Source organism: Chloroflexota bacterium (genome assembly GCA_026708035.1).
In the GTDB taxonomy this organism is placed as follows: domain Bacteria; phylum Chloroflexota; class UBA11872; order UBA11872; family UBA11872; genus JAJECS01.
This window is the reverse complement of the sequence record JAPOVQ010000011.1, coordinates 1-114,509: the sequence shown is the minus strand read 5'-3', so window position 1 is coordinate 114,509 and position 114,509 is coordinate 1. Positions and strand designations below refer to the sequence as shown.

Below are 114,509 nucleotides of genomic sequence, written 5' to 3'. Positions count from 1 at the left end.
CCGCCTGGCGACGCCCCATGGTCCGCCCCGCCCCTGGGTTTATGCAAAGGTCTCCATGGGGAGAGGGCTGGGGTGAGGGGATTGGCCCGGCGTCGTTCCTGCGAAGAGTCTGCCCCGTGCTCGACACGGGGCGGAAATCTAGATTCCGCTCAAGCAGTTAGCTCACGAGCGGGCGCCCACAAGGGACGCCCCTACATGGCCTTGCGGAGGTTGCCAAGCGGTTGAACTGGACGACTCCGAGCGCTGACAGCCGCGTCTGGGCCTCGTCAGTCGTCCTCGAGATGCAACATGGTGGCGGCGTCGCGCACGGTGCAGACGGCCACCGGCTCCGGCTTCGAACGTGCGTGGGCCATCAGCGCCGGCAGGGCGCGGTTGGCCGGATCGTGCAGGTAGTGGGTGTAGGGATGCCACGTCGGCACCCACAGCAGGCGATTCTCGTAGGCGTGGTCGAGCGCGGCCAGGTTGTAGGCGATCCAGTCGTCCAGGGCCGCGGCGTCCGTCCAGGGGCAGGTCCAGCCCTCCGGCACAGGCTGGTGGCCTTCATTGATGCGCCAGACCTCCATCGCGTCGTTGTCGCGGTTGCGCTCGAAGTCGAAAAACAGGCGGTCCATCCAGCCCTGGATGGGAATCTCGATCAGGCCGGTGGGATAAACGTAGGGCTGGAGCCGCGACGTCGCGGCGACGTCGTGCGCCCAGCCGTATTTGCCCATGGTCGATTCCATGTGGCTGCTGACCCAGCGAAAGCCGCTGTCGAGGATGGTCTGCTGGTTGGGCAGGAGCCGGTCCAGGCCGCTCGGCAACCCGCCCGGCCCGCGCAGCACGGTCGACTGCACGCCAAGCCTGGCTTCCAGCTCACGGTTCGCCGTGGTCAGCTCCCAGCCAAGCTGGGCCGGGTCTGCATAGTTCAGCAGCATGTGGCTGTAGGTGTGGTTGTCGATTACGTGGCCGCGCCGCAGGATTTCCCGCAGGTAGTCGATATCGGGTTCCTCGAGGCCGTTGACCACGTAGAAGAAGTGCAGCGGCACGCCGAATGACTCGGCCGTGGTGCAGAGCCGCAGCGTGTAGTCGCGCAGCGCCGGCATGATGCGGCCGTGGTTGATGAGCACTGGGGAATACCCGGCGCACATTTCGAGGTCGTAGCTCAGCGCCACGGCGCAGCGCGCGCCCTCGGGCAGCTCCACCCGAACCCGCATCGCAGCCTCCGCGTCTCCAGCGCTAGTGGAAGGTACCCGGTCCGTCGGTTCGGCGCCTGCCCTGTCCGTCGTTCCGGCGCAGGCCGGAATCCAGACGGTGACTCGTGCGTATCGGGCGAACCTGGACCACGGCCTTCGCCGGGGTGACGAGGGAGGTTGCGCTGACCCAGACCTGCCGGCATTCCGGCGGCGAGTCGGCCCCGTTCGTGGTGAGCCCTTCGACAGGCTCAGGGCAGGCTCTGTCGAACCAGGGACGGCGTCCATCGACTTCGCTCAGAGCCTGCCCTGAGTTCACCGAAGGGACGAACGGGCTGAGGGCGCTCGCTCAGACCGGACCGGTCCAGTCTGCGAGCCTGCGGCGCGTACTATGAACCGCTTCCCGCTCCCGAGGATTGAACATGGCCGTCACGCACAGATTCCAGGACATGACCTGGCCCGAGGTCAACGAAGCCGTCACCCGCGGCGTCATCCCGCTGCTGCCGGTAGGCACCGTCGAGCAGCACGGACACCATCTGCCGGTCAAGATCGACAACTGGACCTCCACCGAGATCTGCGAGGAGGCAGCCCGGCGGTCGAACGGCCGCATCATGGTGATGCCGTCGGTGAGCTACGGCTACACGTCGCACGTGATGGACTTTCCCGGCACGGTGACCATCCACCACGAGACGTTCATCCGCTACGTGGTGGACATCCTCAAGAGCCTGGCCTACCAGGGGTTCAAGAAGATCATCATGGTCAACGGCCATGGGTCCAATATCAATCCGCTGGAGCTGGCCGCGCGGCGCGCCATGCTCGAGAGCGACGCCTGGGTGGGCATCGGCGGGTGGTGGCACTTCATGGCCGCCGACCCCGACTTCATGGCGACCTGGCGCGAGTCCGAGTTTCCCGGCGGCTGCGCCCACGCCGGCGAGGCCGAGACCTCGCTGGCGCTCTTCTTCGATCCCGACATGGTGTACATGGACCTCGCCAAGGACCAGATCACCGAAACCAACCAGCGCAAGTCCAAGTACCACTGGGTGGACCTGTGGGCCACCGGCCCGGTGCGGATGGATAGCTGGACCAGCACCTACACCACCGACGGCACGCAGGGCACGCCCACCCTCGCGACCGCCGACAAGGGCCGGCGGATTTTCGAGGAGTCGGTGAACAACATCGTCGAGTTCGCCGAGGAGTTCGCCGCGCGCGAGATGTGCCCGCGCGTGGACCACCACGTCAACCCGCCGACCTTCAGCCCGCCGGGATAGGCGGCGCGAACGTCGACCGGCTGACCGTCTCGCGGGTCGTGATCCTGTAGGGGCGTCCCTTGTGGGCGCCCGCGACGCCGGTGACTCGGGCAGCCACAAGGGCTGCCCCTACAAGGATTCGCGGTTGCCCATGGGCTTCGTCAAGGGAGAGGAGGGTCTCCGGGCAAGGCCTCGGGGCTCCTAGATCGCGTAGCCCTCGGCGACGGTGGTGCGGATGTAGCGGATCGAGTAGTGCGTGTCGTCGGGCCAGGAGTCGCTCGCCCAGGCCGGAATTGCCCCGAGGCCGGCGACGCGCACGGTCTTGGACGGCGGGATCTCAATCACAGCGCAGCTCATGCCGGCGATGGGCAGCGCTTCCGAGCGACCGCCCTGCTCCAGCATGTCGGCGCGCAGGTGCATGCCCCAGAGGTTGTCGATGCGATAGCGCACCGGCAGCGCGTGTTCGACCTCGCCGTCGTGCCGAAATCCGGGAATCGGGTCGGCTTCGAGCAGAATCGATCCCGGCGGCGTGCAGGCGCTGCCCATGACGGCCACCCGCACCATGGGCTCGTCCTCGTGGATCACGATCCAGTCGGATGGCGTCTGGGTCGATGCCGTGGAGCCGTCGGTCGTCTTGATCGGGAACAGCTCCATGCCGTGCCGCTCGCCGCCAATCCAGACGCGATCGACGTCGACGTTGGGGTAGTTGAACGGGAACTCGTACTCATAGGTCCTGAGCTTGAGCTCGAGCTTCTCGCGCACGGGGTCGTTGGGGTATCCGGGGATCCGTCGGTCGGCTGAGACTTGCGCCATCTGAGGCTCCATCGAGGTGTGGGTCGGTTGCCGACCGGAGCATAGAGAGCGCCGGTGGACGCCGCAACGGGGGCCTGTCGCTTCGGCGCAATGACTGGGTCTGGACCGGTCTGGTGAGGTTCGAATGCGAGAGAGTGGCGCCCGTTACTAGCTCTCATGGTCGGTGTTCGGATTCCCTCTCCCTTGATGGGAGAGGGTTAGGGTGAGGGTGTCAGGCGAATCGCCTCATGCGGCAGCAAATCCCCGCTACGCGGACCTTTTCGAGGCTATTGACCCCTCATCCTGTCCTTCTCCCGCAAGGGGAGAAGGGACTCGACGAGCACGCGAGGCCGGCCCCGGACTACCCCTGCGTCTCGGCCAGCAGCGCGTGGAGCAGCGTGCGCTTGGCGTCCACGAACGGCGGCGAGGTGGTCATCTCACGTTCGCGCGGCCGCGGCAGATCTATCGCCAGCACCAGCTTCATCGTGCCGGGGCGGCGGGTCATCACGTACACGCGGTCGGACAGAAAGATCGCCTCCTCGACGTCGTGGGTGACGAACAGGATCGTCTTGGCCAGCTCGGTCCAGATGCCCAGCAGCCACTCCTGCATTTCGCCGCGTGTCAGGGCGTCCAGCGCGCCGAACGGCTCGTCGAGCAGCAGGGTGTCGCGGTCCAGCAGGATCGTGCGCAGCATGGCCGCGCGCTGCCGCATGCCGCCGGAGAGCATGTGCGGGTAGGCGTCGGCAAAGCCCTCCAGGCCGAACCGATCCAGCTGCGCCAGGGCCCGCGCCTCGCGGTCCGGTTCGCCGCGCAGCTCCGGTCCGAGCACGGCGTTTTGCAGCGTGGTCCGCCAGGGCAGCAGCAAGTCGCGCTGGGGCATGTGCGCCACCAGGCCCGTGCGGCCGATTGCGGAGCGGCCGTTGACAGCAATCTCACCGGTGCTCGGGCGGTCAATGCCCGCGATGAGGTTGAGCATGGTGCTCTTGCCGCAGCCGCTGGGTCCGATCACCGACACGAACTCGCCCCGCGCGACGGTCAGGTTGACGTCATGCAGCGCCTCGACGTGCAAGCCATGCTCGACATACGTCGCCTGAACGCCGCGCAGCGCCACGGCCGGAGTCGCTGCGGCGCCGCCGGACGGTGCGCTCACGTCGTCCCCCGAAAACCCGTGAGCAATCCTTCGTCATTGCGGCGAAAGCCGGAATTCAGGCCTTCGCCATTCCCGCGAACGGTGCCCCTTGCGCAATCCCTTCCGGGGAGATTGAAGCGCAGGTCCGGTCCCCTCTCCCTCGATGGGAGAGGGTTAGGGTGAGGGTGATCCGAGGCTTGGGCGTGGGATATCGACCATCTGTGCAAGGGTCTCCAAAGGCGGAAATCCAGGCCGCAGCCAGCCCCGAATCTCGCAACGCTTCTCCCGGACATGCTTAGCGTTTCCGGGAATGGCAAACGACCCCCCGCGGCCTCAGGCGTTCTCGATGAACGAGTTATCGAAGGCGTTGGCGGGATTGATCGTGCGCGCGAGCAGGTCGTAATTCACCAGCCAGTTGGCGTAGCCCTGCCAGGTGTCGCGCGTCTGCCAGCCCCACGTGTCAACGTCTTCCGCGTAGCGTGGGCTGAGCCAATCCTGGCTGGCGCGCACGAGGTCCGCGTCGATGCCGTCCACGGCCTTGATCAGCGTGTCCGCACCGCGCGAAGGCTCATCAATGGCCAACTCGTAGCCGCGGGCCGTGGCGCGCACGAAGCGCTGCACGACGTCCGGGTTCTCGGCGATCATCGCCTCGCTGGTCGCGAGCACCGGCGTGTAGTAGTCCGGGATGCAGTCGAGGTCGGTCAGGCGGATGTAGTCGAGCTCGAATCCCTGCAGCTGGGCGCGAATGCCGTCCCAGGCCTCGAAGATCCACACGAAGTCCACGTCGCCGCGCTCCCACGCAACGAAGTAGTCGACGGCCCCGATGTCCACGAACTCAATCTGGTTGAAATCGCCGCCGTCGCACTGCATCAGCGCCGTCAACACCTGCCGCTCGGGACCCCATCCAAAGGCGCCGTACTTCTTCCCCGCGAAGTCGCGCGGGCGGCGAATCTTGCGGTCCGCCGGCGAGGCGAAGCCCGACGTGTTGTGCTGAATGATGGCCGCCACCGACACCAGCGGCACGTCCTCCGAGCGCGCCAGCGTCACCTCTTCCTGGAAGCTGATGCCGAACTCGGCGGCCCCGCCCGCCACGGCCTGCGCCACGCCCGACACGCCGGGCTCGACGATCGAGACTTGCAGGTTTTCGTCGTCATAGAAGCCGAAATCACGGGCGACGTAGATCCCCGTGTGATTGGTGTTGGGGACCCAGTCCAGCATCAGCGTGACCGATGCCGGCTCCTTGGCCTCCTCGCCGCAGGCGGCCACCAGCGGCACGGCGGCGGCCCCGAGCATCAAACCCAATATCCGGCGTCGCGAAATCATCATCGTGCGGTCTCCTCCTTGGCCGCCGTCCACGGTGCGACGGTGCGGCCCACAAGCTCAACGCAACCGAACAGCGCGATGCTCAGCAACGCGATGACGGCAATCACGGCAAATACCTGGTCGGTCTGAAACGAGTTTGACGCCCGCAGCAGATAGAGTCCCAGCCCCTGGCTGGCCCCAGTCCACTCGGCGATGACGGCGCCGATGACGCTGTAGGTGGCGGCGATCTTCATGCCGGAGATCACCGACGGCACGGCTGCGGGCAGGCGCACTTTGACGAACAGCTGCCGGTCGCTGGCCCCCATGCCGCGCACGAGATCGAGCATCTCCTTGTCGGCGGCCCGCAGCCCGCCAACCGTCGCCACCACGATCGGGAAGAAGCACACCAGCGCCACAACCAGCACCTTGGGCAGCAGGCCGAACCCAAACCAAATGGCCAGCAGCGGAGCCAGCGCGAACGTCGGAATGGTCTGCGAGGTCACCAGCAGCGGGTAGATTGCGCGGCGGGCCAGGCCCCAGCGATCGATCGCCGCCGCCAGCACGACGGCCGACGCCAGGGCCAGGGCGTAGCCCGCGGCGGCGGCGGTGACGGTGGCCGCGACGTGCGGACCGAGCAGGGGCGCGGCCTCGCCGAACGACGCGCCGATGTCCGAGGGCGCCGGGAGCAGCCAGTCCGGCATCTCCACGGCCCGGGACACGACTTCCCAAACCGCCAGCAGGCCGGCGATCAAGAGCAGCGCCGGTGCAAAGTCGCGCACTTGGCGGCGGAGCCGTTTCATTCGCCTGCCCCATCGCGAAACGGCGCCGTCTTCTCATGCATGGATGCGATGCCCGCCGGGCTTTCGATCATGCGGATGTTCGTCTGCACGGGGCCGTCGGCCAGCGTCACGGCGGCGTCGTGCGCCCGCGCGGCGACGTCGAGCAGCTCGCGCAGCGAGTCGCCCTCGATGGTGGTCTCCATGGGACCGACCTCGTGCGAGACGCCGCTGTCCTGGATCACCGCGATCGCCGCGTCGACGGCCGCCAGCGCGTCGGGCGCGTTTAGCGGCAGCACCTGGAGGGCCAGGGTCGCCCGGGGCATTCGTTCACCGCCATCAACAAAAAGACCGCAGATTCCGTGGAACCTGCGGCAGCAAACGCGGTGAACGTCCCTGCGCTGGCATTACCCAGATCAGGTTCCACGGGTCGGCGACGCTTTAGGTCGCCCTCTCAGCCGGGCGTTACCCCAGCTCCCCGCGATCAATCAGGACATCTCAAGGATACGACACCAAGAGCGGCAGGTCATTGCAGCAGACGTTGCCTATTGCGCCGGGATCCACCGGTTCGTGTCCGGCCGCCAGTCACGAAGCAGCGCCGACTCCAATTCACGTGTCTCGCGATCGCCGGTGGTGAATACCGCCGAGAACTCCACGCGGTCGCCAAACAACCGCAACTCGCGCCGCAACTCAGGATTCGTTTCGTTGCTGAGATGGTCCAAGAGCCGCCGCCTTACGCACGTAGTAGACATGCCCAGATATAGGCGCTCGTGTCCGCCCTCGGTCTCGGCCGCCAGCCAGAGGGCATACAGCCCAGAGCGGTCGCGCGGCAGCCGCCGCACCTCATCGCGGGTGAACGGACGTAGTTCCCGCTCCAATCGATACTTCGCGGCAAACGGCGTCAATTCGCCGCGCGCATCGCCGGGCTGTCCCGCGTCCGCCTCACGCATCGCCAGTCTCTCTACAGGTCGAGCGCGACTTGAGACGGCTCCGCGGCCAGCTGCCGCGCTTCGTCGAGGATCTGCGGCCAGCCTGTGACGAGAGTGTTGAAGACGTGTGCGTTGGCGGAGTCGCCGGCTCGGTCGTAGTGGCTGTAGAGCAGGCGCGCCAGCCTTTCGGCGGCCTCTGCGGCAATACCCATCGCCTGGACCACTCGGGCTGCCCCCACAAAAAGCTCGCCGGCTTCACGGTTCATGTGCCAGGCCATGCGGTGGCAGCCTTCCCAGGCCGAAATGTCGCCGCGCGTCCAGGGCCGATCCTCCTGGTAGTCATCTAGCGATAACAGACGCACAACTCCGCGTGACGCCGTCAGCAGGTCGTCGGCGGCTAGGTCTCCTACTACTACGTTGCTAGCTTGCGACAGGACCTCCGCATCTCCGTAGCTGCCTGATTTGTGGCCGTGCTGCCGCAGCCAGCGCAGGCAGAAGCGCGTCTCGGCGTCCAACTCACCCTCTTGCCGTTCCTCGTAGTTGTCGATGACCTGGTTGATAGCCGCCAGCGCTTCTCGAATCGTTACCGGCTCGCCGCTGATTGTCTCCACACGCCGATAACGCGAATAGACCTGCATGCCCGGGCCGATGGCCGCCTGCGCCAGATCCGTCGGTGCGATATGTCCCTCGCGGGTTAGCTGGTCGAGAGCAGCGGGCAAGTCACGCTCGAGTTCGTCCAGAAACTGGCGGCGAGAGGCGGTAGGCGCGTCCGCCGAACGAGGACGGGCGGCAATCACAATGGAGGAAGAGAGCGCATTCGTGCGTCGTGCAAGGATTCTTCCCGGGCTCTCGGTGCGGACTGGCCAAGTGCCAACAACCTGAAAGTCGGCCTGGATCATGGCGTTTAGCATGGTTTCCCAACCAGTGGAAGCGCGGCCTTGGCGTTCCTCCTCCTGCTGCTTGTAGGCGTAGAATATGCATGTGGGGAATTGGTCGCCGCCACGTTTGCGAATTACGCGCAATGCCTGGCCCAATAGATTCTCGAATCGTTGGTGTGGATCCTTGAATCGCGCTGGAATTGCCACCATCTCCTCTGTCTTGGGAGTCAGGATTCCGGCGAAAAGCTCCGGGTGGATATCTCGTAGAATTGGGCGCAACCATACGTAAAAGAAATCGGACAGGTCGGCATAGTCAATATTGTCATAATAGGGCGGGTCAGTTAGATTGATACTATACTCAGTTTTCGAACTTGATGCGGCATCGTCTTGCATGACTAGGGCCTCATGTAGCGCTGGGCATCTCTGGACTACTGCCGCGACTCGATCGACTGACGACATGAAATTACCGCCGGATGTGCTGAATGGATTAGCCTCCGCGTAATCCCAGACCATAGGGATCGCTTGCCGCGGAAATGTCTCACGCAATGCACCGCGATCGTTCATCCAGCTTGTAAAGCTTGACCACAGGTTAATGCATCGGCTAAGTGCTAGCGCGAGACCTGTTGTCACGGCGTCGGAATAGGCACGTTCTACACCAAGTTGATCGACTTCAATGCGCCATCGTGACAGGATCTGGCTAAAGGCTGTGATTGTGGTTAGCTGACGCTCAGTGAATAGCTGATGCCAATGGGTGAATCCGTAGCCGCGCCCGCTAACCAAAGTCGGAGTGTCAGGCATCGGTTGCGTGGGGCGCCAGCTAGATCGGGCGTTCATCGCTGGATCAATGTGCTCGTCGACTGGCGATAGGTAAATGCGCTTGCGGTGGCCCTCGGCCACGATGGCCGTCATCTGCTCGCCCAAATCGCCGGATCGCGCACGTTGGCGCACGTAGGTAAGCGGGACAGCGCTCCGGCAAGCCACGCATACGACGCTCGCGTTGTCGACGGTACCAGCCTTCGGAACGCCCTCATCGTGATCCTGGACGACGAATCTGATGGACTTTGCCGCGCGGTCCATCAGCGGTCGAATCCAGTGACGATCGCCCTTCTTTGTCGACAATTGAAACGTGCGAAGCAGCGGCATTCGCACGCCACAGGCAGGGTTGGGGCAGGGGATGGTGCGAGCCCAGAGCCAGGCGATCACGGTAGCTTCAGATCCGTTCGGCAAGCTCGCCTTTGGATATTGGTGACCCATGCGCGTGTAGGTTTCGTCCCGCATCCAGCGCCCGTAGTACCGGATATCGTCGGCCAACCCCGCCGCCCCGCGCCAGGCAACCCGACGCGGATTTCGCCCCTTGCCGACCGTCATTCCTAGTGCGTCTGCGTCTGGATTGATCGGTGTCTGATCTCTGAATTTTGGTGGAGTCTCGACAAGGGCCTTGTTTATGAGCACGGCCAGGGGATTGAGGTCGGAAGCGATCGCACGTAGCCCAAGTCGCTGGGCTTCCAGGGGGATCGAGCCGCTGCCGGCGAATGGATCATGCAGCGGCGGCGCGTGTTCGCTTAGGTAAGACAGCACCGCGTCGGGTTCCGTTGGTGCGGGCTCGCCCCGATCCCGCGCCAGCGAGCGCGCGATCTCGCGGCGCGCCTCGTCGAGCACGCCGTCCTGGCTGTCCGGCTGCACGTTTTCCCAGATCACCAGCCGCTCGATCAATGCGTGCAGCCGCTGCCGCTCGGCCTGCTGCGCCTCTTTGGTCGGGAATTCCTCGGTGCAGTCTTCCGGGTCGTCGACCAAGCTGGCAAAGATCACCGCTCGGCAGGCAGCGAGAGGCCGGCGCGCCCAATACTGGTGCAGCGTGGACGGATGCCCATTTCGCAGCGACTTTTCTCGCGCCGACTCTTTGTTTATGGCGGCTAGCGGTAGATCGACCTCGATCAGCTTGCGGCGTGGTGCGGGGTTAGCGGTCAAGCCTCAGGTCTCCCGAACGGGGGAGGATGGTACGAATAGGTCACCACCCTGGTCATCCGGCTGGTACTGGAGCCCGAGCTGGGAGCTGTTCTCCCGGACTGCGCGGGCAGTACCCTCGGAGAAGCCGTCGGGGTTTTCAGCGATGACCTTGATCTCGATGGTCACCCGTCCGCCGTCGTGGCGTAGGTTCTCGATGATGTCGTCGCGCAGGCGGTCGATGTCATCCAGTGAAATCGCGTCCTGAATCGATTTGACGGCAACTATTCGTCTGGGGCCGCGCGGTGGGGGATCGACTACCGGCGGTGTTACAACTCCCGTACCTGTACCCGTGCCGGTTCCGGTCCCGGTGCCGTCCGTGTTCCCTCCATCCGGCGGGGCTGGCTCAACGTCGGGCGGCGGCGGCTCGTCTTTCACCAGTCTCGCCATCTCGGGGCTGACCAGCAGACCCGGGTCGCGTTCGGCGACGGCACCGAACAGGGGTTCGTTCTGCGGCTCGCCGAAGCGGAAGTTTTGATAACCGTCTGCCTGGTACCCGCTGGCGTGGCCAAACGCGCCCTCCGACACACCTTGGGCGATTGCGCGATCCAGCACGGTGCGATTGCGCAGGCGGTGCATGTAGACGTTGCTGGTAAGCATGTCCCAGAGGGCATCGACGCTGATGTGGTCCCGCGGGTTGGCGCCGTTGCGCCAGACGTATTGCCGCAGCAGGCTGGCGAGCGCCGTGGGCGAGATGGTTTCGACCAGCGTTTCGTCGTCGCGAAAGCGACGGAAGGCGGCGTCCACGATTGCGCCGTCGGCATCCACGGCGTTGACTTCGGCCACGGACAGCCGGTATTCCGCGCGTTGCGGATCGTCCTGAACCGGGGCCAGTGCCTGGCGGTAAGCCTGGACCAGCGCGCCGCGAACGGCGCGTTCGGCGTCGCGCAAGCTGCCGTGGGCCTGCGTCCGACGATCGCCTGAAAGGTTCTCAATGCTGGCTGCTCCACTCACGATGGAGTGCCAGGCCAGGTAGTCGCTTACCTTGTTCCTAAGGTCCCGGATTTCGTCACGTCGCGCCGCGAGAAAGAGAAAGGTGTTGCGGCGCACTCGAGCGGCGTCGCCGCGCTGCTGGAGGATCTCTAGGGCCAGGTCATTGGCATCGTCGTGCTCGGTGGCGCGAGTCGGGCGCGAGGCGTCAGGCGGCAGGATGACCAAGCGGACGTGCTGGGCTTCGGGCACGTCGGCCGTGTCCCGCGGGCAGACTAGGACGTCCGAGCGGCGTCCGACGGCTTCCTGCAACTCGTGAACGATGCGCGCGTCGACCTCAGAGGCATGGAGTCCGTCCCGGCGGTCCGCGGCAACCTTGTTGAGGTTCTCCTCGGCGTGGAAGTAGTGGCGTCCTTCGCTTGCATACAGGTAATAGAGGCCGCCGCTCATGCGGCCGAGGGCCTCGTTGTAGACCGACACGCCCTGCCCTGGCTGCACGACGCCCAGGCGAATCCGCCGTTCATCGATGCCTTTGACGGCGCCGCTGGGCGCGCTGCCCAAGAAGATCGTGCGGGCTATGCGGCGGGCGGCGCCACCAACGTCGGCGAACCTCTGGAGACCCTGATCGATATCGTCAGTGCGCGAATCGTCGCTGTCGACCTCCGACAGCACGGACTGCCACTGTTCGCTGAGCAGCTTGACGAATTCGTCAGCCAGCGCGGGATCGCTGAGCGGCAGGCTGGCGGGTTGAATCAGGGGCTGACGGTCGTCGTCCAGATAGATGCGGCTGACGCAAACCGCCAGCATCCGTAGCACGCCGCGCGTGCGCTGGAAACGCTGGATCGACGACCAATCCTCGTAGAGGCGGTCGAAGATTTCCGGGTGAATGGGGTAGCAGGCCTTTAGCCGATCCAAATAGCGCTGCTCGGCGGCCTCACGGGGGAAGTCGCTGTGCGAGCGGCTGTACATTGCGGCAAACGCTTCGCACGTACGGTCGCGTTCGGCGTAGTCAGCGACTTCGTCGAAGAGCCGCCTGCGCACAACCTCGAACGCCTCGTTGACTTCGAGCGGTTTCCAAACGGCTTCAATGCGCCCGAGCAGACGCTCGAGTCGCTCCAACGCCTCTGCGCCGCCAACGCCACCCGCTTCGGCGTGGCTGTCGGGCAAGGTAATCACGAGCACCACGCCGTCGTTGCGTCGCGCCGCTTGGGTCAACGCCTGAACGAATGTGTAGATGTTGTCCTGGGCGGCGCCCGCGTTTCGCACGTAGGCGACGAGCTCGTCGATGAGGACCACGCATGGCCCCACGTACTTGAAGAGCTCATCCAGTTGAGCGCCGCCCGGCGCAACGCCCTTGCGCGACGCCGGGCCGACGATCTCGTAAGCGTCCTGGCCGCCGAGCTGATACGCCATCTGACCCCAGAGGGTGTTCAGTGGGTCCCCTTTTTCTTCGGTGGCGGTGGTGTCGGTGGGCGACAGATGCGTGCCGTCAAGGACGGCGACGCTGGCCTGAAACTCGGCGTCCGATTCCAGGCCCGCTTCGCGCATGATTTCGCCCAACTCGGCGCTGGTGCGCTGCGGTCCGGCCTGGGATGACGGGTTGAGCAGGGCGCCAGCGTGGTTCACAAGGTGATAGAGGGCGATCAGGCTGTGCGTTTTCCCGCCACCGAATCCGGTCTTGGTTTGGATGACCGGATCGCCGCCGCTGCCGGCAAGCCGCTGCAGGGTGCTGACCAGCAGTGTGCGAAGGCCGGGGGTGATGTAGGTGTGATTGAAGAAATCGACGGGGTTGCCGTATTCGGTGGCGCTGGCGCGTCCGTCATGAACCTGCTGAAGATCTGCCGCGAATTCGGCTTGCCGGAATGTGCCCTGGGAGACATCGGGACTGGGTTTGATGACCTGGCGCCAGGGGGTGAGGTTGCTGGCAGTTCGCGGCGCCCGTCTCTAGCCGCCGTGGGCTTGGCCGGTTGCTCCCTGGGCGCCTCGCCGGGGGCATCCGCGGCAAGCAACCGGTCCCTGATCCGTTCGACCTCACGCTTTTCATTGGGCCTATTGATCAACCCGAGGACTTCGGCGATGTGGAAGAGGTGAACACGCGCGTACTCGGTGTCCAGGTCACGCGGGGCCGGATGCGCCGCCTTGTCACGTGAGCCCTTGATGAGCCAGGCCGTGCTCTGAACGCTGTTGTCGCCTGGAAACTGGCGGCTGAATGCGTCCCGCCAGTTGCGGCCGATGATGTTCGGGAAGTCACCGATGTCGATGGCGGCTTCGAGGCTCCCGTCGTGCTCGTGCAGGTTCTGCCGAAAGCGGTCGGCCTGGTTGTAGTGCAGGGAATTGGCGATGAGGTCTTCGACCTGTTGGCCTTGAACCTGCCGCAACGTTCTGACGATGAAGGGACGCATAGCGTCCCGATAGATGTCGAGCGCCTGCTGAAGCGCGTCTCTGTTGGGACGCTCGACCGTGGGGGTCATTCGTCGTGTCGCCGCTCAGCGGCGATCCGGTTGGCCGGAAGCATGCCCGCCCAGTTGAAATGAAATTCCTATTGCATTCTAGTGGAACGTATCTATTGTTTCACTCCAATCCGACCAGACTGGGAGCGGGTGCTCGGCCTACGCTGGATGCCTAGGGTGTGATGGGCGGTGGGTAGGCGGAAACGTGTCTATTTGTTCATGCAGAGCCGTCCCGGCTCAGCGTCAGTACAGGACCTCCATCCCAGCCTTCCCCCTGTCAGGGGGAAGGGGCTCGGGCGGGACCTCTCTATTGCCCGATCGGCGGAGGATACGCCAGCGGGATGCCTGGGACGGCCATGCGCAGGCGGTTGAGGTGCCAGCGGCCGAGGTTGGCGGTGAAGAGGTCGGTGAGGTCGGGGCCGCCGAAGACGATGTTGGTGGGCGAGGAGAGCTGCGTGTGGTTGGGGTCGTCGACGAGGACCTGGATGCGTCCCTCGGGCTCGAGGCGGTAGATGCGGCTGGGGGTGTAGAGCGTGATGTACAGCGTGCCCTCGACGTCGAACTGCACGCCGTCCGGCACGTCGCCGGGGAGGGTGGCCACGACCTGGCGCTCGCCCAGGGTTCCGTCGGCGAGCACGCGCAGGCGGCTGACGCCGGGCATCTGGGACTCGACCACGTAGAGCCACTCGCCCGCGGCGTCGACGCACATGCCGTTGGCGAAGAATCGCGGCGCCTCGCTCACCAGGTCCGTCGAGCCGTCGGGCCGCACGCGGTAGATCCGCCCGGTGTCGTGGTCCCATTCGCCCGAGTCGGAGACATAGAGGTCGCCGGAGGGGTGGAAGCAGGGATAGTTGGGCGTTTCCATGGGCCGGTCGGCGGTGCCGCGGGTGATCTCGGTGACGCTGCCGTCAGCGCCGGCGCGCACGACCGCGCCGCCATACGCGGCGCAGACGTAGACGTTCGCCTCGGCGTCGCAGGCCACGCCGCCCAGGAAGCCCTCGTGCTGCGCGATCTGGGTGATGGCCCCACTGTCGGGGTCCACGCGATAGATCTGGCCCGCCTCGCCGCCGGCGTAGAGCTGCCCGTCGGGGCCCCAGGTGACGCCTTCGGGGTGGTCCAGGCCGTCGTTGAAGTCGCCCGCGACCGTCTCGACCTCGGACACATCGCGTAGTGGCATGGTGCGCGCCCTCGATGAGTGTCTGGTCGCTCACGGTACCTGACGCGGATTCGGGCCGCCCACTGCGTAAACTCAGGGTGAAGACGACCTGGAGATTCACGCCCCGCGTGCCTGCCGCCATCGCCACCGCGCCCGTCGACACACTTGGCCGCCACATGCGCGACCTGCGCATCTCGGTGACGGACCGGTGCAATTTCCGCTGTCCCTACTGCATGCCGGCCGAGGTCTACGGTGAGCACTACACGTTCTTGCCCAAGTCCCAGATCCTCACGTTCGAGGAGATCGCGAGGCTGTCGGGGCTGTTCGTCGAGCTTGGCGTGCAAAAGCTTCGCCTGACCGGCGGCGAGCCGTTGCTGCGGGCGGACCTGCCGAACCTGGTGTCGATGCTGGCGGCCCTGCCGGTCGACGACCTGGCGCTCACGACCAACGCCCACCTGCTCGGGCGGCACGCCGAGGCCCTGGCCGACGCCGGCTTGCAGCGGGTGACGGTGAGCCTGGACAGCCTGGACGACGAGGTGTTTCGGGCGATGAACGGGCGGGGCTACGGCGTCGACGCGACGCTGGAAGGCATCGCGGCCGCCGAGCGCGTCGGCCTCTCGCCCATCAAGTTGAACTGCGTGGTCGTGCGAGGCGTGAACGACCACACCATCGTCGACCTGGCGCGCCACTATCACGGAACTGGGCATACGGTGCGGTTCATCGAGTACATGGACGTGGGAAACCTCAACCAGTGGAAGCTGGACGAGGTCGTCACGGCCGACGAGATCGTGGAGCGCATCGGGGCCGAGTTCCCGCTGGAGCCACTGCCGCCCAATTACCCGGGCGAGGTTGCCAATCGGTTCCGCTATCGCGACGGCGGCGGGGAGATCGGCGTCATCGCGTCGGTGAGTAAGCCCTTCTGCGGGGCCTGCACGCGCGCGCGGCTGTCAACCGACGGGCACCTGCTGACGTGCCTGTTCGCGTTCGGCGGCACCGACCTGCGGACGCCCATGCGCGAGGGCGCCACGGACGCGGAGCTGCGCGAGCTGATCGGCGGCGTCTGGCAGGTCCGCCGCGACCGCTACTCCGAGGCGCGCGCGGGCATGATCAGCGACGACGGCCACGGACCGGACGTGCAAAAGGTCGAGATGTTTCAGATCGGCGGCTAGCGCCGGTGCATGATCTCCCGGTTCGACGGACTCTGAAGCAATCAAGCTGATGGCCGATCCCGGACTCCTGGGCTACACCGCCGCGGCCATCGGCGTTTTCATGACCGTGGTGTGGCTGCTGAGCCTGCTGCTGCGGGATGCGTCCATCGTGGACGTATTTTGGGGACTGGGATTCATCGTGACCGGGGCGCTCGCCGCGTGGCTCGGCTCGGGCGATGCCGGACGCAGCGCGCTGCTGCTGGTGCTGGTGGCGGTGTGGGGCCTGCGCCTGGCGGGGCACATCGGGTGGCGCAACCATGGCAAACCCGAGGATCCGCGCTATCAGAAGTTCCGCGCCAACGCCGGAAGCGCCTTCTGGTGGCGCAGCTATTTCACCGTCTTCCTGCTCCAGGGCGTGGTGATGTGGGTGGTCGCGTTGCCGCTGCTGGCGGCGCTGGCGGCGCCGGAGCCGTCCCTGCCGACTGCCTGGGACGTGGCCGCCATCGCGCTCTGGGCCATCGGCTTCGCCTTCGAGGCGGGCGGCGACCTGCAGCTGGCGCGGTTCAAAGCCAATCCAGCCAATCGAGGCCGCGTGCTGTCAGCCGGATTCTGGGGGCTGACGCGGCACCCAAACTACTTCGGCGACGCCGTGGTGTGGTGGGGCTTTGGCTGCCTGGGTCTGGCCGCCGGCGCGTGGTGGACGCTGATCGGCCCGCTCGTGATGACGGTGCTGCTGGCGCGGGTGTCGGGCGTGACGCTGCTCGAGCGCAGCATGATCGAGGCCAAGCCGGGCTATCGCGAGTACGTGGAGTCCACGCCGGCGTTCTTCCCGCGCATCCCCTTCCTGGGACGACGTGGATAGCCAATCGGCCTGGTTCGAGCGGCTGGCGGCGCGGGGGATCGTTCCCGACGGCGTTTTGCGCCTGGGCGTGCGATTTGCCCTGCGGCGACGGCTGCGAGCGCTGAACCGCGGCAAACCCCAGGAGCGCTTCCACGCCATGCGGGGCGGACCAACGGCCGTTGCGACGGACGCTGCCAACCGGCAGCACTACGAAGTGCCGACCGAGTTCTTTCGAGCGATTCTTGGTCCCAGGCTGAAGTACAGCAGCTGCCTCTGGCCTGCGGGTGTCGAGACGCTGGCGGACGCGGAGGACGCCATGCTGGAGCTGTGCGCGCAGCGCGCCGATCTCGCCGACGGCCAGCGCGTGCTCGATCTGGGGTGCGGCTGGGGTTCCCTTGCCCTGTGGGCCGCGCAGCGCTACCCGAGGTCGACGATCACCGCCGTCACCAACTCACGCACCCAGCGCGACCACATCGTCGTCGAGGCGCAGGCGCGTGGCTTGGGCAACCTGGAAGTGATCCATGCCAATGCCGCGGCGGATGACATTCCCGGTCGTTTCGACCGGATCGTCAGCATCGAGATGCTGGAGCACATCCGCGATCACGGCGCATTGCTGGCGAAAATGGCCGCGCGGCTTGACGCCGGCGGCCGCATCTTCGTGCACGTGTTCAGCCACGTGCGGCACGCCTACGCCTTCGAGCCCGAGGACGGCTGGATGGCGCGCTGGTTCTTCAGCGGTGGGACGATGCCCAGCCTCGACCTCTTCGATGAATCCGCTCCGGCGGTGCGCACCGTCGATCGCTGGGTCGTGAACGGACGGCACTACGCCCGGACGTTGCACGCGTGGCTGAGAAACCTCGACAGCCGCCGCCCACAGATCCACGAACTCTTCCGGGGCGCGTACGGCAACGATGCGGCGAGTCTCTGGTTGATGCGGTGGCGGCTCTTCTTCATCGCCTGCGAGGAGCTGTTTGCCTATCGCGGGGGACAAGAGTGGGTGGTGGCGCATCATCTGCTTGCTCCCGAGACGGTTGCGAAAGCCCACGCGCAGCGGCACGCCTAGTGCGTTGAACGCAACATGACCGCCCACGAGCGACCGCCGAGCCAGGGCGCTGACGCAAGGCGCCGCAGCCCATGAGAATCGCCGTCATCGGCGCCGGGGTGTCGGGTCTCGTCGCGGCGCGCCAACTGCATGCACACGATGACGTCACGGTCTTCGAGGCGGGCGACGAAACAGGCGGCCACTCCCGCACGATTGACGTGTCCAGCGGCGGCCGCACCTATGCGGTCGACACCGGATTCGTAGTTTTCAACGACCGTACCTATCCCGAATTCCTGCGCATCCTGGACGACCTCCGCGTCCCGACGCAGCCGTCCGAGATGAGCTTCTCCGTGCGCTGCGATCGCACGGGCATCGAGTACAGCGGGGCGTCGTTGAATGCCGTGTTCGCCCAGCGCCGCAACCTGGCGCGCCCCGCGTTCTTGCGGCTGGTGCGCGACTACCTGCGTTTCAATCGCCAGGCGCCCAAGCTGCTGGAGGCCGACGAGCGACTCACGCTGGACGAATACCTGGAAGGCGCGGACTTCTCCCGTGTTTTCCGTGAGCTCTATCTGGTGCCGATGGGCGCCGCCATCTGGTCAACTGACCCCGCGCGCTTCGGCCAGATCCCAGTTGAAGCGTTTGTGCGGTTCTTCCACAACCACGGACTGCTGGGAATCCGGGGCAAGCCGCGCTGGTCGGCAATCACCGGCGGCGCGCGCGAGTACGTCGAGGCGTTGGCTCGGCCATTTCGCGATCGAATCCATGTCCGCGCGCCCGTGACCCGCGTGCGGCGAGCGGACGACCACGTCGACGTCACCGTTGCCGGCGGGCATGTCGCCCGATTCGACCAGGTGGTGCTCGCGACCCATAGCGATCAGGCGCTGCGGATGCTCGACGATCCCAGCCCCGAGGAACGCGCGGTCCTTGGGGCCATCGACTACCAGGCCAACAGCGTCGTGCTGCATACCGATACGAGCCTGCTTCCCCGGCGGCGCCGCGTCTGGGCCGCGTGGAACTCCTACATTGCCCCGGACGGCGGGCAGCGGGTGGCGACGACGTACAACATGAACCGCCTGCAGCGATTGGACGCGCCCGAGACCTTCTGCGTCACGCTCAACCAGGACGAGCGCATTGACGAGGCGGCCGTGATTGCCCGCATGACCTACCACCACCCGGTTCTCAACCGCGCGGCGATTGCCGCTCAGCGCCGGTGGACCGAGGTGAACGGCCGGCGCCGGACCTGGTATGCGGGCGCCTACTGGCGCTATGGCTTCCACGAGGACGGCGTCGTGAGCGGCCTGCGTGTGGCGCGGGCGATCGAGGCCGGCCCATGAGCGGCGCGAGTGGCCTCTACACGGGCGTCGTCACGCACCGGCGGCGACGACCGGTCGCGCACGAGTTTCGATTTCCGCTCTTCATGGTCTACCTCGATCTGGCGGAGCTGCCCGGAGTGTTCGACGGGCACTGGCTCTGGTCGGCGCGGCGTCCGGCGCTGGCGTGGTTTCGCCGAGCCGATCACTTCGGCGATCCGGCGCTGCCGCTGGACGAATCCGTGCGCCGACGCGTCCACGAGGTGACTGGTCGCCGGCCCGAGGGACCTATTCGCCTGCTAACCCACCTGCGCTACTTCGGCTATGTTTTCAATCCGATCAGCGTCTACTACTGCTTCACGCCCGGCGGCGAGCGAGTCGAGGCGTTGGTGGCCGAGGTCACGAACACGCCGTGGGGCGAGCGTCACGCCTACGTCGTGGAGCCGGCTGGCGAGGGTGACAAGCTCCGAGCCGAATTCTCAAAGGCCCTGCACGTATCGCCCTTCATGACCATGGATATGGAGTACCGCCTGTCGGCGACGGCGCCGGGCGTGGATCTCGACGTGCGCATGGTGGCGATCCGGGCCTCGGCGCCACTCTTTGAAGCTGACCTTTCGCTCTGCCGCCGACCCATGACGGCCCGTGCGCTCACCGGCGCGCTGGTTCGCTATCCGTTCATGACGGCGCGCGTAACCGCGGCGATCTACTGGCAGGCGCTGCGGCTCAGGCTCAAGGGCGTGCCGTTCGTGCCGCATCCGGGACGGAGCGCAGCTTCGAGCGACCGCACGTTCGAGAGGGCCGACTAGCAGCCGCGCCGACCTACTTCTTCGACGCCTCGAAGTAGGGATTGGTGCCCGAGGCGTGGTCGGTCACGTCAATCACCCGCGTGACTTCGGGGACGGCCTCGCGAATGGCCACCTCGATGCCCTGCGTCAGGGTGACGGACGCCATGCCGCACCCCTGGCATCCGCCGCTCAGGCGTAGGTACGCCGCGCCGTCCTCGACGGAGACGAGCTCGGCATGCCCCCCGTGCGCGGCGATGGCGGGATTGATCTGCTGCTCGAGAATCTGCGCGACCTGATCCGCCACTGCACCGCTGAGCTGTGGCGCGGGGACATCGCGGGCCGCCGGTCCGGCGACCGGGCTCGGCGTGTTGGGATTGTCGACGAATAGGCCACCGCCGTTCGGGGCGGAGCGATAGTCGATCGTGGCGCCGTCGAGCTGGTCGGTACTCCCGGCGCGGACGACGACGTTGAGCCCGGCGGCGACTTCTACGACTGCATCGTCGGGTGCCGCGTCCTGCGAGCTCTTCAAGTACATGTCGTAGCTGAAACCGGTCCCCGAGATTCCGGTGACCTCGATCCACATGGCCAGGTCGTCCCTGTCCGGCCGGTCGGAGCGCGCGCGAAAATCGAGCACCAAGTCGCGCGCGGCGTCGCTGATGAAGACTTCAGTCTCGTGTTCCAGGGTCATGCTCCCCATCCAGCGGGCGTGCGGCGCGTCGTCCGTTCGTGGTTCATCATAGGACGATGCGCCGGGTTCTCCTACTGCTGCCGACGCGGGCGTACCGCGCGGCCGACTTTCTCGAAGCCGCGCGGGAGCTTGGCGTCGAGGTCGTCGTTGGCGCCGAGCAACGTCACGCGCTGGACGACGTGATTGGATCGCGCGTGATCGAGCTGCCGCTGCACCGTCCCGAGATCGCGGCGGACGCCATCGTCGAGTTTGCCGACGAGGCGCCGCTCAATGCCATCGTCCCGGTGGATGATGCGGGAGTCGGGGCGGCCGCGCTTGCCGCCGAGCGATTGGGGCTGGCGCACAGTCCGCCCGCGGCCACGGCGCTCACGCGGGACAAGGCCGCCATGCGACGGCGGCTGGCGCAGGCCGGCGTGCCCCAGCCGGCGTTTTCGCTCGTTGACGGTGATGCGGACCCGGCGGCCGCGGCGGCGGAGCTCGGCTTCCCGGTGGTAATCAAACCCGTGGGACTGTCGGGCAGCCAAGGGGTGATCCGGGCCGACACTCCAGCGGAAGCCAGCGCTGCGGCGGCGCGAATCCAGCGGATGTTGGCGGGGTCCGATGAGGACCTGCCTGCGCCGTTGCTGATCGAGCGATTCGCGCCCGGCGTGGAGGTGGCGGTGGAGGGGCTGTTGCGAAGGGGGACGCCGCATACGCTGGCCGTCTTCGACAAGCCGGATCCCCTCGATGGCCCCTATTTCGAAGAAACGCTTTACATAACACCATCTCGCCTACCCGGTGAGGTTCAGCGTGCGGTCGAGGACGTGACCAGTGCGGCCGTCGCGGGGCTGGGTCTCACCGAAGGTCCGGTGCACGCCGAAGTACGTGTGGACGGCGACGCGGTGGCGGTGATCGAGGTTGCTGCGCGGTCTATCGGCGGCCTCTGCGCGCGATCGCTGCGATTCGGGCTGGGGGTGTCGCTGGAGTCGCTCATCCTGCGGCATGCGCTTGATCTGCCATTGCGAGACACCACCGCCGCGCATGCCGCGTCGGGCGTGATGATGCTGCCCATTTCCCGCGCCGGCGTGTTGGTCGAGGTGGGCGGACGCGAGGCGGCGCTGGACGTTTCCGGCATCGTGGGATTGGAAATCACGATCGCGCCGGGCGGCTGGGTCGAACCGCTGCCCGAGGGCGACCGCTATCTTGGATTCATGTTTGCGCGGGGTGAGACGCCGGCGGCGGTCGAGTCGGCGCTGCGGCGCGCGCATGCGAAGCTTGAGGTTGAGATCGATCCAAACCGGGCGCCCCGGCGGCGGCCCGGAACGGAGAGTCCCGAGGCGGGATGTTGATGCGGGTCTTGATCGTCTCGACCTACGAGCTGGGGCACCAGCCGGTGCATGCGGCCTCGCCGGCCGCGGCGCTGCAGGCGGCGGGACACGAGGTGCGCGCGCTGGACTTGGCCGTCGAGATGTGGGACCCAGACGCCCTCGACGCCGTCGACGCGCTGGCGTTCTCGGTTCCGATGCACACGGCCATGCGCATCGCGGTGAGCGCCGCGCAGGCGGCGCGCCGGACGCACCCTGACGTTCCAGTTTGTTTCTATGGCCTCTACGGCGAAATGGCGCCGGCGCTGGACCCAAGCCATCCGATGGACCGGGCGCTCGCCGGCGAGTACGAGCCGGAGCTGGTGGCCTGGGTGGACGCGCTATCGAGCGCGAATGGGCAGGCAACTCTTTCGACCGACATCATCCAGCTCACCAAGCACGGCTTTCACGCCCCGGCGCGCGAGCTGCTCCCGCCGATCGACCGCTACGCGCGCCTTGCCGTCGACGGCGAAGAGCGTCTGGCGGGCTATGTCGAGGCGAGCCACGGCTGCGTGCACAAGTGCCGCCATTGTCCGGTGCCGGTGGTCTACGACGGTCGCATTCGCATCGTCGGCGCCGACACGGTGCTGGACGACATTGGGCGGCTGGTCGATGCGGGCGCTCGGCACATCACCTTCGGCGATCCAGACTTCCTCAACGGCTGGCGCCACTCGCGCAAGGTGGTGCGGGCCATGCACCAGCGGTTCCCGGACCTCACGTTCGACTGCACCACCAAGGTCGAGCATATCCTGGAGCACGCCCACGTGTGGCCGGAGTTCGCCGACGCCGGATGCCTGTTCGTCATCTCGGCGTTCGAGTCGCTCAACGACACGATCCTGGGGCGCCTGGACAAAGGCCACGTGGCCGCCGAGGCCGGGCAGGCGATCGCCCTGCTACGACGCCACGGCATCGAGACGCGGCCCTCCTGGCTGCCATTCACGCCGTGGACGTCGTTCGCCGACGTGCTGGACATTCTCGATTTCGTCGCGCGGCACGACCTGGTGGGCAACGTCGATCCGGTGCAGTACAGCATTCGGCTGCTGCTGCCAAAGGGGTCGCTGCTGCTCGATCTGCCCGACATGCAACGCTACCTGGGGCCGTACGACGAGGCGCAACTGAGCTATGCGTGGCGGGCGGCCGATCCGGCGGTCGACGCGCTGCAAGCGGAGATTGGGGCGCTGGTGGCGGCCCTTGCCGATGCGGACACGGAGATTGCGTCGTCCTACGCCGCGGTGCGGGCGCTTGCGCTCGATGCCGCCGGAGCGGCCGCCGAGGGTCGAGCGCATGGGATTCCCATCGACGCCGAGCGCGCGGCGGCGCGACCGCGGCTCACCGAAGCCTGGTTCTGCTGCGCCGAGCCGACCGAGCTGCAATTCGCGCAGCTGGCGGGGATCTAGCGCCCGCCCGGTTCCCGAGCCGAAGTCCGAGACCTCGGCGCAGCTTGGATCGGTCAGCCCTGATGGGTACGCTCGGGCCATGGTGACTGCCTCCGTCGATGTGCACCGGGCGGGCCGGGTGGCCTATCGCGATGCGTGGGCGTGGCAGCAGACGCGCGCCGACGATGTTCGCGCGGGCACGGCGGCCGAGGCCCTGGCGCTGCTGGAGCATCCGCCGGTGTACACCTGCGGCCGCCGCAGCGACCCGGCGAACCTTTTGGCGTCGCCGGAGCGGCTGGCGGCGCAGGGGATCGAGGTCGTGGACGTGGAACGCGGCGGCGACGTGACCTACCACGGACCGGGACAGCTGGTGGCCTATCCGATCCTGGACCTGCGCCGCCGCGGCATCTACCCCATCAGTTTCGTTCGCGGCCTGGAGCAAACGCTGGTGACCACCCTGGCTGCCCTCGGCGTGCCCGCCGCACCTCGAAAGAAGCTGCCCGGCGTGTGGGTGGGTAACGACAAGATCGCCGCGCTGGGCGTCCACGTCCGCGGCGGCGTGAGCATGCACGGCATATCGCTCAACCTTGCGCCCGACCTGTCGGCCTTCGAGGCCATCGTGCCCTGCGGCATCCATGACGCCGGCATAACGTCCGTGGAGCGCTACTGTGGGGCAGCGCCGGACCACGAAGCCGCCAAGGAGGCGTTCATCACCGCCTTCGCCCAAACATTTGACGTCGTCGTGCGGGATGCCGACTCAGAGATGGCCCTCGCCAATGGCCACTAAGGTCCGGCCCCGGTACCCCAAGCCCGCGTGGCTCAAGGTGCGCGCGCCGACCGGCGACCGCTTCACGGGCCTCAAGCGGCTGATGCGCACGCAGTCGCTGCACACCGTCTGCGAGGAGGCCCGCTGCCCCAACATCGGCGAGTGCTGGAACGACGGCCACGCTACTTTCATGATCCTGGGCGACACCTGCACGCGCGCCTGCGGCTTTTGCGCCGTCACGTCGGGCCGCCCCGGTGCGCTCGATCCGCTGGAGCCGCTGCGCCTGGCGGCGGCCGTGGAGCGCATGGGACTCGACTATTGCGTGATCACGTCGGTCAACCGCGACGACGTGCCCGACGGCGGAGCGAGCGTCTTCGCCGACTGCATTCGCGCCGTGCGCCGGGTGCGTCCCTCGTGCCAGGTTGAGGTGCTCATTCCCGACTTCATGGGCGACTGGGACGCGCTGGCGACGGTGATGGAGGCGCGGCCGGTGGTGCTCAACCACAACACCGAGACGGTGCCGCGCCTCTATGGCCGCGTGCGACCCAAGGCGCGCTACGAGCGCACGCTGGAGTTGATTCGCCGAGCGGCCGACCTGGCGCCGGACGTGGCGACCAAGTCGGGGGTGATGGTCGGGCTTGGCGAAACGCGCGACGAGCTGCGCGCGACGCTTGCCGACCTGGTGGCGAACCGCTGCGAGCTGCTCACCGTGGGGCAATACCTCCAGCCGACGCGCAAGCACCTGCCGGTGGAGCGCTTCTATCACCCCGACGAGTTCGTGGATATCGCCGAAGAAGCCCGAGCGCTGGGGTTCGTCCACGTGGAATCCGGCCCGCTGGTGCGCAGCTCGTACCACGCCGGTCGCCAAGCCCTCGCCGCGTCCATGAACCGCGCGCGCCTGGGATGAAGGGCGAGAACCGGCGCGGCACGCTCGTCCCGCCGGTGGCGCCCCGTCAGAGCGCAACGACCACAGGCGACGCCTGGCCAATCCCGGCCGTCCGGCGGCCACTGAAGCGCCCAGCGCCGGGCGTACTACCCTTGCGTAGTCTCTAGGCGGAGCCCATGGCACAGCTAGACACCCACCGCGACGGCGCCTTGAACGGCGGTCAGGGGGCCGACGCGGTCGAAACGCGAGACTGGCTGGACGCGCTGCATGACGTGCGGCGGCTTTCCGGCAACGAGCGCGTGCGTGAGTTGCTGCGGGAGCTGCAGATTCACGCGCAGCGGGCCGGCGGCGTGCTGCCGGTCACCGCGCGCACGCCCTATGCGAACTCCATTCCGCCGGAGCGCGAGCCGGCCTATCCCGGCGACGAGGCGCTCGAGTGGCAGATCCGCAGCATCATTCGCTGGAATGCGATGGCCATGGTCGTGGCCGCCAACCGCGAGGCGGACGGTATCGGCGGGCATATTTCCACCTACGCGTCGGCGGCCACGCTCTATGAGGTCGGCTTCAACCACTTCTTTCGCGGGCCGGATCACCCCGAGGGGCCGGACATCATCTATTTCCAGGGCCACGCGGCGCCCGGCATCTATGCACGGGCGTATCTCGAAGGTCGCCTGACCGCCGAGCAGCTTCACGACTTTCGGCGTGAGCTCATGCCCAGCGGCGGCGTCTCGTCATACCCGCATCCCTGGCTGATGCCCGATTTCTGGCAGTTCCCCACCGTGTCCATGGGCTTGGGTCCGCTGATGTCGATCTACCAGGCGCGGTTCATGCGCTACCTGGAGGATCGGGGGCTGAAGCAGCCCTCCGACCAGCGGGTGTGGGCGTTCGTGGGCGACGGCGAAGCCGACGCGCCGGAGACCATCGCGGCGATTTCCCTCGCTGGGCGCGAGTACCTGGACAACCTCACCTGGGTGGTCAACTGCAACCTGCAGCGACTGGACGGCCCGGTCCGCGGCAACGGAAACATCGTGCAGGAATTGGAAGGGCTGTTTCGCGGCGCCGGGTGGAACGTGATCAAGGTCCTCTGGGGCCGCGATTGGGACGAGCTGTTCGCCAACGACCACGACGGATTGCTCACGCGCCGTGCGGGCCAGATCGTCGACGGTGAATTTCAGAAGTACAGCGTGGCCGGCGGGGCCTACATCCGCGAAAACTTCTACGGGGTGGACGAACGGCTGCTGGCGATGGTCGCCGACCGCAGCGACGACGAGCTGGTGCGCATGAACCTCGGGGGGCATGACGCGCGCAAGGTCTACGCGGCCTTCAACGCCGCCGTGCGACACCAGGGCGCCCCGACGGTCGTGCTGGCGCGCACGATCAAAGGCTACGGGCTCGGCGAGGCCGGCGAAGGCCGCAACGTGACGCATCAGCAGAAGCAGCTGAACGAGGATGAGCTGCTGACGTTCCGCGATCGATTCAAGATTCCAATTTCCGATGAGGACGTCGGTCGCGCCCCGCTCTACCGCCCGGGGCCCGAGAGTCGCGAAGTCCGCTATCTCACGGTTCGGCGCGAAGAGCTCGGCGGATTCATGCCCATGCGCAGCGCGGAGAAGAGCCAGATCTCAACGCCTCCGGCCGATGTGTTTGCCGAGTTCGAGGCCGGGAGCGAGCGGCCCGCCACCACGACCATGGCGTTCGTGCGCATGCTGTCCAAGCTGCTGCGCGATCCGGCGCTGGGTCCCCGCGTCGTTCCCATCGTGCCCGACGAAGCCCGCACCTTCGGCATGGAGGCGCTCTTCCGCCAGGTCGGCATCTACTCGGCCGTGGGGCAGCTCTACGAGCCGGTCGATTCGGCGTCGCTCCTCTACTACAAGGAGGCCACCGACGGCCAAATCCTGGAGGAGGGAATCGCCGAGGCTGGGGCGATGAGTTCGTTCATCGCCGCCGGGACCTCCCACGCGACCTACGGCGTCGCTACGTTGCCGTTCTTCATCTACTACTCGATGTTCGGCTTTCAGCGCGTCGGCGATCTTGTGTGGGCCGCGGCCGACGCGAGGACGCGCGGATTCTTGTTGGGCGCCACCGCCGGCCGGACGACGCTGGCGGGTGAGGGCTTACAGCACCAGGACGGCCACAGCCATCTGTTGTTTTCCGTTGTGCCGACGTGTCTGGCCTACGATCCCGCGTTTGCCTATGAAATCTCGGTCATCATCCGCGAGGGCATCCGCCGCATGCACGAGCAGGATGAGGACGTGTTCTACTACCTCACCCTCGGCAACGAGGCCTATCCGCACCCGAGTCTGCCGACGGATGCGGGCGTGCGGGAAGGCATTCTCAAGGGCATGTACCGCCTGCGCGCCGCCGATGCGGCACCCGGCCAACCGCGCGCCACCTTGCTGGGAAGCGGCGCGATCCTCAACGAGGTCCTCGAGGCGCAAGAGATGTTGGCGGCACGCTATGGCGTGGCGGCGGACGTGTGGTCGGTGACGAGCTATACGCAGCTGCGCCGCGAGGCGCTGGACGCGGACCGATGGAACATGCTGCATCCCGACCGGACGCCGCGCACGTCATATGTGGCGACCTGCCTGGCGGATGCGCCGGAGGTGGTCGTGGCCGCCACCGACTACATGAAGACCCTGCCGGACCTGATTGCGAAGTGGGTTCCGGGGCGGCTGGTGGCGCTGGGCACCGACGGCTTCGGACGCAGCGATACGCGCGCGGCCTTGCGCGATTTCTTCGAGGTCGATGCACGCTTCGTGACCCTGGCGACGCTGCACGCGCTGGCGCAGGAGAGTCGGATTGACGCTGAGCTGGTGTCCGAGGCGATCGAGGACCTGAACATCGACGCCGAGAAACCCAACCCGCGGCTGAGCTGATGCGAGCGACAGACCTGGGTGCAGGCGAGGTGCGGCGCCTGCCATGAGCGTCGATCTGCGCTTGCCGGACCTCGGCGAGGGAATCGAAGAAGCCGATGTGCTGAGCGTGCTGGTGAGCGTGGGCCAGGCCGTGGACGCCGGCGACTCGGTGATCGAGATCGAGAGCGAGAAGGCGACGCTGGAGGTGCCCACGGACGCCGCCGGCACCATAACCGGCATCCACGTGAAGTCGGGCGACACGATTGCGGTGGGCCAGCCGGTTCTCACGCTGGAATCTGACGGCGCGGAGACGCCGCCGGCCGCGGCTGGCTCCGAGGCTCAGCCTCAGGTCGACGAGGCGCCCGGGCCAAGCGCCGACGGCGCGCCGGACGGCGCCGAGGCTGCGCCGCGCCGCGCGAGCGTTGATTCGACGACGGCAGGCGTCGGCCCGGACGTCCACGTTGCACGGCCCTTTACAGACGCGGAATCCGATGCCGACGGCCGACCGGTGGCTGCCGCGCCGTCGGTGCGCATCTTCGCGCGGGAAATCGGCGTGGACGTGCGCCAGGTCGAGGGCTCAGGTCCTGGCGGACGGATCTCCATGGATGACGTCAAGGCGCATGCGCGTCGCCGCCCGTCGGCGCCCGCGCCGGACATCGTGATGCCGCTGCCCGACTTTGCCCAATGGGGACCCATCGAGCGCGTGCGACTGAGCCGTCTGCGGCGGACGCTTGCCGACAATCTGACTGGGTCGTGGACCACGATTCCGCACGTCACGCTGTTCCAAGAGGCCGACGTGACCGATGTCGAGGCGCTGCGCGCCGAAAACAAGGAGCGTGCGGCCGCCCAGGGCGCCAAGCTCACGATCACGGCCTTCATCCTGCCGGTGGTTGCGGCGGCGCTGAAGGCGCACCCCGAAGTCAATGCCAGCCTGGACCTTGCCGCCGGCGAGATCGTGCGGAAGGGCTACTACCACTTGGGCGTGGCAGCCGATACCGAGCGCGGACTGCTGGTTCCGGTGGTCCGCGACGTGGATACGAAAGGCGTGATCGAGATCGCGGCCGAGCTGACCGACATTGCCGAGCGGGCCCGCGCCGGCAAGCTGACGCCTGACGAGATGCAGGGCGCGACGTTCACCATCAGCAACCTCGGTGGGCTGGGAACCGGATTCTTCACCCCGATTGTGAACCCGCCCGAGGTGGGCATTCTGGGCGTCGGCCGCGCCGTTCCACGCCCGACGCTCCAGAATGACGCCATGCAAACGCGGCTCATGCTGCCGCTCTCGCTGTCGTTCGATCACCGGGCGCTCGACGGCGCGGACGGGGCGCGCTTCCTGTCTTGGATTGTCGATGCACTCCAGCGGCCGACGACGCTGGCGATGGAGTCCTAGGCGCGTGATCACAGTGACAGTACGGAATCTACAGCCCGTTCGCCCAGAGCTTGTCGAACCATGAACGGGAGCGGATCACTAGTTGCGGACGACGCCCACGTGTTGACACACTCTCGGGCGCCGTGACGGGCTCCGACGGCCGTCGGCACGTCGTGGTGATCGGCGCCGGACCCGGAGGCTATCCCGCGGCATTCCGCGCGGCCAAGCTGGGATTCGCCGTGACGCTGATCGACCCGGAAGCGCTTCCCGGCGGTGTGTGCCTCTATCGCGGCTGCATACCTTCCAAGGCCCTGCTGCACGCGGCGGAGGTAATGCGGGCGGCCAGCGATGCGGATGCCATGGGGCTGAAATTCGACGCGCCGCGTGTGGACCTGGACCGCCTGCGCGCGTGGAAGGATGAGGTGGTGGTCAAGCAGACGCGCGGCCTCGCCAGCCTCACGCGAGCCCGACGGGTGAGGCACGTGCAAGGGCGCGCCCGATTCCGCGACGCACGTTCGCTCGAGGTTGCGGGCGAACAGCCGCAGGTGATCGAGTTCGACGCGGCGATCGTTGCCACCGGATCGTCGCCCGCGGCGCCCGAGAGTCTTCGCAGCGATTCGCCGCTCGTCATGGACTCGACCGCCGCGCTGGCCGTCGACGAGGCGCCGCCCACGCTGCTCGTTGTCGGCGGCGGCTACATCGGCCTCGAGCTGGGATCGGTTTACGCGGCGCTCGGGTCCCAGGTGACGCTGGTCGAGATGACGCCCGGGCTATTGCCCGGAGTCGACCGGGCATTGGTGAAGCCGCTGGCGGCGCGCATGGACGCCGTGCTGCACGAGGTCTTGCTCGACACGCGCGTTTCTGCCTTGCGGCCTAAGGCGGATCAGGTCGAGGTGGAGCTCAGCGGGCCGTCGGTGGAGCAGCCGCGGCGCGTATTCGATCGCGTGCTGGTGGCGGTGGGGCGGACGCCCAACAGCGGCGACCTGGGCCTGGAGCACACGGCCGTTCAGGTCGATGCCAGGGGATTCATCCAGACCGATGCGCAGCAGCGGACGGCCGAGCCGACGATTCTTGCCGTCGGCGACGTGGCGGGCGAGCCGATGCTGGCGCACAAGGCGACGCACGAGGGTCACGTGGCCGCGGAGGCGATCGCGGGCAAGGCTTCGGCATTCGACGCGCAGGCGATTCCCGCCGTGGTATTCACCGATCCGGAAATCGCCTGGTGCGGTGTCACCGAAGACGAAGCCGTCGCGCGCGGCCTGGAGGTGGACGTCAGCCGCTTCCCGTGGCTGGCCTCGGGACGCGCGGCCATGCTGGGCGGCAACGAGGGGCTGACGCAACTCATCGTCGAGCCGCGCACGCGGCTGGTGCTCGGCGCCGGTATCGTGGGACGGGGCGCCGGCGACCTGATTGGCGAGTGCGTCCACGCCATTGAAATGGGGGCGACGGCCGACGACCTGGCCCTGAGCGTGCACCCGCACCCGACGCTCTCCGAGACCATCATGGAAGCCGCGGCGCTGCTGGACGACGACAGCCCGCACTTCATGGCGCGAAGGCGGGCTAGGGGCTAACGCTCGGCGCCGTCCAATTCCCCCAGCTCAGCCAGGTAGGCGCGGACGGCGGCGCGCCAGTCCCGCAGCGGACGCCCGCGCGCGGCGACCATGCGCTCGGTGTCCAGCACGGAGTACGGGGGGCGCCGCGCCGGCGTTGGATATTCGGCCGTCGGCACCGCCGTGAGTGACGGTTGAAGGCCGGCGGCGGCGAAGATCTCCCGCGCGAACTCGAACCAGGCGCACGCGCCGTCGTTGACCACGTGGAAAGTGCCGCGGGCGTCGGCCTCGATCAGATCGACGATCGCCACCGCCACGTCCCGCGCATACGACGGCGTGCAGTGCTGATCGTTGACGACGCGGAGGTCGCGGCCTTCCCGCGCCAGCCGCAGCATTGTGCGAACAAAGTTGCTGCCCTTGACCGCAGAGCCGCGTGAGCCATAGAGCCCGCAGGTGCGCACGATCAAGTGCCGGACGCCCGTGCCGCGAACCAGGTGCTCACCGGCCAGCTTGGACGCGCCGTAAACGCTCAGGGGCGCCGGCAGGGCGTCCTCCGAGAGCGGCTCTCGCGCCGACTGGCCGCCGAAGACGTAGTCGGTGCTCACGTGGACCAGCGTGGCGTTGGCCGCCGCGCAGGCCCGAGCCAGGTTCAATGGGCCTTGGGCGTTGACGTCGAACGCGCGACCGAACTCCGTCTCGGCCATGTCCACGTGGTTGAACGCGGCGGTGTTGATGACGACCGCCGGCGCATGTTCCGCGAACGCCCGCTCAACCGCCGTGGCGTCGGTGACGTCGAGCTCGGCGCGCGTCAGCGCGACCGTAGATCGAGCGGGGAGCTGCTGGGCCAGATAGCTCGCCAGCTGCCCGCCGCCGCCGGTGACAAGAACGCGCGCGGCGTCGCGGTCGGTGCTCATGCAGGCACCGGCCATCTCGGCGCTGTTTGGCTTGGATGAGGCATCGCCGGCATCGGTGGCTGGCACCTTCGCGCCCATTCTCGCTGTCCTGATGGGGTCACTGCAGACCCTTCATTCGCTGTAAGGGCAGCTCTTGTGCCTGCCCGGTTCGCCGGCCGAACGGGCGCCCACAAGGGACGCCCCTACAGAATCTATGCCCAAGGCCGTCAACCACTGTAGAGGCAGCCCCGTGGCTGCCCGGTGCACCGGCCGAGCGGGCGCCCACACGGGACGCCCCTACAGAATCTATGCCCAAGGCCTTGAACCACTGTAGAGGCAGTCCTCGTGGCTGCCCGGTGCACCGGCCGGGCGGGCGCCCACAAGGGACGCCCCCTACAGAATCTATGCCCAAGGCCGTCAACCACTGTAGAGGCAGCCCTCGTGGCTGCCCGGTGCACCGGCCGAGCGGGCGCCCACAAGGGACGCCCCTACAAGTCCGAGCTATTGTCCGCAAATCGGAGAGGGCGAGGGCGCCGTCCTGCGCCTAGCTCCAAACGCTCAGGATGCCGGCCATGATCGGCAGCGTCACCACGTGATATCCCACGTTGATCAGGTAGAGATTCCGGGGCCGGTTCTCATAGACGTAGGACGAGGCAAAGGCCGTGGCCACCAGGCCGATCGCGCCCCAGATGCCGATCACGAAGCCCTCGCCGAAGCCTTGCGCGCCGGTGAATGCCACGATCTGCGCGAGCAGGTAGGAGGTGACCAGGGCGCCGACGTTGCTCACCACCAACGCTCGCACCATGTTCCCCTCGGCCTCGATCTGCTCCTGGGTCTTGCCGATCAGGCGCATCCACGCACCGCCAAACACCCGCACCGAATACCAGTTGAAGCCCACCGCGATCGGCACAAGGGCCGCCACGATCATGGCCGCGTAGTTGATTTCAGCCGTCCACACAGGAGTCCCCGATCTTTGTCTGGCCGCGGGTTGCGACCGTGCCAAACACGCCTGCCGGTGTCAACGCGCGCGCCGACCGGTCTGCCGGCGTCTGCCGCTGCCGCCGCCTGCTAACGCGCGGGGTGAGACACGCGGCGACTACCGTGAGAAACGGCACCGGCGCTCGCTAAATCCAGCCTTGCGCGCCATAGAATGGGGCATGGTCGCGCCGGTGCGGCCGCAGGGCGAGGATGACGCCGATGGTCACTTCTACCGGGACTACGCAAGTCTTTTGCAGATTCGGCAACCGTCCCGGCTCCGTACACGTATCAATGGTCGAGAGAGCTTGTTGCATAGGAGATAGGAATGGCTGACGAGAGCGGCGGGAGGTTCTCCCGCATGTTGAGCTACTGGGGACGCGGCGGCCTGGCGGGGCTGCTGGCCGCGTTGCTGGCCGTGGGCGTGAGCGAACTCTACGCCGGGATCTTCGGCGGCTTGCCGTCGCTCCTCGTATCAATGAGCGGCCGGATTGTGGACCTGAGCCCGCGCGCGATGGAGGAGTTCGCCATCAGCGTGTTCGGCACCAGCGACAAGCTGGCGTTGGTCATCTTCCTGGTCGTGCTCAGTGGAATCTTTGGATTCATTCTTGGGGTCATTGCCCTCCGGTCCCGACCGATCGCCGTGGCGGGCTTCGCGGCGTTTGGATTGCTCGCCGGATTCGCCAATGGGTTCGACGCACAGTCAACGCCGGCGCACGGGGTGGCCATGGCGGCAGTCTCGGCGGGGCTGGCCATCGTGGCGCTCTTGTGGTTCACCCGCGCGAACCCGGTTGCGGCAACGGCTGGTGACCAGGCAGCGGACCTTCAGTTCCAGCGACAGCGCCGGGTCTTTCTTGGCAGCGGCGCGGTTGTTGCGCTGGCCGCGGTAGTTACCGGAGTTCTCGGGCGCAACCTGATCGAGGGCGCCAAGGTCGCCGTGGCGAGCCGCGAGGACATCGTCCTGCGGCCCGTGCGCAGCCGAGCTGCGGCAGCTTCGACGCCGGCGCCAACGGCTACCGCAAGCGAGACGCCCGCGCCAACACCGGCGCCGGTGGCGACGGCCGCACCGACTGACACCCAGGCCCCGCTGACAACCCCGGCTCCCGTGGCGACGGCGGCCGCGACCGAGGCGCCGCCGCCCGAAGCGACCGTCGCTGCTACCGGCACGCCCACGCCGATCGAGGTCGAGGCGGCCACCGGATCGCTGCCGACGGAGACGATGTTGGACGTGCGAGGCATCTCACCGCTCGTCACGCCAAATCGAGATTTCTACCGCATCGACACCGCGTTCTCGATTCCGCGCGTCGATGTCGAGGATTGGGAGCTCAAGATCACCGGCTTGGTGGACAGCCCCTACTCCCTCACCTACCGCGAGCTGCTCGATCTGGCCACCGACGAGGACTACGTCACGCTCTGCTGCGTGTCCAACGAGGTTGGGGGCCGTCTGATCGGCAACGCCAAGTGGCAGGGCATACCGCTGGCCGACGTGCTCGATCGCGCCGGCATCAAGGACGAGGCTACCCAGATTGTCGGCCGGTCGGTGGACGGATTCTCGGCCGGCTTTCCGCGCGAGGTGGCGTTCGACGGACGTCCGGTTCTGGTCGCCGTCGGCATGAACGGCGAGCCGCTGCCGTTCAAGCACGGCTTCCCGGCGCGCCTGGTCGTCTCGGGTCTCTATGGCTACGTCTCCGCGACCAAGTGGTTGCAGGAGATCGAGCTCACCACCTGGGAAGGCTTCGACGGCTACTGGATCCCGCGAGGCTGGTCGAAGGAAGGCCCGATCAAGACGCAATCCCGCATCGACGTGCCGAAGCCGTTCTCGTTCGACACCGCGCCGGGCCTGCAGGCGGTTGCGGGCGTTGCGTGGGCGCAGAACCGCGGCATTAGCAAGGTCGAAGTGCAGATTGACGGCGACGGTGAGTGGAAGGAAGCGAAGCTCTCCTCGCCGATCAGCAAGCACACCTGGGTGCAGTGGGTGAGCGAGTTCGAGTTCACGCCGGGCTCGCACTTCATCCGGGTGCGCGCGACGGACTCCGACGGCGAGCTGCAGGCGAAGGGGCCCAAGAACCCAGCGCCGAACGGCGCCGAGGGCTGGCATCAGGTCAACTTCCGCGTCACGGACGGATAGTCGGCGCGGCGCAAACAGCGCTTGGCGCCGGGCCGCCGCCCGGCTATACCTAGATGGGGAATGCCCGCGCGGCCTCTGACGCCGCGCGCGCCCCTATCTAGGAGGGTGGGCCTTGGCCCAAGTGCGCGAAGCGCCGCAGCGTCAAGAGGAGGCCGGAGCACGGCCCAACGCCATCGTGGTGCGCAATATGTCGAAGGCTTACGGCAAGGTCCAGGCCCTCGACGACGTGAGCCTCGACGTCGCGGCGGGGACCATTCATGGCCTGCTGGGGCCCAACGGCGCCGGCAAGACCACGCTGGTGCGCATTCTCACCACGCTGCTGCCGCCGGACAGCGGACGCGCCTGGGTGGCTGGTTTCGACGTTGCACGGGAGGCTATGCACCTGCGGTCAAGGATTGGGCTGGCGGGCCAGAGCGCCGCGGTCGACGAATATCTGACAGGCCGTGAGAACCTGGAGCTTGTCGGACGCCTTTACCACCTGGATCGCTCGACCGCCGCGCGGCGCGCCGCGGAGTTGCTTGAACGCTTCGATTTGACGGAAGCGGCCGACCGCCGCTCCAAGACTTACTCCGGCGGCATGCGGCGCCGGCTCGACCTGGCGGCGAGCTTGGTAGCCGATCCGGAGGTGCTGCTGCTCGACGAGCCGACCACCGGTCTCGATCCCCGTGCTCGCCGTGAGCTCTGGGCGGTAATCCGGCAACTCGTGTCGGACGGCACGACCGTGCTGCTGACCACGCAGTATCTGGAAGAGGCGGATGAGCTGGCGGATCGAATCACGCTCGTGGACGTGGGCCGCGTGATCGCCGAAGGGACCGCCCAGGAACTCAAGCAAAGCACGCACGGCGACGTCCTGAGCGTCGTTGTCACCGACGCGGCGCAAGCCAACACCGCGCTCGGCGTCATCGCGGGACACGGCAGCGGGGATGCGCGGATCGACGACGATGGCGTCACCGTCACCATGCCCGTCGCGGGTGGGGCAGCGATGCTGGCCGCCATCATCCGCGATCTGGACGCGGCCGGCGTGGGGATTTCCGACATCGGAGTTCGCCGGCCTTCACTCGACGACGTGTTCCTCGCCCTGACGGGCCATACCGCCGGTGGGGATCATGCAGATTAGCGCTCGCGTCGTGAACGGACGCCGGTTCCGTGCATGACACCCTGACGGCGCTGCGCATCGAGGCGCGATGGGCTCTGGCCGACACGCTGGCCATGGCCCGGCGCAATCTCATTCGCTATGTGCGGTCGCCCGAGCTGCTGGTGTTTTCCACCATCAATCCCGTCATGTTCGTGCTGCTGTTCACCTATGTCTTCGGCGGCGCCATTGACGTTGGGCCAGCCAACTACATCGACTTTCTGCTGCCGGGAATCCTGGTGCAGACGGTGGTGTTCGGCGCGGTGCAGACGGGGGTGGGGCTGGCCGAGGACCTGTCGTCCGGCATGGTCGATCGCTATCGCTCGCTGCCCATGGCGCGGTCCGCGGTGATGGCGGGGCGCATCCTCGCCGATACCGTGCGCAACGTCTTCGTGGTGCTGCTGATGATCGGCGTGGGCTATGCGATCGGCTTTCGCTTCAATGCGAACGCGGCGGCGATCATCGCCGTTCCAATCGTCCTCGTGATCTTCGGGCAGGCGTTCTCGTGGATCTCGGCGGCAATCGGCGTGACGGTGCGCGAAACCGAAACAGCCCAGGTGGCGGGGTTTGTGTGGATCTTTCCGCTCACGTTCATGAGCTCGATGTTCGTGCCGGTGCACACGATGCCGGGGTGGTTGGAAGCCTTCGCGAGCGTCAATCCGATCACGGTGACGGTGGACTTGTTGCGAGGACTGTCGCAGGGCGGCGAGATCATGCCGTCGCTGTGGCAGGCCGCCGCCTGGACCGTCGGCCTGGTGGTGCTGTTCTCGACCGTGGCCATTACGCAGTACCGACGGCTCTCCTAGCGCGCGCGATTTCGTGGCGGCTGGTGAAGCCGCCTTTACAATCGGAACTTGTGACTCCCCAATACCAACGCGCCTGGCACTGGCGTGATTGACGCCTGGCCGCCGCTCGAGGGCCTCGAGCGCGGCGTGAGCATTGGCGCCGGCCCACGCGGCACGGTGTTCCGCGCCGCCCGTTCCGATGGCAGCGGCGACGTGGCGGTGCTCGTCGTCCACGAACATCTGGCGCAGCGTCGGGAGCTGATGGCGCAACTGTTGCGCGAGGCCGAGCGTGCCCGGCGCATCGAGCATCCCTGTGTGGCGCAGGTCCACCGCGCCGAAGACGTCGACGGTCGCTGGTGCGTCGTCATGGAGCTGGCCGGCGGTCTGACGCTGCGGCAATACCTGGAAGCTCGCGGCCCGGTCAATGTGACCGAAGCGCTCGAAATCACGAAGTCGATTGCGGCTGGCCTGGCGGCGATGCATGGGCAGGGGCTGTCCCACCGCAATCTGACCCCGGACAACGTCAAGCTCGAACACGGCCAGATCAAGATCCTCGACGCCGGCACGGCCCCGCAGCATGAGCTCGACCCGTCGGGCGCGACGGCCTACATCGCGCCCGAGCGCGCAGCCGGACGCCGCGCCACCGCCCAGGCCGACCTGTACTCGCTGGGAACCGTGTTGTTCGAGCTGCTGACCGGCGTACCGCCGTTTCGCGCCGACACCCCACTGGCGGTGCTTGACCTGCATCGGCGGGCGTCCGTGCCGCCACTGGCGTCGCATCGCGACGACGTGCCGCCGGTTGTCGAGGAGCTGATGCTCCACCTGCTGGCCAAGGATCCCGACGCCCGGCCCCCGACGGCCGACGAGGTGCGCGCGCGGATTGAGGACATTCAGGCCACGGAGCGTGCGCTTGCCGCGGCGGCGCCGGCGCCCGCAAGCGACCGGTTTCGCGCCGGACCGCGTCGGCAGCGGGAGGCGTCCGGAGGCGCCGTTTCGCGCCGTCAGCTGCTCCTCGCGGTCTCCACGACGGCTCTGGGTGGAGCCGTTGCCGCCGCCGGGGCCGCGGCGATAGGCGTGCTGGCTACCCGTCGGCAGCCGCTGGTGCAGGTGGAGCGCCTGCTGCCGCAGGAAGTGGTCAAGGTGGTCACGGTGGATCGCGTCGTGACACGCGACGTCGTGCGTGAGGTTCCCGTTACGCGAACCATCATCCGCGAGGTGGTCCCGGAGATCCCGGCCGAGCCGACCGCGACGCCGACCGTCTCGCCCACTGCTGCCCCGCAAGCGACGCCGGAGCCGACGACGGCGACACCGACGCCGGCTCCAGCCGGAGTGAGGGTGGCGGATGCCGGTGGGCGGTTCCCGCTCGATCGTGGCAGTCGGGCTCTTCCCGGCGTCCGCGAACCGATACGTGCGGACAACCTGGCCCGTCTGGCCCAACTTCACCGCGTCGGATTGGGGAAGGCCCAGGCGGTGGCGGCGCTGCCGGAACGAGAGATTGCCGTTGGCTCCAGCATTGGCCTGATCAGCGTCTTCGACAGCCAGTCGGGCCGCGAGATTCGGCGCTGGTCGACCGGCGCCGACGCTGCGACCGGTTCCGCGGTCACGGCGCTGGTCGCCCGCGGCGGGGTCCTGATCAGCGGTCACGCCGACGGCACGCTTAGCGCCTGGGACGCCGCCACCGGCATGCGTCGCTGGTCGTCTCGGCTCGACTCCGAGGTCACCAGTTTGGCCATCGACGCCGCCGGCGCCCTGGTCGCCGCCACCGAGGCCGCGGGGTCGGTCGGCGTGTGGCGAGGAAGCGATGGCGCTGCCGTCCAGCAGTTGGCGCCGGAGGTGGCGGCCGCGCGTGCCGTGGCTTTCCATCCCGCGCGGCCGTTGCTGGCCGCCGGCGGCGACGATGGAAACATCGCGATTTGGGACGTGCGGCAAGGTACGGCGGAGGCGTCCTTCGGCGACGCCACACGGCCGATTCGCGCGCTGGCGTTCAATTCGGCCGGCACACTCCTGGCCGCTGCCGAGGCCGGCGGATCCGTAGGCATTTGGGACCTGGCGAGCCAGACGCGCCAAACCACATTGAGCGGACTCCGATTCGATGCGGACGACGTGGTCTTTGGTCCGGATGGAAGGTGGATCGCGGCCGCGGACGTCACGGAGCGAGTCCTCGTGTGGGACGCGGTGACCAGCGCGGTGCTCCTGGATCTGCAGGACCGGGCCGGCGCCGTGAGTCGGGGTTCGCTGGCGGTCACCGCCGACGGCGCGTTCTTGGCGTGCGCGGTGAGGCATTTGGCCGTTGCGCTGTGGAGCCTGCCTGACGGGCTGCTGCGGCATCGACTCGGCGCATATGGCGACGCCACCCGCATTGCGTTGCGAGGCGACGCAACGCTCCTGGCGGCATCGCATCCCGTGGGAATCATTGCGCTGGTGGGGCTTCCGAGCGGGTCCACCGCCGGGTCCATTGACTACCACACTGGATTGGCGCACGCGCTGGCCTTCAGTCCTGACGGGTCGCGGCTCGTCAGCGGCGGCTCGGCGGACGGTCCGCCGCTTCGCATGTGGGACACGTCGAGCGTCGCCGCGGTCGACAGCTTTGCGCCGGAGGCGCTGCCACAGGCAACCATCGGCGCCGTCGCGTTCAGCCCGGACGGCGGCCTGCTGGCAACCGGCTGGAGCGACGGCATCGTCCGGATTTGGCACACCGCCACATGGAGCCTGGTGACCTCGCTGTCCGCGCATGCAACGCTGGTGGATCAGCTGCAATTCGGCCCTACAGGGGATCGGCTGGTCAGCTCCGACATCGATGGCCTCGTCTACCTCTGGGACATCCCCAATCTGACGCCGGTCCAGTTGCCGTCCGATGGCGTGCCCGTGCGGGCGGTCGCGATCCACGACAATGGCGGGCCGATCGCCGGAGCGCTCGACGATGGCGCCGTCATCCTGTGGGACGGCGTGGAAGGCGCGTCGATCCGGCGCCTCGAGAGCCCGGAGTCCGGCACGTTGGCCGTGGCGTTCAGCCCCATTGCCGCGTTGCTGGTTTCCGGGCATCGCAGCGGCACGCTGCGCTGGTGGGACACGGCGTCGGGTGAGCCGCTGCACGTCCACGAAGGGCACGGCGCCCCGATCGTGAGCGTTCAGCTCAGCGCGGCCGGCGACCTGGTGGCCAGCGCCGCTTTCGACGGCACCGCGCGCCTGTGGGGCGTTGCGGCCGCGCCGGGGTAGGTTTCGCTAGCCGGTCGCTTTCAGCTCGCCGATCAGCTCCCGCACCGCGTCCTCACCGTCGCCGAAGAGCATGGCCGTGTTGGGCGCGGCGAACAGCGAGTTCGGAATCCCCGCGAAGCCGGGACTCAGGCTGCGCTTGATCACGACCACGGTGCGGGCCTTGTCGACATCGAGAATGGGCATGCCATAGATGGGGCTTGTGGGATCTTCACGGGCCAGCGGATTGACGACGTCGTTGGCGCCGATCACCAGCGCCACGTCCGTCTGCGCAAAAGTCCCGGCCAGTTGCTCCAGGTCGAAGAGCTGCTCGTAGGGCACGTCGGCTTCGGCAAGCAGCACGTTCATGTGGCCCGGCATGCGGCCGGCGACGGGGTGGATGGCGAACTTCACCTCAACGCCGCGTCGCTCGAGCTCCGCCGAGAGGTCCCGCACGGCATGTTGCGCCTGGGCCACGGCCATGCCGTAGCCGGGCACGAACATGACGCTGCGAGCGTCGCTTAGGAGCAGGGCGGTCTCCTCGGGGCTCGTCCGCTTGATCCGCCCCTCGTAGATCTCGTCACCCGGACCCCCTTCGGAGGGGCCGAGCGTTCCGAACAACACGCTGAGCACCGAGCGGTTCATGGCGCGGCTCATGAGCGTGGTGAGGATGAATCCCGACGCGCCCACCAGGGCGCCGCCGATGATCAGCACGTTGTTGCTCAGGACGAATCCGGTGGCCGCGGCGGCCAGGCCGGAGGCCGAGTTGAGCAGCGCGATCACCACCGGCATGTCGGCGCCGCCGATCGGCAGGGTGAGCCGCACGCCCAATATTGCGGCGGCGGCCACGAGCGCCCAAAACGGCCATTGCATCGAGACGTCGAACATGACCAGGGCAACGAGAGCAAGCGTCCCCGCGGCCAGCGCCCCGTTGATGCCGTGGTGGAGGGACGTGTTACCCGGCTGCCAGCGCAAGACCTCCTGCAGCTTGCCCCAGGCCACCGCGCTGCCGGCGAAGGTCAGCGCACCGACGAGACCGCTGATCGCGCCCGCCGCCACGGCTTGCAACTCCGTCGCCGCCGTCATCACCGTGCCGGAGGCGATGGCGCTGCCCGCGACGAGCGCCGACGCTCCGCCGCCGAATCCGTTGAACGCCGCCACCAACTGCGGCATGGCGGTCATGTGCACCCGCACGGCGAGGACGGCGCCCAGCGCCGCGCCGACGCCCAATCCAATCGCGACAAGCTCGAATCCGATGATCTTGTGGTCGAGCAGGGTCACGACGATGGCCACGAGCATGCCCAGGGAGCTGAGGGCGTTCCCCCGACGCGCGCCGCGAACGGACGCCAGCCCGCGCAGTCCGAGAATGAAGAGGGTCGCGGCAACCAGATACGCGCCGTTGACGACGCCTTCAGGCACGCCCTACTTCTTCCGCGACCGGAACATCGAGAGCATGCGGTGCGTGACCAGGAATCCGCCCACCACGTTCACGGTGGCCAGGATTAGCGCCGCCACGCCCAGGGCGGCGGCCAGCGTAGTCTGTTGCGCGCCGGCGGCGATGATCGCTCCGACGATGGAGATTCCCGAAATCGCGTTGGCGCCGGACATGAGCGGCGTGTGGAGCGTCGGCGGGACCTTGGTGATGACTTCAAACCCGATGAACGCGGCGAGCAGGAACACCGTGAGGGCAAGGATGAAGACTTCCATCTAGCTTCCCGCTACCGGAGCCGCGTCGACGGGCGCCTCCTGAGGAACGAGAGCAGTTGGGGTCACCAGGGTCTCGCGAAAGATCTCGTCCTGATCATCGAGCGCTAGCCCGTCCGGAGATGCAATGTGACGCAGAAACGTCGATATGTTGCGGGCGTACATCTGGCTCGCGTGCACCGGCGCGGTCGACGCCAGGTCGAGCGGCGCGGCAATCGACACGCCGTGGCGCACCACGGATTCACCCGGCTCGCTCAGCTCGCAGTTGCCCCCGCGCTCCGCGGCCAGGTCGACGATGACCGATCCCGGGCGCATGCCGGCCACGGCGGCGGCGGTGATAAGCGTCGGGGCGCGTCGTCCGAGCACCAGCGCCGTGGTGATGGCAACGTCCACCTCACGCAGCGCATCGGCCAGCATTTCCCGCTCACGGGCATAGAAGGCCTCGGATTGCTCGATGGCGTAGCCACCGGCGGTGGCGCCAGTGTGCTCGCCACCGAACGAGACGAACGTGGCGCCGAGGCTCTCGACTTGCTCGCGAACGTCGGGGCGCACGTCATAGGCCTGAACCACGGCGCCGAGGCGCCGGGCGGTCGCAATGGCCTGCAAGCCGGCCACACCCGCCCCTAGGACCAGCACGCGGGCCGCGGCCAGCGTCCCGGCGGCGGTCATCAGCAGGGGAAACATGCGGGGCGAGGCCCGCGCGGCCAGCAGAGCCGCCTGATAGCCGGTGATGGTCGACATCGAGCTGAGGACGTCCATGCTCTGCGCTCGGGTGATGCGCGGCATGCGCTCGAGCGCGAACGCCAGGACGCCGTGATCGGCCAGCGACCGGATTCGGTCCTCGTGGTCGTAGGGATCGAGCAGGCCGACGACCGCCGCGCCGCTGGGGGCGCTCGCCAGATCGCGTGCGAACGACTGGTCGTCGTCCCCGCCCAGTCCACGGACGCTGAGCACGACATCGGCCTCGCGCAGCAGCGCGGCTCGATCGGCAATGACCGCAGCCCCGCTGGCCGCATAGGCGTCGTCGTCGGCGAAAGATCGGACTCCGGCGCGGTGCTCGATCGCGACGGAAAACCCCTCGTCTACAAGCTGGGCGACCGCATCGGGCACGAGCGCCACCCGCGCCTCGCGTGGGCGCAACTCACGCGGAACGACGATCCGGAGGCTCATGGATGCAAATGCGCGGGCGTCCGCGACCGGGCGAATGCGGTGTTGACCGCATGCTTAAACGCCAAACCCGATACACCGATACTGGCCGTAGAGCCATCGCGTGTGTAGCCGGTGTCTGGCGTCGTCGGGGCCTCGCTTCGGGTGAGCCTTTAGGAGCTACCCAATGCTACGCGACAGTCGCCGCCCGAGATGTACCGTTTTCTACCGGACGCGTCGGTATTACTCGATGCTCATGCGCGCCGTCAGGCCGCCGTCGACGAACAGCACCGCGCCGTTCACATAGCGGGCATCCTCGGATGCCAGAAATGCCGCCGCCCCGGCGATGTCGGCGGGTGTACCCACGGACGCCGACGGGATGCCGCGAATCATGTTCGACTCGTCCACGTTTTCCCGCTCGTACCGCTCGACGTGGATGGCCCCTGGGGCGATGACGTTCGCCGTGATGTTGTCGCGCCTGATGTCGATGGCCAGGTTGCGGGTGAATTCGTTGATGGCGCCCTTGGTGGCCGAGTAGATGACATATCCGGGCGCGTGCACCTGCGAGTGCACCGAGCTGATGTTGATGATGCGGCCGAAGCCGCGCTCGAGCATGCCCGGGAGCGCGGCCTGGCAGGTCACGAACATGGACTTGATGTTGACGTTGAACAGGTCGTCCCAGTCCTGCTCGTCGCAGTCGGCAAAGTCCTTGACCATGGTGCGGCCGGCGTTGTTCACCAGGATGTCGACCTGGCCGAAGGCGTCCAAGGCGTGCTCGACGACGTGCGCGGCGTTCGCCGCCTGTCGAAAGTCCGACTGCACCGCGCGCACGTCGGCGCCCTGACTGCGAAGCTCGGCCGCCAGGCGCTCGGCGCCCTCGATGCTGCCCGACGCCGAAACGACGACCCGTGCCCCGTGCTCGGCGAGACGCCGGGCAATTCCGACGCCGATTCCCGTGCCTGCGCCGGTGACCACGGCCGCGCGTCCTGAGAGATCGCTCATTGATTCCTCCCCGCGAAGGCAGTCACGGTCACCTGCGTCATGCCTGCGGCACGGCTTTCCGCTCGCCGATCTGCCAGAGCGCCGTGCCTGCCTGAATCTCGTACATGCGGGCGTACCAGCCGCCCTGGGCCAGGAGCTCGTCGTGTGAGCCCGTTTCGGCCACCCGCCCGTCGGCCAATCCGACGATGTGGTCGGCGCTGCGCACGGTGGAGAGCCGGTGGGCGATGACGATCGTCGTGCGGCCCTTGGTCAGCTGGGACAGCGACTCCTGGATCAGGCCCTCCGTCTCGGTGTCCACCGATGAGGTCGCCTCGTCGAGGATGAGGATCGGGGCGTCTTTGAGAATCGACCGGGCGATGGAAATACGCTGCTGCTGGCCGCCGGACAGGCGCACGCCGCGCTCGCCGACCCGGGCGTCGTAGCCGCCGGGCAGACGCTCGGCGAACTCATCGACGTTGGCCGCCCGCGCGGCTGCCAAAATCTCGGCGTCGGTCGCGCCGGGTCGCCCGAAGGCGATGTTGTCCCAGATGCTTCCCTCGAACAGAAAGACGTCCTGCAGCACCATCGAGATGTTGGATCGCAGCCAGTCGATCGGCAGGTCGCGCACGTCCACGCCGCTAATGCGCACGGCGCCGCCGTCAATGTCGTAGAAGCGCGGGATCAGGCTGGTGCAGGTGGTCTTGCCCGCACCCGTGGGTCCCACGAGCGCCACGAGCGATCCCTCGGGAACGGTGAAGTCCACGCCGTGCAGCACGGGGGCGCCGCGGTCGTAGGCAAACTCCACCTGGTCGAACTGCACCGTCCAGCGAGGATTCTCGGGCGGACGGGCGTTGGGCCGGTCCACGATGTTGCTGCGCACATCGAGCAACGCAAAGATACGATCGGTGCTGGCGATGGCCTTCTGAATGTCCTCGCCGATGGCCGCCACCTGGATGATCGGCTGGTAGATCATCCCCAGATACACCACGAACACGAACAGGTCGGCCACGGGCACGATGCCCTCGAGCGTCCAGTTGCCGCCGACGGCCACGATGAGCACCAGCCCGAGTCCGGCGATGATCTCCAGCACGCCGACCGGGATCAGCGTGAGCGCCTGGGTGCGCACGATGGTGTCGCGGAACCGGGCGCCGGCGCGGTCGATTTCAGCCCGGCGCTCGGGCTCGCGGCCGAAGGCCTTCACCACGGCGAATCCTGAAATGCCCTCGGCAACCGCGCCGGTTATTTCCGCCATGTGCTGGCGCACGTTTCCCCACCGGGTTCGCAGTCGGGGCATCACGAACCAGGTGAGCAGCAGAATCAGCGGCATGGGAATGAGGCTGATGAGCATCAGTTGCCAATTAATGATCCCCAGGGCGATGACCATTGCGGTTGGGATGGTCGCGGCGAGCGTCGCCTCCGGAATGCCGTGGGCGATGAAGTCCTCGACGGCTTCAACGTCTCCGACCGCGCGCGAGATGAGGTTGCCGGTGCGCCGCTGCTCGAAGAAGCGGTGGGGGAGTGACTGGATGTGTCGATAGAGCGTGACCAGCATCAGGTGCTGGGCGCGATACGCCACGATGTGCGAAATGGCGCCGTAGCCGTAGCGTCCCACCGCCCGGAGCACGAACGACCCAACCAGCACCACGATGATGATGCTGAGCGCGCCGGTCTCGACGGCGCCTTCGGCATGCCAGACAAGGATCTGGCGTACGAGGAGAGGGGCGACAAGCCCGGCGCCCGCGAACACGATGCCAAAGGCGATCGTCGCCGCCATGAGGCGGTGCTGCCCGCGTAGGAAGACGTGCAGTCGACGCAAGAACGTCACGGACGCAGCCTAGCGCGTTCGGGGCTTACGGGTGTCCGGCGTGAGCGATGTCGCCGCCGCGCCGCCTTATGAATCCAGCGCGGCGACGGCCGCTTGGACTTTGGGCGGTGAAGCCGGCAGATCCCGCATGCGGGCGCCGGTGGCGTCGGCGATCGCGTTGGTGATCGCCGCCAGCGGCGGCACGATGGGAACCTCGCCGACGCCTCGGGCGCCGTACGGATGGCCGGGATTCGGCACCTCGACGATGATGCTCTCGATCATCGGCACGTCCAGCGTCGTGGGCATGCGGTAGTCCAGCAAGCTCACGTTCCGCATGTGGCCCTCGTCGTCGTAGACGTATTCCTCGGTGAGCGCCCAACCGATGCCCTGCGCCACGCCGCCTTCCATCTGCCCCTCCACGTAGGGTGGGTAGATGGCCGTTCCGGCGTCCTGGATGGCCGTATAGCGCACCACGTCGACCTTGCCGGTCTCGAGGTCCACGTCCACGTCCGCGATGTGGATGGCGAAGGTGTTGCCGGAGCCTTCGGGCACCACCGTGGCGGAGCCGACCAGGCGCAGGTCATCGCCGTCGAGGATGCCGGCGGCTTCCTTGAAGGACACCGTCTCGCCGTTCTGGCGAAACGTGCCGTCCTCGTCGGCGACGATGGATTCGCTGGCCACGTCCCAGTGGTCGGCCAGACCGTCGATCATCTTCTTTCGCAGATCGCGGGCGGCTTCGATCGCCGCCCAGCCGGTCGCAAACGTGACGCGACTGCCGCCGGTCACGCCCGTGAAGGCGATGCTGTCCGTGTCGGGCACGATTGGGTCGACGTCTTCGACGGGAATACCCAGCGTCTCAGCGGCTTGCATGGCGACCGACGTGCGTGTGCCGCCGATATCGACGGAACCTTCGCGCAGCGTCACGGTGCCGTCGGAGTTCAGCTGGGCGACGGCGGTCGACATGCCGCCGCCGTTCATCCAAAAGCCCGAGGCGATGCCGCGCCCTCGGCGCCGTCCGGGCGCCGACCCGATGGGGGAGCGCCAGTGATCCGAGGTACGCGCCGCCTCGATGACCTCGTGATTGCCGATGCAGTGGTACCGCGTGCCATTTGCGCGCAGATCGCCTTCCTCGGACGCGTTCATGGCGCGGAACGCCAGCGGATCGAAGCCCATCTCCTCGCAGATCTCGTCGACGAGGCTGTCCACGGCGAACTCGCCCTGCGGCGCTCCCGGCGCCCGATACGCGTGAGACTTGGGCATGTTGACGACCACGTCATAGCCGTCGATGCGGAAATCCGTCAGCTTGTAGGGGCCGAAGGCGCACAGGCAGGCCGCGCCGACGGCGGACCCCGGGTAGCCGCCGGCCTCGAAGGCGAACATGGCCTGCGCCGCCGTGATCCGTCCCTCGTTGGTGATGCCGATCTTGACCCAGGCGTAGCCGCCCGGCGCCGGACCGGTGGCGCGCAGGATGTCGGAGCGGCTCATGGTGAGCTTGACCGGGCGCCCCGACTTGCGGGACAGCACCGCCGCCAGCGGCTCGAGGTAGATGGTGGTCTTGCCCCCGAACCCGCCGCCGATCTCCGACGGAAAGACATTGATCTTGGAGATGGGCCATTGCAGGTGGTCGGCAAGCTCGCTGCGAATGCCGAACTGCCCCTGCGAGCTGCATTCGACGCGCAGGTGCCCGTCGGCACTCCAATAGGCCAGGGCGTTGTGAGGCTCGATGTAGCCCTGATGCACCATGGACATGGTGTATTCGCCCTCGAACACGCGGTCGGCGGCGGCGAATCCCGCCTCAATGTCGCCTTCCTCGTGGATCGTGCGCGAGGCGACGTTGCTCGGTTCGTCGGCCAGCTCGCCGCCGGTGTCCATATGGAGATCGTCCAGCAGCAGCGGCGCGTCGGGCTTCATGGCCTCGCGGACGTCGAGCACCACGGGCAACAGCTCGTACTCGACATCGATCAGGTCCAGGGCTTCCTCGGCCACGTGCTTGTTGGTTGCGGCGACGGCGGCGATCGGGTGCCCCTCGAATAGCACCTTGTCGCGGGCCAAGAGGCTGGCGCTCTTGTAACGCTTGCTCTGGAGACCCGACTCGTTGGCCTCGGCGACGCCGGCCCCGGGATCGGGGAGGTCGGCCGCGGTCATGACGGCGTGAACGCCCTCCAACGCCTCGGCGCGGGAGGTGTCGATCGAGAGAATCCGCGCGTGGGCGTGCGGACTGCGCAGCACCTGGCCCCACAGCATGCCCGGCATGTGCGCGTCGACCCCGTAGATCGCGCGTCCGGTGACCTTGTCGACCCCGTCGTGCCGGACGGGTCGAGTGCCTATGACGTTGTAGTTGCCGTTCGTTTCCGCCATGCAGGCGTCCTCCTACGAGCGCGCGATCCCGGCGCCCGGTCGCACGTGATGTTGGTCCGTCCGGTCGTGATCCGTCTCAAGTCTGCCACTGATTGAGCCGCCGCCAATGGATTCGAGGAAGAACACCTCGCTGTCCTCGCGCAGTTTGGTGCGCAGGCCGCGGCGGCTGTTGGCGCCATCCACGAAGATGGCCAGTCCGGGTCGCAGGTCGCCCTCTTGCACCAGCCGGTTCTTGAGCCCCGGAAAGCGGGCTTCCAGGTTCTCGACGACCACGCGCACGGTGCCGCCCTCCACATCGACCTTGATCTGCCCGTCGGTGAACTCGCGCAGCGGCGTGGGGATATGCACCCTCGCCATGGCTACGCCATGCCGATGCGCGCGGCCCCCGCGACGCGGCGGCCATGGCCGCCGCGTCGCGATCGGGGACTACGCTTCAGCGCCGTTCTGCCTCGCCGCCAGCTCCGCGTAGACGCGGTGGGGCGACATGGGCAGGTCGCGGTAGCGGATGCCGAGGGCGTCGTAGATGGCGATGGCCAGCGCGGCCGGCGGCGGCACGATGGGCACCTCGCCCACGCCGCGGACGCCGAACGGGCTGCCCGGATGCGGGACCTCGACGATGATCGTTTCGATCATCGGCACGTCGAGCGTGGTCGGCATGCGGTAGTCCAGCAGCGTGGCATTCCGCAGCAGGCCGTTCTCGTCGTAGAAGTACTCCTCGTTGAACGCCCAGCCGATGCCTTGCACCGCCCCGCCCTGCATCTGCCCTTCGACGTACGGCGGGTAGATCGCCACGCCGGCGTCCTGGATGGCGGTGTAGCGCAGGACCGTCACCTTGCCGGTCTCGACATCGACTTCCACATCGGCGATGTGGACCGCGAAGGCGTTGCCTTCCTTCTCCGGCGTGACGGTGGCCTTGCCGATGACTTGCTGCGTGTCTTCGTTGAGAAGATGCGCGGCCTCCTTGAACGTGGCCGACTCGCCGTTGGCGGTGAAGGTCGCGTTCTCGTAGGTGATGGAGTCCGCTGCCACGTCCCAGACGTCGGCCATACCCTCGATCATCTGCCGGCGCATGTCGTTGGCGGCCTCGTGCGCGGCATAGCCGGTGGCAAAGGTGACCCGGCTCCCGCCCGTGACATCGGTGTAGCCGACGGAGTCGGTGTCGACGACCATCGGAATGACGTCGTCGAAGCCGATCCCCAGGGTCTCGGCGAACTGCATCGCGATCGACGAGCGGGTGCCGCCAATGTCGGGCGAGCCCTCGAGCAGCGTCACCGTGCCGTCCGGATTCAGACGGGCGATGGCGGATGACGTGAACCCGATGTTGAACCAGAACCCGGAGGCCACGCCGCGTCCGCGGTAGGTGCCCGCCGGCTTCTCGAGCGTCGAGTTCCAGTGCTCGGAGCCGCGCGCGGCTTCCAGGCACTCCTTGTGACCGATCCGGCCATAGGCCGGACCGCCGGCGCGCCACGTGCCTTCCTCCGCCGAGTTCATCGTGCGAAAGTCGAGCACGTCGATTCCGAGCTGCTCGCAGATCTCGTCCACCACCGTCTCGCTGGCGAACTCCGCCTGCGTGGCGCCCGGAGCGCGGTAGGCGTGGGTCTTGGGCCGGTTCACGACCACGTCGTCGCCCTCGATCTTCACGTTCGAGAGCTTGTAGGGCGCGAACACGCACATGCAGCCCGCGGCCACGACCGACCCGGGGAATCCGCCCGCCTCGAACGCCATGTACGCCTCGGCGGCCGTGATCTTGCCGTCGCTGTCGGCGCCCATCTTGACGCGGACGTAACCGCCCGGCGTTGGACCGGTGGCCTTCAGAATGTCGGCGCGGCCCATGGTCATCTTGACCGGCCGGCCCGCCTTGCGACCGAGCGCCGCAGCCAGCGGCTCCAGGTAGCAGGTGGTCTTGCCGCCGAACCCGCCGCCGATCTCGGTGGGGATCACCTTGACCTTGGATATGGGCACGTCGAGGATGTCCGCCACCTCGGCGCGAATGGTGAAGTGGCCCTGGCTGCTGCACCACACGGTGAGCTCGCCGTCGCCATGCCATAGCGCGAGGGCGTTGTGGTTCTCGATGTAACCCTGGTGAACCGTGGCGAAGGTGAACTCGCGCTCCACGACCACCGCGGCCTCGGCGAACCCCGCCTCGACATCGCCTTCCTCGAAGAGGAACTTGGCGGCCACGTTGCTCGGCTCCTCGGACGCTTCGCCCGCGATGTCGGTGTGCAGGTCGTCGTGCAGCAGCGTGGCGCCGGGCTGCATCGCCTCGAGTACGTCCATGACCGGCGGCAGCACCTCGTAGTCGACCTCAATCAGCGCCGCGGCCTCGCCGGCCGTATGCGCATCAACCGCCGCCACGGCCGCGACCGCGTGGCCGTGATAGAGGGCCTTGCCGCGCGCCAAAACGTTGCCGCTCTTGTATTTGAGCGGGACGGCCGTCGCTTCGCCGCCGCCGGTGACCTTCTCGCCCGGATCGGCGAGATCGGCGCTGGTGATCACCGCGTGCACGCCCGGCAACGCCTCGGCCTTGCTGGTGTCGATGGACCGAATGCGGGCGTGGGCGTGCGGGCTGCGCGTCACGGCGCCGTAGATCTGCCCCGGTTGACTGACATCGGCTCCGTAGCGCGCCGCTCCGGTGACCTTGTCCACGCCGTCGTGCCGCACCGGGCGTGTCCCGACGACGCTGTAGTCCTCGGAGTGGTGCTTGATTGTTACGGCTTCTTCGCGCGTCTCAACAGCCATCGTCAGCCCTCCCCGCGCATGGATGCGGCGGCGTCAAGCACCGCCCGCACGATCTTGTCGTATCCGGTGCAGCGGCAAAGGTTGCCGGCCAACCACCACCGCACCTCGTCTTCCGTCGGGTTGGGGTTTTCGTCGAGCATGGCCTTGGCCGACACCAGGAATCCCGGCGTGCAGACGCCGCATTGCAGCGCGGCGTGCTCGAGGAATTTCTCCTGCAGCGGATGCAGCCCCGACGGGCCGGCAATCCCCTCGATCGTGGTGACGTCCGCGCCGCCGGCCTCGACGGCCAGGACGCAGCATGAATTCACCAGGCGCCCGTCCATGATGACGTTGCAGGCGCCGCAGTTGCCGTCGTTGCAGCCTTCTTTGGCGCCGGTGAGACCCAACGTCTCGCGCAGGACCTCGAGCAGGCTTTCGCGCGGCTCAGCGAGGAAGTCGGTCGACTCCCCATTGATCGTGGTGTTGACATGCACCTTGCCGCTGAGAATCTCAGTGGCCATGGCCGACCTCCATTCCACGCGCGCGGGCTACCGCGCCGCGCAAGGCACGCTGCGTGAGGACGAAACTCAGGTGTTTGCGATGCGCGATCGTGCCGCGCATGTCGTTGATCGGGCTCGCCGCGTCGCGGGCGATGTTGGCCGCGACCTCGTAGGCGGCCTCGCCGGCAGTCTGCCCGATCAGCGCCTCACCCGCCTCGGCGACGAACAGCGGCGTCGGAGCGACGGCGCCGATCGAGACGCGCGCGGCGGTGATGGTGTCGCCGTCCAGCGTGATCGCTGCGCCCGCGCCCACTTCCGCGATGTCCATCTCGTTGCGGGGAATGAACCGCAGGTAGTGCGACCCCGAGCCTGCGGCGGGTTTCGGCAGCGTCAGCGAGACGAGCAGCTCGTCGTCGCCGAGCACGTTCTGCGACGGGCCGGTGCAGAAGTCTTCCACCGCCACGGTGCGCCCGCCGTTGGCTCCGGCGATGTTGGCGACGGCGCCGTGCACGATGAGCGGCGGGATCGTGTCGCCCGCGGGTCCCGAGTTGCAGAGATTGCCGCCCACCGACGCGCGTCCCTGGATGCCGGTGCTGCCGATGATCTGGCACGCGTCCACCAGCGCGGGGTATTGCGCGCTAATGGCGTCGTCACCGTAGATCTGGTGGCAGGGAACGGCCGCGCCAAGCGTGGCCGAGCCATCGGCGTTGACCGAAAGTTGCATCAGGTCCGGGATGTGCTTGGCATCCACGAAGACCGTGGTGTCGCGGAGCTTTTCACGGACCTGCACGATGAGGTCCGTGCCACCGGCGAGCATGCGGGCATTCGCCCCATGCTCGGCGAGGATGGAAACCGCGTCCGCGACTGTCGTGGGCGCGGCGTAGGAAATCGCGTGCACGAGAGCGCTCCGTTCTGGGGCGAGGACGGCGAGTTCGGGTGCATTGTTGCCGATACTGACCGGCATCGGCTAGTGCGCTCGGGCGGAGTGTGTCCCCCGAAGCGCCGCCTGGGGCTTTGGACGACCTCGATCGGCCCCGGAGGGACCCACGCTGCACGCAGCGCAGGCCACCACGCAGGCAAGACGAGGTCGGTGTAGGGGCAGCCCTTGTGGCTGCCCTTTGCTCGTTTGTGGCTACCCTTGGGCGCCCACGAGGGGCGCCCCTACGCGGACGGGGCGCCGGGTGGGGCCGAGATTCCAGCTCCATGCCTGATACGGGAATCGGGGTCGGAGCTTGTCTCGGCCATCGGGCGTCTACCCTCCCACGCTGCACGCAGCGCGGGCCACCGGAATCTGGTTGGGGCGGTCCTAGAAGAGCGCCAGGACGATGGCTATCAGCGCGCTGACGACTGCTGCCGCGCCATAGCTCGCGGCGATGAGCACCACGGGCGGGGCGTGCACGTGCAGGTCGATCAGCGTGTGCCGGATGCGGTGCGCGGCGTGCACCGTGGCCAGCGCCAGGATCAGGCCCAGGACCGCCCGCACGGGCGCATGCCGCAACAGCGCGCCGATGCCGTCCTCGCCGTGGGCAAAAGCTCCAGCAACCGTCTCCAATCCGACGGCGCCGCCGATGCCGGTGACGAAGATCATGACCGGAACGAACACGGCGGCGATGATCCCGCCCATGCCGAAGAGCGACCACCAGATCGGCTCGTGCGACCGGCCCCTCATCCTGCGCCGACCCACCAGACCCAGGCGATGATCAGCCCGGTCACCACGACCCACGCGCCGAACTGCGGCGCCACGAGCAGCAGCGCGGGAATGCGCCGGCCCATGATCCGAATCGCAATCGTCGACGGCAGCAGGTTGAACCAGGTGTAGGTGTGCAACAGCGCGAAGACGATCGAGACGACATGGAACACGACCATGCCCGGATTCCACAGAAAGTCCAGGTACGCCTGGTAGTCGGCCGCCGGCTGACCGGCCTTGTGCAGCAGCACGAGCACGAGCACGACCTGCACGGCGATGAACACCGACGAGGTTTCGCGCAGAAACACCAGCAGGTACGAGGGCCGCTTGGTCCACCACGTCCATCCCAACGAGCGGAATAACGGCTGCGTCAAGACTTCACCGTCCACGGCATGAGCAGCCGCCGGTAGTAGTCGATGGCGCCGGTCATCTTGGCCTGCTGAATGGCGCCGGCGGGGTCCACGTGCTTGGGGCAGACGGCGGAGCACTCGCCCACGAACGAGCATTCCCAGATCCCCTCGTCCTTGAGGATGACGTCGCGGCGCTGCTCCACGCCCTCGTCACGCGTGTCGAGGTTGTAACGCTGGGCCAGCGCCAGCGCCGCCGGACCGATGAACTCGTCGCTATGCGAGGAAACCGGACAGGCGGCATAGCAGAGCAGGCAGTTGATGCACATGCTGAACTGCTGATAGGCGGCGTGCTGGTTCGGCGTCTGCAGGTATTCAGACTTAAGGTCGTCCGTGGCGCCGTCCTCGCGGATGATCCACGGCTGGACACTCTCCAGCTTCTCCATGAACCCTTCGATGCTGGTCACCAGATCGCGCTCGACGTTGAAGTTGACCAGCGGCTCGACCCGGATCGGCCCCGGCATGTACTCCGAGAGGAACGCCGCGCAGGTGAGCTTGGGGTAGCCGTTGACCATGGCCCCGCACGAGCCGCAGACCCCCATCCGACACGACCAGCGATAGGTCAGCGACCCGTCGATCGTGTCCTTGATGTAGTTGAGCGCGTCCAGCACCACCCAGTCCTCGCGGTAGGGCACGTCGTAGAGCTGATAGGTCGGCTCGTCCCAATCCGGTTGGTAGCGAAAGACCTCGAACTGGATCGTCGTCTCGATGGCCGTGCTCATGATTCGGACTTCGCCGCCTTTGCTTGATCGGAGGATCCGTAGGTCCGCGATCCGGGAGGCCACTTGGTAATCACCACGTCGCTGAAGGACACCGCGGGCGTGCCGTCGTCTCCGCGCGACGCGAGTGAATGTTTCAGGAAGTGCTCGTCGTCCCGGTCGGGGTGGTCGGTGCGCTGGTGCGATCCACGCGATTCGGTGCGGTCGCGGGCGCTCGCGGCCAGGGCCAACGAAATGTCGAGCATGTAGTCGAGCTCCAGCGCGCTGATGAGGTCGGTGTTGTAGACGTTGGTGCGGTCGTCGAGATCGACGCGGCCAAAGCGCTCGCGCAGGTCACTGAGGGTGGCGTAGGTCTGCTCGATTCCCTCCTGCGTGCGGTAGATGCCGGCGCCTTCCTCCATGGTCGAGGTCATATCGCGCCGCAGCTCCGCGACCCGCTCGCCGCCGGACGGCTGTTCGAGGATGCGCCGGATGCGGGCTCGCTCCGCGTCGACCTGCGACTCCAAGCGATCAACCGCCGCCGGATCGGACGTGCTTGCGAAATTGGCGGCATTGCGCCCGGCGCGCGCGCCGAAGACCACCAGCTCGGTGAGCGAGTTCGAACCGAGCCGGTTGGCGCCGTTGATGCTCACGCACGCGCACTCGCCTGCCGCATATAGCCCGGGGAGGCTCGTTGCGGCCTCGATGTCGGTGTCGATGCCGCCCATCATGTAGTGCACCACCGGCCGCACCGGAATCGACTCCGTGACGGGGTCGATGCCGCCGTAATTCCGGGCCAGCTCGCGCACGAACGGGAGCTTGGTGTCGATGCGGTGTTCGCCGAGGTGCTGGATGTCCAGGTGCACGTAGTCGCCGTAAGTCCCCGAGTAGGTGTTCCCCTTCTCCTGCTCCTTGATGAACGCTTGCGACAACCGGTCGCGCGGACCGAGCTCCATGGTTCGCAGTTGCGGGTGCCGCGGATCGTCCAGCGGCAGCGGTTCGCCCAGGTCGTAGTCAGCCAGGTATCGCTCGCCCTTGTTGTTCCGGAGCACGCCGCCTTCCCCGCGCGACGCCTCGGTGATGAGGATGCCGGTGCCCGGCAGGCCGGTGGGGTGGTACTGCACGAACTCCATGTCCTTGAGCGCCACGCCGGCGCGATAGGCCATGGCCAGGCCGTCGCCGGTCTTGATGGCGCCGTTGGTGGTGAAGGGGAAGATGCGCCCGAAGCCGCCCGTGGCGATGATCACTGACTTGGCGTAGATGGGCCGCAGCTGACCGGTGCGCAACTCGATGGCCGTGCAGCCCTGGCACCGGCCGTCGTCCACGAGCAGCTTGGTCGCGAACCACTCGTCGTAGCGCGTGATGGACGAGAACTGCAAACAGGTTTGGAACAGGCTGTGCAGGACGTGAAAGCCGGTCTTGTCGGTGGCGAACCAGGTGCGTTGCAGCTTCATGCCGCCGAACGGCCGCACCGCCACGTGACCGGTCGCCTCGCGGGACCAGGGGCAGCCCCAGTGCTCGAGCTGGATCAGCTCGCGGGGGGCTTCCTCGACGAACATCTCGACGGCGTCCTGGTCCGCCAGCCAGTCCGAGCCGCTGATGGTGTCGTAGATGTGGTCCTCGGCGCTGTCATTGTCCTTGATTACCGCCGCCATGCCGCCCTCGGCGGCGACGGTGTGACTGCGCATCGGGTAGACCTTGGACACGATGCCGATGCTGAGGTCGGGGTGCTCTTGGGCCACGGCGATGGCGGCGCGAAGGCCGGCGCCACCGCCGCCAATGACGAGCACGTCGTGCTGCAGTTCGTCCACGGCGCTCATGGTAGGTAGCTAGTCAGCGCCCCGCAAAGCTAGGGCGTGGGGCCGTTTGCCGCTCGGTCGCGGCGCAGCTCGGCGGCGAGGTCGGGGCGGCGCTCGATCAGCTCGACCAGCTCCTCGCGCATCGCCGATTGCTCAGCGCGGGAATCCTGATTCGGGCGCTGCAGATCCGCCAGCAATCGCCGCGCTCGCGCGAGATCGTCCGGCGCGGGGCGCGCGCGCCAGACGCGGCGCTGCGCCGCGACGATGAGCGTCAGTGCCATGGCGCCTCCGGCGGCAATGAGCGCCCAACGGTCGGCCGTGGTGGTGCGAATGGCGCGCACGATGCCGGGCAGCGTGGTGTCCGAAACCTCGATGGCGAACGTCGTCCGGGCGACGACATCGCGGGCCTCCCATCGGTCCACGGCGATCCCGGCAAACGAAGTGGCGTCTTGCGGCGCCAACCCCTGCGGATTCGTCACCAACACCTCCTGCTCGCTCAACAGCCGTACGACGCCCGCCGGCAGCCCGATCAGCCAGTCGAACGTGGCCGCGCCATCGACGAGTCGAAGCTGATAGGCGTAGGCGATGGTGGTGACTCCGGGTCGCAGCGGAGCCAGCACGGCGAATCCCGGTCCCCCGATGACCAGCTCATTCGAGCTGAATCCGCTCACGGGCTGGAGGCCGAACGCGCCGTCGGGCACGGCGAACCGCAGCGGCGGCGGGGCCGTCGTCGAGGCCGCTGGCAGGAACGTTCGGTCGCCGGGAACGAAGACGTCGATCACGTCGAGGATGGCGATGGCGTCGGCGGTTTGATGCCGCAGGAGCCGCGACACGGAATGCAGGGCGATGCCCGGGTTCTGGCCGGTGGACTCGTGGATCGTGAGGGTGGTTTCGACTTCCGCGCGGCCCTCGAACCTGATCCCGTCCGTGGCGTACGACACGCCGCCGAAGTCCACGTGGGCGAAGTAGGCCGCATCCGCCGTGGTCGGGAGTCGGGTGAAGGCGAACGTGCCGTCCGGATTCACACCGGTCGTGCGAGTGGGCAGCGCGTCGGGGCCGCGACGCCCGACTAGCGCCACGACCAGATCGGCGGGAACGGCGGCGCCGGACGTGCCGTTGACCACGGTGCCGTGAATCACTCCCTGATCCTGGGCGCCTGCCGGTTGCCAGGACGCGGCCAGCATGACGAAGAGCACCGCTGCAGCGGCAAGCAATCGCGGCAGCGTCCGGCGAGCCGCGGCGGTGATCGCTAGCCCCATGACGCGCCCAGATCGCGGCTGCGAAACACGGTGCCGTCGCGGGCGATGGCATAGAGCTCGCGCGGCGCGGCGGCGCTGCCGGTGACGACGACGATGTCGGCGGCGAGTGTCAGGCGGTTCCAGGACTGCATGCCGTCGACGGACTTGAAGACCCCGGCGTCGGTGGCGACGTAGACGGCGCCCCGGAATTCCTGGCCGGTGGGGGACACATACTGGTCGCCGCTATCCGGCTCGTAGTGCAGCGAGCGCACGTTGACGGTCGGCAGCGCCCCGTTCACGAATCCGTTGGCGCTGCGCCAGGTTCCGTCCAAGCCCGCTGCCAGCACGCCTTCGGTGGAGATGCTCACCACGATCTGTAGTACCGGCTGCTCGACGACGGCCATCCCAGTCACGTTCGGCGGCGCAACGATCGGCAGCGGCCGCCAGGTCGCGCCGTCGTCGTCCGAGACCTGGAATGCCCCAGCGCCGTCGATTGCCGCCAGCAAACCAGAAAGGCCGGCGGACGCAAGCCACGCCACGTCAAGCGACGACGCCTCGGGGGACCAGTTGGCTGCTGCACCGTCTCCGCGAAACGGGCCTTCGTCGGTGATGGCGACGAAGCCGGTGCGGGTCGCGGCCACCGTGCTCGTTGCGTGCGGAAAGTCGGCGGGCTGCCAGGTGGCCCCGCCATCGCGGCTGACCTGCAGCCCCGACGGGTGCGCGGCGACCAGGGTGTCGGCGTCGGTCGGCGAGGTTGCCACGGCGCTGATTGCCGTAACCCCCACGCTTCCTACGGCGGTTTGCTCTCCGATGCCCTCACGCGAGCCGAAGGTCACGACCAGGACCACCGCGACAAGCCCCACGACCAACGTTGCCCCAGTGAGCAGCCAGACGAGCGGGCGTCGCGCCGATGCTGGCGGCGGGCTGGCCGGGATGCGCTCGGGCACTGCCGACTGATCGGCGAGCAAATGCTCGACCTGCGCCTCGGCGCGGGCGCGCCGCCTTTCGTGCGCCCCGAGCTCCAGCGCAGCCTGACGCCGCGTCTCCGCCGAAAGCTCGGCGTGCTCGGCGTCGCTGATGGCGCCGCGAAGGCGCTCGAGATCAAGGTCGGTCATCAAGTCCAGGGACCGCTGCACCTCATCGCTCAGCGCCGGGCGGCGCGAACGGACGCGGTGGGCCGTGTCGCGCAGCAGCGGCGTCGAGACCCAGGCCAGCCCGCCAAGGGCGACAAGGGTCAGGCCGACCAGCAGGACGACCGGCGTCACGCGCGCTCGCCGTTGGGCGGCTGCCGCAGCCGGTCGATCCGGTCCTCGAGTTCCCGCAGGCTGACGTCGGCCTGCGGGATCGGTTGCGGTCGGCGTCGCAGCAGCACCACTCCCACGGCCAGGACGCCCGCCGCGGCGGCGATGATCGGTCCCAGCCACACGCCCAGCGCCAGGCCCTGCTTCGGCGGGTCGCGCAGAACGCCGACGCCGTAACGCGTCTCGAAGAAGTCGAATATCTCCTCGTCTGATGCGCCGTCGCCAATTTTCTCGTTGATGAGCGCGCGCATCTGCTGGGCCAACGGGGCGTTGGACTCCTTGACCGATTGGCCCTGGCATACCGGGCAGTCCAACTGGTCGGCGATGCGCGATTGGCGGGCATACAACGCGTCGGCATCGTTCTCGTCGGCGTAGACGACCGCGACGCCGAGGCTCGCAATGACAAGCGTCAGCACAAAGGCAGCGCGCAGGTTCACGGCGTCACCGGATGCCCTGCGGGCGACGGAGCTTGCGCCGGCTGCCGTGTGGCGGTGGGCCAGGCGATCACGAGCACGCCAATGACGTACAGCACGCCGCCGACCCAGAGCAACGGCACGAGCGGATTCACCAGGATGCGGAAGGAGGCGACCGACCCGTCGGGCTCCCAATCGTCAAGCAGGACGTATAGATCGTCGAGCGCGGGGAACGTGGTGCGAATCGCGACGTCGGACGTGGGCTGGTTTTCCCAGCCAGCGTGAATGCGGCGCGACGGCGTGAGCCGCGCCGGCGGCTGATCGCCGCGCTCCACGTCGAGGTCGGCGTAAATGGTGGTCAATCCAGGTTGCGACAGCGGGCGCAGGCCGCGAAACGTCACGGTGTGACCGTCGACAGTCGCGGATTCCCCCCGGGCCAGGCGCACGGCGCTCTCCTGCCCAAAGGACGCCGAGCCGACGATCCCGATGGCAAAGACCGCCACGCTGAAATGCACCAGGTGACTGCCCAGGCGTCGCCGGCTGCCGACCAGGCTGAGCGCGACACGCGGCTCTCTGGCTGATGTAGGTGTTCGGGCGCGGACGCTGCGCGACAGCTCGAGCAACGCTCCGGCTCCAATCAGAGCCGCCAGACCGAATCCCAATACGGCGAGCCCGGCGCGCATGCCCACGGCGAGGAGAATGGCGGAGACTACGACGGTGACCGCGATCGGCCAGCGCGTGGCCCGCCACGCCGCGCGCCCGGTCGTGCGCCGCCAGGCCAGCAGCGGGCCGATTCCCAGCAGCCCGAGCATGATCAGCAGCAACGGCACGGTGACCTGCGCGTAGAACGGCGGCCCGACCGCGATGCGTACGCCCTGCACCAGCTCGGAGAAGATCGGGAACACGGTGCCCCAGAGCACCGCCACCAGCACCGCCATGAGCAGCAGGTTGTTGAGCAGCACGCCGGCTTCCTTGGACGCCAGCGACTCGATGGCCATGGGGGCGCGCAGCATGGGCAGCCGATAGAGAAAGGCCAGCACGGCGATCACCATCACGATGCCGACGAAGGTGAGAAAGATCGGTCCCACGTCCGACAGCGCGAACGAGTGCACCGAAGTGAGAATCCCGCTGCGCACGACGAACGTGCCGAAAACGGCCAGGGCGAATCCGAGCAGCACCAGGCCCACCGACCATGCCCGGAGTTGCCCGCGCCGCTCTTGCGCCAGCGCCGAGTGGATGTAGGCCGTGGCCGCGAGCCAGGGAAGCAGCGCCACATTCTCGACCGGGTCCCAGCCCCAATAGCCGCCCCAGCCCAGCACGCGATAGGCCCACCACGCGCCGAGCAGCAGGCCGGCGCCCTGGATGGCCCAGGCCGCGAGCATCCAGTTGCGCATCTCGCGCAACCAATCCTGCGAAAGCCGGCCCGCGGCCAGCATGGCCGCCGCGAAGGCGAACGGAATGGTGAAGGACATGTAGCCCGTCAGCAGCATCGGCGGGTGGACCTGCATGCCGCTATCCCAGAGCAGCGGATTGAGCCCGCGGCCGTCAACCGGCGCAACGACGAGCCGCTGAAACGGGCTCGACACGAACACGAGCACGCCGACGAAGAAGAGGGCGATGGCCGCCAGCGTGCCGATGCCCCAGGGCGCGAGCGCCTCGTCGCGCCTGGACATGCGCCAGGCCGCCAGGGCGCTGAAAAGACTGAGCCCCCAGGCCCAGAACAGCAGCGAGCCCTCCTGTCCGCCCCATAGGGCGGAAATGGTGAGGCCGAGCGGCATCGAGCGGCTGGACGTGTCGGCCACGAAAGCGATCGAAAAGTCCTGGGTAAGGAATCCGGCGGCGAGCGCGGCGACGGCAAGAGTTACGACGGCGGCCAGCACGACGGCGGCGTTGCGCGCGGCGTCCGTGAAGTCGGGACTGCGCCGCCAAACGGCCAGCCCGCTCATCGTGAGCTGCACCACCGCGACGCCGAACGCCAGCCCGAGGGCCAGACGACCAACTACCACCAGGTCGATCACGGTCTCCGCTCCCCGTAATACGAAGAGGTGACGGCGGCGATGTCGGATTCCTGTCCGAGGCTCCGCAACGACTTACCCGATCCAATGCCGGAGCACGTATCCGGCGCCGCCGGGTGGAAGTCGCGTGATGTCGAGGCTACTCCGCGGTCTCCCGGCGCTGAGCGTCGAGCTCCTGGCGCATGTCGCGGACCGCGTCGCGCACGGCGCGGATGCGCCCCGTGACGAACACCAGGTAGCCGAACAGCAGCACCCAGATCACCGCGTACCCGATGAACAGAAACACCAGCTCTTGCGTCATTCCCCAGCCTCCGGCGCCGATGTAGCGCCTGTCTGCCGCAGTTCGCCATACCGATTGCGGACGATATCTCTTAGACCCTCTCCCTCGTCGCTGGCACGCTCTAAGAGATAACGCTGGCGGATGAGCACGAAGCAAAAGACGGTAAACGCGACCACGGTGACCAGCATCGTGAGCACCATCTCGGAGGTGAGTCCGGCGCGGGTGACCGATTGCACGGGGTGCAGGCTGCGCCACCATTCCACGGAGTACCACACGATGGGCACGTCGACGAAGCCCACGATGCCGAAGATGGCGGCGACGCGCCGGCGAGTGTCGACGTTGTCGATGTACATCCGCAGCGCCAGATACGCCACGTAGATAAACCACAACACAAACGTCGTCGTGAGCCGCGGGTCCCAGGTCCACCAGACGCCCCAGACGTGGCGACCCCAGACGGAGCCGCTAATCAGGGTGAGCGTGGTGAAGAGCACTCCCACCTCGGCGGACGCCACCGCCAGGCTGTCCCATCGCGGGCTGCGCCGCCATAGGTACATCACGCTGGCGACGGCGACGATGCCAAAGGCCAGGAAGGCGAGCCACGCCACCGCCACGTGTCCGTAGAGCAGACGGTGGGCGTCGCCCTGCACGCGTTCCGCCGGCGCGTAGATGAAGATCATGTAGAGGGCCACTGCCATCAGGACCAGCAGCGACGAATAGACCACAAGGCCCCGCCACCCGAAGACAGGCGGCTGCTTGATCGCCCGGCGGCGCAGCGCGCGGCTGGCGATGCTCATTCGCAAAACTCCCTAACCGTCGACGGCGTGCGGGTAGAGCAGGACGCTCAACGACAAGAATACGGCCGCCACTACGGCCAGCAAACCGAGCCACGGCGCGGCGCCGCCGGCCGGTGCGCCCTGCAGCGTCTCGAGCGTCGCCCCGACTCCGGCGAGCATCACGGGAATCGCCAGCGGCACGGCCAGCAGCGGCATCAAGACCTCGCGCGCCCGGCTTTCCAAGGCCAGGGCGCTTTGCATGGCCGTCACCGCGCTCAAGGCGATGGCCACGAGGCCCAGGGTGGCCAGCATCCCGCCTTGGAAGAGCTGCAAGTCGAGCAGCAGGCTCAGCAGCGCCAACTGCACCAGTCCAACGGCCAGCACGTGCGCGGCCAGCAAAACGTACTTGGCCACGAACACGGCGCTCTGGTCGATGGGCGCCAGGCGCAGGCAGGTAAGCGTGTTGGCGTCGCGCTCAGACCCGAACAGCCGAACGCCCGACAGGCTGGCAACCAACAAGAGCGTGGACCAAGCCACGCCCGCGGCGACTGCGGGCGCGTCCGCCTGCGCCAGGATGACGAACGCCATGTCGAACAGCACGGTGATGAGCAGCGCGAAAGCCAGCAGCGCCGGGGCCTGTTCCCGCGCGCGCCACTCGACCAGCGCGTCCTTGCGAAGCAGCGACCACGCCGCGGCGACGAACGACACGTCCGATACTCCGGTCGGGGCCGGTTGCTCCGATGAAGCCGCTGCGGGCGAATCCTCTTCGATGACACGGCCCCGGTCGACGAGGACTTGGCGCCCGGCCACCTGCGCGGCCACTTCGGGATCGTGCGTGCTCAGCAGCACGGCCGAGCCCGGGCACAGCGCGTCCAACATGGCGGGCAGCGCGCGGACGGCGTCGCGATCGAGACTGGCGTCGGGCTCGTCCAGCAGCAGAACGTTCGGTTCGTGCAGCGCCGCGGCCGCCAGCGAGAGCCGCTGAAGCTGCCCGCGTGACAGCTCGCGGGCTCGCCGGTCGGCCAGATCAGCGAGCCCGACTACCTGTAGCACTTCGACAACGCGCGAGTCCGGGTTCGTCACTCCATACAGCGAGGCCAGAAAGGCGAGGTTCTCGCGGGCGGTGAGGTGGCCGACCAGGTGCGGCGTGTGCCCGAGGAAGCCGAGACGGCGGCGCGCGGCTCGTCGGCGCTTGGCAACGTCTGCGTCAGTGATATGCGCTTCCCCGCTCAACGGCCGCTGCAGGGTCGCCAGCGTGCGCAGCAGCGTCGTCTTGCCGGCGCCGTTTGGCCCGAGCAACGCCACCCGCTCCCCCGCGCGTAGGGACAGCGAGACATCGCGGAGCACGTGGCGCCCACCGAATCCAACCGTGAGGCGATTCAGCGTGAGGGCCGGGGTCTCCATGATCGGCTCACCCGTTGCCAGCGGCGTCGGCCGCGTGGCAACCGGCTTCACTGGGCCGGGATCTCGCGCGGCTCGAATTCCGGTCCGTGTTTGACGATGAGGTTGCGCGCCTCGAAGACGCCGGTGCCGAGGAGACGGCCTTCCGCGATCACGTCCGAGTACTTGTCCTCCTCCGCATAGCCAAAGAGATCCGGCGGCGACCCGCGAAACTCAACCGGCAGTACGCCGGTGGCGTCCTCGATCTCGAAGCGGATGATGCCCTCGGAGGAGTCCTCCTGAATCGATCCGTCCACCACGATTCCGTTCACGCGCACCAGGCGGCCTTCGATCTCGTCGCCCTTTGCGTGCAACTCGCTCACCGTGTGGTAGTAGACGGCCGCGCCTTGGGTGGCGGTCCAGATCAGGAATCCTAGGGCCGCGGCCAGCGCTCCGCCGACGAAGAGAAACTTGCCGGACAAGAGCCGGTTTCGAATGGGCTCCGGCGCGGCAGCGCCGGTGGGTTCGGAGGCGTCGGTCAAGGCGTCAGTGTGGGCACGCGATCTGAATCAGCCTAGCCGATCCCCAGCGCGGCTCGTTCGATCAGCTCGTTGAGGATCACCGACAGCAGATACACGACCAAGGCGATCACGACAATCCAAAACGTGCGGTCCCGCGTCCACCTCGACCAGCCTTCGCCCGGCGTCGCCGGGCCGCGGCGCGATCGGGGCAGCGCGAGCCAGAACATGGCAAAGGCCAGCGCGATCTTTCCGGCAAGCAGAACGACGTAGGCGGCGGGCACATTTGGCTCCGCCAGCCGCACCGCAGTCAACAGCGCGCCGGTGACGATGAAGACCGCCACACCGAGTCGCAGCGTGTGGCCGGCGGCTCGTCCCCATGACATCGATGGGGCGCCCAGACCGAGTCCGCGGGCCCGCAGCGCCAGCAGCAGCAGCCCCCCGCCGAGCCAGAGCGCGGCGGCCACGACATGCAGCCACCGCAGGATGACCAGAAAGGCGGCGGGACTCTCAGCCATTCAATCGGCGCCTTCCGTTGTTGACTGCCCGCGCACAATTCTGGCCGATTCGATGAGGCGTGCGCTGTTCCGGCTAGGTCAAACTCGTGAACTGGGCGGCAGGCTGTCGATTCGCCACCGTGAGCGCTAGCGGGATCTAGTCAAGCGATCGGATGTAGGTGACGAGCAGCCAGCGCTCTTCCTCGGTGAGGAGCGATTGCCAGGCCGGCATGTTGTTGACGCCGTTGGTGATCGTCCAGTAGAGGGCGCCGTCCGCCTGGGCCTTCACGTTGTCCGACGACAGGGAGGCCGGTCGCTTTGCCCCGTAGCTTTCAAAGGCGTCCGCGACGTAGCTCGCGCCCTGACCGTCGGCGCCGTGGCACATGGCGCAATTGACCGTAAACAGCGCTTTCCCGCGATCGATCGACGGACCGTCGAACGGCACGGGATTCGCGAGGTTGATCGTTGCGACGAAGTCTGTCACCGGCACCTCGGCGCCGAGCGTCGACACCTGACCCTCCGGCGGCGCCTCGTAGGGCGGTTCCTGGGTGCGGTAGGACTGCTGATAGTGCATCTCGGGGAAGAGGTCGGCCGGATACGCCCCGGTTTCGCACGCCGCGATGACGAACGCCGCCACCACCAGCCCAACGGTTAGGCTGGCGGCGCGTCCGGCGCGGCGTGCGGCGGACATCAGGGTGAGGCCGCCGCCGGGCGCATGAGGCTGCCATCCTTGCTGAGCACGTCCACCGCGCCGGATTCTTCCAGCGCAATCTGGGCGTCCGGAATCCGGCGCTCGCGCGCCATGACCGACACGCCGATGAGACCGTCGGCAATGCGGTCGTCGTAGACGCCGATGCCGTCCGGCAGGCGGGACTCGAACAGCACGCCGAGCACGGTGAAGAGCACCGCGCCGAGCATGGTGCCCTCGTAGAGCACCTGGATGATGGCCGGGACCGCGACTATCGGCTTTCCGCCGGTCACGATGGGAAGCGCGATCTGGGCGCCGATGTGCCAGGCGATGGCGACGGCCAGCCCGCAGGCCGCGCCCGCGAATGGGAACGCGAACAGTCGATGCTTTGCGTGCTGCTCGCCGAACGCGCCTTCGGGGTAAGGCGTGGCCGAGATGATCTCGATGTCGTTACCGCCGAAACCCGCGCCGCGGAGCCGCGACACGGCGTCGGCGGCGTCGTCGGGCTCGTTATACAGCCCGAGCAGCTCGCGCTTTCGATCCGAATCTTTGGCGCTCATGAGTCCCCCTTAGGCCTCCCGCATCGTGGCCGGGACCCTTGCACGGCCGACCTTGATTTCATCACGCAGAATCTGACCTTCCTTGATATCCGCCGCCGGCATGATTGGCAGCAGCTTGGAGAACACGAGGAACCCGGCGATCACCAGCGCCAGCTGGGCGGCGATGATGCCGAACTCCGCCGCCGACGGCAGGTAGTCGCCGTACTGGAACGTGAGGTTCGACTTCCGCTCGAGACCCGGAATCACGATCATGTAGCGCTCGAGCCACATGCCGATGTTGACCAGCACTGTCGTCACGAACATCAGGAAGAAGTTGCGACGCACGCGGCGGAACAGCCAGGCGCCCACTGGAATGATGTAGCCAGTGATGATGAAGATGATGGCGATGGCCGTCCACGGCGGCTCCATCAGGCGTCGCTGCCAGGTGTCGACCTCGGCGGGCTCGGTGCCGTAGAGGCCGAACATGAAGTCCAGCATGAAGAAGAACAGCCACACCGTGGCCACGATGATCAGCAGGCGGGCCAGCGAGTCGATGTGGTCCTTGGTGATGAAGTTCTTCAGGCCGAAGGCGTAGCGCATGACGATCATCACGGTCACCACGGCGGACACGCCGGAGTGCACGGCCCCGATGACGAAGTACGGCGCGAACACCGTGTTGTGCCATCCGGGAATGATCGTGACGGCGAAGTCCCACGACACGATGCTGTGCACCGAGACGAAGATCGGCAGAATCAGCGCCGAGAGCAGGATGCCGGCGATGGCCTGGATGCGCCACTGCCGGGTCGTGCCCCGGAAGCCCAGCGACAGCACCCCGTAAACGGCTTTGCCGATGGGATTCTTGACCCGGTCGCGGGCCAGGGCCAGGTCCGGCAGCAGCGCGATGTAGACGAACATCACCGTCGATGTCAGGTAGGTGAAGATCGCGGCGGGGTCCCACACCAGCGGCGAGCGCGGGTTGGGCCAGATGCCGCGCATCCAGTCGTAGGGGAACTCCCAGTACAGCGTGCGCCAGGGGCGTCCGCTGTGAATGATCGGGAAGGTCATGGCGGTCATCAGCGAGAAGATCGTCAGGACCTCAGCGGCGCGCGTCACGGGACGCCGCCACTCGGCCTGCGCCAGCCGCAGAATGGCCGACACCATGATTCCGGCGTGGCTGACCCCAATCCAGAACACGAAGTTCACGACCGGGAAGCCCCAATAGACCGGATGGGCGTAGCCGAACAGCTGTAGGCCGAAGATCATCAGCAGCAGGAAAATGATGAGGCCCAGCGTGACCACGGCGCCGAGCAGGCCGGTGGTTGCGAAGAACCATTTGGGCCAGCTGAATACGAAGTCCAGCAACTCGCGGTTTGCGGTTTCTCGATTGACGGTTACGGGTTCTTGCATGCCTGGATCAGTCTGGCTTGCCGAGCACGAGCACTTCGGCGTGCATGAACTTCTGCTCGCGGCGGTACATGGCCCCTTCGCGCATCTCCCAGCCGCCGGGCGTGGGAATGCGCGACAGCACCCAGAGGTAGATCGCGGCCACCATGCCGACCACGCCGATCATGAACAGGATGTCGATCGCATTCGGGTAGTACGGCTCAGGCAGCTCGGCCAGCCCGTGCGAGAACGGGTTCTCGCTGGACATCGACGCCACGAATAGTCGGATTCGGTCGAACAGCAGCCCGATCAGCACGACGACGGACACCGCGGTCAGCCGCGCCAGCTTTCTGCGGATGGGGTTGAAGATGAGCGTGACGAACGGAATGAGGAATTGGCCGAACATCGCGATCAGGAACGGAACGATGTAGGTCACCGCCACGTTGGTCTGGACGGCCGCCACCTCGCTCGGGAGGCGCGCGTACCAGACGAGCAGGAAGTCGGACCAGAAGAAGTAGAACCAGAACAGGGTCAGCGCCAGCAAGAACTTGCCCAGGCTGGCGGCCTGCTCGTCGCCGATGAACTGCCCCACGCTGGGCGCGTAACGACGCAGCAGGAACAGCGTGATGACGATGAGCGCGATCGCGCCCTGGAACGACGTGATCACGTGATAGGCCGGGAAGATTCCCGATCGCCAGCCAGGTAGCAGGCTCTGGCCGAGATCCGTGGTCAGGATCATCGTCACGAACACGTACATCATCAGGTAGAAGGCGCTGATCCAGCGCATGGATGTCCGCAGGATTACCCACTGCCGCTTGGTTCCGGTCCAGTTCAGGAATAGCAAGCGTTTCCACGCCGGCATGGCGCGAACCCGGCTGGGTGGGCCGGCGAGGTCGGGCACGGCGGCGAACCACATGAGGGCGCCGCCCGCCAGCAGCATCACCGACACGGCCAGCTGATCCGTGAGAAACGGTGCGCCGCCGCCCCACCCGAACCACAGATTCGCCCGCGTGACGCCGTCTTGCTCGAACGGCGGGAGCGAGCCCAGGATCGGGATGAGCAGGACGAACAGCAGCATCGACGGGAGCGCGAAGAGTTCGACAACGCGCCGGGCCGGGAGACCCCAGTAGCCCCGCGCCATGCGCGAGGCAAAGGCCACTAACGGCGCGGCCGTCACGGTCGAGAGCACGAAAAGCGTGATCGCCGCCGGATAGGCCCACTCGGCGCGGTCGCCCCAGCTGAACAGCTTCACCACGTACATCACCACGCCGAGCGCCGCGAGCAGACCGACGCCGACCACCACCGCGCTCTTGCGGTTGATGGCGATAGCCGACGGCCGATACGGCGGGCGCAACGTCAAGCTGAGGCCGACGGCTTCGGGCTTAATCAATGGCCGTGCTCCTCATGCTCGTCGACGTGGCTCGGGTCAACTTTCTTGAGATAGGTGATGGCGGGCGCCGTGCCGAGCGAATCCAGCAGCGAGTAGGCCCGCTTGGAGTGGGACAGCTCGCTGACCTTGCTGTCGGAGTCGTTCAAGTCGCCGAATACGAGCGCCGTGGTCGGGCACGCCTGCACGCACGCCGGCTCGACCTCGCCGTCGGCCACCGGCCGGCCGTCGCGGTTCGCCTCGCGCTTGGTGCGATTGATCCGATGGATGCAGAAGGTGCACTTCTCGACGATTCCCTTGGTTCGCACCGTCACGTCGGGATTGAGCTGCCGGTCCATGGGTGACGGCCACTCGGGCTCCCAGAAGTTGAAGTAGCGCACCGAGTAGGGGCAGGCGTTGGCACAGAACCGCGTGCCGATGCAGCGGTTGTAGACCTGCACGTTGAGTCCGTCGGGATTGTGATAGGTGGCCCACACGGGACACACTGTCTCGCAGGGCGCGTTGCCGCAGTGCTGGCAAAGCACGGGCAGGAAGCGCGCCTTGGCGTTGGGCCACTCGCCTTCCCAGTAGCGCTCGATGCGAATCCAGGTCTTCGCCCGACGCTCGATGACGCGGTTCTCTTCGTTGAGGGCCAGGTTGTTCTCGGACTGGCAGGCCACCACGCAGGCCTGGCAGCCGGTGCATTTGTCGGCGTCGATGACCATGCCCCATCGATGCCCGTCCGTCTCCGGATGCGGATCGTCCGTGGGCAGCGTCGCGGCGGCTGCGACCACCGGAAGCTCGGCCGTGTCGGTGGCGCTAGCCACTGGTTACTCGCACTGGTGGCGCCTCCCCGTCGTTGCGCGGATCTTCGATGACTTCAAGCGTGGGCAGCCGGTCGTGTTCGCCGGCGGGTCGCACGCGCGCCAGCGTCGCCCCCCAGGCCAGCGCCCCGGATCCGGCAACGGCCTGGGCGGCCAGGGTCTGCATGACGTTCGCTCCCCGATCAACGTTCCAGCGGCTGCCGAACTCGCGGCCTTGCCCGATCGGGACGGCCACGACGTCGGGCGGCGCCACCGGCGACTCGTACACGCGCGCCCGCAGCGTGCCATCCGGCGTGTCGATGTGCACCACGTCGTTGCGTTTGACCCCCAGGCGCTGGGCGGTTGCCGGGTTCAGCTCGGCCCAGGTTGTCCAGGTGACGGTGGTCAGCGGGTCGGGCGTGGCCTGCAGCCAGGGGTTAGCCGACTCGCTGCCGGCGCCAATCGCCACATTCTCGAAGGGGATCAGGTGCAGATCGAACTCCGTGGTGTCACCGGCGAAGGCCGGCTCGGCGAGCAGGCCAATGTGCCAATCGGGCTGGTCGGCTTGGGCCTCGCGGCCGTCTCCGTCCTGCCATCGACCGCCCGTGCGCAGCAGCTCGATCCAGCCGCGGTCGAAGCCATCTGGGCCGATCAGCGCCTGGGCGCCGTCGCGGACGGCGTCGCGCATGGTCGTCCACGGCGGCGGCGCGTCGGGGAAAAGTTCCGAGGTCAGCGCCAGCATCACGTCGCCAAAGCTGCGCGCATTGGTCCATGAGGTGACCACCGGCTGCTGATAGCCCACGACTTCCATATCGGGCGCGGGATCGGCGACGAAGTCGCCCCATTCCTCGAAGGGGTGCGTGGCCGGCAGCACCAGGTCGGCGCGCGCGAGCGTCTCATTGAGGAACGTGCCCATGCCGACGACGAACGACATCTCGCCGAGGGCGTCCGCAAACCGCGTTGACGCGGGCAGCCCGTAGACCGGATCGACGTCGTAGAAGAAGGCCGCATCGACGGTTTCGCTGCCGTCGAGCAGCCCGGTAGCCAGCGCGCCCCACTGGTTGAACGGCGTTCCCGCGGCCGATCCCGGCACCGCCGCCGGGGCGGCGGGATTCGGTCGCACGCCGCCTGCCGCGCCGGTGCTCCCGACGATGCGGTTGAGCAGCAAGGCGGCCGCGGCGTTGTCGAGGCCGTTGGTCTGGGCCAGCGCGGCGCCGCCGGCGATGGCCAGCGCGGGCGGATGGCCGGCGAAATCCCGCGCGATCTCACGCACGGCGTCTGGCGCCACGCCGGTGCGCGCCGCGGTCAGCTCGGGCGCGTAGGCGTTGAGGGCGTCGATCCCGCCCACGGCGTTGACCGGGTCGAACCAGCGGTCGTCCCCGGTTAGGTTCTCGGCGGCGATGACCTGCGCGATGCTCAGGGCCAGCGCGCCTTCGTATCCGGGATTGACATATACCCAGCGATCCGCGTTCGCCCCGGTCAGCGACATGTGGGACTCGATTTGGATCAGCCGGCCCCGGTTGGGCTCCTCCCGGAATTTGCCGTAGGCGGTGCTGTAGTGCACCGGCGATAGCCACGTTCCGAGGAAGTCCGCGCCGAACGAAAGGACCGCGCCGGCGTTGGCGACGTCGAAATGCGGCAGGCGGGTGTAGCCGAAGATGAGCCGCGCGGCTTCACGCAGCGTGGCCGTGTCATGCGCCTCGTAGACGAGGTGACGGCCTTCGCTGTTTTGGAGGAAGTGCGCCAGCACTCGCAGGCGCGTGCCGCTCAGCGGTCCCGTGACCACGAGCGGATTCCCCGCCGAGCCGAAGTTTTCCATCAGCAGATCGAGCGCCTCGGGCCAGCCGATGGCCTCGAACCGGCCCTCGCCGCGCGTACCGCGCCGGCGCAGGGGCGTCTTGAGGCGATCCGGGTTGTACAGCGACTGGACGCCCGCCTGTCCGCGAACGTTGGTCTTGCCCAGGTTGACCGGGAAGCCCTTGGTGCCCTCCACCTTCTTGGCGCGGCCGTCCACGGTGCGCACCACCACGCTGTTGCCGCCCGTGGAGTGCGCGCAGGCGGTGGCGAACCACAGCTCTTGGCCGGGCAGCGTCTGCTCCGGCGAATGCACGAAGCTCTGCACCCGCGATTCGCGCTCGGGCGCGGCGCAGGCGACCACCGTGGCGCCGCCGGCGAGCGCTGCCGCTCCGGTGAGGAACCGCCGTCGCGCGATGCCGCTCATCGCCTGGCCCCGATCATTTGTGACATACCGCGCAATCCAGCGGGGCGCTGTTCTCGCGGTGGCAGCCCTGGCAGTCGCCCATGTTGAGCGCCCGCACCTGCTCGACCTCGGTCATGGACGAAACGTCGCCGTGACAGGTGGCGCAAATCTGCGCCGTGCTGAAGCTCGGATGAGCCTCGGCCAGGGCGCGGATGTGGGGGTCGTGCACGAAGTCCACGTGGTCGGGCAGCCGGTGCACCCGAATCCACTCGATGGGGGTTCCGGTCTCCCATGCGGCGCGAATCTTCTGCACCTCGGGGCTCTCGGTGGCGACCACTGAGTGGCAGAACATGCACTGCTCCACGGACGGGATAGTGGCCGCCGCGGAAACCGGCGCCCCCAGCGCGGTCGCCGTGTCTCCGACGACTGGTATCCCGCGGTGACAGAACTCGCAGGCGATGCCGGCCTTGCCGGCGTGCACGGTGTGATCGAAAGCGATCGGTTGCTCCGGCGGTCCGGTGATGGTTCCACCCATGGCCCCGAGCACGATCAGCAGGATCACCGGCGCAATGGCGCCACCGCCCAGCACGGCCCCGAGGCCGCTGATGACGATCAACTGTTTGGGGGAGAGGCGCGGCAGGAGCGCCAGGAATGAATCCAACACTCAAATGGCCAGCCGCGGGAGCAACGTCGGGAGAAAGTCGAGGGCCAGCAGCGTGGCCTTGATGATGATGGCCGTCAGGGCGCCGAGACCGGCGGCCATGACGGCGTAGAGCGGCGCGCGCATCTTGCGCCCGTGCTGCGGCTCGATGTCGCCGGTGAGCACCAGCGATGGAATCAGCGCATGGGCCAGCGCATACACCAGCCCGGTTCCAATGAGCACGGCCGCCAGAATCCAGAGATGCACGTTCAACTCGGTCAGCTGGGCCCAGTCGCTCGCGGTGAGCTCCCTTAGCTCCACACCACCGCCTCATGCGAGCGCGCGCAAGCGGCGCAGTTATCGATGGGTGTGCGTAGCGGCACGCGAGCGTCGCTCAGGAAGCTGCGTGCGGGAGATGCGGCGCGAGCCCACATCAGTGCCCTGAACCTAGCGTTCTGCACCGTTTGCAAAATGTTTCACAAATGCAGGCGGGCTGCAAGCAGTCGACCGCCCGCCGGGTCCGCGTGAGGGCGGCGCGTGGTCCTCACATGTGCCACCATTCGCTATCGGATCCGATTGCCATGGGATGACGCCTGATGAAGATGTATGTAGCGGGTCAGTGGACGAATGGTCGCGACTCGATTGACGTGCTGAACCCGTACGACGGGTCGGTGGTAGACACCGTGCCCCGCGGCTCGGCGGAGGACGTCGACCGCGCGCTGGCGAGCGCGGAGCGCGGCGCCAAAGTCATGGCCAAGCTGACGGGGTTCGAGCGCTACGAGATCCTGCATCGGGCAGGCGACCTGATTCTGCGTGACCAGGAGTCGTTGGCGCGCATGCTCACCCAGGAAGAGGGCAAGATCATCTCGGAGGCGCGCTTCGAGGTCTCCCGCGCCGCCGAGATCCTGTACCTGTCGGCCGAGGAGGCCAAGCGGCTCGGCGCCGAGGTCATCCCGCTCGACGGCGGCCCGGGCGTGAAGGACAAATTCGGCTTCACCGTGCGCGTGCCATGCGGCGTCGTGGCGGCGGTGTGTCCGTTCAACTTCCCGCTGCACCTCGTCTGTCACAAAGTCGGCCCCGCGATTGCGGCGGGCAATGCCGTGGTCGTCAAGCCGGCCACTGACACGCCGCTGATGGGCGTGCGCGTGATCGAGCTGCTGCTCGAGGCGGGCGTTCCGGAAGAGGCCGTGCACATCGTCACGGGTCCGGGCTCGGAGATCGGCGACGCGTTGGTGTCCGACCCGCGCGTGCGCAAGGTCACGTTCACGGGCAGCCGCGACATCGGTGAGCGAATCTGCAAGGCGGCCGGCATCAAGAAGGTCACCATGGAGCTGGGGTCGAACTCGGCGGCGATCGTGATGCCCGACGCCGACCTCGACAAGGTGGCGGAAGTCCTGCCGCAGACGGCCTTCGCGAACGCGGGCCAGGTCTGCATCTCCACCCAGCGCCTGCTGGCGACCGGCTCGGTCTACGGCGATCTCATCGACGCGCTCAAGCCCAAGGTCGAAGCCATCGCCACCGGCGACCCGCTCAACGAAGCCACGGGCATGGGTCCGATGATTCGTGAGAGCGACGCCGTGCGCGTTGGCGAGTGGATCGACGAGGCCCAGGCTGGCGGCGCCGAGGTGCTCGTGGGCGGTGGCCGCGACGGTCAGATGTTCCAGCCGACGCTGGTGACCAACGTCTCGCCGGACATGCGGCTCTCCTGCGACGAGCTGTTCGGTCCCGCCGTTGGCGTCACCCGCGTGGCGGACATCGAGGAAGCCATCGCGATCTCCAACGACTCCAACTACGGCCTCAGCGCCTCGATCTTTACCGAGAGCCTGGACTCGGCCATGCGCTTCATCCGCGACGTGGACTCGGGCAACATCCACATCAACTGGGGAACCCAGTGGCGCACCGACCTCATGCCCTACGGCGGCGTGAAGGACAGCGGCCTCGGCAAGGAAGGCCCGAAGTACGCCGTCGAGGAGATGACCGAGCTCAAAATGGTGGTGATGCACCTGTAGGCCTGGGTCGCAGCCAGGGCGTCACCGCCAGCGCGATGCCCATGCCGCCGGCGCCGACGTAGAACGCCGCGTCGGGCGCCGTGGACGCCAAAGCCGCCGTGGCGCCCGCGCCGAACATCATGCCGAGCGCGAATGCGCTGGTTTGAAGAGTCATCATGGTGCCCACCTGACCGGGGCGTGAGATGTCGCCGGCGATCGCCGGGAGCACGGTTTGGTGCGTCCCGAACGCGAGGTAGATCACGCCCGAGAGCGTGAGCAACGCCACCACGTCGTCGGCCAGCGCAAAGCCGACGGCCGCACCGGCGCCGACGACCAGCGATAGCGCGAATATGGTCGTCCGCCCGATGGCGTCGGAGAGTCGGCCGATCCCGATTTGCGCGACCGCTCCGCCCAGCGCGCTGACGAGCGTGAACAGCCCAACCGAGCGCAGGTCGCCGCCGGCGGCCACCAGCTTGGGACCCGTCAGCAACACGACCACGCCGAAGGAGACGGTGGTTCCCGACCGAGCCGCCACCATGGCGAGAGCCGGAACGGTGCGCAGGGCGTGAAATATGTCGCCGGCGGAGCGGCTGGGACCGCGTTGACGACGCGTGCTGGACGGCAGGAAGAGCGCCACGAGGAGCAGCGCCGCGCCGATCATCCCGCCGGCGGCGCCGGTCATGGCCCGAAGCCCGGCGCTCTCGGCGATTTGCCCAAAGGCGATGCCGGCGATGCCCGGCGCGGCGATGATGGCGAAGCTCATGATCCCGGTGGCAAGCCCCCGGCGGGCCGGAGGCGCCACCTCCAGCACGTAGGTTTGCGATCCCGCCCAGTGCAGGGCCAGCGCCACGCCCAGAAACGGCGCGGCGACCAGTACCGCGGCGGCGACGGACGAAACGGTCATCACCACCAGGAACGCCGTCATGCCGGCCAGTCCCAGTGCGTAAGTCCAGCGGCTGCCGAACCGATGCATCCACAGCCCACTGGCGAGTCCGAGCGTTGCCGTCCCGCCTTGAATGGCGATCAGCAGCGCGGCGGCGCCCAGCATGTCGCCGCCAAGCTCATCCCGCACGAAGAGCGAGAGGAAGTTGTTGACCGGCAGCCAGCCCGCTACGCCGATCGCCATGGCGGCGATGACGATGACGTATTGGCGGTTCAGCAGGTCGCGCGGACTGCCGGGGCGCGGGTCGTTGACGCAAGTGCTCCGAGACTTCGAGCCACCAGAGCGTACGTCCCAAGCCGCGACTGCCCGACCGGTGGCGTCGGCGGTGGCGAGTTTCGTGGCTCTGTCGTGAGCGTCCGGGCGTCGCCGCGCCGTCGGGTTGTTGCCGCCGGCCGGCCGAACTCGTCAAATCCGTCTTGCCGTAACGGGCGGTCGATGTGGATGCTCGGGTGATGGACGACCCAGTCTCGGGCGCCACGGCCCACATGCGCTAAATGCTGGACACCCTTGCGTCGTGGGTGATCGCCCGGCGCCGGGTGGTCATCGGGCTATGGATCGTTCTCGCGGCGGTTGCGCTGGTCGCCGCGACGCAGGTGGGATCGGTCCTCCGCGCGGGAGGGTTCTCGGCGCCGGGACTCGAAGCGGAGCTGGCGCTCGAGCGTCTGTCCAACGACCTCGACAACCCCGGCACGCCAATCGAGGTTCTCTTTCGCAGCGACGAGCTTGACGCCACCGACTCTCGCTTCATCAGTGCGGCCGCGGCCGCCCTCGAGCCGCTGGCGGCGCTCCCCGAAGTGGTGGCCGTGATTCCCCACTGGCAGAACTTCACCCAGATCGCGCCCAGCGGACGCGCGGGCTACGCCACCGTGTTCATCAGCTTGGACATCGAGGATGCGCACCACCTCGTGCCCACGATTCGTGAGCTGGTGGCGACCCCCGAGCTGGAAACGCACGTGGCCGGTTCCGCCGTGTTCTACAGCGACATCCAGACCCTGAGCGAGGGCGACCTGCGCCGCGCGGAGCTCATCGGCGGCCCCTTCGCCCTGGTGGTGCTGATCCTCGTATTCGGCTCGATTGTGGCGGCGGCGATTCCGCTGGTTGCCGGCGGCGCCACCGTCGTCCTCGGGTTGGCCGCCGTCTGGGTGGTGGGCCAGGTGACGGACTTCTCGGTGTTTGCCCTCAACGTCGTCACCCTGGTCGGGCTGGGGCTCGGCGCCGACTACTCGCTGTTTCTCGTGAGCCGGTTTCGCGAGGAGCTACGGCGGGGACGGGAGGTCGACGACGCCGTCAAGGAGACCATGCGGACGGCCGGGCGGGCGGTGGTGTATTCGGGGCTCGCGGTGCTGGTCGGCCTGGCGTCCCTCAGCGTCTTCGAGTTCATGATGCTGCGGTCCATCGGCATCGGCGGCGCCATCGCGGTGTTCATTGCCGTCGCGGCCGCGCTGACGCTGGTCCCGGCAATCCTGGCCGAGCTGGGACCCAACGTGAACCGCTGGGCGGTGCCGAGCCCGCGACTCAGGATTCGCGACGGATGGACGCGCCTGGCGCACGCGGTCATGCGGCGGCCGCTGCCGGTGTTCCTGGCCGTGAGCGCGCTCTTGATTTTGCTCGGCGTGCCGTTTCTCCACGTGCGCATCCGCGGCGCCGACGCCTCGGTCCTGGGATCGAACAGCCCGGCCCGCGCGGCCTACGACGCCATGAGCGAGGAGTTCGGACACGGCCAGCCCGCTCCGCTCGCCGTCGTGACCCGGCTGAATGCGCCAGTCCTGGCACCAGACTCGATTGCCCGCATGCACGCCCTGGGGCAGGCCCTCCTCGCCGATCCGCGCGTGGCGCGGGTCTACAGCCACGTGACCATCGATCCGCGCATCACCCTGGAGCAATACCAGTTGCTCTACCGCGACCCCACGGCAATCCCGGACGCCTTCGGCGCCGCCACCGTCGAGGGGCTGACCAACGATCGGACCGTCTTGATGGTCGTGGAGCCGCGGGCGTCGGCAACTTCGGACGAGGCGCGAGAGCTCGTGCACGCCATCCGGGGCTACCGCGACGCCAACGGGCTGGATGCGCTCGTCGGCGGCGGAGCGGCCAGCCTGGGCGATTTTGTCGATCGACTCTATGGAGACTTCCCGCGGGCGGTCGGGTTAATCCTGCTTGTGACTTATGTGGCGCTCGTCGCGCAATTCCGCTCGGTGGTGCTGCCGCTAAAGGCGGTGGTGATGAACGTCCTCAGCCTGCTCGCGAGCTTCGGCGCGCTGGTGCTCGTGTTCCAAGACGGCTGGCTCGAGAACGTGCTGCGTTTCGAGCCGTTGGGCTTCATCGAGTCAACGGCGCCGATCATCCTGTTCGCCGTGCTCTTCGGGCTGAGCATGGACTACGAGGTCTTCCTACTGTCGCGCATCAAGGAAGCCCGCGACGCCGGGCTGGGCAACGCGGATAGCGTCGCGCAGGGCCTGGCGCGCAGCGGTCGGGTGATCACCAATGCGGCGCTGGTTGTGATCGTGGTGAGCCTGGCATTCACCAGCGCCGATGTGGTGCTGGTCAAGGCCATCGGACTAGGCGCCGCGGTTGCCGTGTTCGTCGACGCCACCATCGTGCGCTCGCTGCTGGTGCCCTCCACCATGCGGCTGCTGGGACGTTGGAACTGGTGGGCGCCGGCCTGGCTGTTCGAGCCGCCAAGGCTCTTTCCACGATGATGCGACGCCTGCGTCTGGTTGGTCTGGCCGTGGTCGTGGTCATGCTCACCGCCGCCTGCGGCGAGGCCGTGACGCCACTCGCGCCCGCGCCGACGCCAAGCCCCCACGAGCGCACCTTCCCGCCCATCGACCTGCCCGCCGACGAGGCGCCGCACGACAACCTGAGCGAGTGGTGGTACTTCACCGGCCGGTTGACCACGGGCGACCGCCGCGACTTGGGCTTCGAATTCGTCATCTTTCAGGCGGTGCGCGGCAGCGGTCCCCCGGCCTACGCGGCGCACTTCGCAATTACGGATCCCGCCGGCGAGCGCGTGGTCTTCGACGAGCGCACCGCCCTTGGCCCGAGCAAGGGGCCGCCCGACGACCTGGACCTGTGCGTCGACGGCTGGCGGCTCGCCTTCGACGGCGACCGCTTCACCGTGGACGCCGACATGCCCGGCTACGCCGTGAGCCTCGAATTCGATCCCGCGTACCCGGCCGTCGAGCACCACGATGGCCTGCTCGACTTCGGCCCGCTGGGCTGGAGCTACTACTACTCCTATCCGCGGATGCGCGTGACCGGCCGATTTGTCGACGCAGGCGGCGAGGTGGGCGTCAGCGGGACCGCCTGGTTCGACCATCAATGGGGCGACTTCATCTCCGTGAGCACGGGCGGGTGGGACTGGATGAGCCTGCGATTCGACGACGGCCGCGATCTCATGCTCACCGAGCTTTGGGACGAGCGCCGCCGGATTGTGCTGGCCTATGCCACCCTCAGCGGCCGGGGCCCCCCGCTGCATCTGACCGGCGACGACTTCACCGCGATTCCGCTCGCCATTTGGATGAGTCCCAGAACCAGGACCACCTACCCCGCGGCCTGGCGGGTGCTGATTCCGGTCCTGGGCCTGGACGTGCTGGTACAGCCCGTGGTGGCCGACCAGGAGCTCGACACGCGGCACAGCACGGGCAACATCTACTGGGAAGGATTGGTTGACATAATTGAGAATGGCCGGACCGTGGGCTACGGCTACGTCGAGCTCACGGGCTATGCGAAAGCCCCCGGCGTTTCGGGGGTGTCCGCGGAGCGCAGCCTTGCCCGTGCGTGCGCGGGCAAGGCCTCGTAGGGGCGACGCATGCGTCGCCCCTACTGAAGTCGGCTGCCGCGCGGCGTACGATGCGACTCAGATAACCGTTTCGAGGGCCTGAGCATGTCAAGCGAGCGTGCCCGCATTGCCGTCATTGGCACCGGCTGGTGGTCAACCTATACCCACATTCCCGGCTTGCGGGAGAACCCGCTGGCCGACCTCGTCGCCATCTGCGACGCGAATCCCGAGCGCCTCCAAAAGGCAGCCGAGGCGTTTCCGAGACCCGCCACCTATTCCAACGTCAACGATCTGCTCGCCGAGGAAGAGCTTGACGGCGTGATCGTTGCCGTGGCCCATGCGGCGCACCACGTGGTCGCTGCGGCCTGCCTCGACGCGGGGCGGCACGTGATGCTCGAGAAACCCATGACGCTCACCGCCACCGATGCCCGCGACCTGGTCGACCGGGCCGCCGCGGCCGAACGGGAGCTGATCATCGGCTATCCCTGGCACTTCACACGCACCGCCCAGCGCGCCCGCGAGGTCATCACCGGCGGCGAGCTTGGCGAGCCGCAGCACGTGGTGAACGCCTACGCCTCGATGATCATCGAGTTCCTGCGCGGCAACGCCGAGGCCTACCGCCCGGTGTTCGACTGGAAGGTCGTTGGTCCCGACGCGGTCTACAACGATCCTCGCGTGTCAGGCGGCGGCGAGGGCCACCTGCAGATCACCCACTCGTCGGGCCTGATGTTCTTCATCTCGGGGCTGCGCGCCGAACGGGTGTCCGCGGTGATGAACAACTACGACGTGCCGTTGGACCTGGTCGACGCGATGAGCGTCCAGTTCGAGGGCGGCGCCGTGGGCGTGGTGTCCGGCACCGGCAACATGCCGACCGGCGACGCCGGCCAGCTGGACGTGCGCGTCTACTGCGAGAACGGCTATGTCCTGCTCGACGCCATCAAGGGCCACCTGACGATCACCCGCCACGACGGTCCCACCGAGATCGTGAGCATTCCCGATGCGGACGACACCTACCCGCGCTTCACAACGGCGGCCAACCTGGTCGACGTGTGCCTGGGGCGTGCGCCGAATGGATCGCCGGGCACGATCGGCCTACGGAGCGTGGAGCTGCTGGACGCCGCGTATCGCTCGGCGGCTGACGGGGGAAGCGTCGTCGCGGTCAGCGAGCTGTACGACTAAGCCGGCGCCTCGACGTCGGCCCACATGAAATAGTGGTCCGAGGGCCACACGCCGTCAGGCCGGTCGCGCACGAGGTGGAGGACGCGCACGTGCACCGGGCCCCGGACCATGATCCAGTCGATGCGCTGCGGATGGGCCGCGGCCTCCTGACCAAATCCGTGACGCGTGGGGCCCGGGTCCGGCTGGTCGGGGTTTGCGACCGCCCAGGCGTCGCGCCAACCGACCTGTTCCAGCGCGGTCACCGGCGCGCTGCCGGCGCCGGCGTTGAAATCGCCCATAAGCACCTGCGGCGTCTCATCCGGCCAGGCGGCGGCGTCCTCGGCGAGCAGCCCCGCCGCGCCTGACCGCGCACGCTCGCTCACGTGGTCGAGGTGGGTGTTGCTCACCCGCCATTCCGTGCCGCCCGAGTCCGCCAGCACCAGCCAGTTGACGTGGCGGGCGTACTTGGCGCCCCAGCCCGTCGACCCGGTCACGTGCGGCGTCGGCGACAGCCAGTAGCCGCCCCGATCGACGAGCGTGACGGATTGATGCATAAAGACGGCGTTGCGGGGATGCCCATGCGGGTCCTGGCGCAGCCCGTGCCAGGCATGCTTCGGCAGCGCGGCCGCGATCCACTCGACTTGCTCGATGGTCGCTTCCTGAACCCCAAGGACATCGGGGGCGCATGCAGCGATCACGCGCGCGCAGACATCCTTTCGGCTCTCCCAGGAATGGCCGTCATCGACGCGGTCGGCGTTGCGAACGTTGGCCGTCATCACACGCACGGTCGGCTCCCATGAGGCTCAGCGCTAAGCCTGCGGTACCGTGCAAGCCAACCATGCTTGTCGTCACGCATCAGGCCGCTCTCGCCTTGCGCGCCGCCGTCGACGACGCGGCGCTTGCCGAGAACCGCGTCATCCGCGCGCATGCCTTTCGCAACGCCGCCGGCGAGCTGGATGTGCGTCTCGAGACTGACGAGCTGCTGGACGGCGACAAGACGGTGACCTTCGACAACCGGCCCATCCTGGCCGCGGACGCCGAAGCGGCGGACGTGCTGAGCGGGCACACGTTGACGATTGAAGAACGCGGCGGGCGGGCGCGGTTCGCCTTGCGCAAGTCGCCGTCGCCGGAGTCGTCGGACGACGACTAAAGCTGGCGCGACGCCCACTGGCTAGGCTCCTTCAAGCAATGGCGTCACCAAGTCCGCCAGCTGCACGTCGTCGATCGGACCCACCCAGCGCCGGACGAGCACGCCGGTGCGCGAGATGACGAACGTCTCCGGCAGCCCCGTCACGCCGTACTCGACCGGGATCGACCGCGTGGTGTCCTCGGCGTTGGGGTAGGTGATGTCGAACTCGTCGAGGAAGGACCGGGCTTGCGCCTCGTCGTCCCATACGTCGATACCGATCACGACCAGTCCCGCCGGGCCCAGGCGCTCGGCGGCCCTCTGCAAGACCGGAGCTTCCACCCGGCAGGGCGGGCACCAGGATGCCCAGAAGTTCAGCAGCACGACCTGCCCCCGGAAGTCTGAGAGTTGCAGCTGATCCCCGTCATAGGTGGTGAGCACGAAGTCCGGCGCCGGGCGTGGCTCCAGATCCACCGTGCGCCCCGTGGCGAAGATACCGAACTGCCCCTGGTCGGTCTGGCCCCGCAAGGCCAGCGCCATGACAACGATGAAGGCGAGCAGCAGGGCAACCGAGACGCCCGCGATGGCGACGCGCAGACGCACGGGAAGTACGGGTGTTTGGTCCGCAATGCTTCCCGCGTCGCTGGGCGAAATCGCTTCCGCCGGCTCGGACTCGCGCATGTCTGTGAATATACCCACGGTCCGGCGAGCACCGATCGCCGCCCAGCTACGTATTCCTCTCTGAATGGGAACCTCGCAGGGCGTAATCTCATGTATCGGCTTTGGCCTATGCGGAGTGAATCGGTTGAGACGGCAAGCCTGCGAACCAGGCACTATTGGATAGAACCAATCCCGGAGGGGGGCGCACAGTGAGTACGGTGATGCCGGTGCGGTGGATGTCGCGCCGCCGATTGCTGATCGGCGGGGCGGTGATCGCCGCGACCGCGCTGGCGGCGTGCGGCGAGGCCGGAGACGACGAGCAGGTCGCCGCCGAGGCGGAAGCGACGGCTGCCGCGACTCCGCGGGCCACGGCTGTGGCAACGCCCGCGGCGACCACTGCCGCGCCGGAGCCGATGCCCACGTCTGCCCCTGAATCGACGCCCACAGCCGCTCCCGAGCCGACGCCAACGCCCACGCCCACGGCCGCCCCTGAACCCGAAGAGTCGTCGACGTCGGAATCCGATGTCAGGAGCTTTCCGGCCGGCGACCAGATGGTGGCTCCCGATTTCACCTGGGAGCACTACGCGCCCAGCGAATCCCTTGGGCGCATGTCCATGAATCTCACCGACATCCTGGCGATTGGCAAGCCGGTCGTCCTGAATTTCTGGGCCGGCCTGTGTCCGCCGTGCAGGCGCGAGATGCCGGAGTTTCAGGAGGCCTATGAGGAGTTCAAGGACCGGGTGATCCTCTTCGGCGTGGACGTCGGACCGTTCGTCAACCTCGGCTCCACCGAAGATGCCGTCAACCTGATGTCGGAGCTGGGAATCACCTATCCGCTCGGGACGACCTTTCACAACAAGATCCTGATCGAGTACCGCATCCTCGGCATGCCGGCCACCGTGTTCATCACGCCGCGCGGCACGATCGTCCGCACCTGGAATGGCGTGCTGGACAAGAACGGCTTGCTCGACTTGGTTGCCGAATTGGAAGAGGCCTCGGAGGCGGGCCAATGAGCGCCGGCGACACCTCGACGGCGATGTCGAAGCCGCGCAAGCGCCCCAAGAGCGCGGCGATCCTGGCCTATGCCATTCCGGCCGCCGTGGTCGGGGCGCTTATTGGTGTCCTCGTCTCGGTGCAAGGGAATGCCGAAGCAGCCTTTGCCGACTTCGCCGGGGCGCTCCCTATCGGCTTTGCCGCCGCGGCTGGGCTTGTGGCTAGCGTGAACCCGTGCGGCTTTTTCATGTTGCCGTCGTATATCGCCTACCAATTGGGCACCGAGGAAGCCGGCTACGACCAGGTGGCGGCGCCGCTGCGCCTGGCACGGGCTCTGGGCGTGGCCATCACCGCCACGTTAGGGTTCGTGCTGATCTTCGTGGCCTTCGGCGCGGTTGTGTCCGCCGGCGGCTCGGCCCTCGGCCAGGTCTTCCCCTACCTGGGGCTGGTCATCGGACTGGCGATGGTCGGATTCGGCGTCTTTCTTCTGGTTTCCCACCGCTACGTGGGCATCCTCGCGGCCAGCCGCATCCAGGTGACGCCGCGCCGCAACCTCGGCAACGCGTTCGTCTTCGGCATCGCCTACGCGGTCGGGTCGCTCAGCTGCACGCTGCCGATCTTCATGGTCGTGGTGGGCGGGTCGCTCGCGACGGAGGGATTCTTCGAGTCCCTCAGCCAATACGTGGCCTACTCACTCGGCATGGGCGTCGTGATCGTGGCCGTGACGCTGGGCGCGGCGCTGTTTCGCGACGCGATCTCGCGCTGGCTGCGCGGCGCGCTGCCGCACGTCCACCGCGCCAGCTCGTTCTTCATGCTGGGCGCGGGGGCCTACCTCATCTGGTACTGGCTGGTCTTCGCCGACATCTTTGGGGTGTTCCTCTAGTCAAGCGGCCGTCCTGCGGCGACCGTGATTGGACGCGGACGACGACTCCGCGCGGCTGGCTGGACTCCGCCGATTGGGACCTATGGTGAGGATCGTGGGGCTGCGGGCGTGGCTATTGCCCCGGCGCATTCGTTGCTGCGGTTGCCCGATCGTGGCTGCCCTCCAGGATCCGCAGAATTGGACCACCGAACGTCAAAACATAGATTTCACCGTCTGAGTCGATTCCAAACGAGCTGATCGCATACGGCAATTCAACGATCCTCGACATCCGCCAGCCCCCATCCGCACTGCCATCGAGCGCCCAGACTTCCCCGCTACAGTAGTCGCCGAAGAAATAGGCGCCGTGTAGCCACGGCATGCTGAGGCCTCGGTAAACAAACCCTCCGACCACGGCGCATCTTGGAGGTGTTCCATACACAACCAGGGGATGCAAGCCGCGGGTGTCCGGACAGCGACTGCGACTTTCGGCCGGACATCCCCACGAGCGTCCGTAGGTGACGGCCGGTTGGGTGGCCCCGGTGAAGTCGCCGCACCGATATCCAGTGAGTATGCGCCGCTCACGCTCGGTCACGCTATCGGGGATGTTGAAGCACTCTGAACCCTCAAATATCGGCCAACCGAGGTTTGCGCCGGAACCTGCAAGCGAAACCTCTTCTTGCGTTGCTCGGCCGACGTCACCGACCCAAAGGAATCCTTCTCGTTCGGCCAACGCCATGCGCCAGGGATTACGCAAGCCAAATGCCCAGACCTCAGCACGGGCGTCGTCGCGTTGAATGAATGGATTGTCATCCGGAATCTGGTAGGGACGCTCAGGAGAGGCATTCCGAACGTCGATTCGAAGGATCTTTCCCTGAAGGCTGCTGAGGTTCTGCGGACACTCGAAGCACTCGCCGTCGCCGATTCCGAGATACAGCATGCCGTCTGGACCAAAGCGAATAGTGCCACCGTAGTGTAGATTCGATGTAGTTGTACGGATGACTTCAAGTATTACAATTTCGTCGCGGTATACGGGAGTGCCATCCTTTAGGGGAATCTTGACGAGTCGGGCGTCAGGGGGTTCCTTGCCTTGGTCGATCCTTTCTGTAAAGAACAAGAAGATGCTTTCGTCGTGACTGGTCTCGGGGGCTAGAGCGGCGCTCAACAAACCAGTCTCGCCCCCGGCCGAATACACCCGATCTTGAAGATCGAGAATGACTTTCGGTTGTCTGTTGTCATCATATTGAGTAATCTTCCCTCGTCTATCGACGACCGATAAGACGCCTCCAGGCCATTCAAGAATCTCAATGGGCTGCTCAAATGTGCGACCTGGAAATGCATCAATCAGCGTTAGCCTATGGTGAGGCGGAGATATCGAGCTGACCAGGAATGGATGCGAGGTTTGCGAGGTCAAATAGGGCGAGAATAGAGTGCCGTTCATCGTGTAGCCGAAGCATTGAACGTACCCGTTGTCGCTTAGCCCGCAAACGCTGTTCCAACCCGCGGCGATAGATTCGAATCTTGCCTCTGGCGTTGGCTTGCCAGTAGTGGCCTGGCCGGGACGCTTGCTTCCCCAGCAATGGATACTCCCACTCGATTCCAAGCCGCAGGTGAGTTCAGAACCGGCCGCCAACTGACGATAGGCGCCGGGTGTGGAGTCGGACTGGCCAAGTGAGTTGTCACCTTGGCAGAAGACTCGACCGTCGCGATCCAATGCGCACGTGTGGGCGATGCCGACCGCGAGACGGTGAAATGGGCCAGCGTGATTATTGGCTCGCCCGTTGTCGTTTTTCCCCCAACAGACCAGGCTGCCCTCATGGGTCAGCCCGCACGTGTGTTCGGCTCCCGCACCAATGGCGGTGAATCTAGTCGCCGGCGGCACCAATGACCTGCCGTCAGCGTCGCGGCCCCAGCACACCGTGCCGTCGCGGCCGATGGCGCAGGCATGGTCCCATCCGGCATCAATGTCAAGAAACTGTCCCGCGGGAGGACTGGCTTGCTTGTGGTTGTTTCGTCCCCAGCAAGCAATCTCGCCTGCGGTGCTCAACCCACATGAGAATCTCCATCCCGAGGTGATCTGTTTGAATCTGATGCCGTCAGGAACATTCAGTTGATCTTGATCGTCGTCTCCCCAGCAATGCACGAATCCATCTGCTTGCAAGGCGCATGCGTGATTCTCTCCGACGGCAACCTGGACGAACGCCGACGCACTGGTCCTCGCATTCGGTGCAGGCGAGGCAGACGCAGTCGCGGCCTTCGGAGCTTGGGTTTCGGTTTTCGAAGGTTGCGTGTGGGCCTTCTGAGGCTGTGTTTCCGGCGTGGGGGTGGCCGTTTCCGGTGCTTGGGATGCAGTTCGCGGCTGCTGTTCGGGTGGTGGATCCGGCGCTGGCGGATCCCCGCAGGCAGCCAGCAGCAGCATGCCCACGACAATCGGAGCTCTCCAGAGGACAGTCGCCCGCCAATACGACGCCGGATATGGGAAGTCGGGCACTAGAGAGATGTCTTTGACCGAGTCGGCGTACCTCTTGCGCATCCTAGCCACGGAACCTGTGACCTGCCGGTCGATCGTTGCCGCGCGGTAGGCCCCGCGAAGGAAGTCTCGGCGTCTGCCGGTGGCAGTTCGAAATCCGCGTCCACGAGTCCTCCGGAGAATTGGTCTGCTTGCACTTCTCGTCCGATCCGTGTGCCGGCGTCGCCGTCACGTTCGGCCCGGGGGGGACGGCTCGAGGCTCGCGTTCCGCTCCCATTCTTCACGCAGGATCCCGTAGTTCGCCGCGTCGTAGGACTGACCGTGGAAGACCCAGTGCTGCCGCAGCGTTGCCTCGTGCCGCATGCCGACCTTTTCCATCACCCGCGTCGAGCCGATGTTGGCGGCGATCGCGCGGGCGAGGACTTTGCGGAGCGGGAGCTTACGGAACGCCTCGTCGATCACCGCCGACGCGGCTTCGGTCATGAGGCCGCGGCCCCAGAGCCACCGGGCCAGTTCGTAGCCGAGCTCCGCCCGCCTATGCCGATGCGCCGGCGTCATCCCCACGCGTCCGACCACGCGGCCCTCGTGCTCGAGCGCCCAGTGGGACTCGGTGCGCCAGTCCTTCAGGACGTGCGACGCGACGAATTGGTCGGCATGCTGACGCTCGTAGGGCTGAGGAACCCCAGGGAGAAAGCGCGCCCACTCCGGGTCGTGGGCGTAGGCGAAGACGTCCTCCGCGTCGCTGAGCCGATACCGCCGCAAATGCAGCCGCGGCGTTTGGATCGATTCCGGCAGCGGCGGCCAGTGTTCGGCGGTCATTCGACGGCGCCCGCTCGCTGCTCCCACTCTTCGCGCAGGATGCCGTAGTGCACCGAGTCGCAAGTCTGGCCGTGGCACACCCAGTGCTGACGCATCACTCCTTCGCGCTGCATGTCGACCTTCTGCATGACTCGAATCGACCCGACGTTTTCGGCGATTGCGCCCGCGGCGATCTTGCGCAACGGCAGGCATCGGAACGCCTCGTCGATGACTGCCGATACGGCTTCGGTGGTGAGGCCGCGTCCCCAGAGCCACCGAGCGATTGAATAGCCGAGATCCGCCCGCCCATGCGGCGGCGCCAGACGCAGCCTCACCCTGCCGACCACCCGACCTTGGCGCTCAATCGCCCAGGCAGACTCTTGCCGCCAATTCGCCGACACCTGGCCGGCCACAAAGGCGTCCGCATGGTGCCGCTCGTAGGGCCGCGGGACAGGGGGCATGAAGCGCCCCCACACCGGGTCGCGCGCGTAGGCGAAGACATCGGCCGCGTCGGTGAGCCGATATCGCCGCAGGTGTAGCCGCGGCGTTTGGATGGACTCCGACAGCGGTGGCCAGTCGTTGGCGGTCATCTCCTAGCGTCGGCCTGCCGTTCCCACTCTTCGCGCAAGAGCCCATAGTGCACCAGGTCAAACACCTCGCCGCGGTGCGAGAAATGCTGGCGAAGCACCGCCTCGAATTGCATACCGGCCTTCTCCATCACTCGAATCGATCCGATGTTGGGGGCAAGCGCACGGGCGGTGATCTTGCGCAGCGGGAGCGTGGCGAACGCCTCGTCGATTAGCGCCGACACGACTTCGGTCATCAGGCCACGACCCCACAGCCAACGCGCCAGGGTGTAGCCGAATTCCGCCCGCCCATGCCCGAGATCGATCCATAGCGCGACCGTTCCGACGACCCGGCCCTCGCACTCAATCGCCCACTGCGGCTTGGCGCGCCAGTCGGTGAGTACATTCGCCGCCACAAATTCGTCCGCGTGCCGCCGCTCGTAGGGCTGCGGAACCGTGAAGAGAAAACGCCGCCATTCCGAGTCCCGCGCATAGGCATACACGTCTTCGGCGTCGGTGAGCCTGAATCGCCGCACGAGCAGCCGCGGCGTCTGGATGGACTCCGGCAGCAGCGGCCAGTCGCCGGTGGTCATCGTGAAGCGCGTGGCTCGCTGGAAGCGAGGCCGGCTTGCGGCTGCCACTCTTCACGGAGTAGCCCGTAGCGAACCTCATCCAGGGATTCGCCGCGATGCACCCAGTGCTGTCGAAGCAGGGCTTCGCGCTGCATGCCGAGTCGTTCGAGCAACCGAGTTGATCGGACGTTGGCTGCGCTCGCGGTTGCGGTGACCTTGCGGATCGGAAGCAGGCGAAATGCCTCGCCAATGACTGCCGCTGCAGCCTCGGTCGCGAGACCGCGGCCCCACAGCCGCCGGGCCAACTCGTAGCCAATCTCCGCCCGCCGATTCCGGCGAGCCAGCCACAAGCCCAAACCTCCGACCACTCGACCGTCCTGCTCAAACGCCCAGGCAGGATTCTTGCGCCATTTCGCCAATACGCGCTCGGCCAAGAAGACCTCCGCATGACGGCGTTCGTAAGGCTGCTCGTGAGCAAGAAAGCGTCCCCATTCCGGGTCGCTCGCATAGGCGTATATGTCTTCCGCGTCGTCGAATCTGAACGGTCGCAAGAGCAGCCGCGGCGTTTGGATGGACTCCGACAGCGGCGGCCAGTCGTTGGCGGTCATCTCCTAGCGTCCGCCTGCCGCTCCCACTCTTTGCGCAGCAGGCCGTAGTGCACGGAATCGCACGTTTGGCCGTGGACAACCCAGTGCTGGCGCAGCACCCCTTCGTGCCGCATCCCGACCTTCTCCATGACACGAATCGAACCGAGATTCGCGGCGACCGCGCGGGCGGCGATCTTGCGAAGCGGCAGGCATCGGAACGCCGCGTCGATGACCGCCGACACGGCTTCGGTTGCTAAACCTCGACCCCACAACCACCGAGCGATCGAATAGCCGAGTTCAGCTCGCTCATTCCGGGGAGCCAGCCGCAGGCTTACCCCTCCGACCAACCGGCCCTCGTGCTCGATCGCCCAGGCGGGCTCCTGGTCCCACTTTGCCAACACCTGCCCGGCCACAAACTCATCGGCATGCCGCCGCTCGTAGGGCCGCGGAACCGGGGGCAGGAAGCGTCCCCACTCCGGGTCGCGCGCATAGGCATAGGAATCCTCCGCGTCGCTGAGTCTGTACCGCCGCAGGAGCAGCCGCGGCGTTTGGATGGACTCCGGCAGCGGCGGCCACTCCTCGGAGGTCATCCCGAAGCGCTTGGCTTGATGGTCGGCCGCGGAATGATCGCCGGCGCCAGGCTGGCCTCCAGCACGTCGTCCACGGCATTGCGTCCGATGGCGTCCTTCGTGATGAGGAGCGCCTCGCGGAAGACTTCGAGCGTGACGCCGAGGTCGCGGTCGTTGTGCGCCGTGCTGTGGCGCGGGTGCGTGTTGAACAAGATGCCCCGCTTGGCGGCTTCCTGCGCCACCAGCGCGTTCAGCTTCTTGGACTGGTCGGCGTCGAAAGGATCGGTGAAGGTGATGCCCGGGGTCGCCGGCATGCCCGAGATCTTGACCGGCAGATCGACCTCGTCCAGCACTTCCTGCATGCCCGACTGCAAACGCTCGCCGAAGTCCGCCAGCTGCCCCGGCACGTCGCGGCGCTCGATCTCCGTGAGCGTGGTGATGGCGGCGGTAATGCCCACCAGGTCGCTCCAATAGGTGCTGCTCACGAACATGTCCGCCGCCGGCTCCATGACCCAGCGCTTGCCGACCACCGCGCCCATGGCGTAGCCGTTCGAGATCGCCTTGGCGAAGCACGCCAGGTCCGGGACCACGCCCACGAAGTCCTGGATGCCGTTGGCGCCGTAGCGGAAGTTGGTGGTGACCTCGTCGAAGATCAGCACCACGTTCTCGCGCGTCGCCAGTTCGCGCACGCCTTCCAGGTAGCCCTCGGGCGGGCGAGTGGCGAGCAGAATCGGCTCCATCATGATGCAGGCCACCTGGCCGCGATGCTGTTCAAGCAGCCGCTCCAGCGGCTCCAGCTCGCCCCAGGGGAACGGAATCGCGGTGCCTTCCAGCGCCTTCGGCACTCCGGTGGCTCGGATGTTCGGCAGGGCGAACGGGTCGAACGCGCCCTCCCGCAGATGCCCGGCGGCCAGGTACCAGTCGTGCCAGCCGTGGTAGCCGCTAAATAGCACCACGTCCCGCCCCGTGGCGCCGCGTGCAATGCGAACCGCAATGGCGCACGACTCGCCGCCGCCCTTGGAGAAGCGCGCCATCTCCGCGCAGGGGATGCGGTCGATGAGCAACTCGGCCAGCTCGATCTCGCGCTCGCTGTTGAGGGAATAGGTCGCGCCCTTGCCGATCTGCTCGATCACGGCGTCGTCCACGACGTCGTCGGCGTAGCCGAGGATCGCCGAGGTCACCGACATGCCGAAGTCGATGTATTCCACGCCCTGGTCGTCCCAGATGCGCGAGCCCTTCCCGCGCTCGGCGTATACCGGAGCAAAGCCATTGGAAAAGGCGTAGGGCCGGCGGCTGATGAGCTGCGAGCCGCCCGGAATGACCTGGTTGGCGCGCTCCCACAGCGCGTAGGAGCTGGCCACGTGGTGCGTGCGGGGGTCTTTCACGTCATGCCGCCTTTGTCGATGGGTACGGGACTAGGGTTGCCGTTGCCGGGAGCGCAGGTTCACGGTAGCGCCGGCAGTGCTCGATGCCAAAAAAGCCGTTGCTAGACTCGCCCGCTTGCTCTCCCGAATTAGCCCGGTGATCCGCCGAATTCTTGAAATACCGGACCCGGGACTGCGCGAACCGTGCGCGCCGGTTGCCGAGATCACGCCCGACCTCGTGGGCCTGGCTGATGACATGTTCGACACCATGCACGCCAATGCCGGCCTGGGGCTGGCGGCACCGCAGGTCGGGGTGCTCGCGCGCCTGTTCGTGCTGGAGCTGCCGCCCGACGACGACGACCCGCTGTCGGGCCGCCGGTTCGTGCTGATCAATCCCGAGGTGGAGCTGAACGGCGCACGCAAGGAGATGGTCGAGGGCTGCCTGTCGTTACCGGGATTCCGCGCCCTCATCGAGCGCGCCGAGGGCGTCACGGTGGCCTTCACGCAACTCGACGGAGCGCGCGTCTCGCTGGAGGCGAGCGGTCTCTTCGCCCAAGCCGTGCAGCACGAGGTCGATCATCTCAACGGCGTGCTCTTCATCGACCACCTCAAGTCGCTGCTGGACCTGGAAAGAATCCCGCCCGAGATGCTGGACTGGACCGAGGAGGCGGAAGCCGAGGCCGCTTAGGTTGCCGCGCTAGCGCGAGACCTCGCGGATGAAGTGCCGCAGCTCCGGCACGAGCAACTCGCCGAGCGCCAACTCGACTGCCGCCGTCGATCCCGGCGAGCAAACGATCAGCGCCCGTCCCAACTTGCCGGCCACGGCGCGCGACAAGATGGCCGCGGGTCCGATCTGGTCCCAGCTGGCCCGCCGGAACCACTCGCCATAGCCGTCGAGCACCTTGTCGAGCATCGGCGTCACGGTGTCCACGGTGATGTCGCGCTCGCCCAGGCCCGTTCCGCCGGTGCAGAAGACGAACTGTGCGCCCTCCGCCAGCGCCGCGTCGATCGCGCCGCGAATGAGATCCGCATCGTTGACCACCAGATCCCGGTGCACGATCTCGTGGCCGCCGTCGGTGATGAGCCGCTCGGCGGTGCGCCCGGAGCGGTCGGTCCGTTCGGTGCGCGAGTCGCTGATGACGAGCACGGCGCACTTGACGGCGCCGATGCGCTCCGATTCATGCCGATGCTCTTGGGTTGAGTGGGACCCGTGGTGCGCGTGTGACATTGGCGTGGCCTGGCGGCTAGGTTCGCGCCGATGGTCGCACAGCCCATCGGCGCGGTACTCCGTGATCCCCTGCCGGGATTGCTAGGCTCGAACCATGAGTGGCTCAACAGCGCCGCAGGCAGCCGCGGATGCCTCGCCGGCTGGCGCGTCTATCCGAGTCTCGCTGCTGCTGTTTGCCTCCGTCGCCGAGGTGGCGGGCGAGCGACGGCGCGTGGTGTCCGTGCCCGAGGGCACGACGGCCCGTGGCCTGTTTCTGCTGCTGGCGGAGGACGTGCCGGCGCTGGCCGGCCGCGTGGAACATGTCTCGTTCGCGCGGAACCAGCAGTTCGTGCCGCCGGACACGGTCCTGGAGGACGGCGACGAGCTGGCGGTGATTCCGCCGGTCTCGGGGGGCGCATGAACATTAGGCTCACGCACGAGCCCATAGACGCCGACGCGCTGATCCAGCGGGTGACGCGGCCCGGCAACGGCGGCATCTGCACCTTTCACGGCATCGTGCGCGACAACATGGACGGCCGGCCGGTCGTGAAGCTGGAGTACGAGGCCTTCGAGCCCATGGCGCTGCAGGAGCTGGAGCGCATTGGGCGGCAGGTGGAGGAGCGCTGGGGCCTGACGGACGTGGAGATCGAGCACCGCATCGGCGAGCTGCGGATCGGCGAGGCCAGCGTGGTGATCGCAGTCGGCGCGCCGCACCGCGCCGAGGCCTTCGAGGCCTGCCGCTACATCATCGATACGCTCAAAACCACCGTGCCGATCTGGAAGAAGGAGTGGTACCGGGACGGCGCGGTGTGGATCGAGCCGACCGCCGCCGGCTAGGACCGCGGCGTTGGTCGCTTCGGGCCTGACCCGGTATCTATAGTCCGACTGTGCCTGGGTGCACCGGATGCTCCCACGCTGCGCGCAGCGTGGGCCACCGGATCTCGGTCTTCGCTACCCGGCCAGCCAGCCCCCGTCGATCGGCAGGACGTGGCCCGTCACGAACGCCGCCGACTCGGAGGCGAGGAACACCACCGCACCGGCCAGGTCTTCGGGATACCCCCAACGGTTCATCGGGGTGCGGCCCAGGATCCAGCTATTCCACACCGGATCGTCGTAGCGCGGCTGGGTGAGGTCGGTGAGGATGTAGCCGGGGGCGATGGCGTTGACGGTGATGTTCTGCTCGGCGAACTCCACGGCCAGCGCTTTGGTCAGTTGCGCCACCCCGCCCTTCGACGCGCCGTAGACCGAGATGGGCTTGAAGCCCAGGAAGCTGGTGAGCGAGCCGGTGTTGATGATGCGGCCGTAGCCGCCGCGCACCATCAGGCGCAATCCGTATTGCGAGGCGAAGAACAGGCTGCGCAGGTTGATGTCGAGCACCCGGTCCCATTCTTCCGGCGTCACCTCGAGCACCGGCGTGCGCAGACCGATGCCGGCGTTGTTCGCCAGGATGTCGAGGCGACCGAACTCTTCGTCCGTCTTGCTGAACAGCGCGGCCAGCTCGTCCAAGTCCCGTACATTCGTCGGCACGGCGAGCGCCCGGCGTCCCAGGCCCTCGATCTCGTTGGCGGTGTCCTCGAGTTGATCGCGTGAGCGCGCCGCGAGCACCACGTCGGCGCCTGCGTGCGCCAGCGCCAGGGCAATGCCGCGCCCGATGCCCCGACCGCCACCGGTCACCAGGGCTACGCGGCCGGTCAGATCGAATGATGGTCCAGCGGCGGAGGTGCTCATGCGCGTCAGCGTTTCGGTGGGAGCGAGGGTTGACGCCGCCGATGGTCGCACAGACCTCCGGCGAGGCGCGGCCGTGCAGGGTCGAGGATGCGATGATGGGGCGTTACGCCCTGAGGGGTTTGCGCATGGCGATGCCGCAGGTGGGTGATCGCGCCCCCGATTTCGAGCTCCAAGCAACCGACGGCAGCCTCGTTCGGCTCGACGAGCAGCGCGGTCGCAAGGTCGTCCTGTTCTTCTATCCGCGCGATGACACCCCGGGCTGCACCCGCGAGGTGTGCGGCTTTCGGGATCGGATGTCCGAGATTGCGGACCGCGGGACCGCCGTGTTCGGCGTCAGCGACGACCCGGTTGAGTCGCACGAGCGATTCAGCAGCAAGTTCAGCCTCAACTTTCCCCTGCTGGCCGACGTGGAGCGCCAGGCCATCGAGGGTTACGGCGTGTGGGTCGAGAAGAAGATGGCGGGCCGGACCTTCATGGGCACGCAACGCGCCACCTTCCTCATCGACGAGGACGGGATCGTGAGCGCCGTGTGGCCCAACGTGAAGCCCGACGACCACGCCGAGGAGGTGGTGCAAGCGCTCGACGCCTAGCCCGCGCGACGCTGCCGCGGCTGATCGGTAACGGCCGTCTCGCCTTTACGCCCACATAGCTCAGTTGGAAGAGCGCGTTCTTGGTAAGGACGAGGTCCCCGGTTCAATTCCGGGTGTGGGCTCCAGAACAATTTTACAGGTTCAAACCACTCCATAATTGAAATCCTCCGGGAAACACATCCTGCCACAGCGCTTCACCACACCATAACTGTGATAACTTTTGAGTGTCTTCAGCACGCCCCCGAATCGCCCGACACATGCCTCGCAAGCGCCCCACTCGCCCCCAAGTCCGAACCAATCCGCGCCCCGCGCGCCGCGCTCCGGCCCGCCGCCCAGCAGGTGGCTACGGCGACGTGGCGACCCTGGCCCTGTCGTGGCGGCGGACGCTGGCGGCCGAGAACAAGTCGCCGGCCACGCTCGACACCTACCTGCGGACCGTGCGCCTGTTCGTGCAGTTCCTCGCGGCGCAGGGCATGCCGCGCGACATCGAGGCGATCCGGCGCGAGCACTGCGAGGCCTTCGTGCAGGACCAGCTCGATCGCCACTCGGCCTCAACGGCCAACACGCGCTACCGCAGCCTGCAGCGCTTCTTCGGCTGGGCCGAGGACGAGGGCGAGGTGAACATTTCACCGATGCATCGGATGCGCCCGCCGAAGTTCGAGGAGCGCGTACCCGACGTCCTGGAGATCGACGACCTGCGGCGCCTGCTGGAGGCCTGCCGCGGTCGCTCGTTCGAGGCGCGGCGCGACCTGGCGATCCTGCTGCTGCTAATCGATACGGGCATGCGTCGGGGCGAGGTGGCCTCGGTGCGCTGCGACGACCTGGACCTCGACCAGAGCCTGCTGCGCGTGCTCGGCAAGGGCGGCCGCGAGCGTCTAGTGCCATTGGGTCGGAAGCTGGTGCAGGCGCTGGATCGCTATCTGCGGGCGCGGGTGACGCACCTGCACGCCGAGGCGGCGGCGCTGTTTTTGGGGAGAGGTGGGCCGATCACGCCGAGCGGCGTCTATCAGATCGTCCGGAACCGGGCGCGCGAGGCCGGCATCCCGAAGGTGCATCCCCACCAACTGCGCCACTCCTTTGCTCATGCCTGGCTGGTGGCCGGCGGGCAGGAGACGGACCTCATGCGAGTGGCCGGCTGGCGTAGTCGCGCGATGGTGGGCCGCTATGCGGCCAGCGCCGCGTCGACACGCGCCCGTGAGGCTCACCGGCGCCTGTCGCCCGGCGACCGGCTCTAGACGCGTGAGCGACGACGCCGGGACTTGACCCCAGCGACTCGTCTCGGGTCGCCCGGTCGGTGCGCGGGTGGCGGCGTCGCGCCCATTGCCGATAGGCATCGAGCGCGGCGCGAATACACGGCGAATGGGACGGTTGTTGATCGGGGCTAAGGTCCGGCGACCCACGGTTCACTGCGAGGCGCGTCGACCGCTCGCCGATGGCCGCCCGCGGACATCGGTTGGGTCGATGAGGTGAATGCGCGCTCCCGAAGTCACCCTCGAAGTCCGCGCCTTCACCCCTGCCCAGGGCACGCGGCCGAAGTTGCATGCCGGAGTTTGGCTAGGCCGCTGGGGGTCGGCAGGCGATGGCACCCGCTCAGTTCCAGGTCGTGGGTTTGAGTTCCGTGACTCTCGTCTAGCAGAAGCGGATCGGCGAAATCCGCCAGCGGAGATTACGGATTCCTGGATTACGTGCGGTCCTGAAAACGGCCAGACTCTTGTAGACCACGCGACCCGTTATTCCGCGACGACTCCGGACCGATCCAGGAGTGTGATGTCGGCCGAAGACGAACCTCCAAAGCAAATGAACCCGACCGAAATGGCGCTGCGCGGGCGAATCGGAGCCTTTCGCCTGCATGCCGCGCGCGACCCCCGAATTACGACTAGCCGGGCGCGCGCGGCCTTCCTTGCGCGATTCGAAGCGGAGGTCGATCCCGACGGCGTGCTGAATCCGCGCGAGCGCTGGCGGCGGGCGCTGGCCGCGCGCCGCGCCTACTTCGCCAGGCTGGCGCTGCGGTCGGCCCAAGCGCGGCGTCGCCGAAGAGAACGTCGATCCCGCCGCGATATCGACTAACCGGCAAATCCGAACCGTTTTCGCGGGACGCGCCAAGGACGGCTATCAGCAGCCGAATCCACGGGGCGTTGGAGCCGGTGCGGAGGTGGGTTTGTCGCAGTCACTTATCGGCCACGATCGGCAAAGCGGCTTGCCGGAGGTTCTGGGAGAAGTTGCTGTGGCCGCAGGTCTGTCGTGGCCGCGCGGACGGTCGCATCGGTCGCCGAGCGGCCACGAGATTTGCGGAAACCTGGGGTGGCCTACATCGCTCCGGCGGGGATCATCGGTCGGTGCACCTCCTGCATCCAAATCCAACGCCAGCGCGTCGACGTGGCTGGGTCGGACCGCGGCGATTGCCCAATGCGCCGCGTTTCGCTGCTCCGACGGCGGCCGTCGCTCGCCGACGCGACCGTGCCCGCCCGGCATGACGCCGGCTCGATGTCGGCCCACGACCTCGGACCACGGGCTGCGATTGCTCACCGTCAAGCAGGTGGCCGATCTCTGGCAGCTCCACGAGTGACGGATCCGCCGCATGTGTCATGCCGGGCTAATCCGACACATCCGCATCGGTCGGTGGATCCGAATCCCCAGCCATACGCTGCAAGCGGACCTGCACGCGCTACTCGATGCCGGGCAGCCGGGGCTGGGCAGCCGGCTGGATGAGACCGGGCACGCATGATCGAAGCGCAGGCGCATACGCGGCTACCGCTGCTGTTTAGTCTCCGTGCAATTCGGCGGCGGCAGGTGCCGTTGGACTAAGGGTCCGAGCAGGGTTAGCACGCTGAGCAGCCACTCGGCCAACGAGAGCAACTGCAACCGAAACGGCTATGGGCCCAGCACCGCTAGCGCCACCCAAACCGCTCCAACGTCACCGACCACGGATGGTCGTCCGAAAGCGCGTTGGTTCGAATGATGAACTCACGGCCGTAGAGCGTGGAACCGGGATCGGGGTAGTTGCCGACCTCGAAATACGCCGGACGCGACGCGTCACTCGGCCACCCGAGCCTGCTGTCCTTCTCACCGGTGCCGATTATCTGCGTCTCATTGATGGTGGTGCCGAAGGTCTCCGTGGTCGCCCGCCAGATACCGGCCGCCAAGGTCACGGGCCGCTCCTCGCGTCCGAGGCCGTCGACCAGTATGACCTCGATCACGACCAGGTCTTCGAGATCGGACACCGTAACTTCCGAAAACATCGCCGACAAGTCGACCGGCGGGCTGCTCCCACTCGAGACTTGTACGCCCCAATACAGCATCTCCCTCCGCACGGTCTGCCAGACCAGGGCCAGGGCGATGAGAAACATCAACAGCACCACGATCCGCGCCCACCGATCGCTCATGTCACTCTCTCAGTCCCTCAATGGCGGAGCAGCCGACGGCTGAGCTGCGGACTGCCCCCTGCGAAGGAGGCTGACGACCGCCGACCGCCCCATGGCTGGCGATTCACTCCTCCGGCTGAAGCTCACCGATCCGCTCGAAATCTGCATACCACCCGACGTCGTCCGGCAGGTCGGAAATATGTAACACGACTTCACCGGGCGTGAAGGTGGCAATCCACTGAATCGGCGCCCGCTCTTCCCCCCAATCCTTGTCAGCGGAGACGTAAATGTGATTCCACCAATCTCCCGACCATCCCGCGCCGCCCGTGCTGCTGACGCTGTTGAGATTGACGGTGGGGATGTTCCCGACCTCGGGCGGCTCATAGTCGGCGAAGCGAACGCTCACGATCCACAGGCCCTCCGATAGCAGCTCGACCGGCTCCGACGGCTCGGAGCCATGCCCGCTGATATGGATGGACGTCTGCGTGATGGTCGTGGTCGACTCCGTTCGTATTCCGCCATCCGAGGTGTACACCGCCCTGTCCGAGGCGCTCCCGAAGAACGCCTCCGACTGTTGGTACTGGAGCACCAAGAACGCCGCATTCACGGACAGCGCGATGGCGATGACCACGAGGGAAAACACGACCAGGACTCGCCCGACGCGGTTGAGGATTGTCATGTCGTCAGCTCCTTTGGTTGGGTCTCAGGGCTTGGCGCAGTTGCCGCCAGCACCGGGCGGCTGGAGTCACCAGAGACACTCGCCGTCATCATCGGCGCCGGTGGGAAACGGCGTGAACGCCACCGCCCAGGTGAAGTCCGGCGGCACGTTGGCGGTGACCGCCACCTCGCCGGGATCCAGGCGAATTCCGGAAAAGGGCTGATTGGCACTGGGCCCCACGTGAATCACGGTGCACCCGCCACCCCATGGCCCGCCGCCGAATCCCGCCACCGACTCGATGCTGGCGTCCCACACCCAGTTGGCTGGCCGGTCCCCGGATGTCCACACCAGGTCCACCCGCCAGAGGCCCGGCGACAGGTCCGCGATCGCCGCCTCGTCGCCGACGACCTCGACCCTGATCGGCGTCGCGTCGCTCTCGGAATCGAGGCGCTCGATCACGATTCCCCAGCGCACATCGGGACCGGGCGGACTCACGGTGATGCGCGTGGGGCCCACGAATAGCGCTGCATCGGCGTGATCGCCCACCGCTGACGACACCGACGCCGTACGTCCCCAGTTGAACCGGCTACGCCCGTCGACGGACTCCATGGTGACGTCGAGGGCAAAAGTGTCGCCGTGGATCGTGGCGGTGTAGACGCCGGGCGCAAGGTCGCGGACCTCATTGCCAAAACCGACGCCCGTCAGGTCGACGGATTCGCAGAGGTCTGGCGGCGTCGGGTCCGTCACGTCTGGAGGCACAATGTTCGTGACCTTGCTGGTGACGATCTCGTCGCTGCCCGGGATCGCCCGAACCGGAACCCGCTCGACGGGGACTTCGCGAAGCACCTCGACCGGGACTTCACGAACGACCTCGGAAACGACAATCTCGTCGCCCATGCTGGCGTGCAGGGACATCTCCATGAATTCGCGCGTCTGACGGCGAGATAGCTCACCGCTGACGGTCTGCCACACGAGGCACCCGGCGATCACGAACCCGATGGTCAGCCAAGCGAGCCGTTCAAGCCGGCCAAGCTGACTCATCGGTCGCTCACTTTCGGTCGGGCCTGCGCCAACTGAGGTAGAGGTACCGTGCCGCAGCTGCGGTGCCTACCACCAGGGCCACGATCGGCAGGGCGAGCAAGATGATGATCAGTACTTCGAGGGGTCCCAGGCTGACCATGGCTACCCAGCGATTCCCGCGCTGGCCACGGCCGTCGCCGCCAGCCAGATCCCGACGACCATCAGGACCGTCGCTGTGAGAAATCGTCGCTTCATGGTGAATCTCCTTGTCGTTCGTCGCGCCCGGGCCGGCGGGTGGCCATCCCACCGGCCCGGCGCCTCGGTTGCCGGTCGGCACCGCCAAGGCTGCCGCCACGGCTCGTCATCCCACTCCGATTGACGACGCCAGGCGGTGCGGATGACTCAGCCGACATCAGCGCCTCACATCACTCCAATTGAGGGCGCCGTCGGGCCTCTCGAGTTCGCCAAGACGCCTGAAGCGCACGAGCCACTGCACGTCCTCGGGGATGGCGTCGACGTTCACGATCACCGCGCCTGGCGTAAAGCCGGGGATCTGCGTGGGGATCCAGCCGCCAACGTGGAGCGCGGCCCAGGACGTTGCGCTTCCGCTCGAGCTCCAGCGCATGCCACCCATCCCCTCCCGGGACCTGATGTTCACGCCCGGGATCGTGCCCAGCGTTGGTGAGGTGTAGTCGAAGAATCTGACTTCCGCGATCCATAGACCAGGATCGAGAGTGGCGGCCATAGGCGTCGTGCCTTGGCCTTCAATTACAACGGGTGTCTCGAATCCTTCGATGGGAGGGCCGGACTCGTCGCCGGCTTCCATGGCTCGTTCGACCGAGATCTCGGTGATCTCACTCGTGACCTGGAACGCGCCCACTGCCGGCTCCTCGATGGGTCCGCCGGCGGGTAGCTCCGTCACCTCGGCGGTCTGGCGATGTTGGAGCACCGCCATTGCCGCGTTGACGGAGAGTGCCGCGGCAGTCACCGCGAGCGCCAGCACGACGACTAGGTGTCCGGCGCCCGTGAGGGATGTCTTGGCGACCCGCTATCGATCCTCCGGGGTGTGCCGGAGCGAGGTATGCCGCTTGCGCGCGAACTGCGCGCCGAAACAGGCCAAGAGGAGCACCGCCATAATTCCGCCGCCGACCACGGCCCGTGTGCGGGTGAGTACGTGAGGCATGGGAGCCTCCTTCCTCTAGGTGGTCGTCATTGGCCACCCAACGGCACCGTAGCTCGCGCTTCTGGGTGCGCCAATTGTGCCTTTTTGGCGGCCGTTCGGACATCGGCCTACGGTGTCGACAACGCGCAATGGATGTCCGGGGTTGCAGCGCCACGCAGAATCGCAGGGCGAAAGCCCTCAATTTCCTCTAGCCTGGTGGGTCGATGGAGGACACGGGCTGGAGACGCTGCCCGGTCGGTGGCACGGCAGCAGAAATACGACGACTGCTCGACGCGTGACGCACCTTCTACACAATGATGTCGCTGTCCAAGAGTGATTTCCCAGTTAGGTGCCGACGGACTCCTTCCGCCCGGCGTGCACTGGGCTAGCTGGGGGGAGTTGCAGTATGGGTTCGGAACACTCCTTGGAGGCCGCGCTGGAGAACTTGAAGGGCGCGGGCTGCCGGACCGCCTAAGTCGATGGGAGCTTCGTGACGGGCACGACGAGGCCCAACGACTACGACGCCTGCTGGGCCGGGGCTGGCGTCGATCCGGCGGCCCTCGATTCCGTGCTCCTGACCTTCGATCCGGGGCGAGCCACCCAGAAGGCGAAGTATCGGGACTCGCTTTTTCCAGCCTCGGTCATCGCTGACGCAGACGGCCTGTCGTTTCTCGAGTTCACTTAGTCAGACAGGGAAACCGGGAAGCCCAAAGGGATCGTCGCCATAGACCTGGGAGGCCTCGCATGATCAAGAACGAACGGCAGTACCGGATCACCAAGAGTCAGGCGTAGCGGTTCTCGGAGACCCTTGCCGGCTTGACGCAGCGCTCTGGGGAACCCGAGCGGGCGCACCCTCTCATCGCCAGGGCGCGGGAGGACGCCGTGCGACGCCAGCTGGCAGACCTTCAGGAACAATTGAGCGAGTATGAGTCCCTAAAGGCTGGCAACTTCGAGATCGAGGACCTGAACGTCGTCGCCAAGTTGCCGGCCACTCTGGTCAAGGCTCGCATCTCGTAAGGCTTGAGCCAGAGAGACTTAGCGGAGCGACTCAGCCTGAAGGAGCAGCAGATACAGCGGTACGAGGCGACGGACTACGCGTCGGCAAGCCTGACTCGGATCAAAGAGGTCGTGAACGCATTGGGCGTGGCGGCGAACACTTCTGTTCCAACTACGGTATCCCGCTGATCACGGTTCCAGGAGCTCTCAGCGGCGGTGCAATTGGCGATGGTGGTTAGGAAGCACGACTCCGAAACCATCTGCGAAGAGGCAGCTAACGTCCTCCTCGCCCAACTCCTCCGCGGCCACGGTATAGCCGCACCCTCGAAGCGCCGCAGTCGCCGTGGCACCCCCGATCATGCCGAGGTCACCGAACCCTACGCGCTGGGCGACCTAGCCACCGACTACACCCTATGCCCATTCACAGTGGCAGAGCGTGACGGCCACTGAGTGCCGGACGCCGGCCGAGCTCGTCGGACTATGTCGGTAGGTGGCTGCACTACGACCAGCTGCTGCAATGGGATTCAGGCCTGGGAGAGTCGCGCGACACGGGGCCAGTGCGCAACATCGTTAGCAGGCGGCGCCCAATGCTAGGTGACAAGGCCAATTTGCCCGTCCACGCCTTCAACAAGGCTCGCGTGGGCTACTGCCTGACGGAGGGCGAAGCGCAGGATCGGCAGACGGCGGACGCGGGGAAGCCACGCCTTTAGAAGGAAACTGGCGATGTCCGAATCCCTTGACCAAATTGCCTGCGTGACGCAGGTTGGCCAAGAATTTGTGGCTGCATCCGACATGACTGGTCTTGCAGCAATTCCCGGGCAAATTGGTTCCGCTCGCGAATCGCCTGTGAGGGGAAAACTCATGCATCTACTGTCCAGAGTCGTCGGCGTGGGATCTGGCTGAGTCATCGATGGCTTTGGCAACACTAGCAGACAGGCACGAGGGATATAATGGTCGAGTTCACCTTCACAGGGGGATGCAGCCATACGGTTGCTGAAAGGTAACGACTGAGAATCAAGGAGTGCACATGGAAGTCGAGTCAGATGACCAAACGGACCATTCGTGTCAGTCTTGGACGGACGCGCCTTGACGGCCCTGCACAACGGTTGCCAGAACGGCTGATATATGGGATTCAGTGCCATGACGTATAGGAATGCCTAGATCCTAAAGCGGAGGTTGTAACGTTGTACCGATTGATGGAGGCCTAGCTAATGGGGATACCTGTCACGGCGGAGGCATATTTTGTCATCAACCCGCTGTAAGTCTTGTCTACGACCCGGAGAACATCTGGTTCTACCTCGACATTCTGATGGTCAGTGCGTTTGTGATGGCGTTGGGATTCAACACCGTTGCAAGCTCAAAGAGAATAGGGCTATCGATAGGGAGCAACTCACCCAATGATACTGGGAAGCTAGTGTAGCCTTTTACGCCACCGTAGATGTAACCATACTTCTATTGCACAGTTGAGTCTCCATCCTGGCGCTGGATCTAGAGATTGGTGACCATCTTGGCCTCATCAAAGATGCTATTGTGGATGTACTGTTGCCTGTGATCTTTGGAGCAGCTGGAAATGCCATGTGGCCTACACCAGCCAAGGATAGTAGCCACTGAATGTCCCCACATGCCTCGGGTCCCGGACGGCACCGCGCTGGGGTGGTGTCCCTGGACATCCGGAGCCCCGGACAACGGAGTAGCAAATCTCGGGAGCGGGCTAACGAGGAATCAAATGGGCTACTGCGCCTTCATCACCGGCGTTCGTTACACTCTAGACTTGAGGGTGTGGGGCCAGAACAGCAATCTGAACTGCTGACCGATGGATGTTGACGGGAACATCGTGGTCAAGTCAGGCCTACGGGTGGACGTCAAATTGAGCCTGAACATTGAGTGGCTGAAGACGTCCATTGACGCTGGGATCTACTACATCCGGGAGGAGACGATGGAGGACGGGGCGACGGACTTCCATGTTCGCTTTGGGCTGGGGACGCTGCCCACGCTCCCTGTATTCGGCAGTTGAATCTGCGGCTTCTATGTGGCGGAGGATGCCTCGTTTGGCTATTCTGTGGTTAGCGTATCGGCTGCCGGTGCTGATAAGTAAACGCTGACAGTTTTGGCCACGGCGGGGAATGGCCACGGAAAGTTCGGCGTGAATTGGGGCACCGGGACGGGTGCTATGGCCGCCAGACTAGACTGCCGGGCACATCCTCCTACACCATCACCGTGCAGGCCGACGACGGCACCGGCGGCAGCGGCTCTGCGATGGTGAATGTCTCCGTGGCCGACGTGGACAGGATCCGGACGGGACTCGTGCGGGCGCGGTGTCCCTGGGTGCCCAGTCTCCGTCTCATGGGCGACTGTCCTTCCCGGGCTACTTCCTGGATAAGGCCAACGACGCCGGGGCGGACTCCTTCACCATCACCGCCGACGATCGCTACGTGCTGGGCCTGGGGGTGCGGGACCAGACTATCGACCTCCTGGCCTAAGTGGAGGATGCGGACGGCAACTAGGTAGCCGTGTCCGGCCCTCCCAAGAAGCCCAACACCGACCAACCCATTGAGTGGCTTAGCACCACTCTCGACGCGGGATGCCACTACGTAAACTTGGCGGCCAAGCAGGACGGAGAGACTGACTACTACCTGCAATTCGCTCCGGCTATTCCGGGAGAGAAGACCGCAGTCCAGGTAACGCGAAAACGCCCGCATAAATGGATGTTTGGGCGAGATTGGCCTACCTCACCAGGATGGAACACTCCGCAGCCGTGGGGGGCGGGTGGCGGATCCCGAACCAACGTGCGTGGGATGGAAGATCAGACGAGGCAAAGCTCCGGCTGAAAGGAGTCCACGAAATCCTGAGGGAGGCCATGCTAGGGCCGCGACAGCGCACAGAAGAGCCCGCGCGGTCCCCGCTGACTTCCTTCAGCGCCCGGAGCGGTTCAAGGAGCAGTCCGGCCTGCCGTGGGCGCAGATCGCCCGACGGTTCGATGTGCGGTCGAGGCGCATCTGCTCCTCCTTCGATCCCAGACCTACGATAAAGCCGAAGCCTCGGCCCGCATGCCGCTGCACGAATGCACCTAGATTCGGCCCGACCTGAACGACGCGGACGATTGTCGAGTCGCAGTTCAGCCGCCCTTGTGGGAATGAGCGTTGACTGTTGGGCCTGCGACGCCACGTTCTGGTTGCCCCGACCGCGGCCCTGACGGGTGGATGTGAAGGTGCCACCGACGGTGCTCTGGCATCTGTTGCAGGCGACGTGCGCCGTCCTTGGTGCTGTGGTCGTGATCTGCCGGATTCGCCACGGTCGTCGGACGTGCGACCAATGGTTGGCGCTGGCTGGCTGCTGCGCATGGGCCGCTACGGCCGTGACCGAGGCAGTCTGGCCATTGCTGGAAGCGGTGGGGGGCGACGCGGACATTCGCCGACTGCTGGTGAATCTCGGCAATGTCGTGGTCATTCTCGTCGTGTCCCTCGGCGTCACTCGCTTTGGGATATGGAAGCGCGCACGGCCGTCGATCATGCTGGCGGCCCTGGCGGCAGGACTTCTCGTCTGGTGGTTGCCGGGACACGGCGCCGTCGTTGAGCGTCGGGAACAGTCGAACTGGGAGGTCTGGCTGGGACTGGTTCTGTACTTCACCTACGTTGCGGCGACCGGTGGCAGCCTGCGCGAACTCGGGCGATGCCGCGCCCGGACCGAACTCACGTTGCCACAACTCATGTGCCTCCGACTGCTGCATGCGGTGGTGGCGGCGGCTCTCGCTTGTGCTGGCATCAAGGCGCTGCTTTTCGTGGGCGTGCAGCTGGAGTGGCGCGGTTTCAGCGCGCTGTGGCCGAGCACGTACTTTCCGTGGCGCTGTTCGGATTCTGCGTGCTGTTTGTGCTGGCCCTCGTAACGCCGGAGCCTCTACTGACGCTCGCAGCCCGCATTGACGCAACGGAAGCGCGCGGCTTCGCGATCGCCTTTGCCCTGCAGACCAAGAGCGACGTGGCGCAGGCTCGAGATCTAGGCTGGCGGAGTGCCCTTATTGCGCTTGCCGAGCAGGCCGCTCGAGTGCAGGGCTACGGCTTTGATGAGTTGGCGAACCTCCGCCTGGCCGCAACGCTCTTGCATACCGACTTTGAGCTGCGTACGCCCGATGGCATGCAGATCGGCTCCACGGACGGCCGAAGTCCCATTCAGGAATGTGCCCACGGCCAGAGCCTGCATCCCTTGGTTGGTCGCACGGTATGTGTGCCGTCGGACACGTTCGGATTGCTAAGGGAGGCGGCGAGCGACGACCCACAGACTCGGGCCGCCAGATTGCTCAAGGTCACGGACATCTTTATCGGAAGCGTGAATCTCTGGGATCCCCGCGAAGAACGCTCGGCGTGTACAGCAAGCGCGTTGGCAGCAGTCGAGCAGCAATTTGCTGCCTGGGAGGAGGTCGACGCGCTGCGCCGCGTGTTGAGCCACCGTGATCAAGCCTGAGGTCACCTGTGTGTCGGTGGTGCAGGGTCAAGACGGATTCGGTTGAATGGTCCAGGACCGGGAGGGATCAGGGCGGAGCCTCGTTCCGGCGACCACCATGCCCGTGCGTATTCTGCGTTTGCTGGAAGCGGTTGGCCTTTGGGACTAAGTGTACGTCGAGTGAGGCGGACGCCCCGAACTCTGCGGCGAGCCGCCGGGCCGCGATGTCAGTCTCGATGGACGCCGTCGCCAATCAGCGGGAGACGCAGTTGGACTCGTTGGAACTGGCACTACCTCGCCCCAACGTCCGCCACCCGACGACGCATCGCAACTCTGGCTAAGTCAGCGACACGTGTTATCGAGACTATCCGCGGGCCTACCGGGCGGGACCAAGGGGCCGAAAGCATTTGCGAATCCACGTGCCGATTGGCATCGGCAGGCGACGGGACTCGGCCGAAGCCGAGCCTTGAACGAGTGACCGCAGCCACTCTGGTTGATTGGCGAAGTGTGTGAGGGCGGCCCCGAGCGCTTCGGCGGCCAACTCGTCATCGGGAGACGGGGGATCGGTTCCGGCGAACATTTCGCCGACGGAGCGACTGCGATGTTTCAGAAGTAGATGGGCACACTCGTGGCAGATGATGGCGAACTGCTGATGCCGGGAGTCACGGGCTGGATAAAACACGACGTGGGATCCATCGATCGTGATGCGGGCGCCGGAGATGCCGCCGGCGGGCAGCCGAGTGTCGGGGACGGCGTCGATGACGAGCCCAAGGCGCGCTTCAAGCCGCTCTAGGAGTAGATCGTGGTCGAATCGGCGGCCGCTGAGGCCTAGCTCGCGAAGCAACGTCCGCGCCTCGAGCAGCGCGTTCACGTGTCCAGACTGCGCTGCCCCACAATCCGTTGGGCGAGTCGAATCATGTCAAGCAAGATTTGCCGGCCTTCAGGCCCCAGACGATCGGCAGATCGAAGCGCGACTTCGATCTCCGATGCTGGCGCCTCAGACTCCGAGTTGATCTCGCTATCCGATTCGAAGAAGTAGGCGGGGGAGACGCAAAAGAACCGGGCAATTGCAGCGATGACCTTGCGGCTGGGATTGTCCTGGCGTCCGGCCAGCATGTTGCGGAGGTAGGTCAGGGAGACGCCGGTTCCGCGCGCGACCTCATCGACGGTGTAGGCGGTGTCATCGGACTTGCGAACAGTGGCGAACAGATAGCGCATGCGCAAGGACATGTCGTCCAGGTCCCCGGACTGTGACTCACTATTGTGAACTACAGACACAATAGTATTGACGGGGCCTCCCAGCCGTCACTACGATGATCAATCACCATCATAGTGATCTGATCTGCGATGTCAACTCACGCACGAGACTGGCCGGCAGGGTCCACCCGAAGACTGCCGTCAGTCTCTCCGGCACCAGTATCTGGCGCATTTGGTGGCAGGACACGCCGCGTGCGTGTCCTCGTGCTGGCCGCGGATCCGGTCACGTCCGACAGCGTTCGATGCCAGTTGGAGGGTCAGCCGTCGATCGAGGTGGTCGGGGTTGTGCATCATGCCGACGCGGCGGTCGTCGCGTGCGCAAGGTGCCGCATTGACGTCGTGGTGACAGTGTCCGAGGCGCAGGCCACCCGTACCCGGCTATTGCAACGGGCGATTTCGATCCGGACCCGCTACCCGGCCACCCGAGTAGTTGTGGCACTTCACAGCAAGCAGCGCCTGTGGGACACGCTGCTGACGAGGCCCGACGGCCTGCTGGCCGCCACGGCTCCATCGCAGGAAGTGCACGAGGTCGTAGGGGGCGCCGCCGCGGGGCACGTCACCATCGGGCAGTCCGTGCGCGATGCCTTCTTCAACGCATGCGCGCCTGCCGGCGAGCAACCTGATGCCGCCCTGGAAGATCTCACTCCGCGCCAGACCGAGATCATCTCGGCCGGCGCTCGTGGCCTGACGTCGCGTGAGATCGCGGACCAATTGCATATCGCCGTCAACACCGTGGACAAGGCTCTCACGGTGATCTACCGCAAGCTCGGCGCCCGGAATCGAGCCGAGGCCTGTCTGATCGCCGCACGGCGCGGACTAGTTCGCTAGACCGGTGCTCGACCCAAATCCCGACTCTGTTGGGAGATACACGGGACGGTTGGGTCGGTCGGCGTGCAGGCAACAGGTGTGGCGAGCAACGCCACGGCACGGTCCCGCGTGCCTGGATTCATGGACGCTTAGGCCGATCGGATCGCGCGACGAACGCGTCGTCCACTCGATCCGCGGGAGTCCCCCTGACCGCCATGATTACGGAATCCTGGATTCCAGAACCCTTCGCGCGCTTCTCGATTGATCTCAGCGCGCAATTGGCGCGCACCCGCACGCCGGCGGCGGCGTCGCGCCTCCCCGACGCCGCCGCCCTGCGTGAGCGAAGGAGCCCGACCCGGTCGTGAACGATCAAGGAACCAGCCTGCCGATCCGGGTGCACCTGTGCCTGCTGCGGGCGGCCGAGATCCAGGAGGTGCGCGCCGCAATGGCCCAGCGGCCGGCCGACCAATTTGAGCTCGCGGGTCTCTCTACCAACGGCGCGGATGCTGCAGCCCACGTGGCAGCGAGCCAGCCTGACGTGGTGATCGTCGGAGCGGAGCTCTTTCCCGAGGATGCCGACAACGGCTTGCTTGCCTTTCTAACCAATCTTCAAGCGCAGGGCAGGCGCGCAATAGTGCTCATCGAGGTTTGGCACGACGGCATGAACGACGACCTAGAGCGCTTGCCAGCCGTCGATGCCGTGCACTATCGGCCCGTCGACGCCGCCGAGGTAATCGGGCGAGCCTGGGCGCTCGGTTGCGCCACTCGAGCCGAGCAGCAGCGTGCTCGACAGCAGGAAACGGCCGCCGCCGAGCAATTGGCGGAGCGCTTGGCGGTGCCGCCGGCGGGGCGATCGATCGTCTGCCTCACGGCGCGGAAGGGAGGGATTGGCAAGGACACCCTCGCCTCCAACCTGGCCTGGGCCATCGCCGAGCGCAACGTGCCGGTTCTGCTCGTCGGAGGAGATCCGAAGGACGACCTGGCGGCCTACTGTGGCGTCGAAGCCTCTCCCGGGATCGCGGCGTTTCTGCGCCAGCCCAATCGCGAGGGGTTTCAGGCGGGTCTGCAGAGATTCCGCAACTTCCATGTGATGGTCGGCCTGGCCGATGACCACCTAGCCGCGCAGTGGAACGCGCGCTTCGAGCGCGAAGAGCCGAATCTGATCCGCGAGCTGCTGGTGACGGCACGCGACTTTCCGTATGGGGCCGTCGTGGTCACCCTTCCCACCGAATACGGCCACTGGCGGTTCCAGCCGCTGGCGCGGGCGGATCGCATTCTCTACGTGGTCACTCCGGCACAGGCCGATGTCGTCAACGCCATTCGCGATATCTCGATGGTCCGCCGCGACATCGGGCCGGAATTCCTGCCTGAGGACCGGCTGTTCCTGTTGCTGAACCGCGTCCGACGCGGCGATCGCCGCCGCGTCTCGGAGATCGCCAAACTGATCGCCGAGGGCGTGGGGTTCGAGATCCCCGTCATCGGAGTGATCCCGGACGCGCACCCCTACGTCGCGGTGGCGCAGAGCCGCGGCGAGCTTCCGCACAGTTGGATGATCGACGAGCTCGAGGCCTTTCGCTCGGCCATCGACGAGGTGGCCGAGCGCCTGGGGCTCATGCAGTCGAGGCCCCCGCATCCTGGAAGCGGCCCCGGCGGACTGCGAGCCGTGCTGCGCCGCGTCGTGCGGAGTTTTGCCTCCGTGCCCGAGGCGGCGTGCGAGGTGCAGCCGTGAGCACAGGTCGACGCGCATGCCTGGTGATCACCCTGTTGGCCTTGATGCTATTGCCGGCCGTGCCCGCGTTTGCGCAGACGACCGACCCAATCACTTTTGCGGTGGAGTCCCTCAAGGGCTTTCTGGCCGCGATTGCCAGCCTGGCAGTGGCGGCGGCAATTGGCTGGAAGGCGATTGCCGCTTGGACCTCGAATAGCGTCGAGGCGCAGCTCGAGGCTCGCCGCTTTGCCATGCAGGCGCTGGTGGTCTATGGGCTGGTGATGGCGTTCAACTTCGGGCTGCTGCAGGCCGCAGTGGAGTTTCTGGTTGACACGATGGGTGGCAGGACGTGACGTCGCCGGCCTCGCCCCTGCGCTTCGTCATCCCGGAGGATCTTGAGAATGTGCCGGCCCGCTGGCCTCTGGGTGGCTTTCGCCTGACCAATCGCGAGCTGCTCTGGCTGCTGGTCTTGGGTGGGTTCGAGCTCGGGCTGATCGCCGTCCTGGTGCCTTGGCTCGGTCTCGGCCCGCTGGTGGGGTTCGCCCTCGCGCTTCCGGTGTTGCTCGGATGGTCACTCATGCGGGTGCGGGTCGATGATCAACCGCTCGACCGACACCTCATGGCACTGGGTCGATTCTGGCTCCGTCCGCGTCTCGTCGCCCGGCACCGGCCGCCGCTGCGGGAAACACGATGTCTGCGAATCCCCGATCCGCTCTATCGCCTGGACTTGCAGGATCAAGCGTCGGCCACCGTCGTCCGGCACGGCTGGGGATTCCGTGTCGACGGATAGCCCATCGCCCGCTCCATCACGAGGTAAGCCCCAGCCCCGGGGCTCGCAGGATCTCGATATCGGTCCGTACGACCAGCCACCGTTGCCATTAGGCGTGCGTGGGATTGGGCAGCAGGGGATTCTGCGGACCGACGGCGCGCTGGTGGCCGCGCTCGAAGTTCGGCCGCTCAATCTCGAGCTGCTTGCCGAGTCGCAAATGGCATCTGCCGTTTCCGGGCTGGCACAGCTGCTGACGAGTCTCCCGTGTCCGGTCCAGATCGTGCTGCGCAACCGCGCGTTTGATCCGGCCACCCATTTGTCCGACGCAGCCCGCCGTTGGTCGTTGACGTGGGACGACAAGCTCGACCTGCGAAACCGCCTGCTCGGCGTGGCGGCCGGCGAGGGAGACGACGACTCTCGACGGCCAACGACATATGCCGAGGCCGTGCGCGTCGCCCACGGTCGTTGGCACATGCGACAGGTGCGGTGCTTTGTATTGCTGGCGCACGGCCAGTCGTCGCGCTCACGTCCATGGTGGTCGAGGCGTCCGTCCTCCGACCACGGCGTGGTGAATTCCGGCGCGCTCGAGGCGCGGGTGCGATTGGTTCGCGAGGGCCTAGCGCGAGCCGGCATCAGCAGTCGGCCTCTCGAAGGCCTTGACCTCATTGAGTTGGTCGAAGGCCTCTTTCGATCGGCGACTGCTCCCGTGCAGAAGGTGCAGGATGCGCTGAAGGCGAACGGGTCCGGTGGCCGAACCAAATACCGGAGCGGGGCGCTCCCGGTCACGCGTTTCGGCTTTGACCTTGCGGATCCCTTTCCAGAGTGGATCGCGTGCCAACCGGACCATCTGGTTGTCCAGGGTCCGGGGCCGCAGGCCCGCCATCTACGCACCCTGGCGCTGCGTAGCTACCCGCGGGAAGTCGACGCCGGCTGGCTGCGCTGGTTCGCCACGCTGAAGCACGACCTCGACCTGGCGCTCTTCGTCTCGCCGGTCGACGACCGCACGATTCGCCGTCGTCTGTCCAGCACCGAGCGCGAGCTGCTGAGTGAGGTAGCAGCTGGCGAAGAATTGAACCCCGTGGCCGCCCGCGCCTCGCGTCAGCGGCTGGAAGACCTCGAAGACGTCCACGAGGCCTTCCGGGCCCGCGAGCGCTACGTTCGCATCTCGCTGGTAATCGGCGTTGCTGCGGACAATGCGGAAACCCTTGAACAGGCCACGCAGGACGTAGAGGCGGAGCTCGCGGGACACGGAATGCTGGCCTCTCGCGTGGTCGGCTACCAGCAAGAAGGCCTGCACAGCCTGCTGCCGTTGGCAGAGGATCGCCTCGGCCGCTGGCGTGGACTGACCACCGGCCCGCTAGCGGCCGCGGTTCCCTTTCATGCGCCGGGTCTCGCGGAGTCCGGTGGCATCTTCCTGGGCACGACGGTGGGTGGCGGTCACGGCCATGCCCCGGTCATCATCGATCCCTTTGCCGAACGCCACGAGAATCCCCATCTGGCGGTCTTGGGACAGAGCGGCGGCGGCAAGAGCCACTGTGCCAAGCAGATCGCCTTCGGGCTGTGGCTCTCAGGGGCCAGCCTGACTGTCCTCGATCCCAAGAATGAATACGGTGCCCTCGCCCGGGTCTGCAACGGGCAGGTGCTCAAACCGGCGATGGCCTCGTCGCAGGCCATCAACGTCTGGGACCTAGCCGGCGTGAGCGACGCCCGCGGCTTCGCACGGGTGGCGAGCGGCCTGCGCGGATTCTGGCGGCTTGCCCTCGGGGGTCTCAGCGAGCAGCAGCGAACCATCATCGACAACGCCATTGAGCCCACATTCCGAAAACGCCATATCGAGGCAGCCGATCCGTCGACCTACGGCCGGTCGCCGCCCACCACATCCGACTTCGTGAGGCTAATCGAGGATCGATATGGCCACGACGCCATGTACGGCCAAGCCGCTCGCGATCTTCTGGAGCGGCTGGAGCGCTTTACGAGCGGGCAGTTGGCCGAGCTATTCAATCGTCCGACCAACGTCGATCTGAGTAACGACTGCACGGTGTTTGCCCTGCGCGATCAGCGAGCCGATCAAGCCGAGATTCTGCCGCTGGTGTACTACGTGATCCTGCTCCATCTCCGGAACTGGATGGATCGCGAGCACCGGCGGCGCGTGATCGTGGTGGACGAGGCGTGGACGCTGCTCAGCTGCGAGCAGGGTGCCGACTTCCTCCTTGAATTGGCCAAGACGGCGCGGGCGATGCAAACCATGCTTGTGCTGGTGTCGCAGGATGTCTCCGACCTCGTCGAAGAGCCGAAGGCGCGTGCGATCCTCGCGAACTGCGCCGCGACTCTGCTGTTCCGCCAGCATCCGACGCACGAGCGGGCGTTGCGCGAGGCCTTTGCCCTGAGCAACGAAGAGCTCGCCATCCTCGCGCGGGCGCGTCGCGGTCAGGGGTTGGCGCTCATTGGCGCTGGCGACCGAGTGGCGCTGGAGACACCGGCGTTCCGGGTGGATGCGGTCGGCGCGCGCCGTCGTGCCGGTGCCGCGCCAAAACCCGGCGCCTAGCAGCCTCGATGCGCCGGTGGCTCGTCTCGGCCGTGCTCGGTCTGGCGACGGTGCTCGTCTGTTGCTTGCCGGCACCGGTGTTGGCCGACACGCCTGCGACCGCCGAAACGACTACGCCCGGCGAGACGGTCTCATCCGACTCGGCGGGCGATATCGCCGATGACCTATCCGAGCCCTTGGCAGACCGCCTGGGTGAAATGCTCCGAGAGACCCTAACCTCACTGTTTCCACCGGTGTGGCGCGATCCCGGATCCGTCGCGGCGACGGCGGGTCTTGGCGCCACCGCCTCGCTGATCCAGGCGCTGCACGCCCCCTTGGCCTGGGCATGGCGCTGGATGCTGACCGTACCGGACAGTATCGAGCCGAACCCGGGCGGTGCGATGGACCGCGCGTTTGCCGCCGTGCCGGGCGGTACGCCCCTCAAGGACTTCTACGTCCCTTCCAAGGCCAACCAGGCACTCCGCGCCATGTGGGACCGCACGCGCGATCTGGCGTTGAACGCGCGGACACCGCTGATCTCCTTGGTGGTGGTGATCTTCGTCGGCTTCGCGCTCTACAAGGTGTTCATGGGGGCGCCGGTCGATCTGCGCACCTTCGCCGGCCAGACGGTGGTGGCCGTGGGGTTTGCTCTGGCGAGCTTCAGCATGGTCGAAGCCATGCTGCAGCTCAACAATCTGCTGGTGCACGCGTTCGTGACCCTTGGAGGCGAAGTCATCGACCGCGATAGCCCTCTCGAGCTATTCGAGCGCTGGAGCTGGGGCACCGCGGGCACCGGCGGCGTCGTCGGCGGGCTATGGACCACCCTATTCCGCACGCTGCTCTATTTGATCCTCCTGCTTGAAGTCGTGCTGCTGGCCATGAAGTTCGCGCTGCGACTGATTTGGATCTGGGTCCTGGTGGTGGCGGCGCCGCTCGTCATGGTGCTCAGTCTGCTGCCGTTCGCTCGTGGGCTGATGGATGCGTGGGTGAAGCGAGTCGCGCAAGTGGTCTTCGAAAAGGCGGCCATCGTATTTGGGCTAGTGGTGGTATTCGGAATAATCGCGGCACAGCCGCCGAGCTTGCTGTCGATCGCGATGCTGATCGTGAGTCTCGGGGTGGTGCTCCAGTTCCCACGATGGCTCATGGCCGGAATGTCGCAGTTGCCGGCCATCACGCCGCAGTCCGTGTGGGGCCGTGGGGTCCATCACTACGTGGCCGTCCGCAATTTGGTGCGCGACTCCCGATCTGTCCGTGGAGCCGGCACGGCGCCACGACGACCACCCGGCCGCTGACGATGCGGGACTAGGACATCGCGATGCCTACGCCGTGGCTCGGTGCTGTAGGCCGGCGCCTAGTCAGTCTCGGGCTACGCATGGCGGCGCAGATCTTGGTCGCGCGCACGCGTGAGGAGATGCGCGACGTGCATCCTGCGGCCGTAGGCGTTATCGGCCTAGCAGTCGTGTTGGGCCTGATGCCTGCAGTGGTCGTGCTTCTGGCTGGGTCGCTGCTTCAGGCCGCGGTTTTCGGACAGCTCGTCGCGAGCGTGGCAGGGATTGACCACGGCTCGTCGGATTGGCGCCAACCGGTCGAACCCGACTCATTGATCATCGGCGAGGAACTTCCCCGGACTTGGCTCTGGCCGGTGGTTGGGCGCATGACCACGCACTACGGAGGCTGCACGGCAGCTATGTGTCCTCACTGGGGCATCGACATTGCAGCTCAACTCGGCACGCTGGTGCAGGCGGCCGCTGATGGCGTGATCACCAGGATCGGCTGGGATCCTGACGGTTACGGACATTTCATCGTTCTGGACCATGGCAGTGGCTGGCAGACGCTCTACGCGCATCTCCAGCCGGGCACGTCAAGTGGCTACGGAATGACCATTGGAATGGCGGTTCACCGAGGCGACGCCATAGGCGGACTGGGAAGCTCGGGCGCGTCGACGGGTCCACATCTGCACTTCGAAGTGAGGCACGACGGAGGATACATTAATCCGACGCGAATCCTTGGAGCCTAGCTCGCGGCAACCACCGGCCTTCTAAGCCGACGGTCGTGGGTTCGAATCCCGCCGGGGGTGCCGCGAATTAGAGGTGACGCGCGCGCCAAACCTGTTAGACGGCCCTTGGACCGAGCGCGGGCCGTGCCCAGACGGTGCGTCTCATGCGAAGTGATCAACGGCCTTTTTCTGGCC

At 66.9% G+C, this 114,509-nt stretch carries 107 protein-coding genes, 1 tRNA gene and 1 riboswitch; of the genes, 47 read left to right on the top strand and 61 right to left on the bottom strand.

The annotated features are described in order from the left end of the window. Nucleotides 1-266: 266 nt before the first annotated feature. Nucleotides 267-1,193: a polysaccharide deacetylase family protein gene (locus OXG33_04875; protein ID MCY4113260.1), complete on the bottom strand. Its 927-nt coding sequence runs from the start codon at nt 1,191-1,193 to the stop codon at nt 267-269. 398 nt (nt 1,194-1,591) lie between these two features. Here OXG33_04875 and OXG33_04870 point away from each other — a divergent pair, with 398 nt between their 5' ends. Beyond that, entirely contained in the window at nt 1,592-2,437 is an 846-nt protein-coding gene (locus tag OXG33_04870) for a creatininase family protein (GenBank protein MCY4113259.1), read from the top strand. 180 nt (nt 2,438-2,617) lie between these two features. Here the strand turns inward: OXG33_04870 and OXG33_04865 are convergent, their stop codons facing one another. The 8 genes from OXG33_04865 to OXG33_04830 form a co-directional block, all read right to left on the bottom strand. Beyond that, nucleotides 2,618-3,229: a hypothetical protein gene (locus OXG33_04865; GenBank protein ID MCY4113258.1), complete on the bottom strand. Its 612-nt coding sequence runs from the start codon at nt 3,227-3,229 to the stop codon at nt 2,618-2,620. Nucleotides 3,230-3,569: 340 nt separating this feature from the next. Beyond that, on the bottom strand, nt 3,570-4,358 hold the full coding sequence (locus tag OXG33_04860; GenBank protein MCY4113257.1) for an ABC transporter ATP-binding protein: 789 nt from the start codon (nt 4,356-4,358) through the stop codon (nt 3,570-3,572). Nucleotides 4,359-4,670: 312 nt separating this feature from the next. Further along, nucleotides 4,671-5,663 (bottom strand): ABC transporter substrate-binding protein, encoded by a 993-nt coding sequence (locus OXG33_04855; protein MCY4113256.1) that lies wholly within the window; start codon nt 5,661-5,663, stop codon nt 4,671-4,673. Beyond that, nucleotides 5,660-6,439: an ABC transporter permease gene (locus OXG33_04850; protein MCY4113255.1), complete on the bottom strand. Its 780-nt coding sequence runs from the start codon at nt 6,437-6,439 to the stop codon at nt 5,660-5,662. The genes OXG33_04855 and OXG33_04850 overlap by 4 nt, the downstream gene beginning before the upstream one ends. Next, entirely contained in the window at nt 6,436-6,741 is a 306-nt protein-coding gene (locus OXG33_04845; protein MCY4113254.1) for a thiamine-binding protein, read from the bottom strand. Before OXG33_04845 ends, OXG33_04850 begins: the two co-directional genes overlap by 4 nt. A gap of 50 nt (nt 6,742-6,791) precedes the next feature. After that, nucleotides 6,792-6,906, bottom strand: a riboswitch (TPP riboswitch). Between the two features lie 54 nt (nt 6,907-6,960). Beyond that, nucleotides 6,961-7,365 (bottom strand): hypothetical protein, encoded by a 405-nt coding sequence (locus OXG33_04840; protein ID MCY4113253.1) that lies wholly within the window; start codon nt 7,363-7,365, stop codon nt 6,961-6,963. 11 nt (nt 7,366-7,376) lie between these two features. After that, complete coding sequence (locus tag OXG33_04835) at nt 7,377-10,190, bottom strand: DUF1156 domain-containing protein (protein MCY4113252.1); 2,814 nt, start codon at nt 10,188-10,190, stop codon at nt 7,377-7,379. A gap of 3 nt (nt 10,191-10,193) precedes the next feature. Continuing rightward, nucleotides 10,194-12,782: a DUF499 domain-containing protein gene (locus OXG33_04830; protein MCY4113251.1), complete on the bottom strand. Its 2,589-nt coding sequence runs from the start codon at nt 12,780-12,782 to the stop codon at nt 10,194-10,196. On the opposite strand from OXG33_04830, the gene OXG33_04825 reads away from it, so the two are divergent. Beyond that, nucleotides 12,774-13,247 (top strand): hypothetical protein, encoded by a 474-nt coding sequence (locus OXG33_04825; GenBank protein MCY4113250.1) that lies wholly within the window; start codon nt 12,774-12,776, stop codon nt 13,245-13,247. The two genes, OXG33_04830 and OXG33_04825, sit on opposite strands and share 9 nt — an antisense overlap. 191 nt (nt 13,248-13,438) lie before the next feature. Beyond that, a complete protein-coding gene (locus tag OXG33_04820; protein ID MCY4113249.1) occupies nt 13,439-13,690 on the top strand; it encodes a hypothetical protein in 252 nt (83 codons plus the stop codon). Nucleotides 13,691-13,913: 223 nt separating this feature from the next. Here OXG33_04820 and OXG33_04815 read toward each other — a convergent pair whose 3' ends face one another. After that, complete coding sequence (locus OXG33_04815) at nt 13,914-14,783, bottom strand: SMP-30/gluconolactonase/LRE family protein (GenBank protein MCY4113248.1); 870 nt, start codon at nt 14,781-14,783, stop codon at nt 13,914-13,916. Between the two features lie 119 nt (nt 14,784-14,902). Here OXG33_04815 and moaA point away from each other — a divergent pair, with 119 nt between their 5' ends. The 5 genes from moaA to OXG33_04790 all read left to right on the top strand — a co-directional run bounded on the left by moaA (nt 14,903) and on the right by OXG33_04790 (nt 19,909). Continuing rightward, complete coding sequence (gene moaA, locus OXG33_04810) at nt 14,903-15,931, top strand: GTP 3',8-cyclase MoaA (GenBank protein ID MCY4113247.1); 1,029 nt, start codon at nt 14,903-14,905, stop codon at nt 15,929-15,931. A gap of 49 nt (nt 15,932-15,980) precedes the next feature. Continuing rightward, entirely contained in the window at nt 15,981-16,772 is a 792-nt protein-coding gene (locus OXG33_04805; protein ID MCY4113246.1) for a DUF1295 domain-containing protein, read from the top strand. Beyond that, a complete protein-coding gene (locus tag OXG33_04800) occupies nt 16,765-17,814 on the top strand; it encodes a cyclopropane-fatty-acyl-phospholipid synthase (protein MCY4113245.1) in 1,050 nt (349 codons plus the stop codon). The genes OXG33_04805 and OXG33_04800 overlap by 8 nt, the downstream gene beginning before the upstream one ends. 71 nt (nt 17,815-17,885) lie before the next feature. Continuing rightward, nucleotides 17,886-19,127, top strand: coding sequence for an FAD-dependent oxidoreductase (locus OXG33_04795; protein ID MCY4113244.1), 1,242 nt, complete (start codon nt 17,886-17,888; stop codon nt 19,125-19,127). Then, nucleotides 19,124-19,909 (top strand): DUF1365 domain-containing protein, encoded by a 786-nt coding sequence (locus OXG33_04790; protein ID MCY4113243.1) that lies wholly within the window; start codon nt 19,124-19,126, stop codon nt 19,907-19,909. Before OXG33_04795 ends, OXG33_04790 begins: the two co-directional genes overlap by 4 nt. A 13-nt stretch (nt 19,910-19,922) precedes the next feature. On the opposite strand, the gene OXG33_04785 is transcribed toward OXG33_04790, so the two are convergent. Beyond that, complete coding sequence (locus tag OXG33_04785; GenBank protein MCY4113242.1) at nt 19,923-20,576, bottom strand: NifU family protein; 654 nt, start codon at nt 20,574-20,576, stop codon at nt 19,923-19,925. Nucleotides 20,577-20,632: 56 nt separating this feature from the next. Here OXG33_04785 and OXG33_04780 point away from each other — a divergent pair, with 56 nt between their 5' ends. The 7 genes from OXG33_04780 to lpdA all read left to right on the top strand — a co-directional run bounded on the left by OXG33_04780 (nt 20,633) and on the right by lpdA (nt 30,742). After that, complete coding sequence (locus tag OXG33_04780) at nt 20,633-21,904, top strand: ATP-grasp domain-containing protein (protein MCY4113241.1); 1,272 nt, start codon at nt 20,633-20,635, stop codon at nt 21,902-21,904. Then, the gene (locus OXG33_04775) at nt 21,904-23,316 is read left to right on the top strand and encodes a CUAEP/CCAEP-tail radical SAM protein (GenBank protein MCY4113240.1); all 1,413 of its coding nucleotides are present in this window, start codon (nt 21,904-21,906) and stop codon (nt 23,314-23,316) included. Before OXG33_04780 ends, OXG33_04775 begins: the two co-directional genes overlap by 1 nt. Before the next feature lie 79 nt (nt 23,317-23,395). After that, a complete protein-coding gene (gene lipB, locus OXG33_04770; GenBank protein ID MCY4113239.1) occupies nt 23,396-24,082 on the top strand; it encodes a lipoyl(octanoyl) transferase LipB in 687 nt (228 codons plus the stop codon). Next, nucleotides 24,072-24,968: a lipoyl synthase gene (lipA, locus tag OXG33_04765; protein MCY4113238.1), complete on the top strand. Its 897-nt coding sequence runs from the start codon at nt 24,072-24,074 to the stop codon at nt 24,966-24,968. The genes lipB and lipA overlap by 11 nt, the downstream gene beginning before the upstream one ends. A 155-nt stretch (nt 24,969-25,123) precedes the next feature. Further along, nucleotides 25,124-27,823 carry a pyruvate dehydrogenase (acetyl-transferring), homodimeric type gene (gene aceE / locus OXG33_04760; GenBank protein ID MCY4113237.1) on the top strand — a complete coding sequence of 900 codons (2,700 nt, stop codon included), beginning with the start codon at nt 25,124-25,126 and terminating at the stop codon, nt 27,821-27,823. Between the two features lie 43 nt (nt 27,824-27,866). Then, a complete protein-coding gene (locus tag OXG33_04755) occupies nt 27,867-29,192 on the top strand; it encodes a dihydrolipoamide acetyltransferase family protein (GenBank protein ID MCY4113236.1) in 1,326 nt (441 codons plus the stop codon). A 122-nt stretch (nt 29,193-29,314) separates the two neighbouring features. Then, nucleotides 29,315-30,742 carry a dihydrolipoyl dehydrogenase gene (lpdA, locus tag OXG33_04750; GenBank protein MCY4113235.1) on the top strand — a complete coding sequence of 476 codons (1,428 nt, stop codon included), beginning with the start codon at nt 29,315-29,317 and terminating at the stop codon, nt 30,740-30,742. Here lpdA and rfbD read toward each other — a convergent pair. Together rfbD and OXG33_04740 are read right to left on the bottom strand one after the other, a co-directional pair. Beyond that, complete coding sequence (gene rfbD / locus OXG33_04745) at nt 30,739-31,635, bottom strand: dTDP-4-dehydrorhamnose reductase (protein MCY4113234.1); 897 nt, start codon at nt 31,633-31,635, stop codon at nt 30,739-30,741. The two genes, lpdA and rfbD, sit on opposite strands and share 4 nt — an antisense overlap. Nucleotides 31,636-32,158: 523 nt before the next feature. Next, nucleotides 32,159-32,572 carry a DUF1761 domain-containing protein gene (locus tag OXG33_04740; protein MCY4113233.1) on the bottom strand — a complete coding sequence of 138 codons (414 nt, stop codon included), beginning with the start codon at nt 32,570-32,572 and terminating at the stop codon, nt 32,159-32,161. Between the two features lie 345 nt (nt 32,573-32,917). On the opposite strand from OXG33_04740, the gene OXG33_04735 reads away from it, so the two are divergent. The 4 genes from OXG33_04735 to OXG33_04720 all read left to right on the top strand — a co-directional run bounded on the left by OXG33_04735 (nt 32,918) and on the right by OXG33_04720 (nt 39,850). Further along, nucleotides 32,918-34,717 (top strand): molybdopterin-dependent oxidoreductase, encoded by a 1,800-nt coding sequence (locus OXG33_04735; protein ID MCY4113232.1) that lies wholly within the window; start codon nt 32,918-32,920, stop codon nt 34,715-34,717. A gap of 187 nt (nt 34,718-34,904) precedes the next feature. After that, nucleotides 34,905-35,834, top strand: a complete 930-nt coding sequence (locus OXG33_04730; protein ID MCY4113231.1) for an ATP-binding cassette domain-containing protein — start codon at nt 34,905-34,907, stop codon at nt 35,832-35,834. Between the two features lie 29 nt (nt 35,835-35,863). Further along, nucleotides 35,864-36,655 carry an ABC transporter permease gene (locus OXG33_04725; GenBank protein MCY4113230.1) on the top strand — a complete coding sequence of 264 codons (792 nt, stop codon included), beginning with the start codon at nt 35,864-35,866 and terminating at the stop codon, nt 36,653-36,655. An 84-nt stretch (nt 36,656-36,739) separates the two neighbouring features. Then, nucleotides 36,740-39,850: a protein kinase gene (locus tag OXG33_04720; GenBank protein ID MCY4113229.1), complete on the top strand. Its 3,111-nt coding sequence runs from the start codon at nt 36,740-36,742 to the stop codon at nt 39,848-39,850. Between the two features lie 6 nt (nt 39,851-39,856). Here OXG33_04720 and OXG33_04715 read toward each other — a convergent pair whose 3' ends face one another. The 31 genes from OXG33_04715 to OXG33_04565 all read right to left on the bottom strand — a co-directional run bounded on the left by OXG33_04715 (nt 39,857) and on the right by OXG33_04565 (nt 71,983). Further along, the gene (locus OXG33_04715; protein MCY4113228.1) at nt 39,857-41,245 is read right to left on the bottom strand and encodes an NAD(P)(+) transhydrogenase (Re/Si-specific) subunit beta; all 1,389 of its coding nucleotides are present in this window, start codon (nt 41,243-41,245) and stop codon (nt 39,857-39,859) included. 3 nt (nt 41,246-41,248) lie between these two features. Next, entirely contained in the window at nt 41,249-41,533 is a 285-nt protein-coding gene (locus OXG33_04710; protein MCY4113227.1) for an NAD(P) transhydrogenase subunit alpha, read from the bottom strand. Further along, nucleotides 41,534-42,700, bottom strand: a complete 1,167-nt coding sequence (locus OXG33_04705) for an NAD(P) transhydrogenase subunit alpha (protein ID MCY4113226.1) — start codon at nt 42,698-42,700, stop codon at nt 41,534-41,536. A 219-nt stretch (nt 42,701-42,919) separates the two neighbouring features. Beyond that, the gene (locus tag OXG33_04700; protein ID MCY4113225.1) at nt 42,920-43,678 is read right to left on the bottom strand and encodes a glucose 1-dehydrogenase; all 759 of its coding nucleotides are present in this window, start codon (nt 43,676-43,678) and stop codon (nt 42,920-42,922) included. A 37-nt stretch (nt 43,679-43,715) separates the two neighbouring features. Then, nucleotides 43,716-45,482, bottom strand: coding sequence for an ABC transporter ATP-binding protein (locus tag OXG33_04695; GenBank protein MCY4113224.1), 1,767 nt, complete (start codon nt 45,480-45,482; stop codon nt 43,716-43,718). 66 nt (nt 45,483-45,548) lie between these two features. Next, nucleotides 45,549-47,819, bottom strand: coding sequence for a xanthine dehydrogenase family protein molybdopterin-binding subunit (locus tag OXG33_04690; protein ID MCY4113223.1), 2,271 nt, complete (start codon nt 47,817-47,819; stop codon nt 45,549-45,551). Between the two features lie 12 nt (nt 47,820-47,831). After that, nucleotides 47,832-48,176: a MoaD/ThiS family protein gene (locus OXG33_04685; GenBank protein MCY4113222.1), complete on the bottom strand. Its 345-nt coding sequence runs from the start codon at nt 48,174-48,176 to the stop codon at nt 47,832-47,834. Nucleotides 48,177-48,245: 69 nt separating this feature from the next. Then, nucleotides 48,246-50,558 (bottom strand): xanthine dehydrogenase family protein molybdopterin-binding subunit, encoded by a 2,313-nt coding sequence (locus OXG33_04680; GenBank protein MCY4113221.1) that lies wholly within the window; start codon nt 50,556-50,558, stop codon nt 48,246-48,248. Between the two features lie 2 nt (nt 50,559-50,560). Next, nucleotides 50,561-51,058 (bottom strand): (2Fe-2S)-binding protein, encoded by a 498-nt coding sequence (locus OXG33_04675; GenBank protein MCY4113220.1) that lies wholly within the window; start codon nt 51,056-51,058, stop codon nt 50,561-50,563. Further along, complete coding sequence (locus OXG33_04670; GenBank protein MCY4113219.1) at nt 51,048-51,935, bottom strand: xanthine dehydrogenase family protein subunit M; 888 nt, start codon at nt 51,933-51,935, stop codon at nt 51,048-51,050. The genes OXG33_04675 and OXG33_04670 overlap by 11 nt, the downstream gene beginning before the upstream one ends. A gap of 408 nt (nt 51,936-52,343) precedes the next feature. Then, nucleotides 52,344-52,706 (bottom strand): fumarate reductase subunit D, encoded by a 363-nt coding sequence (locus tag OXG33_04665; protein ID MCY4113218.1) that lies wholly within the window; start codon nt 52,704-52,706, stop codon nt 52,344-52,346. Continuing rightward, nucleotides 52,703-53,098 carry a fumarate reductase subunit C gene (locus OXG33_04660; GenBank protein ID MCY4113217.1) on the bottom strand — a complete coding sequence of 132 codons (396 nt, stop codon included), beginning with the start codon at nt 53,096-53,098 and terminating at the stop codon, nt 52,703-52,705. Before OXG33_04660 ends, OXG33_04665 begins: the two co-directional genes overlap by 4 nt. Further along, nucleotides 53,095-53,853: a succinate dehydrogenase iron-sulfur subunit gene (gene sdhB / locus OXG33_04655; protein MCY4113216.1), complete on the bottom strand. Its 759-nt coding sequence runs from the start codon at nt 53,851-53,853 to the stop codon at nt 53,095-53,097. The genes OXG33_04660 and sdhB overlap by 4 nt, the downstream gene beginning before the upstream one ends. After that, the gene (frdA, locus tag OXG33_04650; protein ID MCY4113215.1) at nt 53,850-55,649 is read right to left on the bottom strand and encodes a fumarate reductase (quinol) flavoprotein subunit; all 1,800 of its coding nucleotides are present in this window, start codon (nt 55,647-55,649) and stop codon (nt 53,850-53,852) included. The genes sdhB and frdA overlap by 4 nt, the downstream gene beginning before the upstream one ends. 29 nt (nt 55,650-55,678) lie before the next feature. Further along, nucleotides 55,679-56,887 (bottom strand): hypothetical protein, encoded by a 1,209-nt coding sequence (locus OXG33_04645; GenBank protein ID MCY4113214.1) that lies wholly within the window; start codon nt 56,885-56,887, stop codon nt 55,679-55,681. Beyond that, nucleotides 56,878-58,131, bottom strand: coding sequence for a hypothetical protein (locus OXG33_04640; GenBank protein ID MCY4113213.1), 1,254 nt, complete (start codon nt 58,129-58,131; stop codon nt 56,878-56,880). The genes OXG33_04645 and OXG33_04640 overlap by 10 nt, the downstream gene beginning before the upstream one ends. Next, the gene (locus OXG33_04635) at nt 58,128-58,604 is read right to left on the bottom strand and encodes a cytochrome c-type biogenesis protein CcmH (protein MCY4113212.1); all 477 of its coding nucleotides are present in this window, start codon (nt 58,602-58,604) and stop codon (nt 58,128-58,130) included. The genes OXG33_04640 and OXG33_04635 overlap by 4 nt, the downstream gene beginning before the upstream one ends. Continuing rightward, entirely contained in the window at nt 58,601-60,598 is a 1,998-nt protein-coding gene (gene ccsA, locus OXG33_04630; GenBank protein MCY4113211.1) for a cytochrome c biogenesis protein CcsA, read from the bottom strand. The genes OXG33_04635 and ccsA (OXG33_04630) overlap by 4 nt, the downstream gene beginning before the upstream one ends. Before the next feature lie 136 nt (nt 60,599-60,734). Beyond that, the gene (locus OXG33_04625) at nt 60,735-60,896 is read right to left on the bottom strand and encodes a CcmD family protein (protein MCY4113210.1); all 162 of its coding nucleotides are present in this window, start codon (nt 60,894-60,896) and stop codon (nt 60,735-60,737) included. Continuing rightward, complete coding sequence (gene ccsA / locus OXG33_04620; protein ID MCY4113209.1) at nt 60,893-61,669, bottom strand: cytochrome c biogenesis protein CcsA; 777 nt, start codon at nt 61,667-61,669, stop codon at nt 60,893-60,895. The genes OXG33_04625 and ccsA (OXG33_04620) overlap by 4 nt, the downstream gene beginning before the upstream one ends. Nucleotides 61,670-61,681: 12 nt before the next feature. Further along, on the bottom strand, nt 61,682-63,052 hold the full coding sequence (gene ccmA / locus OXG33_04615) for a heme ABC exporter ATP-binding protein CcmA (protein MCY4113208.1): 1,371 nt from the start codon (nt 63,050-63,052) through the stop codon (nt 61,682-61,684). A gap of 47 nt (nt 63,053-63,099) precedes the next feature. After that, on the bottom strand, nt 63,100-63,570 hold the full coding sequence (locus OXG33_04610; GenBank protein MCY4113207.1) for a cytochrome c maturation protein CcmE: 471 nt from the start codon (nt 63,568-63,570) through the stop codon (nt 63,100-63,102). A gap of 32 nt (nt 63,571-63,602) precedes the next feature. Then, nucleotides 63,603-64,064 carry a hypothetical protein gene (locus tag OXG33_04605; protein MCY4113206.1) on the bottom strand — a complete coding sequence of 154 codons (462 nt, stop codon included), beginning with the start codon at nt 64,062-64,064 and terminating at the stop codon, nt 63,603-63,605. A 136-nt stretch (nt 64,065-64,200) separates the two neighbouring features. Next, a complete protein-coding gene (locus OXG33_04600; GenBank protein MCY4113205.1) occupies nt 64,201-64,734 on the bottom strand; it encodes a cytochrome c in 534 nt (177 codons plus the stop codon). Then, nucleotides 64,734-65,291 (bottom strand): DUF3341 domain-containing protein, encoded by a 558-nt coding sequence (locus tag OXG33_04595; protein MCY4113204.1) that lies wholly within the window; start codon nt 65,289-65,291, stop codon nt 64,734-64,736. Before OXG33_04595 ends, OXG33_04600 begins: the two co-directional genes overlap by 1 nt. A gap of 9 nt (nt 65,292-65,300) precedes the next feature. Beyond that, on the bottom strand, nt 65,301-66,677 hold the full coding sequence (gene nrfD, locus OXG33_04590; GenBank protein MCY4113203.1) for a polysulfide reductase NrfD: 1,377 nt from the start codon (nt 66,675-66,677) through the stop codon (nt 65,301-65,303). A 7-nt stretch (nt 66,678-66,684) separates the two neighbouring features. Next, the gene (locus OXG33_04585) at nt 66,685-68,043 is read right to left on the bottom strand and encodes a hypothetical protein (protein MCY4113202.1); all 1,359 of its coding nucleotides are present in this window, start codon (nt 68,041-68,043) and stop codon (nt 66,685-66,687) included. After that, the gene (locus tag OXG33_04580; GenBank protein ID MCY4113201.1) at nt 68,040-68,744 is read right to left on the bottom strand and encodes a 4Fe-4S dicluster domain-containing protein; all 705 of its coding nucleotides are present in this window, start codon (nt 68,742-68,744) and stop codon (nt 68,040-68,042) included. The genes OXG33_04585 and OXG33_04580 overlap by 4 nt, the downstream gene beginning before the upstream one ends. A 94-nt stretch (nt 68,745-68,838) precedes the next feature. Then, nucleotides 68,839-71,043 (bottom strand): molybdopterin-dependent oxidoreductase, encoded by a 2,205-nt coding sequence (locus tag OXG33_04575; protein MCY4113200.1) that lies wholly within the window; start codon nt 71,041-71,043, stop codon nt 68,839-68,841. Between the two features lie 13 nt (nt 71,044-71,056). After that, a complete protein-coding gene (locus OXG33_04570) occupies nt 71,057-71,686 on the bottom strand; it encodes a cytochrome c3 family protein (GenBank protein ID MCY4113199.1) in 630 nt (209 codons plus the stop codon). After that, nucleotides 71,687-71,983 (bottom strand): hypothetical protein, encoded by a 297-nt coding sequence (locus OXG33_04565; GenBank protein MCY4113198.1) that lies wholly within the window; start codon nt 71,981-71,983, stop codon nt 71,687-71,689. 275 nt (nt 71,984-72,258) lie between these two features. Between OXG33_04565 and OXG33_04560 the strand changes: the two genes are divergently transcribed. Continuing rightward, complete coding sequence (locus OXG33_04560; GenBank protein ID MCY4113197.1) at nt 72,259-73,671, top strand: aldehyde dehydrogenase family protein; 1,413 nt, start codon at nt 72,259-72,261, stop codon at nt 73,669-73,671. On the opposite strand, the gene OXG33_04555 is transcribed toward OXG33_04560, so the two are convergent. Then, nucleotides 73,646-74,809: an MFS transporter gene (locus OXG33_04555; protein MCY4113196.1), complete on the bottom strand. Its 1,164-nt coding sequence runs from the start codon at nt 74,807-74,809 to the stop codon at nt 73,646-73,648. The two genes, OXG33_04560 and OXG33_04555, sit on opposite strands and share 26 nt — an antisense overlap. A 278-nt stretch (nt 74,810-75,087) precedes the next feature. On the opposite strand from OXG33_04555, the gene OXG33_04550 reads away from it, so the two are divergent. From OXG33_04550 to OXG33_04540, 3 genes are all read left to right on the top strand, one after another. After that, on the top strand, nt 75,088-77,289 hold the full coding sequence (locus tag OXG33_04550; protein MCY4113195.1) for an MMPL family transporter: 2,202 nt from the start codon (nt 75,088-75,090) through the stop codon (nt 77,287-77,289). Beyond that, complete coding sequence (locus tag OXG33_04545; protein MCY4113194.1) at nt 77,286-78,392, top strand: hypothetical protein; 1,107 nt, start codon at nt 77,286-77,288, stop codon at nt 78,390-78,392. Before OXG33_04550 ends, OXG33_04545 begins: the two co-directional genes overlap by 4 nt. 84 nt (nt 78,393-78,476) lie before the next feature. Further along, the gene (locus tag OXG33_04540) at nt 78,477-79,550 is read left to right on the top strand and encodes a Gfo/Idh/MocA family oxidoreductase (GenBank protein MCY4113193.1); all 1,074 of its coding nucleotides are present in this window, start codon (nt 78,477-78,479) and stop codon (nt 79,548-79,550) included. Here OXG33_04540 and OXG33_04535 read toward each other — a convergent pair. Next, on the bottom strand, nt 79,547-80,305 hold the full coding sequence (locus OXG33_04535; GenBank protein ID MCY4113192.1) for an endonuclease/exonuclease/phosphatase family protein: 759 nt from the start codon (nt 80,303-80,305) through the stop codon (nt 79,547-79,549). The genes OXG33_04540 and OXG33_04535 overlap by 4 nt on opposite strands. A gap of 62 nt (nt 80,306-80,367) precedes the next feature. Between OXG33_04535 and OXG33_04530 the strand changes: the two genes are divergently transcribed. Further along, nucleotides 80,368-80,679, top strand: a complete 312-nt coding sequence (locus tag OXG33_04530; protein ID MCY4113191.1) for a hypothetical protein — start codon at nt 80,368-80,370, stop codon at nt 80,677-80,679. 21 nt (nt 80,680-80,700) lie between these two features. On the opposite strand, the gene OXG33_04525 is transcribed toward OXG33_04530, so the two are convergent. Next, nucleotides 80,701-81,336, bottom strand: a complete 636-nt coding sequence (locus OXG33_04525) for a TlpA disulfide reductase family protein (protein ID MCY4113190.1) — start codon at nt 81,334-81,336, stop codon at nt 80,701-80,703. A 215-nt stretch (nt 81,337-81,551) separates the two neighbouring features. Between OXG33_04525 and OXG33_04520 the strand changes: the two genes are divergently transcribed. After that, nucleotides 81,552-82,328, top strand: a complete 777-nt coding sequence (locus OXG33_04520; GenBank protein ID MCY4113189.1) for a TlpA disulfide reductase family protein — start codon at nt 81,552-81,554, stop codon at nt 82,326-82,328. Further along, nucleotides 82,325-83,191, top strand: coding sequence for a cytochrome c biogenesis protein CcdA (locus tag OXG33_04515; protein MCY4113188.1), 867 nt, complete (start codon nt 82,325-82,327; stop codon nt 83,189-83,191). The genes OXG33_04520 and OXG33_04515 overlap by 4 nt, the downstream gene beginning before the upstream one ends. Before the next feature lie 112 nt (nt 83,192-83,303). Here the strand turns inward: OXG33_04515 and OXG33_04510 are convergent, their stop codons facing one another. From OXG33_04510 to OXG33_04480, 7 genes are all read right to left on the bottom strand, one after another. Continuing rightward, the gene (locus tag OXG33_04510) at nt 83,304-85,586 is read right to left on the bottom strand and encodes a PQQ-dependent sugar dehydrogenase (protein MCY4113187.1); all 2,283 of its coding nucleotides are present in this window, start codon (nt 85,584-85,586) and stop codon (nt 83,304-83,306) included. A gap of 279 nt (nt 85,587-85,865) precedes the next feature. Continuing rightward, entirely contained in the window at nt 85,866-86,456 is a 591-nt protein-coding gene (locus OXG33_04505) for a GNAT family N-acetyltransferase (protein ID MCY4113186.1), read from the bottom strand. Beyond that, a complete protein-coding gene (locus OXG33_04500) occupies nt 86,453-87,025 on the bottom strand; it encodes a GNAT family protein (GenBank protein MCY4113185.1) in 573 nt (190 codons plus the stop codon). The genes OXG33_04505 and OXG33_04500 overlap by 4 nt, the downstream gene beginning before the upstream one ends. After that, nucleotides 87,022-87,594 carry a GNAT family protein gene (locus tag OXG33_04495; protein MCY4113184.1) on the bottom strand — a complete coding sequence of 191 codons (573 nt, stop codon included), beginning with the start codon at nt 87,592-87,594 and terminating at the stop codon, nt 87,022-87,024. The genes OXG33_04500 and OXG33_04495 overlap by 4 nt, the downstream gene beginning before the upstream one ends. Further along, nucleotides 87,591-88,181, bottom strand: coding sequence for a GNAT family protein (locus tag OXG33_04490; GenBank protein MCY4113183.1), 591 nt, complete (start codon nt 88,179-88,181; stop codon nt 87,591-87,593). The genes OXG33_04495 and OXG33_04490 overlap by 4 nt, the downstream gene beginning before the upstream one ends. Next, nucleotides 88,178-88,750 carry a GNAT family protein gene (locus tag OXG33_04485; protein ID MCY4113182.1) on the bottom strand — a complete coding sequence of 191 codons (573 nt, stop codon included), beginning with the start codon at nt 88,748-88,750 and terminating at the stop codon, nt 88,178-88,180. The genes OXG33_04490 and OXG33_04485 overlap by 4 nt, the downstream gene beginning before the upstream one ends. After that, nucleotides 88,747-90,114: an aminotransferase class III-fold pyridoxal phosphate-dependent enzyme gene (locus OXG33_04480; protein MCY4113181.1), complete on the bottom strand. Its 1,368-nt coding sequence runs from the start codon at nt 90,112-90,114 to the stop codon at nt 88,747-88,749. Before OXG33_04480 ends, OXG33_04485 begins: the two co-directional genes overlap by 4 nt. 136 nt (nt 90,115-90,250) lie before the next feature. On the opposite strand from OXG33_04480, the gene def reads away from it, so the two are divergent. Next, nucleotides 90,251-90,781 carry a peptide deformylase gene (gene def / locus OXG33_04475; GenBank protein ID MCY4113180.1) on the top strand — a complete coding sequence of 177 codons (531 nt, stop codon included), beginning with the start codon at nt 90,251-90,253 and terminating at the stop codon, nt 90,779-90,781. Nucleotides 90,782-90,790: 9 nt separating this feature from the next. Here the strand turns inward: def and OXG33_04470 are convergent, their stop codons facing one another. After that, nucleotides 90,791-91,321 (bottom strand): molybdenum cofactor biosynthesis protein MoaB, encoded by a 531-nt coding sequence (locus OXG33_04470; protein ID MCY4113179.1) that lies wholly within the window; start codon nt 91,319-91,321, stop codon nt 90,791-90,793. Nucleotides 91,322-91,415: 94 nt separating this feature from the next. On the opposite strand from OXG33_04470, the gene OXG33_04465 reads away from it, so the two are divergent. Together OXG33_04465 and OXG33_04460 are read left to right on the top strand one after the other, a co-directional pair. Beyond that, nucleotides 91,416-91,721: a MoaD/ThiS family protein gene (locus OXG33_04465; protein MCY4113178.1), complete on the top strand. Its 306-nt coding sequence runs from the start codon at nt 91,416-91,418 to the stop codon at nt 91,719-91,721. Beyond that, complete coding sequence (locus tag OXG33_04460) at nt 91,718-92,137, top strand: molybdenum cofactor biosynthesis protein MoaE (protein MCY4113177.1); 420 nt, start codon at nt 91,718-91,720, stop codon at nt 92,135-92,137. The genes OXG33_04465 and OXG33_04460 overlap by 4 nt, the downstream gene beginning before the upstream one ends. 114 nt (nt 92,138-92,251) lie before the next feature. Here the strand turns inward: OXG33_04460 and OXG33_04455 are convergent, their stop codons facing one another. Then, entirely contained in the window at nt 92,252-93,028 is a 777-nt protein-coding gene (locus OXG33_04455) for a glucose 1-dehydrogenase (protein MCY4113176.1), read from the bottom strand. Between the two features lie 131 nt (nt 93,029-93,159). Here OXG33_04455 and bcp point away from each other — a divergent pair, with 131 nt between their 5' ends. The 4 genes from bcp to OXG33_04435 all read left to right on the top strand — a co-directional run bounded on the left by bcp (nt 93,160) and on the right by OXG33_04435 (nt 95,685). Beyond that, nucleotides 93,160-93,618 (top strand): thioredoxin-dependent thiol peroxidase, encoded by a 459-nt coding sequence (bcp, locus tag OXG33_04450; protein MCY4113175.1) that lies wholly within the window; start codon nt 93,160-93,162, stop codon nt 93,616-93,618. A 49-nt stretch (nt 93,619-93,667) separates the two neighbouring features. Continuing rightward, nucleotides 93,668-93,743, top strand: a tRNA-Thr gene (locus OXG33_04445). Between the two features lie 228 nt (nt 93,744-93,971). Then, on the top strand, nt 93,972-94,853 hold the full coding sequence (locus OXG33_04440; GenBank protein MCY4113174.1) for a tyrosine-type recombinase/integrase: 882 nt from the start codon (nt 93,972-93,974) through the stop codon (nt 94,851-94,853). Between the two features lie 562 nt (nt 94,854-95,415). Beyond that, nucleotides 95,416-95,685, top strand: a complete 270-nt coding sequence (locus OXG33_04435; GenBank protein MCY4113173.1) for a hypothetical protein — start codon at nt 95,416-95,418, stop codon at nt 95,683-95,685. An 821-nt stretch (nt 95,686-96,506) separates the two neighbouring features. On the opposite strand, the gene OXG33_04430 is transcribed toward OXG33_04435, so the two are convergent. The 4 genes from OXG33_04430 to OXG33_04415 all read right to left on the bottom strand — a co-directional run bounded on the left by OXG33_04430 (nt 96,507) and on the right by OXG33_04415 (nt 99,646). Then, on the bottom strand, nt 96,507-97,001 hold the full coding sequence (locus OXG33_04430) for a hypothetical protein (GenBank protein MCY4113172.1): 495 nt from the start codon (nt 96,999-97,001) through the stop codon (nt 96,507-96,509). Nucleotides 97,002-97,104: 103 nt separating this feature from the next. Continuing rightward, nucleotides 97,105-97,659, bottom strand: a complete 555-nt coding sequence (locus OXG33_04425) for a hypothetical protein (protein MCY4113171.1) — start codon at nt 97,657-97,659, stop codon at nt 97,105-97,107. Nucleotides 97,660-97,725: 66 nt separating this feature from the next. After that, a complete protein-coding gene (locus OXG33_04420; protein ID MCY4113170.1) occupies nt 97,726-98,679 on the bottom strand; it encodes a hypothetical protein in 954 nt (317 codons plus the stop codon). A gap of 391 nt (nt 98,680-99,070) precedes the next feature. Then, on the bottom strand, nt 99,071-99,646 hold the full coding sequence (locus OXG33_04415; GenBank protein ID MCY4113169.1) for a hypothetical protein: 576 nt from the start codon (nt 99,644-99,646) through the stop codon (nt 99,071-99,073). 664 nt (nt 99,647-100,310) lie between these two features. Between OXG33_04415 and OXG33_04410 the strand changes: the two genes are divergently transcribed. The 7 genes from OXG33_04410 (at nt 100,311) to OXG33_04380 (ending at nt 106,046) form a co-directional block, all read left to right on the top strand. After that, nucleotides 100,311-100,505: a hypothetical protein gene (locus OXG33_04410; GenBank protein MCY4113168.1), complete on the top strand. Its 195-nt coding sequence runs from the start codon at nt 100,311-100,313 to the stop codon at nt 100,503-100,505. A gap of 197 nt (nt 100,506-100,702) precedes the next feature. Further along, nucleotides 100,703-100,837, top strand: coding sequence for a hypothetical protein (locus OXG33_04405; GenBank protein ID MCY4113167.1), 135 nt, complete (start codon nt 100,703-100,705; stop codon nt 100,835-100,837). A 1,846-nt stretch (nt 100,838-102,683) separates the two neighbouring features. Beyond that, the gene (locus OXG33_04400) at nt 102,684-102,830 is read left to right on the top strand and encodes a hypothetical protein (GenBank protein ID MCY4113166.1); all 147 of its coding nucleotides are present in this window, start codon (nt 102,684-102,686) and stop codon (nt 102,828-102,830) included. A 301-nt stretch (nt 102,831-103,131) separates the two neighbouring features. After that, nucleotides 103,132-103,296 (top strand): hypothetical protein, encoded by a 165-nt coding sequence (locus OXG33_04395; protein MCY4113165.1) that lies wholly within the window; start codon nt 103,132-103,134, stop codon nt 103,294-103,296. An 875-nt stretch (nt 103,297-104,171) separates the two neighbouring features. Next, a complete protein-coding gene (locus OXG33_04390) occupies nt 104,172-104,699 on the top strand; it encodes a hypothetical protein (GenBank protein MCY4113164.1) in 528 nt (175 codons plus the stop codon). Beyond that, nucleotides 104,654-105,274, top strand: a complete 621-nt coding sequence (locus tag OXG33_04385) for a hypothetical protein (GenBank protein MCY4113163.1) — start codon at nt 104,654-104,656, stop codon at nt 105,272-105,274. Before OXG33_04390 ends, OXG33_04385 begins: the two co-directional genes overlap by 46 nt. Nucleotides 105,275-105,869: 595 nt before the next feature. After that, complete coding sequence (locus tag OXG33_04380) at nt 105,870-106,046, top strand: hypothetical protein (protein ID MCY4113162.1); 177 nt, start codon at nt 105,870-105,872, stop codon at nt 106,044-106,046. 74 nt (nt 106,047-106,120) lie between these two features. On the opposite strand, the gene OXG33_04375 is transcribed toward OXG33_04380, so the two are convergent. Then, nucleotides 106,121-106,483 (bottom strand): helix-turn-helix transcriptional regulator, encoded by a 363-nt coding sequence (locus tag OXG33_04375; GenBank protein MCY4113161.1) that lies wholly within the window; start codon nt 106,481-106,483, stop codon nt 106,121-106,123. 231 nt (nt 106,484-106,714) lie between these two features. Here OXG33_04375 and OXG33_04370 point away from each other — a divergent pair, with 231 nt between their 5' ends. From OXG33_04370 to OXG33_04340, 7 genes are all read left to right on the top strand, one after another. Beyond that, nucleotides 106,715-107,338, top strand: coding sequence for a response regulator transcription factor (locus OXG33_04370; protein MCY4113160.1), 624 nt, complete (start codon nt 106,715-106,717; stop codon nt 107,336-107,338). Between the two features lie 340 nt (nt 107,339-107,678). Further along, the gene (locus tag OXG33_04365; protein MCY4113159.1) at nt 107,679-109,046 is read left to right on the top strand and encodes an AAA family ATPase; all 1,368 of its coding nucleotides are present in this window, start codon (nt 107,679-107,681) and stop codon (nt 109,044-109,046) included. Continuing rightward, on the top strand, nt 109,043-109,378 hold the full coding sequence (locus OXG33_04360) for a hypothetical protein (GenBank protein MCY4113158.1): 336 nt from the start codon (nt 109,043-109,045) through the stop codon (nt 109,376-109,378). Before OXG33_04365 ends, OXG33_04360 begins: the two co-directional genes overlap by 4 nt. Continuing rightward, nucleotides 109,375-109,815, top strand: a complete 441-nt coding sequence (locus tag OXG33_04355) for a hypothetical protein (GenBank protein MCY4113157.1) — start codon at nt 109,375-109,377, stop codon at nt 109,813-109,815. Before OXG33_04360 ends, OXG33_04355 begins: the two co-directional genes overlap by 4 nt. Before the next feature lie 82 nt (nt 109,816-109,897). Continuing rightward, nucleotides 109,898-112,339: an ATP-binding protein gene (locus OXG33_04350; protein MCY4113156.1), complete on the top strand. Its 2,442-nt coding sequence runs from the start codon at nt 109,898-109,900 to the stop codon at nt 112,337-112,339. Between the two features lie 8 nt (nt 112,340-112,347). Further along, entirely contained in the window at nt 112,348-113,610 is a 1,263-nt protein-coding gene (locus OXG33_04345; protein ID MCY4113155.1) for a hypothetical protein, read from the top strand. 80 nt (nt 113,611-113,690) lie between these two features. Continuing rightward, on the top strand, nt 113,691-114,335 hold the full coding sequence (locus tag OXG33_04340; GenBank protein ID MCY4113154.1) for a M23 family metallopeptidase: 645 nt from the start codon (nt 113,691-113,693) through the stop codon (nt 114,333-114,335). Nucleotides 114,336-114,509 lie beyond the last annotated feature (174 nt).

Bases quoted from the DNA above. Each gene is read 5' to 3' on its own strand.
- OXG33_04735 (MCY4113232.1), top strand. From the start codon at position 32,918: ATGGCTGACGAGAGCGGCGGGAGGTTCTCCCGCATGTTGAGCTACTGG.
- OXG33_04605 (MCY4113206.1), bottom strand. From the start codon at position 64,064: ATGGCTGAGAGTCCCGCCGCCTTTCTGGTCATCCTGCGGTGGCTGCAT.
- OXG33_04580 (MCY4113201.1), bottom strand. From the start codon at position 68,744: ATGGTCATCGACGCCGACAAATGCACCGGCTGCCAGGCCTGCGTGGTG.
- OXG33_04515 (MCY4113188.1), top strand. From the start codon at position 82,325: ATGAGCGCCGGCGACACCTCGACGGCGATGTCGAAGCCGCGCAAGCGC.
- OXG33_04530 (MCY4113191.1), top strand. From the start codon at position 80,368: ATGCTTGTCGTCACGCATCAGGCCGCTCTCGCCTTGCGCGCCGCCGTC.
- OXG33_04535 (MCY4113192.1), bottom strand. From the start codon at position 80,305: ATGACGGCCAACGTTCGCAACGCCGACCGCGTCGATGACGGCCATTCC.
- OXG33_04560 (MCY4113197.1), top strand. From the start codon at position 72,259: ATGAAGATGTATGTAGCGGGTCAGTGGACGAATGGTCGCGACTCGATT.
- OXG33_04710 (MCY4113227.1), bottom strand. From the start codon at position 41,533: ATGGAAGTCTTCATCCTTGCCCTCACGGTGTTCCTGCTCGCCGCGTTC.
- OXG33_04495 (MCY4113184.1), bottom strand. From the start codon at position 87,594: ATGACCACCGGCGACTGGCCGCTGCTGCCGGAGTCCATCCAGACGCCG.
- OXG33_04525 (MCY4113190.1), bottom strand. From the start codon at position 81,336: ATGCGCGAGTCCGAGCCGGCGGAAGCGATTTCGCCCAGCGACGCGGGA.
- OXG33_04850 (MCY4113255.1), bottom strand. From the start codon at position 6,439: ATGAAACGGCTCCGCCGCCAAGTGCGCGACTTTGCACCGGCGCTGCTC.
- OXG33_04665 (MCY4113218.1), bottom strand. From the start codon at position 52,706: ATGAGGGGCCGGTCGCACGAGCCGATCTGGTGGTCGCTCTTCGGCATG.
- OXG33_04575 (MCY4113200.1), bottom strand. From the start codon at position 71,043: ATGAGCGGCATCGCGCGACGGCGGTTCCTCACCGGAGCGGCAGCGCTC.
- OXG33_04795 (MCY4113244.1), top strand. From the start codon at position 17,886: ATGAGAATCGCCGTCATCGGCGCCGGGGTGTCGGGTCTCGTCGCGGCG.
- OXG33_04855 (MCY4113256.1), bottom strand. From the start codon at position 5,663: ATGATGATTTCGCGACGCCGGATATTGGGTTTGATGCTCGGGGCCGCC.
- OXG33_04865 (MCY4113258.1), bottom strand. From the start codon at position 3,229: ATGGCGCAAGTCTCAGCCGACCGACGGATCCCCGGATACCCCAACGAC.
- OXG33_04600 (MCY4113205.1), bottom strand. From the start codon at position 64,734: ATGTCCGCCGCACGCCGCGCCGGACGCGCCGCCAGCCTAACCGTTGGG.
- lipB (MCY4113239.1), top strand. From the start codon at position 23,396: ATGGTGACTGCCTCCGTCGATGTGCACCGGGCGGGCCGGGTGGCCTAT.
- OXG33_04875 (MCY4113260.1), bottom strand. From the start codon at position 1,193: ATGCGGGTTCGGGTGGAGCTGCCCGAGGGCGCGCGCTGCGCCGTGGCG.
- OXG33_04520 (MCY4113189.1), top strand. From the start codon at position 81,552: ATGTCGCGCCGCCGATTGCTGATCGGCGGGGCGGTGATCGCCGCGACC.
- OXG33_04705 (MCY4113226.1), bottom strand. From the start codon at position 42,700: ATGAGCCTCCGGATCGTCGTTCCGCGTGAGTTGCGCCCACGCGAGGCG.
- lipA (MCY4113238.1), top strand. From the start codon at position 24,072: ATGGCCACTAAGGTCCGGCCCCGGTACCCCAAGCCCGCGTGGCTCAAG.
- OXG33_04460 (MCY4113177.1), top strand. From the start codon at position 91,718: ATGAACATTAGGCTCACGCACGAGCCCATAGACGCCGACGCGCTGATC.
- bcp (MCY4113175.1), top strand. From the start codon at position 93,160: ATGCCGCAGGTGGGTGATCGCGCCCCCGATTTCGAGCTCCAAGCAACC.
- OXG33_04490 (MCY4113183.1), bottom strand. From the start codon at position 88,181: ATGACCGCCAACGACTGGCCGCCGCTGTCGGAGTCCATCCAAACGCCG.
- OXG33_04840 (MCY4113253.1), bottom strand. From the start codon at position 7,365: ATGCGTGAGGCGGACGCGGGACAGCCCGGCGATGCGCGCGGCGAATTG.
- aceE (MCY4113237.1), top strand. From the start codon at position 25,124: ATGGCACAGCTAGACACCCACCGCGACGGCGCCTTGAACGGCGGTCAG.
- OXG33_04470 (MCY4113179.1), bottom strand. From the start codon at position 91,321: ATGTCACACGCGCACCACGGGTCCCACTCAACCCAAGAGCATCGGCAT.
- OXG33_04625 (MCY4113210.1), bottom strand. From the start codon at position 60,896: ATGACGCAAGAGCTGGTGTTTCTGTTCATCGGGTACGCGGTGATCTGG.
- ccsA (MCY4113209.1), bottom strand. From the start codon at position 61,669: ATGAGCATCGCCAGCCGCGCGCTGCGCCGCCGGGCGATCAAGCAGCCG.
- OXG33_04425 (MCY4113171.1), bottom strand. From the start codon at position 97,659: ATGACAATCCTCAACCGCGTCGGGCGAGTCCTGGTCGTGTTTTCCCTC.
- OXG33_04775 (MCY4113240.1), top strand. From the start codon at position 21,904: ATGCGGGTCTTGATCGTCTCGACCTACGAGCTGGGGCACCAGCCGGTG.
- OXG33_04500 (MCY4113185.1), bottom strand. From the start codon at position 87,025: ATGACCGCCAACGACTGGCCACCGCTGTCGGAGTCCATCCAAACGCCG.
- OXG33_04345 (MCY4113155.1), top strand. From the start codon at position 112,348: ATGCGCCGGTGGCTCGTCTCGGCCGTGCTCGGTCTGGCGACGGTGCTC.
- sdhB (MCY4113216.1), bottom strand. From the start codon at position 53,853: ATGAGCACGGCCATCGAGACGACGATCCAGTTCGAGGTCTTTCGCTAC.
- OXG33_04550 (MCY4113195.1), top strand. From the start codon at position 75,088: ATGCTGGACACCCTTGCGTCGTGGGTGATCGCCCGGCGCCGGGTGGTC.
- OXG33_04815 (MCY4113248.1), bottom strand. From the start codon at position 14,783: ATGCCACTACGCGATGTGTCCGAGGTCGAGACGGTCGCGGGCGACTTC.
- ccmA (MCY4113208.1), bottom strand. From the start codon at position 63,052: ATGGAGACCCCGGCCCTCACGCTGAATCGCCTCACGGTTGGATTCGGT.
- OXG33_04380 (MCY4113162.1), top strand. From the start codon at position 105,870: ATGGGCACACTCGTGGCAGATGATGGCGAACTGCTGATGCCGGGAGTC.
- OXG33_04595 (MCY4113204.1), bottom strand. From the start codon at position 65,291: ATGAGCGCCAAAGATTCGGATCGAAAGCGCGAGCTGCTCGGGCTGTAT.
- frdA (MCY4113215.1), bottom strand. From the start codon at position 55,649: ATGAGCGCCGTGGACGAACTGCAGCACGACGTGCTCGTCATTGGCGGC.
- OXG33_04485 (MCY4113182.1), bottom strand. From the start codon at position 88,750: ATGACCTCCGAGGAGTGGCCGCCGCTGCCGGAGTCCATCCAAACGCCG.
- OXG33_04780 (MCY4113241.1), top strand. From the start codon at position 20,633: ATGCGCCGGGTTCTCCTACTGCTGCCGACGCGGGCGTACCGCGCGGCC.
- nrfD (MCY4113203.1), bottom strand. From the start codon at position 66,677: ATGCAAGAACCCGTAACCGTCAATCGAGAAACCGCAAACCGCGAGTTG.
- OXG33_04805 (MCY4113246.1), top strand. From the start codon at position 15,981: ATGGCCGATCCCGGACTCCTGGGCTACACCGCCGCGGCCATCGGCGTT.
- OXG33_04755 (MCY4113236.1), top strand. From the start codon at position 27,867: ATGAGCGTCGATCTGCGCTTGCCGGACCTCGGCGAGGGAATCGAAGAA.
- OXG33_04375 (MCY4113161.1), bottom strand. From the start codon at position 106,483: ATGTCCTTGCGCATGCGCTATCTGTTCGCCACTGTTCGCAAGTCCGAT.
- OXG33_04700 (MCY4113225.1), bottom strand. From the start codon at position 43,678: ATGAGCGATCTCTCAGGACGCGCGGCCGTGGTCACCGGCGCAGGCACG.
- OXG33_04680 (MCY4113221.1), bottom strand. From the start codon at position 50,558: ATGGCTGTTGAGACGCGCGAAGAAGCCGTAACAATCAAGCACCACTCC.
- OXG33_04465 (MCY4113178.1), top strand. From the start codon at position 91,416: ATGAGTGGCTCAACAGCGCCGCAGGCAGCCGCGGATGCCTCGCCGGCT.
- OXG33_04645 (MCY4113214.1), bottom strand. From the start codon at position 56,887: ATGGGGCTAGCGATCACCGCCGCGGCTCGCCGGACGCTGCCGCGATTG.
- OXG33_04845 (MCY4113254.1), bottom strand. From the start codon at position 6,741: ATGCCCCGGGCGACCCTGGCCCTCCAGGTGCTGCCGCTAAACGCGCCC.
- OXG33_04430 (MCY4113172.1), bottom strand. From the start codon at position 97,001: ATGAGCGATCGGTGGGCGCGGATCGTGGTGCTGTTGATGTTTCTCATC.
- OXG33_04510 (MCY4113187.1), bottom strand. From the start codon at position 85,586: ATGCTGCTGCTGGCTGCCTGCGGGGATCCGCCAGCGCCGGATCCACCA.
- OXG33_04505 (MCY4113186.1), bottom strand. From the start codon at position 86,456: ATGACCGCCGAACACTGGCCGCCGCTGCCGGAATCGATCCAAACGCCG.
- OXG33_04455 (MCY4113176.1), bottom strand. From the start codon at position 93,028: ATGAGCACCTCCGCCGCTGGACCATCATTCGATCTGACCGGCCGCGTA.
- OXG33_04420 (MCY4113170.1), bottom strand. From the start codon at position 98,679: ATGAGTCAGCTTGGCCGGCTTGAACGGCTCGCTTGGCTGACCATCGGG.
- OXG33_04675 (MCY4113220.1), bottom strand. From the start codon at position 51,058: ATGGCCACTGAGATTCTCAGCGGCAAGGTGCATGTCAACACCACGATC.
- OXG33_04790 (MCY4113243.1), top strand. From the start codon at position 19,124: ATGAGCGGCGCGAGTGGCCTCTACACGGGCGTCGTCACGCACCGGCGG.
- rfbD (MCY4113234.1), bottom strand. From the start codon at position 31,635: ATGAGCACCGACCGCGACGCCGCGCGCGTTCTTGTCACCGGCGGCGGC.
- OXG33_04730 (MCY4113231.1), top strand. From the start codon at position 34,905: ATGTCGAAGGCTTACGGCAAGGTCCAGGCCCTCGACGACGTGAGCCTC.
- OXG33_04685 (MCY4113222.1), bottom strand. From the start codon at position 48,176: ATGGCGAGGGTGCATATCCCCACGCCGCTGCGCGAGTTCACCGACGGG.
- OXG33_04540 (MCY4113193.1), top strand. From the start codon at position 78,477: ATGTCAAGCGAGCGTGCCCGCATTGCCGTCATTGGCACCGGCTGGTGG.
- OXG33_04545 (MCY4113194.1), top strand. From the start codon at position 77,286: ATGATGCGACGCCTGCGTCTGGTTGGTCTGGCCGTGGTCGTGGTCATG.
- OXG33_04435 (MCY4113173.1), top strand. From the start codon at position 95,416: ATGAACCCGACCGAAATGGCGCTGCGCGGGCGAATCGGAGCCTTTCGC.
- OXG33_04870 (MCY4113259.1), top strand. From the start codon at position 1,592: ATGGCCGTCACGCACAGATTCCAGGACATGACCTGGCCCGAGGTCAAC.
- OXG33_04785 (MCY4113242.1), bottom strand. From the start codon at position 20,576: ATGACCCTGGAACACGAGACTGAAGTCTTCATCAGCGACGCCGCGCGC.
- OXG33_04340 (MCY4113154.1), top strand. From the start codon at position 113,691: ATGGCGGCGCAGATCTTGGTCGCGCGCACGCGTGAGGAGATGCGCGAC.
- OXG33_04690 (MCY4113223.1), bottom strand. From the start codon at position 47,819: ATGGCGGAAACGAACGGCAACTACAACGTCATAGGCACTCGACCCGTC.